The sequence below is a fragment of the Rothia nasimurium genome (genome assembly GCF_928392795.1).
GTDB lineage: Bacteria > Actinomycetota > Actinomycetes > Actinomycetales > Micrococcaceae > Rothia > Rothia nasimurium_F.
On sequence record NZ_CAKMTJ010000002.1, the window covers coordinates 173,015 to 283,508 of the forward strand.

Here is a 110,494-nt window from a genome sequence, read left to right on the forward strand (position 1 = left end):
TGGGCCACCGAACTAGGCGGCCCCCAGGAGCTGCACCCTGCTGACCAGGTCACCACCCTGCTCGGCGCCAAGGTCACCATCTGGGGCTTTGGCTCTATCGGCCAGGCCACCGCCCGCCTCTTCGACGCCTTCGGCGCCAAGGTCACCGGTATCGCCCGCTCAGCAGGTGAGCGCGCGGGCTTCCCCGTGGTCGCCACCGACGACATCGACTCGGTCCTAGAAACCACCGACATCCTGGTCATGATCCTGCCTAACTCCGAGGAAACCAAGAACTCCCTCGACGCCGCCCGCCTGGCCAAGCTGCCTCAGCGGGCTTACGTCATTAACGTCGGCCGCGGCCCCACCGTCAACGAAGCTGACCTGATTGAAGCCCTCAACTCAGGGAGCATCGCCGGTGCCGCCGTCGACGTTGTAGTTGAAGAGCCCCTGCCCGCCAGCGACCCCCTGTGGGACGCCAAGAACATCATCATCACCCCCCACTCAGCGGGCGGCCGCCCCGTCGAGCCCGAAGCCCTCATCAAGCAGAACCTACAGGCCCTGCGCGACGCCCGCGCGGGCAAGGACGCCGACTGGCGCAACAAGATGAACTAGGGGAGTGGAGTTAAGGGGTAGGGTAGGGCGCTAGCACGTCCTTTGCATTCTCTGCCACCGAAATACACGTATAGGTACACAAAGGAGCTCCACCAGAATCTGGCGGAGCTCCTTTTAGTTGTCTTTAGCTGACGACGTGGCCGGTTTCGTCCAGCAGCTTGGCGCGCAGCTCGCGGCGCTCAGCCTGGGCGTCCGGGTCGGGCAGCGGCACAGCGGCCAGCAGGCGCTGAGTGTAGACCTCACGGGGGTGGCGCAGGATCTGCTCGCGCGGGCCCTGCTCTACGATTTCGCCGCGGCGCATCACCGCGATACGGTCAGCCAGGGCGTCAATGACTGCCAGGTCGTGGGTGACGAAGAGGCAGGCGAAGCCCATTTCTTCCTGGAGCTCACGGAAGAGTTCCAGCACGCGGGCCTGAACCGAAACGTCGAGTGCTGAGGTGGGCTCGTCCGCGATGAGTAGCTTGGGCTTGAGGGAGAGGGCGCGGGCGATACCGACGCGCTGCTTCTGACCGCCGGAGAGCTCGTGCGGGTAGCGGTTGCGGTAGGAGCGGGGGAGCTCTACGCGGTCGAGGAGCTCCTCGATGCGCTTCTGCAGCTCCGCACCCTTGGCGACGCCGGCCAGCATCATGGGCTCACCGATGGATTCACCGATGGGCAGGCGGGGGTTGAGCGAGGATGAGGGGTCCTGGAAGACCATACCCACGTGCTTGCGTACCTCGGCCAGGTCCTTGCGGCTGGGCTTGCGCATGTCGACGCCGCAGACGTTTAGCTCACCTTCGGCAACCTGCAGGAAGCCGACGGTTGCGCGGCCGATGGTGGACTTACCGGAGCCCGATTCACCCACGAGACCCAGTACCTCACCGGCACGGATTTCGAGGTTGGCGCCGGTGACGGCGCGGAAGGGGCCAACCCGCCCCTGCTTGGGGTACTCGAGGGCGACGTCCTTGAGGGAGAGGATGACGTCGCCGGTGCGCTGGGGGGCTACCTGCTCTAGCAGGGCGGTGGCCGGACGCTGGTTTTCGGCGGCGTCGTCGATGGCGGCGTTCACGTCGATTTCGTCGCCACCCAGGTGGAGTACGGCACCGAGTAGGGCCTGGGTGTACTCGTGCTGGGGGTTGTTGAAGACCTCGTGGATTTCTCCGGTTTCAACGATTTGGCCGCGGCGCATCACAGCGACGCGGTCGGCCAGGTCGGCGACTACACCCATGTCGTGGGTAATGAGGATGATAGCTGAGTTGAGCTTCTTCTGCAGGTTGCGCATGAGCTCAAGAATTTCAGCCTGAACGGTCACGTCGAGCGCCGTGGTGGGCTCATCGGCAATGAGCAACTTGGGGTTGGTTGAGAGAGACTGGGCGATCATGGCGCGCTGGCGCTGACCGCCCGACATCTGGTGGGGGTAGGAGTTGAAGGCCTTGATGGGGTCGGGCATTTCGACCATCTCAAGCATCTTGATGGCTTCTTCTTTAGCCTCTGCCGGTGAGACGTTCTTGTGCAGGCGCAGGGTTTCAACGATCTGGTCGCCCACGGTCATGACCGGGTTCATGGCGGTCATGGGTTCCTGGAAGATTACGGCGACTTCTTCACCGCGCACACCGAGCAATTCGGTGTTGGACAGGCCAACGAGTTCGCGGCCGTTAAGCTTAACAGAGCCGGTGACGCGGGCGTTCTTGGGCAGCAGCCCAATCATACCCATGGACGAAACTGACTTACCTGAGCCGGATTCACCCACAATGGCGAGGACTTCACCGGCATGTACCTCGTAGTTGAGGTTCATGGCGGCGGGAACCCAGGTGCGTTCGACGCCGAAGTCAACGCTGAGGTCGCGGACCTCGAGGACCGGCTGGGCGCCGGTTGGCTGAGTGGTTGGTGTATTCACTGGTTTTCCCAACTCTTGGTTGTTTCTGTAGAGGTTAGTGGGGTGGAGCTGTCTCATCTGAGAGAATCGAGAGACTATGAAGTCTCAGTATTTGCAGAACCCTCCGGTGACCTTTCGCGTGAAAACCGCCCCCTTCTATACCTGGTGCGCTGTGCTGGTTGCAGCGAGCGTGCTGGTGGCCTTGGCGGTCAGCGGTGGCTTATCAGCCCTGCTGACCGGTGGCTGGGGTGTGCTGTGGATGGCTTACACGGTGTGGTACGTGTTAGGCCGGTCCAGCCTGGTAGCTGGTGCCGACGATATCACCATCTACAACCCCTTTGTGACGCATACGGTCAATTATGCGGCCCTTATCGATGTTTCGACTAAGTACCATCTGACCCTGGTGACTCCCACCAAGCGTTATCAGGCTTTTGGTCTGCCTTCAAGCGGGATGGTGGCGTCCCTTTCTGCCCACCGTCAGGATCTTGAGCGCCTGCCCGCTATCACCTACGGTGCGGAGCGGTCAGTGCGTGCCTCGGACCTGCCGAATTCGGCGGCGGGGGCAGTTGCTTTGGTGTTGCGCGGCTACTGGCAGGAGCTGGTTGAGGACGCTGCCCTTGAGGCGGTTCCGCCCCGGCAGGAAAGCCGGGTGGACGCCCGTGGGCTGGCTATCTTCGTCCTTCTGCTGATGGCGGCTGTAGGGGGCCTAGTGTTCTAGGCTCCGGGTGAGCCGGGAGGTTCTGCCTTCTCTATTCGGTTATCAACGAGGCGGTGAGTGCTGGTGCGCTCACCGCCTCGAGCGATGAGAGCTACTTGTTCTGGGGTGAGCCCGCTGGGCCGTCCAGGTCCTGGTCAAGGGAATCTGAGGTGCGGGTGCTGTGCGGGGTCTCTACCTCCGAGGCAATGGAAGCGTGCACGGTGGCGGTGCCAGCTCCGGCAGCGGCTGCTGCGGGGGCGGCTACAGAACCGTCGATGCCCACACCGTTTTCGGCTGAGTGGGCGGTGCGCTTGGTTGCCTTCTTGGGGTTGAACTTCTTCTGGCGGGGGTCAAAGGCGTCACGCAGGCCATCGCCCACAAAGTTGACGGCCAGTGAAATCACCAGGATGAAGAGGCCGGGGAACCAGAAGAGCCAGGGGCGGGTGGAGAAGGCTGACTGGTTAGCTGAAATCAGTGAACCCAGCGACCAGTCGGGGGCCTTAATACCGAAGCCCAGGTAGGAGAGCGCGGTCTCGGTCAGAATGGCGGAGCTCATCATCAGCGACACGTTCACGGTGACCACGCCGATGGCGTTGGGCAGGATGTGCTTGAAGATGATGCGCATATCTGAGGCACCTGCCAGACGGGCGGCGTCCACGAATTCGCGTTCACGCAGTGAAAGGAATTCCGCGCGCACCAGACGGGCCAGCGATGACCAGAAGAGCAGACCCACGACCACACCGAACATGATGGTGTTCCAGATGCCGTGGAAGTAGCTACCGGCCAGCTTACCGAGCACGGCGGTCAGCAGCATCAGGGGGATGATGATGACCATGTCGGTAAAGCGCATGATGACGGCTTCAATCCAGCCGCGGTAGTAGCCTGCCAGGCCACCGAAGAGCACGCCGAGGAAGCCGGCGATGCTGGTAATCAGGATGACCACCAGGAAGGTGTTCTGCACACCGCGCATGGTCATGGCGAAGAGGTCACGGCCGGTGGCGTCCTGGCCAAACCAGTGCTGGGCGTTGGGGGCTGCACCGTTCACGATGGGGTTCATCTCGGTGTAGTTGTACTTCCACCAGCCGGGGATGGGGCCCACGCCGATGGAGGTGAGGGCCAGCAGGAGCACGGCGACCAGGATAGCCAGTGAGATGACCGCGCCGGTGTTCTGGCGGAAGCGCTTGCGCACAATCTGGCCCTGGGTCTTACCCACGGACTCCTGGGCGCGGATGTCGACGTTGGTTTCGACGGAGCGCAGGGCGGTGGTCTCGGTGGTGGGCTCCTTAGCGGGCCCTGAGCTGAGGTTCTTGTCGTTGGTGCTCATTATGCTTTCACCCTCACACGCGGGTCGAGGGCTGAGTAGAGGAGGTCAGCCACAAGGTTGAAGACGAGCGCCAGGATGCCGGTAAGCAGGAAGACGCCCATGACGGGGTTGGGGTCGGTGTGAGCCAGCGAGTCGAGGAAGAGGGTACCCATGCCCTTGAAGGCGAAGATACGTTCGGTGATCGCTGCGCCGCCGATGATGCCGCCGATGTCCATGGCGATGATGGTGGCCAGGGGGATCAGGGCGTTGCGGAAGGCGTGCTTCATGACGACGGAGCGTTCGGAAACACCCTTGGCGCGGGCGGTGCGGATGTAGTCCTGGTTCATGATTTCGAGCATGGACGCACGTGAGTAGCGTGAGTAGGAGGCCAGCGAAATCAGGGTCAGGGCGATGGTGGGGAGCAGGATGTGGGTGAGGGTATCTGTGTTCAGAATCCAGAAGTCACCCTGCAGGTTGGGGGTAGAAGCGTTGGCGGTGGGGATAGGACGGCCCTTGATACGGCTGTTGCTGATGTAGGCGGGCCAGGCCTGCATGAAGCGGTCGGCGATAATCAGCAGGGCCATGACCAGGCCGGTGAGCATACCGACGCGGGCACCCTGGCCCTTGTCGTAGCCGCCCCAGAGCAGGCCAACAACCCAGCCCAGAGCCATGAAGGCTAGGGCAATCAGAATGACCATGAGCATGGTGGCCAAATCGAGCAGGTCCTGCAGGGGGAAGTAGGCAGCTAGGCCAGCGACGACCATGGTTAGACCTGCACCCAGGGCACGGCGGTTACGCAGGCCGGAGACCAGGATGGTGAAGATGATGGCGGCGCCCAGGCCCAGGGGCAGCATGAAGGGGATGCCCAGGAAGGGGGTGAGGAACCACTTAGTGGTGGAGACGAAGATGATAGCGCCTGCGGTGATGGCGAAGCCCAGCAGACCCATCAGGTAACGGGTCTTCTGCTTGCCGAAGGACGCGGAGTACCAGAAGAGGCCTGCTAGAACCGATATGAGCAGGGTCGTGGGTATGGTGACCACCGGGTTTCGGAGGAAGTCGTTGAAGCCGATGGCAACGAATTCCTTGAGCAGAACTGCAATCCAGAAGGAGGGCAGGGAGAAGAAGAGGAAGCTGGCGAAGGTCACGGTGTAGTCCAGGCCTGAGTACTGGCGCAGGGCTGAGATGATACCCAGGCTGACACCGATCAGGATGGAGAGCACGGTGGCTGCTACGACCAGGGTAAGGGTCTGGTAGACAGCGTTAGAGAGAAGCTGGGTGACGGGTGTGCCTGCCAGGTTCTGACCAAAGTCGCACTTACCTGCAAAGCAGCCAAGCACGCCGCCAAGCCACTTGAAGTAGCGCAGCGGGGCGGGGGTGTCCAGGTCCAGAGCAGCAATGCGCTGGGCAATGAGTGCGTCTTTGTTAGGGGAGGACGATGTGCGTAGCTCTTCGAGGGGGTCACCCGCGATTGCTACGAGGTTGTAGATGAGGAACGATGCACCGAAGAGGATGAAAACTGCGGTGATCAGGCGCCTCACGGAGTACATGAGCATGATGAATCCTGATGGGTAGGGGAGCACACCCTGGGAATAGGAGGGTGCTCTCAAAACAGCCAGAGGCGCGGACGCTCGTGAGCGTCCGCGCCGTAGGGCAGTTACAGATTGTTAGTTGCCATCTGTAGCGTGACTAGAGCGTAACTGTACTTACTCTGCGATGTCCCACTCTTCGATGTTCCAGGTCAGGGGCTGCTGACCGGGCTTGGGCTGCACACCGGTGATGGTGTCCGAAACCGAGGTAACAGCGATGGACTGGAAGAGGGGCAGACCGTAGCCGTCCTTGAACAGTTCGCCGTCTGCCTGCATCTTCAGTTCTTCGATGCGAGCGGTGTCGGTGGTGGTCATGATTTCATCGGCTGCTGCGTCAACGGTTGCGTTGGAGTAGCCGGTGAAGTTGGAGGATGAACCGGTCTTGAAGATCTGGCCCAGTGAGGAGTTACCTACACCTGAGGAAACCCAGCCGAAGATGGATGCCTCGTAGTCGCCACCGCCCAGCAGAGATGACCACTGCTCGCTACCGGCGTCAACAACCACGAAGCCTGCCTTCTCAGCGGATTCCTTGATCATCTGGAAGGAGTTGATGCGGTTGGGGTTCTTGTTGTTGTAGAGGATACGGATGGTGGGGGTCTGGCCGCCCAGCAGTTCCTTAGCCTTCTCGATGTTGGCGTCCATGTCGTCTGAGGGGTACTCAGAGGAGTTGTTGGACTCAACAGTCTTGGCGTAGTTCTCAGCGTCGGAAGCTACGTAGAGCTGGGAGTTCAGAACCTGAGCATCGGCGTCCATGGGCTTGATGAGCTTGTCGACGATGTCCTGGCGGGGAACGGTCAGCAGGAAGGCCTTACGGACGTTCTCGTCAGCGAAGGGTGAGCCTTCCTTGACGTTCAGATCCAGGTGGTCGTAAGCCTGGTCGGGCTGGGTCTCGGTTACAACGCCGCTCAGAGCTTCCAGCTGGGAGACGGTGTCGATGGAGGCCTGGGGGGCAACAGCGTTGACTTCGCCGTTCTGCAGAGCCTGAATCTGAGTTGCAACGTCGCCCTGTACCTTGAGCACAACCTCGTTGATGGCGGGCTTCTTGTCACCCTGGTAGTTGGGGTTGGCGGTCAGGGTCACTGACTGGTTCTCTTCAACAGCGGTGACCAGGTAGGGGCCGTTGCCCACGGTCAGAGCTTCGTTGGAAGGCATGGTGGTGGTGTTGTAGCCGGTGTTCCAAGCGTCTGCGATCTTGCGCAGGTTCTCGTTCTCTTCACCGGGGGTAGCGGTCTCGATGGCCTCGATGAGCTCGTCTTCGGTCATACCGGCCAGCTCAGCAACAACGTGGGCAGGCTTGTCGATGTCGTAAGCGATTTCCCAGTCAGCGAAAGCCTTGGGGTAGGTGAAGGAGATGGAACGGCCGTCTTCGCTCACAACGGGGACCTCTGCGCCGCCGAGGCCAGCGGTTTCACCTGCGAAGTCGAAGTAGGTGAGTTCGCCGTCTTCGCTGTCGAAGTGGCCTGACTGAGCAGCCCATGCCAGGAGCAGGTCGCCCTTGTCGATGTCGTTGCCATCTGACCACTTCTGGTCGTCGTTGACCTTGTAGTCAACCTTGATGCCTTCGCCCTCTTCAGTCATGGAGTAGGTGCCGAACCACTCGTTGTGGCGGATGTCGAAGGTGTTGGTGATGGTGTAGAAGCCACGGTTGGTCATCTGGGCGATGATGCCGTTAGTGTCTGAGTTACCTTCAGCGGTGCCTACGTTCAGTGAGGAGAAAACGTTGGTGATAGCAATTGAAACTGACTTGTCTGAGGCAGCTGCGTCGGAGCCTGAGGTGCTGGAGGCGCCGGTGTCGGAGCTGGCGCAGGCTGAGAGAGCCAGGGCAGCTACAGCTGAGAGGCCGAGAGCTGAGGAAATGCGGGTCTTGCGCATTGGTGTCTCCTTGCTGAAAAGGGGAAATGTATGTTGTGGTCCGCGATCTTCACCCTGTGTGTGCGGGGGTGGCGGGAGCCTCCCCAGCTCTTGGGTGTGGTGAGTCACACGATGTGTAATGTATATACTAGGTCACTTTCGGGGAGCTGCGCCACAAAAACCCCTGTTTATATGTAAAACTCTTCAAAAAAATGTAAAAAGTACGTTACAGCGTCGTATTAGCTCATGAAGTGGCGCAGCTTTCCTTCTTCTGCTAGCGCTGGATGGTGCGCACCATATGCACGTGCTCGATACCAGCCTCAAGGTAGGGTTCGCCTACAATTTCAAAGCCTGCCGCCCCGTAATAGCCCTCAGCCAGGTAGGCCTGGGCACTAATAGAGATACGTTCAGCCTCGGTCTTCTCTTCAATCCAGGCTAGGGCCTCGTTCAGTAGGCGGCGTCCCAGGCCGGTGCCGCGGGCGTCCGGATGTACTGCCACCCGCCCCAGCGTCCACGCGCCGGGATCCGCCGGGTGGGCGTCGTCAGAGAAAGTGGCCAGGTCAAAGAGACGCAGGTAGGCCAGTACTTCGCCGCGCTCGTTGGCGTGGAAGAAGTGCAGGGCCTGCCGGTCTGCCCGGTCGATTTCGTTCTCTTCGGTAATCTTCTGGCCCACCACAAAGACCAGCCCGCGTAGCAGGTAAATCTCGTTGAGTTCATCAAGAGTCAGGTCATAAAAGGATTTCACGGTAAACATACAGTCATTCTAAAACCCGTTGAACTGCGCTTATTACCGGGCAGTAACTATGAGATTTGCTTAAAGGCATAGAAAGCCGCCCCGCACCGTCCGGAAGGACGATGCGGGGCGGCACACCTAGGCTGCGGCGGGATTACTTGGTGGTAACCTTCAGCAGCTCAGAGCCGGGCTGGACGGCGCCGGTAGCGCCCTCAACCTCAGCGAAGCGGTTGGTATTGGTGACCAGAACGGGGGTTACCAGGGAGTAGCCGGCGTTCTTGATGATCTCGGGGTCGAAGGTCAGCAGGATGTCGCCGGGATTGACGCGCTGGCCCTTTTCAACCTTCACATCGAAGCCTTCGCCGTTCAGGTTGACGGTGTCGATACCTACGTGAATGAGCAGTTCTACACCGTTGTCGAGCTTCAGGCCGATAGCGTGGCCGGAAGGCATGGTGACGGAGACCTTGCCGGCGGCGGGGGCTACCACGGTGTTGCCGGTGGGGACGATGGCGGCACCCTTGCCGAGCTTTTCGGCGGCAAAGATGGGGTCGGGGGTCTCAGACAGGGGAACTGCCTGGCCTTCGAGGGGGGATGCCATGGTCAGGACGGTGCCTGCTGCGGGTGCTGCTGCCTCTTCAGCGGCCCAGGGGGTAGCTGAGGTGGTGGCGGCGTCCGCTTCGTTGCGAACCTCGGTGGCTGCGGGGGTAGCTGCCTCGGCAGCGGACTCGCCGATGCCGGTTTCTGCAACGGCTGCGGCCTTGGCGGCAGCTTCAGCCTTCTGGTCCTTGGACTCGTAGCCGAAGATCAGTACACCTGCCATAGCGCCGAAGAAGGCGATGGCCAGACCAATCATGTAGAGGTACCAGGGCTGCATTGCGGGGATAGAAATCAGCGAGGTGAAGGCGAAGGCGTAGGACTTAACACCCAGGGCTGAGATGGTAGCACCACCGATGATGGCGGGAACCAGAATCAGGGGGAAGACACGCTTGTAGCGCAGGACGATGCCGTAGAGGGAGGGCTCGGAGATGCCACCGAGCAGACCCGAGGCGGCCGCACCGACAGCGGTCTGGCGCAGTTCCTTGTTGCGGCGAGCCACAATAGCAACACCGGTGACAACGCCGAAGACGGCGAAGTTGTAGGCGCCCATGGGGGACTGGATGAAGTCCACGCCGTCGGTCTGCAGGTTGTTAATCATGACGGCGTTCAGGGGCCAGTGCAGACCCAGGGGAACCATGAAGAGGTAGAGACCGGCGATGAGGCCACCGACCAGCCAGGGGGCGATTTCGTTGACGCCGCCGATGAAGTCAGAGATAGCCAGAGCGAACTTGATGCCGATGGGGCCGATGAGGAAGGCGGTCAGGGGCACCAGAATCATGACGGAGAGCATGGGCACGAAGACCATGTGCAGCATGGTGGGGATGACCTTCTTCAGGAAGCGCTCCAGGGGAGCCAGCAGAGCTGCTGCGAAGAGGGGCGGGAAGATCTGGCCGGTGTAGTTCATGACGTACAGGGGCAGGTCAAGACCCAGGAAGGGGACGCGGACGACGCCGTCCACTGCGATGTCTGCAAAGCCCTGGAAGGTGCCGGTCATGAGGGCTGCGGGGATAGCCGCACCGACCCACATGTTGGCGCCCAGGCGCTTAGCTGCGGTTGCGCCCAGCATGATGGGCATGAACTGCAGGACTGACAGGGAGGCTGCCAGCATGATGAACCAGAAGGGGAAGGCTGCGCGCCATTCGTTGAGCATGGCGGCTGCGGCATCGGCGTCGGCCAGGCGGGGGCCGTTGACGATGTCGATGTTAACGACCTGACCGGTGAGGTCGGTGTACTGACCGAAGTAGCCCAGCTGCTGCAGGAAGACGATCAGGGTCAGAATCATAGAGGTGCCCAGCAGCGCCCAGAGGATGGGGCGGAAGGAGTCTGAGAGCACGTCGAAGACGCGGGTCAGGGCGCCGGCCTTCTTCTCGTCGGTAGCTACGGCACCCTTGGAGGCGCTTTCACCGACGGAGCCCATGCCGGGCAACTTGACCATTTCGTTGTAGACCGATTCGACCTTGTCGCCGAGGACGACCTGGGTCTGGCCGGACTGCTCGATGATGGAGAGCACACCGGGGATGTTTTCGATTTTGGTGCGGTCGATGGCGCTGTTGGACTTGGGGGTCACGCGCAGGCGGGTGGCGCAGTGGGTAAAGTGCGAGATGTTCTCGGGGCCGCCCAGGCCTTCGAGAATCTTTTCGCCCATCTGTGAGTTGTTCACGGGTGGAACCTTACTGGTGTGTACGGACTGCTAGCGGGTTCTTAAGACGAAAAAGACCCGAGTTGCCTATCGAACCGTGTGCCCTGATGCGGGTAGACGGGTGCTCATGGAAGCGGCGTGGGCGCGGGTGCACCGGTGCCGTATGAGCTGATAGCAACTCAGGTCTTGCCTGCTGAACCAGTAACAATCCTGATGATTGACTACATAGAGTGTGGGGTGTGAACCCCGTTCGTGGTCAAGCGTACTCCCTGAGGTTAGCCCTGTGCAAGTACCTGGGGGTGTTTGGCTCGCAGCCAGGCGGTGTGCAGGCGCAGGTTGATTTCGATAGCTAGGCAGCCCAGAGCGGCTGAGCCTAGGGTGGCTAGTAAGTATGCCCCGGTAGGAATGGTGAACTGGTGGTACCAGAGCGAGGGCGGGAGTAGGAGAACCAGGGCCAGCCCGGCGTACATGGCCGCCACGATAGCCAGGCGGACGCCGCGCACGGGCCGTACTACGGTGGTGATGTTGTAGATGCCCATGAGTACAAGGGCGATGAAGGTGGCGGTCTGAATTTCCGCTGTCGCCACCCCAGCGAGAGCGTGCCCGTAGCCGTTGACGAAGACCAGTACCGCTGTGATGATAACGGCTGCCGGTAGGGCATAGTGCAGGGCCCTGCCCAAGAAGCCGCTGACGTAGCGGCGGGTGTTAGGCAGCATGGTCAGGAAGAAGGCGGGGCCACCTACAATGAGCAGGTCGGCGGTAGAGTACTGACGCGGCAGGAAGGGGAACTGCCAGCAGAGCACGCCCAGGGTGAGACCCAGCAGGATAGCGAAGGCAGTCTTGGTGAGGAAGAGGTTGGTGACCCGCTCGATATTGGCGATAATCTTGCGCCCCTCGGCGAGTACACCGGGTAGGCGGTCAAAGCGTCCGTCGAGAAGCACTAGGCGCGATACTGCCTTGGTGGCAGGCGCTGCGTTGCCCATGGCGATGCCCAGGTCGGCGTGCTTGAGGGCCAGGGCGTCGTTGATGCCGTCACCGGTCATCGCTACTACGTGCCCGGCCTCGCGCAGACCCAGCACCATGTTCTTCTTCTGTTCGGGGGAGACCCGACCAAAGACGGCGTGGGTTCGGGCAGCCTCTACCAGCTCAGGGCCAGATTCGGGCAGGGTTGAGGCATCGACCGCACCGGCTGAGACGTCCATACCGGCGGCTGCCGCTGCGGCCGCTACCGTGCGGGGGTTATCGCCAGAGAAGACCTTCAGGTCGATGCCCTGGCTTCTGAAGTAGGCCAGGGTTTCGGGGGCCTCGGAGCGTACCTGCTCACGGAAAATCACGAGCACCTGGGGCTCAAGGCCAGCAGGAACCCGGGTGGCTACCTTGCCGGAAGGCTCGCGCAGAAGGGCGGGGGCGTGGGCCAGCACCAGCACACGCAGCCCGCTCTCGGCTAGCTCACCGGCTAGGTCGCGGGCAGCAGAGCCCTCGGGTAAAAGTGCCTCGGGGGCACCGAGTAGCCAGGCGCCGGTGCCCGTGAACTCTACACCGCTAAAGCGCAGGGCAGATGAGAAGGGCAGGACGCCGGTGGCAGCCGGAGCGCTAGCACCGGCAGGGGCTGCGGCGCCCGCTGCTTCAGCAAAGGGCTCTTTCAGGGCAGCCGCGGTGGGGTTGGCGTTCTGGTCGGCTCCCAGCCAACCCAGGGCGGCAGCCCAGCCATCCTTAACTCGGGAAGCGGCGGCGGCGTCCTGATGCCCGGTCTCTGCCCAGAGCACCTGCCCGGTCAGGGAGCGAACCGAATCAAAGCGCACCCCGCCCTCGGTCAGGGTTCCGGTCTTATCGAAGCAGACGGTATCAACGCGGGCCAGCACCTCAACGGCGGGCTGCTCCTGAATCAGCACCTCGGTGCGGGCCAGCTTAACCGATGCCACGGCAAAGGAAATCGTGGTCATCAGGGCCAGGCCCTGGGGAATCATGGAGGCCACCGACGAGACAGAGGTAATCAGGGCATCACGCCAGGCCCCTGAATCAAGGGCCAGCTGCCAGCCGCCAGCGGCCTGCATCTGCCCGTTGAGCACAATCGCGATAATGGGAACCAGGGCCCAGGTAATCCAGGTGACCACCCGTTCCATACCCGCCCGGAGCTCCGAATGGATGGTGGTGAACTGGCGGGCTTCGGCCGTAATTTTCGCGGCGCGGGAGGTAGCCCCCACCGCCGTCAGCCGCACCTTGCCCGACCCGCCGATCACGGATGAAGCCGACAGGACGCCGTCCCCCGGTACCTTACCGACGGGGTCGTTTTCGCCGGTGAGCAGGGATTCATCAAGGTCCAGGCCGTCGCTGGTGAGCACCACGGCGTCGGCAGGAACCTGGTCCCCGCGCTTGAGCAGCACAACGTCGTCAAGAACCAGCTCATCGAGGGCAACCGGCACCAGTTTGCCGTCGCGTAGGGCGGTGGCGGGGTCGCGGCGTAGCAGGGCAATGCGATCCAGCTGACGCTTCGCCGAGAACTCCTGGGTGAAGCCGATGACCACGTTGGCAATAGCAGCCAAAAGGAAAAGGGTATCGAGCCAGGAACCCACCAGAATCACCGCCAGCCCGCAGAGCCCCAACACCAGGTTAAACATGGTGAACAGGTGGGTGCGGATAATGGTCGCGGTAGAGCGGGAGGTCGCATTATTCTGCGTATTCACTAACCCAGCAGAGGTGCGTTCAGCGACCTGCTCGCTGGTGAGCCCACCGGCCTCAAGGACGCTATTTGGAGGGGTACTCACATTCACGCGGTGGGCAGGCGCGGTGTGAGACATAGGGGCTCCTTGGGGCGTCGGGCGGGGTGAAACTAGTACCCAGTCTAGTGGGAGAAGCTATAGGTGCACGTCCGTCTCAAGGATGAAAACTACCTCACCCCCGTGCAGGGAGCACCAGTAACCGCCCCGTCACCGGGTGGGTGAGCACCTCAATGGGGTGGCCGTAGACCTCACTCAGCCGCTCTGCCGTGCAGACCTGCTGCGGGCGTCCTTGCGCCGCCACCTGCCCGCCTGCCAGCAGAACCAGCCGATCAGCGTAGGAGGCTGCCAAATCCAGGTCGTGCAGAACCACAATCACAGCAGCCCCCTGCCGGGCGTAGGCGCGGGCGCGGGTGAGGGTCTGCTCCTGGTGCAGAATATCGAGGGCAGCGGTGGGCTCGTCGAGCAGGAGCAGGGGAGTGCGCTGGGCAAAGACCCGGGCCAGGTGGGTGCGGCCGGCTTCGCCGCCCGAGAGGGTGCGGACGTCCCTGCCCGCCAGATGCCCGGTATCGGTGTCGGCAAGGGCGGCGGCGACAATCTCGTGATCCTGCTGGGCCTGCTCGGTGCCCCGCCAGGGGGCCCGGCCCATCTGGACCACCTGCTGCACGGTGTAGGAGAAGGCTACCGAGGTGTGCTGCAACAGCATGGCTCGAGTGCGGGCCAGCTCGACCGGCCGGTAGTCTGCCAGCGGACGTCCGCCCAGGGTAACCTGCCCCGAGCTGGGGGCAGCATCCCCTGCCAGCAGGGACAGCAGGGTCGATTTACCTGCCCCGTTGGGGCCGATAAGAGCTAGAACCTCACCGGGGGCAACCTCAAGTGAGACATCGTGCAGGATCTGCCGCCCGTTCACCCGGTAGCTGACCGAATCGGCGACGAGTAAAGGTGCGGTCACAGGGCCCCCTTGGTTAGGGTTCGGCGGAGCAGGATAAAGAAGGTGGGGCCGCCCACCAGGGCGGTGAAGATGCCGATGGGCAGGTCGGCGAAGCTCACCAGGGTGCGGGCGGCGAGGTCGGAGGCCGCAATGAGCAGGGCACCGCCCAGGGCCGAGGCGGGTAGTAGTACCCGGTTGGAGGGCCCCACCACCATGCGGAGCAGATGCGGCACAATCAGACCCACAAAAGCGATAATGCCCGCGTAGGCGACCGCGGCCCCGGTGAGCAGGGCGGTGCAGACGATAGCTGCCAGGCGTAGGCGCTCTACATGAACACCCGAGTGGGCAGCGGCCCGCTCACCCAGGGCGAGCAGGTTGAGCTGCCGGGCCAAGAGAAAGCTACCGATAATACCGACACTCACAATCGGGGCACTGGTGGCTACCGCCGCCCAGGTCGCCCCATTCAGGGAGCCCATCTGCCAGAAGATAATCTGGTCGCGGCTGGCGTCATCAGCGATAAAGACCATCAGGGCAATCAGGGCGTTAGCCACGGCGGTTACGGCAATACCGGTGAGAATCATCGACAGCACCTCGGCCCGCCCGCCGGAGCGGGAGAAGAGATAGACCAGGGCGGTGGTGGCTAGCGCGCAGGCAAAGGCACAGAGGGGTACGGTGAACATACCCAGGGTATTCAGCCCCAGCACAATAGCCCCGCAGGCCCCCACCGCAGCACCGGCTGAAATGCCGATGACGCCCGGCTCAGCCAGCGGGTTGCCGAAGACCGCCTGCATCAGGGCGCCGGACGCCCCCAAGGCGGCACCCACCAGCAGCCCCAGCAGAATGCGGGGTAGGCGGATATTCCAGAGGGTGGCGTCTGCCAGCCGCATGGCAGGGTCGGCGGACGCCAGCCCCAGGTTGCGCAGGATACCCCCGGCAACCTGGGGGAGGGGAATCTCGAACTGGCCCAGGCTGGCTGATATGAGTACCGTGCCGAGCAACAGGAGGGGCAGGGCGGTAAAGACCGCCGTGAGGGTAGAAGAACGTACCTGCACAAGAACCTACTGCTGGGTGTAGATAGCGGTGGCTAAGGACAGCAGTACCGCCGCACTGTTGGGCCCGAACGAGAGAACCTGGCCGTCTGCCATATCGACCACGCGCTGGTTGGCACCGGCTGTTGTTTCAGCTACCCCGGGGCGGGCGAAGAAGGCCTCGATACCGCCGGTGGACTCCACCCCGCCGGTCATGGTGAGGATCAGGTCGGGGTTAGCCCGCGAGAGCGCTTCAGCGTTAGCGGGCACGGTACCCGAAGCCCCGCCTTCACTGGCCACATCGCGACCGCCCAGGGCAGTAATCAGCTCATCGGCCCCTGAACCGTCACCCAGGATAAAGAAGACACCGGCAGTACCCCGAACGTAGAGGAAGGCCATGCCCACCTTCTGCGCCGAATCCTGCGGGGCAACCTCGGCAATGGTGGCTAGCGCCGAATCAATCTCAGCCTGCACCCGGGCACCCAGCTGGGCGCCGGCGTCCGGAACTCCCAGAGCCTGCGCAACCGCCTCAATCTGCGGCACTACCTGGCTCAAGGAACGCGAGGGGTCAAAATGCACCACGGTCACCCCGGCCGAACGCAGCTGCTCGGTAATTTCGAGGGGGCCGTTGGTGGTGTCCATGAGCACCACGGTCGGGGCGAGAGAAAGAACCGCCTCAGCCGAAATGTCGTGGCCGTTCTGGGTTACCAGGGGCAGGTCTGCCAGGGTCGTTTCGGTCGAAGACGTGACCCGACCTACTAGGTTGTCCCCCAGCCCCAAAGCGACGACGGTCTGGGCCAGGGTGCCGTACATATCCAGGGCCAGAATACGGTCGGCACTGGTCACGGTCACCTCGGTGCCCTGAAAATCAGTGACGGTCACCGGCAGCTGCGGGGCCTGCGGGTTCTCAAGCGGCAGCACATCCGGGACGGACGCCGCCGTCGCCAGACCTGTCAGGCTCTTGGGATTCTCTACAGCATTGGCTTTGAGGTAGTCCTCGGCCTGCTGCAGGGCGGTGCGGTGCACCTCTTCACTGGCGGGAGCCACAATGCCCCCGGCCGTTGCCGACGACTGAGCCCCGCCCTCAACCGACGCAGAAGCTGCCCCTGCTTGGGAGCCTGTAGCGGCGGCGTCCGCACCGCTCTCCGCCGACCCGGTACAGGCCGTCACCGCCAGAACCAGGGCAGCACTCAGAACAGAAAAACCCCGGCGCAGGGGCAGAGAAGAAAAGGAGTGTGTGAGCACCAGAACCTCCGAGAGAAACAAGAGGGTGGGAGCCGGTTACAGCCCGGCTCCCACCGTGAGACGGATGAGAATTAGGACGCGCGGCGGCGGGCTACCACCACAGCACCGGCAGCCAGCAGGGCTGCACCCACAGCCAGCAGGGCACCGACCGAAGCGCCGGTGTTCGCCAGCTTGCCACCCTGGGCAGCGGCTCGGGCGGCTTCGGCCTTACGGTTAGCTTCAGCGTTCAGGGCATCGCAGTTAGCGCCATTCTGAGAGACGTACTGGGTCTTCTCAATGGTCTGAGAAGCACCGGTGACCGACTGCTTGCCCAAGGTTCCGGTGAAGCTGATGGGGTCAAGGGCTTCACCCGCCTTGTAGAAGCCAGCGAAGGCAGCAGCGCCGGTCTCGGTCAGGGTCGCCGAAGCACCGGAGAGGGAGATGGTTGAGCCATTGAGGGCGAGGGAAGAGGTATCGACCGTGGCAAAAGCAACCTCGCCGTAGTTAGTTGCAGTGCCGTTCATGTCGTTAGAGGTGACCGACAGGTAGAGGGTGCCGGTAGAACCGTTCACCTCAAGACGGGGGTTGCTCATCAGGGTGTTGAGGGTTCCCTTGTGGCCGGTGAAGCGCACCGAACCGCTAAAGGAGATGCTGCCCTTGCCGTTAGAGTAGGCGCCGCTACCGTTTGCCCAGTTAAAGGTGCTGCTGGAGTAGGTAGTGTCGGTAAGCTCCCAACCACCCTGGGCGATACCGCCACCGATGTAGTTACGGAAGGAGGAACGCACACCCCAGCTAAAGGTTGCCGCTGAGACAGTGCCGTCGGCCTGGGTAGTGGTTGCGCCGGGCACGGTTTCGGTCACGGTCACCGGCACGCACTGGGGTGCCGGATCAGCAGGGTTAGTAGAGGGCTGGGCTGAGGGAGCGACGGTTGGCTCAGCGGTCGGCTGGGTAGAGGGGGCCGCCGTCGGTTCAGCAGAAGGCTGAGCTGAGGGGGCCACGGTCGGCTGGGCGGTGGGCTCCGCGGACGGGCTCGGCGCAGGGGACTCACTCGGGGCAGGAGCCGGGGTTTCGCTGGGAGCCGGGGCGGGAGCGTCCTCAACGACCGGCGCAGCCACACGCAGGTAGAGGGGGTCAAACTCCAGGCCTTCAGCGTACCGGGACCCAAAAATGGTCGCCGCGTGCCCGGTGGCGTAGGTGGTGACGCCGCTCAGGAGCAGATTACCCTCGGCATCAGTGGTCAGGGCGCTCGCATCGAATCTGGCGATGGGCTGATCGGTAATTTCGCCGGTGTTAGCCGAGGTGCCAGTGGCGTAGATGTAGCCGTTTGCACCGTCGGTCACAACGCGGAAGCTATGCAGGTTGATATTCAGTACCCCACCGTGGGCGACCAGAGAGAAGCTACCCGGAACACTGATGGAGTAGCCGGTCTCGGCCTTCTGGGCGGTTGCACCGGCAAAGACAAAGTTATTGCCTTCTAGGCTGGTGTGTTCGCCAGGAGTAACGGCGTTCTGGGCGATCAGGTAGTTGAGGAAGGAATCCTTGATACCCCAGGTGACGGTGCCCGCTGCGTTGGTGACGCCGTCAGCGGTGGGCTCGGGTGTGGGCGTGGGGGCCGGGGTCTCTGCGGGCTTTTCAGCCAGGTCAGCCGAGAAAGTGAGCGGAGACAAAACCTCGCCTGCCTTGTAGAAACCGGCGAAGGCTGCTGCGCCGTCGGCGGTGAGAGTAACGGGAGCAGCAGTGGCTGATACGGTGCCGTTGCTGAAAGTGACGCCAGAAAGGTCTACGGTTGCGAAGTTAACGTTGGTGGCATCGATATCGGGGGATCCGTTGTAGCCCTTGGACTTCACATCAGCTACCAGGGTGCCCTGGTTGCCGTTGATGACCAGCTTGAGGTTGGCGTAGGTGATATCAAGCTCACCCTTATGGGCAGTGAAGTGGATGGTGCCGGGGTAAGAGATAGTGCCGTTTGCACCGGTGAACTCACCCTCGGCCCCCTGCCAGGAGAAGGCGGAGCCGTTGAAGCTGGGGCCACCGGTTACCTCGACGCTACCACCGGCAAAAGCGCCGGTGACGTAGCGGATGAAGGAGTCCTTGAGCGACCAGGTCAGCTGGGCATTGCTGGCGACGTGAGTTGCGGACGCGGCAGCGACGGTGCTGCTGGTGGCGTCCGCCGCATCAGCTACGGACGCGGTGGCTAGGGTCATGCCTGACAGGGTGAGTGCGGCGGTGGCTAGGAGGGCGCAGGAGCGCCGGGCGCTGTGCTGGGGAGACATGGGCATCCTCGTGAAAACTATGTGGTGTAGGGTGGGCACATTTCGTAACATGCCCTGCCTTATTAAATTTAAGGGCATGCCTAAACTAGCATTAAGGCAAGCCTAATAAAAATAGGTTACAAGTACTTGACTTAATTCTTTCTTGGTGACACTCTGTCAATAAATAGTGTTAATCTAGCCCCCAACCAAGGAGGACCCATGACCACCGCTCTCGCCGATACCGAACGTCCTGCCTTCTCAGCCCGCCTTAAAGCAGAAACTGCTGCCCGCCATGAGCAGGCTGAGCACTCCAACTTCATGGCTGACCTCATGGGCGGCAAACTCACTGTGGAGGCCTACCGCATGCTGCTGACCCAGTACGTCTATATGTATGAGGCCCTCGAAGAAGTAGCAGCCGGCTTCCGCGCCCACCCCAACCCCATCACCGAACCCTTCGTGCTAGAAGGCCTTGACCGGCTTGCTTCTATCAAGGCTGACCTGGCTGAACTGGGCGGCCCCACCAGTGACCAGCCGCTACCGGCAACCGCTGACTATGCGGCAGCTATCCGGGCGACGGCGTCCGCCCCCGAACGCTTCTTGGCCCACCACTACCTGCGCTACCTGGGCGACCTGTCGGGCGGGCAGGCTGTGGCTGCCCTGGTCGCCCGGCACTACGGTGTGCCCGCTGAGGCTCTGAGTATGTACCGATTTGAGGCGCTCCCGAAGCCCAAGGTATTCAAGGACTGCTACCGGGGGCTTCTTGATAGTGCTCCACTGACGGATGCTCAGCGTGATGCCCTGGTCGATGAGGCTCTGGCTGGCTTTGACCATAATTCTCGTGTGTTTGCCCAGTTGGGTGAGCGTTTAGCCCCATAGGTGTGTAGCTAGAGGTGTCCATGCTATGCGCAGGTTTCTTGGCGCGTGTGCAGGGTTTTCTCTGCACACAGCCCAAGAACTCTGCACAGGCTAAGACAGGAGGACGCTCCCCGGGCCGGTACCTGCCAAGCTAGAGCGCGTAGCTTATCCACAGGCCTGGCTGCTATATGACCTGTTTGTGAACCAAAAGAGCCTGCGATGTTCACACCCCTTGCAAGAGGTGAACGGGGTCGGTGACACTGCCCTTATGAATGATGTTGCAGAGATTTACCAGCAGGTGCGCTGCCTTAAAGATTTACAAGATATCGGTGTAAGCCCCTCTGTAGCTTCGACCCGTTTTAGGTCTGGTTACTACACCAAAATCAAGCAGGGGATCTATATTGAGACCTCTATATGGAACCAGTGGGGCACTCGCCAGAGGTGTTTGGCCCACCACGCTGCTCATATCAAGACGGTGCCGAGCGGGGTGCTGAGTCACCAGTCGGCTGCGCTTTGGTTAGGAACTCCGCTCCTAACCCTACCTCACAAGGTGCATATGAGTTTTGAGTCAGCTTCTGTGCAATACCGCCCTTCAGTGACGGCACATCGCGGACGCACGGACGTAGTTCGCGAGGCTCGGCTGGTAGTAGGGGCTTCTGTTGCTACTCCGGGGCAAACTCTGCGCGATGTGGCCCTATCTCTACCTCGCGTTGAGGCGCTGGTGATTGGTGATTATTTTCTGCGGCAGGGTGTTATATCTGTAGCGTCGGCACGTGCTGCTCTGGCTGAGGCGGGTGGAGCTGCGCTTGCCGTGGGGCAGAGACTGAGCGCTTTAGCAGATTCTCCGGCTGAGACAATCGCGCGCGACCTTATCTATGAGTGGAATCTGCCTCTACCTCAGGAGCAGTTCGAGGTATTCACCCACTATGGACGTGTCTATCGTGCTGACTTCGCTTGGCCTGAGTTGGGGGTCATTCTTGAGGTCGACGGTGAGGTGAAGTATTCGGGAGTCTATGGCCGCGCTGACGACGTAGTTCAGGCGGAACATCGACGGCATCGCGAATTAGAGATGGCTGGCTGGAAGGTGGTGCGTACGCGCTGGAAGGAGCTGATGTCGCACCCTGCTTACTCTCCGGCAGCGCTTGTGGGAGGTGGGCGTCCGCTGACATAGATCTGCTTGTGTAGGTTTCTTAGGCTGTGTGCAGGGGTTTCTCTGCACATACACCAAGAACCCTGCCCAGGGCTAGAACAGAAGGACGCCGCCACGCACCTGCCTGCCCGAAGGCAGGGGAGGGGCGCGGCGGCGTCCTTACACCGTGTAGCTAGAGACTAGCTGGGGGCAACCTCGCCGAAGTGGCGAGCGAGGGTACCCTCGTGGGCTTCGCGCAGCTCGTCCAGGTCGATAGCGACCTCACCCTGAATGTCCAGGGCATTAGAGGCGGCATCGACCACGCCGATGCGAGCGAAGGGGTAGTCGCGGGCGGTGCACATGTCCTTGAAGCGAACCTCCTCGGAGCGGGGCACAGATACAACCACGCGGCCCAGGGACTCAGAGAAGAGCAGGGTGAAGAGGTCGATACCGTCGCGCTCAGCAACCTCACCCAGGCCAACGCGGGCACCGACGCCAAAGCGTAGGCAGCCCTCAACCAGGGCAGCAGCCAGGCCGCCGGCAGAGACGTCGTGGGCAGCATCAATCATGCCGTCACGGCTCATGTTTACCAGCATGTCGCCCAGCAGCTTCTCAGCAGCCAGGTCAACCTTGGGGGGCAGACCGCCCAGGTGGCCCTTGAAACGGGCCCACTCGGAGCCGTCCAGCTCGTCGCGGGTAGTGCCCAGCAGGTAGAGGGCCTGGCCGTCATGCTCAGGAGCCCAACCGGAGGGGGTGCGGCGGGTGACGTCGTCCATCACGCCCATCATGGCAACCACGGGGGTGGGGTTAATGGCCTTGCCGCCGGTCTGGTTGTAGAGGGAGACGTTACCGCCGGTCACGGGTACGCCCAGTTCCATACAGCCGTCGGCGATACCGCGCACGGCCTCAGCGAACTGCCACATGATGTCCGGATCCTCGGGGGAACCGAAGTTCAGGCAGTCAGAGACAGCCACGGGGCGGGCGCCCACGGTAGCTACGTTGCGGTAGGCCTCAGCCAGGGACGCCTTCGCACCCTCGTAGGGGTCGAGCTTGGTGAAGCGGGGGTTAGAGTCGGTTGCCAGGGCAACACCCAGGCCGGTCTCTTCGTCCACGCGGATCACGCCGGAGTCATCGGGCATGGACAGGGCGGTGTTGCCCTGAACGTAGCGGTCGTACTGGTTAGTAATCCAGGACTTGGAGCACATATTGGGGGCAGCCATAAACGCCTTGATAGCCTCGCCCAGCTCAGCGCCGGTGGGGCGGGCATCGTCCGCCTCTGAGCCGGTGAACTTGTCGGCCTGCAGGGCGTCCTGCCACTCGGGGCGGGCGTAAGGACGCTCGTAGGTGGGGCCGTCGTGAGCGACGGTCTTGGGGTCCACATCGACGATAATCTCGCCCTGCCATTCGATGGTCAGGCGGCCGGAGCCGGTAACCTCACCCAGAATGGAGTACTCGACGTCCCACTTCTTCATGATGTCTTCGAAGCGGCTCAGGTTCTCGGGGGTCACAACCGCCATCATGCGCTCCTGGGACTCAGACATGAGAATCTCGCCCGGGGTCAGGGTGGGGTCGCGCAGCAGAACCTTGGTCAGGTCAACGTGCATACCGCCGTCGCCGTTGGAGGCCAGCTCGGAGGTGGCGCAGGAGATACCTGCGGCGCCGAGGTCCTGGATACCCTCAACGATGGAGTTCTTAAAGAGCTCCAGGCAGCACTCAATCAGTACCTTCTCAGCGAAGGGGTCGCCCACCTGCACGGCAGGACGCTTGGAGGGCTTGGTGTCGTCGAAGGACTCTGAGGCCAGAACCGAGGCGCCGCCAATGCCGTCGCCACCGGTGCGGGCACCAAAGAGGATCACCTTGTTGCCGGTACCTGAGGCGTTAGCGGTACGGATGTCCTCGTGGCGCATGATGCCCACAGCCAGGGCGTTGACCAGGGGGTTTGCCTGGTAGCACTCGTCGAACTCGACCTCGCCGCCGATGTTGGGCAGGCCCAGGGAGTTGCCGTAGCCGCCCACACCGGAGACAACGCCGGGCAGGACGCGGGCGGTGTCGGGGTGGTCAATGGCACCGAAACGCAGGGGGTCCATGACGGCCACGGGGCGGGCACCCATAGAGATAATGTCGCGCACGATACCGCCCACGCCGGTCGCTGCACCCTGGTAGGGCTCAACGTAGGAGGGGTGGTTGTGGGACTCAATCTTAAAGGTCACAGCCCAGCCGTTGCCAATGTTGGTCACACCGGCGTTCTCGCCGATGCCGACCATGAGGTCCTTCTTCATCTCGTCGGTGACCTTAGCGCCGAACTGCTTGAGGTGCACCTTGGAAGACTTGTAGGAGCAGTGCTCTGACCACATGACCGAGTACATGGCCAGCTCGGCTGCGGTGGGGCGGCGGCCGAGAATCTTCTTGATGTCCTCGAACTCGTTCTCCTTCAGACCCAGCTCAGCCCAGGGCAGCTCGGTCTCGGGGGTGGCAGCGGCGTGCTCAACGGTGTCGAGATTAAACTTCTTGTCGCTCAAAATTCTTGTTCCTTATGCGAGGCGTTTAGGCCGAAACCAGCTGGTTGAGTACGGAGGTGAAGACGCCCAGGCCGTCCGCGCCGCCGCGCAGACCCACGGTGCCAAAACCTGAGGACGAGGGGCCGAAGCCGGGCTCGACCGCGTGCTCGGGGTGGGGCATGAGGCCCACGACGTTACCGCGCTCGTTGGCGATGCCGGCGATGTCGTTGCGGGAGCCGTTGGGGTTAACGTCCACGTAGCGGAACACCACGCGTCCTTCAGCTTCAAGCGCCTCAAGGGTCTTGGCGTCGGCGACGTACTGGCCGTCCTGGTTCTTGAGGGGAACCACGATGTTCTGGCCCGCTTCGAAGTCGCCGGTCCAGGCAGTCTGGTTGGTCTCAACGCGCAGGGTCTGATCGCGGCAGATGAACTTGCGGTGATCGTTCTTAATCATGGAGCCGGGCAGCAGGTGGGTTTCGGTCAGGATCTGGAAACCGTTGCAGATGCCGAGCACCGGCAGGGGAGCGGAGCCGGAGGTGCCAGCGGCGCTAGCTGCCTCAACGACCTTGCTCATGACCGGGGCCTTCGCTGCGATAGCGCCTGCACGCAGATAGTCACCATACGAAAAACCGCCGGGCACAATCACAGCGTCTACATCGTGTAGAGCTGCTTCATCGTGCCACAGCGGTACGGGGGTGCCACCAGCTAGACGGACGGCGCGGGAGGCATCGCGGTCGTCCAGGGTGCCGGGGAAGGTGATGACGCCAACGCGCACATCGGCCAGGGCGGCATCGGGAGTGTTCTGAGAGAAGTCGCCCACCAGGGGGACTTCGGTTGCTGCGAGGGATTCTGCCACGTCTTTTAGTCCTCCAGAGCTTCGACGTTGACGACGTCTTCAATCACGGGGTTAGACAGCAGCTCTTCAGCTGCCTGGCGGGCCTGCGCGAGCAGTTCTTCGGTGACTTCACCATCAACGGTCAGTTCAAAACGCTTACCCTGACGAACATCGGTGAAGTTGTTCAGACCGATACGGGGAAGCTCGTGAGCGATAGCCTTGCCCTGGGGGTCGAGGATTTCGGGCTTGAGCATAACGTCAACAACAATACGGGCCATGAATGGGCACTCCTTGGGTGCTGGAATCTATATAGAGCCGGGTCTCATTTTACCGGTTTGTGGGGGCTTGTGCCCCAAAGTGAGACGGCGGGGCGCGGGGGTTTTCTGGGGCTGCGTGAGGGGAAAGAAATATCTTGCGATTTCCACCCTGTCTGGCAATAACCATTAAATTTTTGAGAAAAGCCTAGAGGTAGGACATCCTATGTTGTACGCTGATTGACAACACCTATGGTGTGCATCACTTATGCGGTGGTGCGCTACTCATTACTACGCTTCTGCATAGGAGATTCCGTGCGTAAAAAAATTACTCCTTTTCTTGCGGTTCCGACGCTCGCAGCCACCTCACTTGTAGGCATTCTGCCTGCGCAGGCTATACCTGCGCCTGTCCTGGGCCCCACCGGCGGCCCCGGGCAGTATGCGGAGCAGAACATCGCGGGGCAACTGTTCGGGGACTCCTCGAATTACCGTATCCCCGCCTTTGCTGACCTAGGTGACGGGGTCGTCCTTGCAGCCTGGGACGGGCGCCCTTTCAACGCCGCTGACTCACCCAACCCCAACTCCATCGTCATGCGTCGCTCAACCGACTATGGGCAGACCTGGTCTGATATCTACTATATTGCTCAAGGGCAACTAGCCCAGCCCGGGGTGCAGAAATACGGCTACTCTGATCCATCTTTCGTCGTTGATAGCGAAACCGGCAAGGTATTCGCCTTCTTTGTCTACTCGAAAGACCAGGGCTTCCAGGGCAGCGAATACGGTAACGACATTGAAAACGACCGGAATATTATCGGTGCGGTCGTCACCGAATCAACCGATGGTGGTCTTACCTGGAGCGAACCTCGCGACATCACCCCTGTCGTTAAGCCTGGAACGAGCAAGACCAACCCCCAGCCCGGAGACGTCAAAAGCACCTTCGCAACCTCGGGTGAGGGAATCCAGCTCAAATATGGTGAGCACGCCGGACGCCTAGTCCAGCAGTTTGCGGGTAAGGTCAGGACGGAAACCGGGCAAGAGGTCATCAAAGCCTATTCTGTTTACTCCGATGATCACGGCCAAACCTGGCACCGAGGCGACTACGTAGGTGCCGCTATGGATGAAAATAAGACCGTTGAACTTTCGGACGGACGTCTTTTACTCAACTCCCGCGATAGCGCTAACTCCGGCTACCGCAAGGTCGCTATCAGTGAGGACGGCGGCCAAACCTGGGGCCCGGTAACCCTCGATACCGAGCTACCTGACCCCACCAACAATGCCTCAATATTCCGCATGTACCCTAATGCTCCGCAAGGGAGCGATGAGGCTAAAAAACTAATCTTTACTAACTCCAACAACAACGCCAACCATAACCGCGTTAACCTCTCTGCCAGAGTCTCCTGTGACAACGGTGAAACCTGGCCCGGCCTGCGCCAAATCAACCCCGGCTTCTCTGCTTACTCATCGGGCACTGCCCTCTCTAACGGAAAATTCGGTGTGCTCTACGAAGCTAGCTACGCCACCGATATACGCTTCGGTACCTTTGACGAAGAGTGGCTCAACGTGGTGTGTGCGCCTCTGAGCGCCCAGCCTGTAAATGTTACGGCGGGGCAAAGCGTTGATGTTCCTGTTACTATCACCAACCAGGAATCCACCCCTATTAGCGGGCGAATTACCCTGGCAGATACCGGTTACTTCAGCGGTGGCCAGACCGAAGAAATCACCCTCCAGCCCGGGGAAACCCAAACTGTTAACGTCCGCCTCAGCGCTGCAACAAGCGCCCGTACCGGCAATGTCGATGCTGTGTTTACAGCTACCGACGGCAAGCAGTCCCGTTTTACGTTCAGGGCTACGGTTGAAGGCACAAGCACAGTTTTCGGGGCCCAGATTCATTCCGCTTCGGCAGCTACCCGTGATATTACAACTCAGCCCTACTCCGTAGGAGAGAAAATACGCTACACCTTCTCCGTCACTAATACATCGGACGAAACCGTAGCTGTAGTGCCTACCACCGGAAACCTCGATACCGGCTTCTTCATCACCGGAACCCCGAACTGCCGTTATAGTCGGCTGGCCGCTGGCACCTCTTACACCTGCACTACCGCTGAACACACCGTGACCCAAGAAGATATAGACCGTGGCTACTTCGTGCCCACAATGAGCTTTAGCGTCACCTCCGTTGCAGATAGCTCTCGGACGGTCAGCATGAGCCACACCGGTGCGCCTGTGAAAGTCCGTGATGTTGACCTGACCCCAACTCTGACGGTTGCAGGTGAGGCTACTAGCCAGCCTAAGGAAGAGTATGTGGAAGGTGATCTCATCAACTACAGCTTCACCGTCGCAAATACTTCGCCCTTTACTGTGACCTCGACTCCCACAGCTGGCAACTTTGAGCGCGGTTTCTTCACCGACGGCATCCCTAACTGCCGTTGGCGCAGCCTGGCAGCGGGGGCGTCCTACACCTGCACTTCAGCCCAGCACACCCTTACTGCTGAAGATCTTGAACGGGGCTACTTCGAACCCCGGGCCACCTTTACTGCCACAAGTTCCTTGGACGGTAGCGAACGGGAATACGTGTTCGTGGGGGAACGTATCAACCTCCCAGTGGCTTCAGCACCTGAGCCCAGCCCCGAGCCAACCCCGGCCCCGAGTGAAGAACCTGCACCAGAGCCCACGCCTGCACCGGAGCCTGAACCCAGCGAAGAGCCTGAAGTCGCTGATATCGTCTTTACCGACGTTAAGCCGGGCCACGCCAACTATGAGGCAATCCAGTGGGCTGCTAAAAATGGTATTATCCAGGCCTCCGCAGGTGGATCCTACCAGCCTCGCGCTAACGTAAAACGAGGCGAGCTGGCGTCCTACTTGTTCAGGCTTGAAGCCCCGGAAAACTACGTCGCTCCTCGAGTATCTCCCTTCAAGGATGTACCTGTAAGCCATAAGTACTACCGCGAAATTGCGTGGGCCAGTGAAAGGGGACTCATGCCGGGATCTGCGACGGGTACCTTCCGTCCGTCCAGCAACGCTGAGCGGGAAGACCTCGCGATTGCTCTCTTCAATCTTGTAGGCCCTAGCGACTATGTTGCGCCTGCACAGTCTCCCTACAAGGATGTTCTGACTCGCCGGTCTTCTTACCGAGAAATCGCCTGGCTAGCTGAGCAAAGCGGCGGTGCAGAAAAGACTTTCCGCCCTAATGCGCCCTTGAGGCGGGATGCGGCTGCTGCTTTCCTGTATGCAGGCGTCCGCTAAAAACCTCAAATAAAGGTTTCTGTTGACTCTGCGCCCCGCCCGTATTTGGGCGGGGCGCAGGGCTTTTCTGCGGCGTCCGGTCGTGACGAGCGTGCGTTATATCGTTGAGCGTGCACCCGATAACCGCACGCTCGGCGATATGGTGCACGCTCGATGCGGGTAGGGCGCTAGTGGAGGAGCGCCTGCGCCGCCTGCAGGTTGGCTAGGGCGAGGGTTTTGTTGGTTCGGGCAAGGGCCAGGGCTGAGATGGTGAGGGCAACCAGGGCGCGGGCTTGGCCGTCCGCTTCGGCCTCGGTGAGGTGCGGACGCGCCCTGCCCAGCCCCGCGCGGAAGGCGGCAAACAGCTCGTCGTAGTAGCCGCTGATGGCTGCGCTGACCACTGGGTCGGTGCCCACCGGGGCGTTAGCTGCCGCTATGAGCAGGCAGCCGGGGTGGCTATCGGCAGAGCTAATAGAGCTGGTCAGGGTTGCAAAGTAGTCGTTGAGGGCATCGGGCTTCGCATCTTCGCGGGTGATGCGGGCAAGGAGCGGGCGGACGCTTTCTGCCAGGTAGTTCTCTACCGCTTCGTCAAAAAGCCCCTTTTTCGACTCGAAGGCGTGGTAGAGACTGGAGCGCTTGAGGCCGGTTGCCTGTTCAAGGTCGGGGATTGAGGTTGCCTCGTAGCCCCGATCCCAAAAGACGCCGCGGGCTGCCCTGACGGCGTCCGCTCGGTCGAAGGTTGCTGCGCGCCCCATGGTGTGCCTCGTTTCATAGCTAACAAAATTGTGTACTGACCATTCTAGTATATATTGGAATAAGCGTTACAAAAACCTATGAAAGGATTTTCCCATGACCGTCGCCGGTATCATCGCCCTACTGCTCGCCGTTGCCCTGCACGTTTTTATCTTCTACCTCGAATCCTTCGCCTGGACCACCCGAGCCCTGCCCGTCTTCGGCATGAGCCGTGAATCAGCCGAACAGACCAAGGAAATGGCCTACAACCAGGGCTTCTACAACCTCTTCCTGGCAATCATCGCCGCCGCCGGTGCCGTGGCCCACTTCGCCGGTGCCCCCGCCGTGGGCCTGGCCCTCATGCTCGCCGGTACCGGGTCAATGCTGGCCGCCGCAGCCGTCCTCTTCATCACCTCACCCGACAAGCGCCCCGCCGCCATCAAGCAGGGTGCCTTCCCGCTGCTCGCCGTCCTTCTGCTCGCTCTGGGCGCAGCCCTTTAACAAAAGCCCCCGATGGGCGTAGAACTGGTTAAACAGCTTTCGAAAGGAAAAATCATGATACAAGCACGTGAAATCCGCCTTGCCTCCCGCCCCAGCGGATGGCCCACCTCCGACAACTTTGAATTTGCCACCGTTACCCTGCCTGAGCTCGCCGATGGCCAGGTTCGCGTTAAAAACGAGTTCATCTCGGTTGACCCCTACATGCGCGGGCGCATGAACGACGCCAAGAGCTATGTAGCCCCCTATGGCCTGGGGGAACGCATCACCGGCGGGGCCGTCGGACGCGTTGTCGAATCGCACGATGAAAGCCTGCCCGTAGGCACCCTCGTATCGCACCAGCAGGGCTGGGCAGACTACGCCCAGGGCGCCGCTCGCGAGTTTACCGCCCTGCCGGAACTACCTGCCGGGGTGCCGTCCTCGCTCTACCTGGGCATGCTGGGCATGACGGCAATGACCGCCTACGCAGGCCTGACCCGCATTGCCCACCTGAAAGAAGGCGACGTCGTGTTCGTCTCTGGCGCAGCGGGCGCCGTGGGCACCGCCGTCGGGCAGATCGCTCGCCTGCTCGGTGCCTCCCGCGTTGTCGGCAGCGCTGGCTCGGCTGAGAAAGTTGAGCTGCTGACCAGCAAATACGGCTACGACGCCGCCCTCAATTACAAGGACGCCCCCGTGCGGCAGACCCTGCCCGAGCTGGTTCCAGATGGCGTAGACGTCTACTTCGACAACGTCGGCGGCGACCACCTCGAAGCCGCTCTCGATGTGATGAACCGCGGCGGCCGACTGGCGCTCTGCGGCGCGATCTCTGCCTACAACACCGGCGAAACAACCCCCGGCCCCGACAACATGACCAACATGGTCAAGCAGGGCCTGACCATGCAGGGCTTCACCCTGGGGGAGTACCTGGACGTCGCCCCCGAGTTCCGCGAAAAGATGGGCTGCTGGTTTGCCGAGGGCAAGATCGCCTATGACGAGACCGTCTACGAGGGGCTCGACTCCACCATCGAAGCCTTCATCGCCATGATGCAGGGCGCGAACACCGGCAAGATGGTGGTCAAGCTCTAGGCTCCGGCAAGCTGAATAGGCTGAAAGGGGACCGCAAAACCTAAAAGGGACCGCATACTACGCGGTCCCTTTTAAGTTTTGCGGTCCCCTTGGGTGTGGGAGGGAGAAAAAACGTGATTACTCGGCAGGCAGGTAGCCCAGCTGGCGGGCCAGGTCAGCCGTCATCTCGTTGTTCTCAATCTCAGGCTCCTGCTGCTCATAGGGCGAAATGCCGGGGGCAGAAGACTGGGCCTGGAACTTCATGGTCATCAGATCGTTCGGTGCGGTCAGCTTACCGATAGTGCCGTCACGGTTCACATCAATCTGCTGGGCGGTAGTCTCTACGACGCCGTCCTGGTCAAAGTCGATACCCTGGTGGGCGTTCCAGTAGCGGGTGCCGTAGTGAATTGAGAAGCCGCGGGCAGCGTTACCGGCGCCCTTAGACTCAACCACTGCGGTCTCATCAATGGTCATACCCGCGCGGGTGGAGTAACCGTAGTAGACCGACCCGTCGGTACGGCGAATACCCGATAGCTGGTACTTGTAGTTCATGATGCTGGTGTAGTTGGGCTTGTAGTTTGTGCCGTCGGTGCCGCCGTGGTTCAGGCCCAGGTTGTGGCCGAGCTCGTGAATGAAGGTGCCCACGCGGATAGCGCTACTTGCCTTGCCCCAGTGGGTGGGGCCTACGGTCACCATGAAGGTGCGGCCAGGGTAGTAGCCTGATCCAGAAGACCCGCCGGTGCCGTAGTAGTCGCCCCAAATCATGTAGTGGAAGACGCCCGCACGTGCCGGGTCGGAGTTAGTACCCCGCAAAGTATTCACGTCGCCCAGGCCATTAAAACCCTGGTGGGGGATCTCGTTGCCGCCGCCCAGGTCGTAGGCGGGGTAGATGCTACCGGCGTCCAAGTGAATGGTGATACCGGTGGTGCCGTTGGGGTTCCAGACAGGCATATCGGCGAAGGTCTGGACGATGGTGCCCAGCTCAGCTTCGCTGGCGAGTAGGCCGGGCATGTAGTCCATCTCAACGAAGAGGTCTTTGCGGTAGGGGTCTGCGCCCATGGCAGCGAAGTCGATGTCGATGACGCCGTCGTTGTTGTAGTCGTAGCCCTCGGTTTCCCAGACATCGAGCAGCTTATCGCCGTCGGTATCGATGGTGACTGCTGAAGCAATCGGGGCGCTCAGCCCGGTGAAAGCCATGGCCGCAACTGCTGCGGTGGCAAGTTTGCGCGAGAAACGCATGTGTGTTTTCCGTTCTCTAAGTGTGGTTTAAGGACGATTCTAGGGCATCGAGCAGCCTCTGCCGCAGGACGACTGACCGTTCAGCGAAGAGTCTTTGCTGGCGCACGTACTCGGCCTTACCCTCGGGGGTTTCAATGGCAACCGGCTCATAACCCCAGTCCTTTAGGTCGTAGGGGGCGGCTTTCATGTCGAGTTCGCGCACGTCCCAGGCCAGTTCGAAGCAGTCCATGACCAGGTGCGAGGGTATCAGGGGTAGGAGTTTGTAGGCCCACTTGTAGATATCCATGTTGGCGTGCAGGCAGGCTGGCTGCTCTAGGTTGCGCTGTTGCTCGCGCGTGGGCTGTAGCTCGTTCATGGGCACCGCCTGGGGCATGAAGAACCGGAAGGCATCGAAGTGGGAGCACCTAATTTTATGGCTCTCAACCACCCGGTCGGTGCCCTCTGCCCCCAGGCGCAGTTCTAGGTAGTCGTGGCGGATGTTATTCTCCACCGACTTATAGGCCATAGCCCACTCGTGCAGGCCAAAACAGCCAAAGAAACCGGGCTTGGCCGCGGTTTTGCCCAGGATAATCCGCGCAAAATCAATGGCTGAGGTGCGGGCCTCAGCAAACTTTTCGGTATCGACAAGGACGCTGGTGCCCGCCTGCGCCGCCGCGGCGGCTTCGGCAGGTGGCAGGCCTGCCTCTTCTAGCTCCTGCTGGGTAGCGGCCCGGTAGAACTTCCAGTCTGCCCGCTCGCCGGCGTCCTGCAGAATGACCCCCGCACCGGGGTGCCAGCGCATAAACTGCCCGGGTTTTAGGGTGTAGTAGGTGAAGAGGAAGTCCTCAACGGGGTGGGCCTGGCCGCGCTCGCGGCGGCGTGCGAAGGGTAGGGCGTAGCGGCCGGAGCGTTCTTCATGGGCGCGCGCGAGTGCGCGCCAATCGTCCGGGGCAAGGAGGGTGAGGGGCATGGGGTCTATTCTAACGGCCCTTCATCCCGCGCTAGAAAAACATCCCTTCCTTTCCCTGCCACCTCAGATAAGTCAAGGACGAAAGAGAAGGGAGAGCACGGAGCAAAAACAATATGCAACATCAAGTCTTCAGAAGAAGGGTTATTTATAAGGGGTAGGTATGCCAGACCCACAGTGACTGTGGGTCTGGCATACCTTATAGATAATAATCTTTAAGTTTCATGCTTCACAGAAAGGACTGTTGCTAAAGTTGTAGAAACTCCGGTGATTGTTACGAGAATAAGGATGATGTACTTGTTAAAGGCAGTCGGATCAATAAAATACCATACCCCATAGAACAAAAGTGGAAGAGCAGATAATAAAGATATCCAGCGTAGTATATTTTTCATTTTATATTTTCCTTGATGGGCTACTGGTAAGATTTTATCTACCGAGGTGTGCACCAGACGGCTGTGTTGTGAGCCCGATGAATATTAATTCCTCGCTGGTTCCAGTTGCAAATTAAAGATGCGGCCGAGACAACCGCGAAAGCTGCTGCAAATCCACCTGCCACTACTGCTCCTACACCAGTTACCGAGGTAATGAATACTGCTACGGTAGAAATTGCTGCACCGCCAGCGAGTAGTGCTGAGAGTCTGTATGAGTTTATGTTATTTAACCAGAGCGTCTGACCCCACCAGTGGAAGATAACGCCACCGCCAGCTGACTGAATTTCATTTCCAGTAGCCTTCGCATGCTGGGGGAGATTGGATAGCGCTTCGCGGCGTTCTTGATTGGATTTGGTGAGAATCTGCTGCAAAATCGCCTTATCTGCGGGGGAAAGATTTGAATCGCTCCTGATTGAGAAATCTCCCATCAGCCCAGTGGTAACATGTCGGTCGTAGCGGTTAATTTGTTCGTCTGAGATGTCGGTAAGGCGAGTGTCGGCCGTTGTTGCGATTGTGCTGGTGGATTCTACCGCATTAGCGCTTGTGAATCCCCCCCGGATAGTAGACCCGCGAGAATCAGCGTGGTTGCCAGGGTTTTCTGAGTGGTTGTAGCTTTCATAGCCTACTCCTTTAGTGCTTGACCAGCCGGTTGGCTGAATTTGGGGGTAAAGAAGATGTGATGTACAGCAATACTATATTGGTCTATATATTCCCAACAAGTCTTTGGGTGGAAAATATAGAAAATTTTTTATAAGCCCTTGAAATGGGCAAAAGCCGGGCCCCGGGCCAGCAGCGTGGTGCTGCCAGCCCGGGGCCCGAGCGTCCTCGCGGACAAGCCTAGTTCACGACCTAGCGGCCGGTACCACCGTAAACGGTAGCCTCACCCTCGGTATCAAGGTCAAAAGCTGAGTGCACAGCGCGCACAGCCTCATCAAGCTTCTCAATATCGGTGATAACCGAAATACGAATCTCAGAGGTAGAAATCATTTCGATATTCACACCGGCGGTGCTCAGCGCATCAAAGAACTTAAAGGACACGCCGGGGTTAGACTTCATACCCGCACCCACCAGCGACAGCTTACCGATGGACTCGTTGTACTGGACCTCTTCAAAGCCCAGCTCAGCCTTCTTAGCTTCAAGCGCAGCCAGAGCGGCAGCGCCCTGGTCCTGGGGCAGAGTGAAGGAGATATCGGTGACGTCGGGGCGGTCGGTTGAGACGTTCTGAACGATCATGTCGAGGTTCACGTTGGTCTCATTGAGAATACCGAACACCTTGGCCGCGGAACCGGGCACGTCGGGCACACCAATAACGGTGACCTTAGCCTGGCTACGGTCGTGGGCGACGCCCGAGACGAGGGGCTGTTCCAAGGGGATCTCCTTCAAATTAGTTTCCATACCCTCATTGTCGGGGATAACGAGAGTGCCTTCAAGCTCTGAGAACGAAGAGCGAACATGCAGCTTCAGGTTGAAACGGCGCGCGTACTCCACCGAACGCAGGTGCAGAATCTTGGCGCCGTTAGCAGCCATCTCAAGCATTTCTTCGCTCGTAACGGTATCGAGCTTGTGGGCGGACGGCACGATACGCGGGTCAGCGGTGAACACACCATCAACGTCTGAGTAAATCTCACAGACATCGGCATTCAGGGCAGCCGCCAGGGCGACCGCGGTGGTGTCTGAGCCGCCACGGCCCAGGGTGGTGATGTCACGGGTCTGACGGTTCATGCCCTGGAAGCCTGCGACAACGGCGACGTAGCCTTCATCAAGGGCAGAACGAATACGCTCGGGGTTGACCTCAACCAGGCGGGCAGATCCGTGCACGCCGTCGGTAATCATGCCGGCCTGGGAGCCGGTGAAGGACTGGGCGCGTCCGCCCATGTTGTTAATAGCCAGGGCCAGCACGGCCATGGAAATTCGCTCGCCGGCGCTCAGCAGCATATCGAGTTCACGCGAGGGGCCGGCGTTGGGGGTTACTTCAGCCGCAAGGTCGAGCAGTTCATCGGTGGTATCGCCCATTGCTGAGACCACCACGACGACCTCGTTGCCAGCCTTCTGCGTGTCCACAATACGGCGAGCTACACGCTTAATACCCTCGGCATCAGAAACCGAGGACCCACCGAACTTTTGGACAATCAGGCTCATTGAAACTTCTCCAGTACAAAGGTGTTGAAGGTGCCGGGCATTTTCCGGCCTAAAACTATCGTAGGGGTGGGCGTCGCACTTGAACGATTTTTGCTCAAATGACGGGAATATAACGTGTGTGACGCTAAATTACAGACCCGTGGGTTTAGGTCCAGGGGTTCACGTAGGTCTTACCCGGAATCGGCGGGATTTCGGGGGCAACCGTGCGTAGCGGGGTCTTCTTGAGCTCTTCCAGCTTGGCTTCGTAGGCATCGCGTAGCTCTTCTGACTGCACGCCCTTACCGGCTTCTTCAGCCTCAAAGGCGGCGGCCGCCGCGAGTTCAGCCTTCTCTTCGGCAGATAGCTCACCCGGAATGCCCGCCAGCTCCTGTTCCAACAGCTCTTCGTTCAGGTTCCCCTGCTGCCCCTCAGCCGGGGACGGTTCGCTGGGAGCTGTGGGGGTGGCGTCCGGACGCTTCCCCCCGCCATCCTGCCCTTCGGCAGGGGAGGGGGTGGCGGCGTCCTCGCTATCAAGATCATCGAACATGGAACCAGACCAGCGGGCCCGCGGGCCCTTAGCTGCCTGCTCCGCTGCGGCCTGCTGCTCCTTGGCCTCGGTTTCTGCCTCAAGGGCGGCCTCAAAATCTTCGGCGGGGTTTGCGGCCTCGGCGCGGGTGCCCTCGCTGATGATGCGGCGGCCCTCAAGGGCACGGCCCAGGGTGATCTCGTCGGCGTATTCCAGGTCGCCACCCACTGGCAGGCCCGACGCCAGGCGTGACACGCGAATACCGATGGGCACCAGCAGGCGCGAGAGGTAGGTGGCAGTAGCCTCACCCTCAAGGTTGGGGTCCATGGCGAGAATCAGCTCGGTGATGCGCTCGTCCGATAGGCGTGCCACCAGCTCGCGGATGCGCAGCTGCTCCGGCCCGATACCGGCCATAGGGTTAATGGACCCGCCCAGCACATGGTAGCGGCCGGTAAAAGAGCGGGTGCGCTCAACGGCCACCACGTCCTTGGACTCCTCCACCACGCACAGCACCGCCGGGTCGCGCTGCTCGTCGCGGCAGATAGCGCAGAGCTTGGTTTCAGAGACATTGCCGCAGATTTCGCAGAAGCTCACGGTCTTCTTCACGCGCGCGATAGCGTCGGTGAGCTTGGCCATCTCAGAGCTTTCCGCATTCAAAATGTAGAAGGCGATACGCTGGGCTGACTTAGGGCCCACACCGGGTAGGCGGCCCAGCTCGTCAATCAGGTTCTGGACGGCACTCTCGTACACAAAAACTCCTTGTTAGCCCTGGTGAAGGGGCTGTTCGTCAATTACTTTGCCGCCCAAAATCTTCTCAACGGCCCGCTGGCCAATCAGCACGGACGACTCAAGGGCGGCGTCGTCGTCGCTGGGGGTGAAGTCCTCGGGGGCTTCTGCCGGGGCGGAGGCCTGCGCCTGCTGGACGGCCCGCTGGCCGGCCGCAATCTGCGCCGCGTGGCGCTCTCGGAAGGAGAGCTTCTTACCGCCGGGCTGTTGGGCGGCGGCCTGCTCGGCGGCTGGCTGGGGGCTGGCCTGCTGGCTCTGCGGCGCGGGAATTTGCTGTGCGGACGCCTGGGCCTGCGCCGCCTGCGCCAGGGGAGCACCGGGGGCGCTGGGCGCGCCTGCTAGGGGTGCGCCAGCAGGGGGCGCTGCCTGCGGAGACTCAGCCTTAAGGTAGCCGACCCCGGCGACGTACTCGGGTTCGTCCTCGGGGGCATCGTCAAAGTAGCCGCCGTCGTAGTCACCGTACTCGTAGGCTACCGGGGCTTGGCTGGAGGCTGGAGCCTGGTTCGGGGCCTGAGCCGCTGCCTGTTCCTGGTGTTGAGCCTGGAGCTCGGCGCTACTCTCGCTCTTGGCCTCTTCTTGGAGGGCGGCGTTGTCGGCGTCCTTATGCCCCTGCTCGGCCAGACCCTCACTGGTGGGGACGGGCTCAAGGGAAACCGCGTGCGGGCTATCCTCGTGGGGCACCTGGGAGGCGGGGTCGGCGTCCTCTGACTCCTGGGCGGTGTCGCGTGCCAGGGCAATATTCTGCTGTTCCTGGGGACCGCGGGAGGGGTGCTGGGCCTTGGCAATTTCGACGGGGTCGGCCTCACCCTCAATCACGCGCAGACGCGGGGCTGATGGGGCCTGCTCCTCGGGGGTCTCGGCCGCATCGCCACTGGGGATAGCTGCTACCGACCAGGAGGTGACGGGGTTGTTCCAGTCATCGGGGCTCCACGAGGGAGGCTCCGGTGAGCGGGGCTGGCCGTGCGCTGCCCAGGCCTGGTCGCCACCGCGCGGGCCCTCAGCAACATCGGCAGCGGGCTGCCTACTCGCAGCCTGGGGCGCGGGGGCCAGGCTTCCGCCTGACGGGCCTGCCCCGCCGGGGCCGCCGGGACGTCCGCCGCCAGGGCGCCCACCACCGGGGTTATCGCCGCCGTCGCCGGGCTTCTTGATTTCACCGCGTAGCTGTACCTGCAGACCCAGCACCTGGAAGAGGGCCTGCTGAAGCTGGGGCAGGTACTCCTTGACGGCCTTAAGTACGGGCAGCTCGGCCCGCAGGAAGAGGGCTCCGTTTTCAAACTTGGACGGCTCACACAGGGCAAACTGGGCCCGGGCAAAGGGGGCGGGCACCTTGGCCACTACATCGGCCCAGGAGTTCGCTACCATGTCGACCGTGTTTTCACCGGGCACCGGACGCGCTGGGCTCTGAGGCGCGGACGCCTGCTGCCCGGCCTGGACGGGCTGGGCGCTCTGAGGAGATTGGGCAGACTGCTGGGGCCCACCGAGTGGCGGAACACCCCGGCCTGCTAGCGGGGCCCCGCTCAAGGGAGCGCCCGCTAAAGGAGCCCCAGCCAAAGGGGCACCGGACGTACCGGGCGTACCGGCTAGAGGCGCGCCACCCTGCTGGGCAGGAGCCTGAGTTTGCTGAACGGGCTGGCCCTGCTGGCTGGGCTGGTCTTGACGTTGGGGCTGAGCTTGCTGCTGAGACTGGGCCTGCTGCTGAGACTGGGCCCGCTGAGCAGGGGCTTGACCTTCGACGCCACCCTGCTGGGCTAGCTGCTGCCGGGCGCGCGCCAGGGGGCTGGCGGCGTCCGCACCGGTGCCAGAAGTGGAACCTGCCGGTGCAGAATGACCGCCCGCGGGCGCAGGGAACTGCCCCGACGCCAGCTTGCGTTCAAGCCGATCAAGGCGGGCAGCTAGGTTACCGACACCCTGCTCCCCAGCAGCCAGCAGAATGCGGGCGCAGAGTAGCTCCAGGTGAAGCTGGGGATTCATGGCCCCGCTCATCTCATTGAGAGCCTCGTTGGTGACGTCCGCAGCCCGCGACAGCTCCGCCGAACCCAGATGCTCAGCCTGAGCCCGCATACGATCAAGCTGATCAGCGGCCAGACCGCGCAGAATTGAACCCGCTGAATCGGGTACAGCTTTGACAATAATCAGGTCGCGGAAACGTTCGAGCAGGTCCTCGACAAAACGGCGGGGGTCCTGACCGGTCTGAACCACCCTGTCAACCGACGCAAAAACCTCGGCGGCAGAACCAGAAGCAAAAGCATCGACAACCTCGTCGAGCAACTCGCCGTGGGTAAAGCCCAGCAGGGCAACGGCCAGGTCGTAGGAGATGCCCTGCTCGTCCGAGGCACCCGCCATGAGCTGGTCAAGGATCGACAGCGAGTCACGCACCGAACCGCCACCGGCGCGGACAACCAGCGGCAGCACGCCATCGGCGACCTTAACACCCTCTTCGGCGCAGAGCTTAGCCAGGTAGTCCCCCAGAATCTGCGGGGGCACCAGGCGGAAGGGGTAGTGGTGAGTACGCGAACGAATAGTGCCGAGCACCTTATTAGGCTCGGTGGTCGCAAAAATAAACTTAATGTGCGCCGGGGGCTCTTCCACGATCTTGAGCAGGGCGTTGAAGCCCTCGCGGGTGACCATGTGCGCCTCGTCGATAATGAAAATCTTGTAGCGGTCGCGCACCGGCGCAAAAGTAGCGCGTTCACGCAGGTCACGGGCGTGGTCTACACCGCCGTGGCTGGCGGCGTCCATCTCAATTACATCGAGCGAACCGCCGCCGTCGCGGGAAAGCTCCTTACAGGACTCGCACACACCACAGGGAGTAGGCGTAGGGCCCTGGGCACAGTTGAGGCAGCGCGCCAAAATACGCGCCGAGGTGGTCTTGCCACATCCTCGCGGACCCGAGAACAGATAAGCGTGATTGACCCTGTTCTTCTCCAGGGCAGTCATGAGAGGTTCGGTGACATGCTCCTGCCCGATAACGTCGGCAAACGACTCAGGGCGATAACGGCGATACAGCGCAGTGCTCACAATAAACCTTCGGTTGAGTGCAGAAAAACTGAGCCCGGCCCAGGGAGAAAAGCAGAGAGAAAGAATCAGGCGCTCGCCGCCCCGGGTGTGCTGATTAACAGTGTAGTGGGGGTGGCTGACGTTTTAAGAACCGTGCGCGAAAGGCTTAAGCTGCTCCCGGCGTCCGCCCCGCTGTGTGTCAGTAGGGACCAGATTCCTCCCGAAATCCCTAACGCCCACACATACTATTGTGATTTTTCTGGTCCCTAGTGGGGAGGCTGGCAGATTTGGGCAAAATAAAGACCCCCTACGCACCCGTCAGAGCCCAGATACCCTTGCTGCCTTCCGGCCCTGGGGGAGTTTTCCAAGATGACGCCACGTAAGGGGCTCCAACAACTGTACCCTAAGCCGCCGCGAAAAACAAAGGGCGGTAGAGAGAGCTTCTTAAGTAAGGACGGGGGTGCTCCCAGGTGCGATGAGGGGAGGACGGGTGCGCCCGCCGCAGCTATGAATTTGCGCGGACGCCCGGGCATGGGGTATGCTCGTATCTGTTCGCTTTCGTGAAGCTATGCATATAGCTAAGCAACAGCCTGGAGGATTCGCCTAGCGGCCTATGGCGCACGCCTGGAACGCGTGTTGGGTTCACGCCCTCGGGGGTTCAAATCCCCCATCCTCCGCTGAAGCCGGTTTCATCGCCCACTTGATGAAACCGGCTTTTTCTTTACCCCGAAACGTGTTCTTGTGCTGGTCTTGTTTCACGGATATGGACATTTCCTGGGTTGAGGCTTTCTTGTACTTGTCTAGCCGCTTTACTAGGCTGCGGTGCTTTGCAAAATCTGTTTCACTGCCAGATGGCGATGCTTCAATGCGACTTAAAGTGACCTGTTACCTGGAACTATACTCCTTCAACCTGAGCGTTTCTTGAAGCGAATGCTAATGCACAGTATAAGAATACATGACAAGATATGAGGTCTTCGGGCTCACTTAGTTTTCAGGAATTGGGTACCCTTTAAAACGAAGGTAGCTGGTAGAAGGGGAAACATGAAAGAGCTCAAGATAGATGACCCGAATACTTGGTCACAAGAACTTATATCTTTCGTAAAAGAAATAAACAAAAAAGTTATCTATGTAAATAGCTATCATGAAGTTTCTTGGGTGGGAGGGGTTTTATCTGATTCTGAATTTTCTAATCTCTATGAGATTCTAAATAATGCCGGTTCGATTCGAGCATTTCATTACACAAGGCTTCTTCCACATGAGATAGAAGATGTTAAAGTACGAGGGCTTCATATATTTTCTAAGAAACTATTCTCGAAGAAAATATATGATGCGGTAAAGTATGGATTTATTGAACCCTATCAGGCTTTACCTCTTATAGAAGGATGTTTGCCTTGTTCCACACCTTCCCAAAATAATTCTCGTAGTGCAATTTGCTATACAACTGAATATTTCTATAACGAGTCAGATCCTGATATTGAGCACCTTGTAAAATATTGGGGCGGTGAAGGAATCCATTTTTCTAACTATGGATTATCGCGACGAAATGATTTACTATGCCATTTGGGAGAGCCTATAGTGGTTGAATGTTTAGTGCCTGTTGTATGGGGTAGAGACTATGTCTCTGGAAATATAGAAAACCAGCTGGTTCTCGGCTACCGTGGATGTAGTAAAATTCCTGGAATTGAAATTCATCAGAAAGATATTCTGCTTCCAGGGAATATTGTTCAAATTTGTAAATTTGATGAGTTTAAAGATGAGGAGTGAATCGCTAATGGGCGGTGGAAATCGTGAGGGGGTAAATCTTCGTGAATTGATTATTCTGGAAAGATTTATTAAGAATAATTGTGCTCCCTTGAATGACGAAGAGGATGACTATAAAACTCAAGAATATATTATCTCATTGGTGGATAAAGGGTATCTGCAGCAGTCTTCCGCAGCCTCTGGGGCAGAGTATCAAGTTACAGATTATGGCAAGCAAGAGTATGAAAATTTTGTAGAGAAATCTAAAGATTTAGTTAGTCTGGCATCGGATGCACTGTTTGATTCGGTAGAGGTAGTTAATAATTATAGGCGATCTGCTGCTATTGTTTATTCAAATCTAATTAAAAATCTCCAACCCCAGATTGCTGAAATCGGTAAAATTGCCAATCAGTATGGAGGTCTGAGTCAGAAATATGCTCAGCAAATTTCTGATTCATTGGCGCCTGTGAGTGATATTGTTGCGCGGTCTATGCAAAATGTGGGATTTGATGCTGATGTTTATAAATCCTTAATGCAAAATATCAGATCGTCTGCTATAGATGTTTCTAAATCTCTAAGAACTCAACTTAGGGGCTGGGAAGAGGCTATTTCTGATATAGAATTTGACGATATTATAACTCTGATTGCTACTGAAGGAATCCCCCTCATAGGAGCATGTCCTCCCAAAATTAGCTCTCAGATTGTTAAGGCTTCTTCGCAACATGAAAGAGAGAGAATAATTATTCAATCTGATGTCCAAATCCTTGAGTTTTGCTCCCAACTGGCTCATCTCTCAGGTGGGGAAGACGGAAAATTCCTTTCTAAAGCAATCGAGATGTATCAAAAAGGTGAATATATACCATCTCAAGCTGTCGCAGCTATAGCGTTAGACCCATTATTTCATCGTCATGCTGAATTATTAGTTAAAAATGATTCAGAAATGTTTAGAGGCCTAAAAGCTGCAAAAAGATATATTTCTGTAAGTGAGGATAGGTGGAATTCTGCTAAAGACCCTTATCCGCAGAAGGTCCAGGAACGCTTCGAAGACAGGTCTCTTACGACTGCTTTAATTCTTGCATTATTTATGAGTACTCATAAATTTTATGATTTTGGTGAGTCTTCTGTTCCTTCAGTTTTTAATCGACATGCTACCGTGCATTCTGGGAATATCAAACATTTTACCCAAATTAATGCTTTGAAAGGTATTATGTCGGTAAGCTGTGCTTTATGGGGATTTCATAAGTATTATGCTTCTTATATCGAAGAGAGCATGAGCTAGATAAAATCTAGCGGTAATGGAACTCAAGATACTTCCCTCTTAACGTTGGTCCTATCGCTTTTGAGATGCATACAATGTTACTTAAACGCATATATATCAGGAAGAACCAGAATGTCTGCCAACGCCTACAACGATCGCACTACTACGATTTCAAAGCTCCAAAACTTCTCAACCTACTGGTCGAGCCAAATTCAAGAATGGAAGAGTCAGAGTCATACGAACGTTGAGAAGCAACATGCTCAGCAGCTTTGGTCTGACTTCTTGAGGTGCTTTGGCATCATTCCTGAGCGTATCGCGCTCTTTGAGCAACGCGCAGACAGAGCATCTACTGGCCAAGGCGGCTACATTGACTTCTTTATGTCTGGCATGGTCATCGGCGAAGCTAAGTCTTTGGGCAAGAACCTTGAGAAGGCTCAGGAACAGGTAGAAGACTACCTCAGCTCTATCCCTCAGCATGAGTACCCTAAATACAGCATCGTTACGAACTTTGAGAGCTTTAGCTTGAAAAGACTCGATAATAGTGAGCCGACAATTGAATTTAGTATTGACCAGATTGCTGACCACTATGACCAGTTCCGCTTCATCATCGGGGAAGAGAACATCTCCTACCAGGAACAGCAAGAAGCTTCTATCCAAGCCGCCAAACTCATGGCGAATCTCTACACTTCTATCCTGGGCGACGAAGCTGATGCGCCGGTAGCTGAAGAAGCACCGGAGAACGCAGAGGAAGAAGACGAGAAAACTCAGCAGACCTCTATCTTGATGACGCGCCTACTTTTTCTGCTCTATGGCGATGATGCTGGCCTATGGTCTGAAGACCTTTTCCAGCGTTGGGTTGAGCAAGAAACCACTCCGGCATCTTTAGGTGCTCAACTGAATCAGCTCTTTGACGTTCTGAATACACCAGAACATAAGCGTTCGCCCCGTATCTCTGACCTATTAGCTCAGTTCCCTTACGTGAACGGCGGTATTTTCTCCGACACTCTCCGTGCTGAATTCTTCACTGTGGAAACGCGCGATGCGCTCTTAGAAGCGTGCCGTTTCCGTTGGACTCGCATCTCTGTGGCCGTCTTCGGTGCAATGTTTCAGCTGGTTAAGTCGAAAGAAGCACGACGAGCTGCCGGTGAGCATTACACTTCAGAAAAGAATATTCTGAAAACCCTAAATCCCCTATTCCTGGAAGCTTTCAGGAATGAAGCTGACAGGCTCATTAAGAACAAGTCCACTCGCCCAGCGGACTTTGATAAGTTCCTCGAGGATTTGGCTTCGCATGTCTTTTGTGACCCAGCTTGTGGCGGCGGAAACTTTCTTAACCTCGCATACGCGAAGCTACGTGAAATTGAAACAGATGTAATCCTTGAACGCCGTCGCCGGGGTGGAGAGTTCACTGGTTCGTTGGACATTTCTTTGGACCAAAAACTTTCCATCAGCCAGTTTTACGGTTTCGAGATTTCGTGGTGGGCTTCCAAAATCGCTGAGACCGCAATGTTCTTGGTGGATCATCAGGCTAACCGTCGCCTGGCTCAAGCTATCGGTGAAGCGCCGAAGCGACTGCCCATCAAGATTGCAGCTCATATTGTTCACGGCAACGCCCTAACTCTGGACTGGGCAGAAGCAATTCCGGAGCCCAAGGGGCAGACGTTTATCTTCGGTAACCCGCCTTTTATCGGGGCACGTCTCATGAGTAAGGAGCAGAAAGAAGAGCTCAAGAATGCTTGGAAGAATGTTAAGGGCGTCAGCAATCTTGATTATGTGACCGGTTGGCATATCAAGGCTCTTGACCTGCTGGCGGATAGAGATGGCTCGTTTGCTTTTGTTACTACTAACTCAATAGTCCAGGGGCAGAGCGTTCCACTACTTTTTGGAACAATTTTCAAACGTGGTTGGAGAATTGGGTTTGCGCACCGTACGTTTGCCTGGGACTCTGAAGCTCCAGGCATGGCGGCTGTTCATTGTGTCATCGTCGGTTTTACCCGAGACAATGCAAAGAAGCCATTGTTATGGGATTACCCAACTCCAAACGCACCTGCGCAAGAAATAGGTGTTTCTAGAATCAACCCCTATTTGGTGGACAGCGCAAATGTGCTTATCGATTCCCGAAAGACTCCGCTTTCTCAAGAGCTTCCACCCGCGACTTTCGGTAGCATGGCGAACGACGGCGGAAATCTGATTGTTGAAACTGATCAGTATGACCAGGTTTCTCAAGACCCGATTGCGATGAAATATCTGCGGCCCTTTCGTGGCTCGAAGGAACTTCTGCATAGCCTAGATCGTTGGTGTCTCTGGCTTGAAGGGGTAACGTCCAGCGATTTGAGCAAATCTTCTGTTCTTAAAGAACGTGTTGCAGGTGTGAAAACCTATCGGGAAAATAGTTCCCGTCCGGCAACTCAGAAGCTGGCAGAATATCCCGCTCTGTTTGGTGAGCGTCGGCAACCAGCTAGAGATTACGTGTGTCTTCCGAAAGTTGTAAGTGAAAATAGACCTTACTTCACGGCAGATTTACTTTCTCACGAGATAATCGCCAGCGACCTTGTGTTTACAGTTGAAGACCCAACTGGTTTCGCTTTTGCTTTGGCATCATCCTCGATGTTTATTACCTGGCAGAAGGCAGTAGGTGGACGTCTGAAGTCTGACTTGCGTTTCAGCTCTACCCTTGTATGGAATAACTTCCCAGTTCCTGCATTGGACGATGCCACACGTCAGAGAATTTCAGAAGCTGGGAAAAAGATTCTTGAAGCGCGAATGCAAGAACCTAACCTGACGTTAGCAGAGCAGTATGCACCATTGACGATGAGACCAGAATTGCGCAAGGCTCATGATGCACTCGATCGCATAGTGGATAAAGCCTTTGGCGCGCCGCGCAAGCTCACAACGGAAGGGCAACGATTAGAGATTCTATTTGATAATTATCAGAAGCTGACACAAAGGGGTGGACAATGACGCGAGGTAGCGATTTTATCTACCGTCGAAATCTCCTAAAACGATACGGATGGACTGAAACAACTATTAAGCGGTTTCTCCCTGAGCCGGACCGAAAAAAGAAATCAAAGACTACCGGTAACTACTCATACCTTTACAGAATGAGTAGGGTCCTAGAGATTGAATCAAAGGAAGAGTTTCAAGCTTGGGCCTTACAGTATCAGGGGCCTGTCTCGGAATATCAGAGACCTACAAAACTTTCTAAAGAGGAGAAAAAGTCTCAGAAGTTAAAGGCTGAAAAGCAGCTTGAGGACGAGATATTGAAACTAGCATCAGCAGTTGATGTTTCCCTTCCTTATCTTGAGGAAGAAAATTTTTATTCAGACCTTGTACAACGGTATAACGACCATTTGAACTATCTATATGCGATAGGGGTCCGAGTAGATCGCGAAGATCTAGATTTGGAAACTGATAGCTTGAGAAAGATTAGTGGCTGCTTGGTCAAATTCTTGCGGGAAGACATTGCTGTATACTCTGAGCCTTTTTCTTCTATCCAGAAAAAAATTGGTAGAAAGAAATCCTTGGATGTGGTTGAAGAAAAGGCTCTGTCCGCAATCGGAAACTCCTATCCGTGGCTCAAGCCGACTGTAGAACGCCAACTTAGAGCAATTCAGAATTCTAAGGTAAAAAGATAGTTTTTATTGAGATAAATAACTTGGCGAGATTCTCTCGTGAGAGATTCTGGGCTTGTTCAAAAAAGAGGTGGAGCAGGCTCACAGCGAAGCTGTTGGCGCGGGGCTGGCGTGAATCGCGTAACGAGCGCAGCGAGTCGCGCGAGAGGGTCGACAGCGAGCGTGAGCCTGCGGAACCGCTTTTGAATAAGCCCCACTAGGCGAAAGCAAGTTTTAGGTTTAGCCCTTACGGGACAGCTTGGTCCAGTTGTACCAGCCATAGATAGAGTTGGCGATAAAGCCCAGGTACATGGCCATGATGGCCATGTTGCCGCCGCCCTCCACGGTTGACCACAGGTAGATCTGCACGGCGTTCAGTACCAGCCAGCCGACCCACTGCTCGCGGAAGCGGTAGACCATCAGCACCTGCGAAATCAGGGCGATGACGGTGGTGAAGGCGTCAACGTAGGGCTGGTTGGAGCCCCAGCCGTTTAGTAGCACCCCGTAGCCCCACGATGCTGCGGCCAGTAGTGCCAGTACGCCCGCGATAGCGGGCAGGGTCAGGCGGCGGGTCTGCACATCTAGCGGGGTGCCCTCGGCGGCACGTGCCAGGGCGGACGCACGGCCCTGCTCACGGGCGTCCGCGCCCCTAGTTCCGGTGCTGCTGGTCACGGCGCGGCTACCGGCCAGCTGGCCTGCCCCGTCAAAGGAGGCCCCGCCCAACTCTGGCCGGGTCTTGGCTGCTCGCATGTTCTTGCGCCACATGTAGAGGCCCCAGAACTGGGTGAGTACGTAGAAAGCGGCGATGGAGATTTCGCCGATGAAGTAGGCCTGGTAGGCCAGAATCAGGTAGGGCACGTTCTGCACGATGCCGAAGAAGTAGTTCGATAGGCGCCCCTTGCCCACCAGAATCACGCAGACCATGCCCGCAAAGGCCGTGATGAAGCTCAGCCAGCCCTCAAAGGCCACGGTGCTGACCACTACCTGCAGCAGAATCAGGGTCGGGAAGAATACCTTCTCAAAGGGGGTGTAGCCGGTGAAGAGGTCGGTGTAGGTGGCCTTGGCAAGGCGGGCCAGGGGGTTGGCCGGTACCTGGCCAGTGAGGGGTGCGCTCATGATAATTCTTTCGGTGACAGGGGGTAGGAAGTTAGGGGAGTAGACGTTCGATAGCGGCCTTGGCCTGCTCGTAGCGCTCAGCGTAGCCCGCGCCGTCCAGCAGGACCAGGCGGTCGAGCAGACCGGCTGCTTCAACCTCGGCCAGCATGATGCGGGAAATCTCGCCGAGATAGTCATCGGAGTTGTTGGTCTGGGACCGGAAACCGTCGAGGGTGTAGCCGGAGGCCCCCACCGGCGGGATAAAGAGAATTAAATCCCAGCGAGCCTTGGCAATCAGGGAATCAGCCAGGGGCAGCAGCTTGGCGTAGTCGCTCTCGCTCAGTTCGCTGGCGGGGTCAGCGGCGCTCATGGCAGCGTAGGCCTTGGTGACCATGGCGTCGGTGTCCATAAGGGTAAGACCCCGGTTGCCGGGGTTGTCGATGGTCTCCCTGTTGAGGTTGAACTGGCCGGTGAGCACGTTCTGGTAGTCCAGCAGGTCATAGTCCTCATCGCGGATATTGGCCTCGACCTGGTAGACCCGCGCGTACTCGTAGGAGTAGGGGGCATTGTAGAGTTTGCCGAGGTCCTCTACCAGGGTGGTTTTTCCGCCTGAGGCAGCCCCCATGACCAGGACGTTGCGGGTAAAGAAACGGCGGAAGGGCGGGGCGATGAGGTCCCAGTGGGTCAGCGGGTTGGCCCGGATTTCCGGTTCGGACGCCGGTAGCTGGCAGGGTGCCAGGCGCGCGGCCTGCTGCCCGTCGGCATCCTGATGCCCTGCCTGGAAACGGGAGATGTGCTCATCATCGAGTAGGTAGAGGCGGCGCTCAGCGCCCGCCGCAACGTGGGTAGCCCAGAAACCGTCCAGGGCGTCAGCCCAGGCCTCGGGTGTGCTGAGGTCGGTTTCATCGAGGGAGTCGACAATGACGAGGGGATCGTTCTTAAAGTGCTCAGACACATAGCGGTAGCGCTTGGTGTGCTTCATGCCTGCCTGCTCACCGGCGTCCTGCTGGGAACCTGCGACAATTACCAGGGTGCCACCGGGGTTCTCTTTCTTGGCACGCAGAATCTGGTCGATATGGCCGCGGTGCAGGGGAGCGAAGCTGCCCACCACGAGCCCCACGTGGGAGCCGGTGAGCTGTTTTTTGTAAAGCATGGTGTCCTTGGGCTGGGGCGGGCCGGTGGCCCGCGCATAGCCACGATTAAACACCCGAAGCACCACCAAAGCAAATAAGGTCAATATGACTCTAAGTAATAGAGTGTCACGAATATGACCGACAGCACTTTAGGCTGCTGGCGCGGGGCTTCTCGCTGAGACTCTGTCGGGCGATAGCCGCTTCTCGGCGTACAATAGAGCGCATGATTTTCAAAGGAGTCGGCGATACCCGCCCCTACCCAGACCACGGGCTTACCCAGCGCACCTGGGGCTCCATCGCCCCCTCCCAAGTCCGGCTAGACCGCCTCATCACCACCCAGAAAAACCTCAACCTCGAAACCCTCCTGGCCGAAGACTCCACCTTCTACGGCGACCTCTTCCCTCATGTCGTCCGCTACCGGGGCGAACTCTACCTTGAAGACGGCGTCCACCGCGCCCTGCGTACCGCCCTACAGCGCCGCGCCGTCATGTACGCCCGCGTGCTCGACCTAGATGCCCTGGCCCCCTCGCTGCTGGCCCAGGGCTAGGGGTGCCAGCTACAGCTAGGAAGCAGCTACCAGGTGCACCTCGGGGGTGCCGTCCAGGCGTACGGGGCGCCCGCTCTCGTCGAAGCGCGCACCCAGACCCAGCTGAATAAAGCGAATCGTGTTTTCAATATGGCGCTCGCGGGCTGCCCTATCGCTGGCCTCATCGGTGCGATCGGCGCTGGATGATAAGGAGCCGTGAACCAGCTGAGCCAGCTCACGAATATCATTCTCGGGCAGGTAGCCGCGCTCAATCGCCGCGGAAAGAATGCCTGCCAGAACCATCTGCAGCTCGCGCACGTGATCGCCCAGCTTGGCGAAAGCCTCGGGTGAAAGAACCGACCGCATGGCAGGGCCGGGGGGCATATGGCGGCGGGAAAGGTCCTCAATCTGCAGGCGCACGTAGACAGCCAGCTGGTCGATGGGGTTCTCTACCCCGGCCAGGGCCTCGCGCAGCTCGGTGAGGAAACGTTCGGTCTCGTCGAGGGCGTAGGCAATGAGAAGTTCGCCCATGTCGGCAAAGTAGTTGTACACCGCGGTGCGGCCGATACCGGCGGTTTTGGCCACGTGGGTCATGGTGAGGCCGGGTAGGCCTCGCTCGTAGAGCAGGCGACCGAAAGAATCGAGGATGGCGCGTTTGGTGTTCTCGCGTTGGGCGGCGTTGGTGGCGGCGGTAATTCGAGGCATAATGACACCTTACCGCTATCTGTCACTAAAACCTATTTTTCACGACAGAACCCAGCAAACTGTCAGCAAAACCTGCCGCTGGTCCACCGGTGCGGACGCCGCTGCGCCCCACCCCACACCCGGCACGTCGTGCGGGGCCGCCTAAAAATCGGTAAGCTAGTGGGCGCCCAGGTGGCAGGTGGGCACTCTTCAAACCGATACTCAACCCAGGGGATAACTGTGTCTACACCTCCCACCAGCTCACCGGCGTCCGCCCACAAGCAGGGCGCTGATACCGGCTTTGCCCGCCCCACCCGCACCTACTACGACCTGCTTCTGGCAGCCACCTGCGTGGTCTTTATTCTCTCTAACATCGGGGCTACTAAGGGCGTCACCTTCGGGCCAATCATCACCGACGGCGGTTTCTTCCTCTTCCCCCTGGCCTACGTGCTGGGCGATGTAATCAGCGAAATTTACGGCTTTAAACTGGCCCGCCGCGCCATTATTACCAGCTTCGTTGCCGCTGCTGCTGCCGCCGCTAGCTTCTGGGTACTCATTGCCCTGCCCGCAGCCGATTTCTACGAGGGGCAGGCCGCCCTTGAAACTGTCCTTGGACCCGTACCCCAGATTCTGGCAGGCTCCCTGCTGGGCTTCCTGGCGGGCCAGCTACTGAACTCCTGGGTGCTGGTGAGGCTCAAGGCAGTAACCGGCGGCCGCCACCTCTGGGGCCGACTCATGGGCTCAACCCTGGTGGGTGAACTGGCTGACACCGTCATCTTCTGCTCCATCGCTGCCCCCATTATTGGAATTACAAGTTTCGGCGACTTCCTCAACTACGTCATCGTGGGTTACGTGTACAAGTGCGCCGTAGAGCTGCTCCTGCTGCCCATCACCTACCCTGTCATCGGCTGGTTCAAGCGCAAGGAACCCACCTACAGCCCTGCCCGATAGGGTAAGCGCCCACCAGACTCGCGCGGCGTCCACTCGCGGCCTAAGCACTGCGAGAGTCTCGTGGGCATTCAGGTGGGGGCGGACGCTCGCCGCCACTGGCGTCCGCCTGTCGCGCACCTCCTGCCAAATGCCCTGCACCTGCCGCTAAGAGGGTGATGTGTCTCTCACTGCATAATGGTGAGCACTGAAGACCGGTTTTCCCTCAGAAAACCTGTGTAAACTTTCGGTTCATTGCATACACCACACTCTCTTGAAAGGGAGGGCACCCGTGGCATCAACCACCACCGGCCAGCAGGAGGGCGGCAACCTCAGCCGCGCCCTCTCCCACGGCCAGCTCACCATGATTGCCCTCGGCCTCGCCGTGGGTACCGGCCTCTTCCTGGGCTCCGGCGCAGCTATCTCCATCGCAGGCCCGGCCGTCATCGTCTCCTACGCCATCGGCTCACTGATTGCCGCTATTATCGGTGCCTGCGCCGGTGAAATGGCCGTGCGCTACCCCGTGCGTGGCGGCTTCGGCACCATCGCCGGTAAGTTCCTCAGCCCCTACGCGGGCTACCTCACCCGCTGGGCCTACTGGATGACCACCGTAACCCTGGCCGGTGCCGAGGTCGTAGCCGTTGGCGCCTACATGGCCTACTGGTACCCCAATGTCCCCCTCTGGGTCTGGGTGCTCATCGCGGGCGGTGCGATTTTCGTGCTCAACCTGACCAGCGTCAAATCATTCGGTGTGGTGGAATTCTTCCTGTCCTCGATCAAGGTGAGCGCGGTCGTCCTCTTCATCATCTTCGGCCTGGCCCTGGTCTTCTTCGGCCTGCCCGGCCAGGACGCCACCGGCGTCTCCAACCTCACCGCCCACGGCGGCTTCATGCCCAATGGTCTCTCCTCTATCTGGATTGCCCTGGCCGTGGTCATGTTCTCCTTCGGCGGTATCGAGCTCATCTCCATCTCCGCAGCAGAAGCTAAGGACCCGGTGCGCTCCGTGCGCTCCTCAGCGAAGGCTATGATGTGGCGCCTGGCTACCTTCTACGTGCTCTCCCTCTTCATCGTGGTCGCCATCATCCCCTGGACCAGCGCCGCGGCCCTGGGCAAGGACATCGAAGGTTCCCCCTTCGTTATGGTCTTCACCGAACTGGGTATTCCCTATATCGGCGGTATCACCAACTTCATCCTCATGACCGCAGCCCTGTCCGGCGCCAACGCCGCCCTCTACGCGGCAACCCGCCTGCTGCACGCCCTGGGGCACGAGGGTATGGCCCCCAAGGTTCTCGCCCGCACCAGCTCATCAGGTATTCCCAACCTGGCACTGACCGTCTCATCCCTGGGTGCCGTGGTCGCCATGATCATGGCTATCTCGGGCGTGGGCGGAATCTTCGGCTACATGATGGCCCTGGTCACCGTCAGCGTGCTGGTGGTCTGGTCCATGATTCTGCTGTCCTACATGGCCTACAAGAAGGTCGAAGGCGACGCCTCCCCCTTCCGCGTCTTCGGCGGCTCAGCCACCGCAGCGGTTGGTCTGATTGGCGTCATCGCCACCTTCATCGCCATGTTCTTCGCCGGTGGCTCCATGCTCCCCTCCATCTTCGTGGGGCTGGGCTTCTTCGGTCTGATTACCATCATCTACTTCGCCGGTGTCAACAAGAACATCAGCACCTCAGATGACGCCTTCGACGAGGTCCGCGCCGTCACCACCCAGGTGCCCGTCGTCGACGGCACCAAACAGCGCTAAAATCAGTAGCAGGTCTACACAAGGACGCCGGTAGCCCGCCCCCAGCCTCACGGCAGGGGAGCCGCGCACCGGCGTCCGCGCATTAACACCGCTACCGCACACCACGTATTCTCACAGTAAGGCTTACCGTGGCACACACACCTTCGCAGGGGCGGGCTCAGGCGACCACCCTCAAACGCTCACTCACGCACGGGCAGATGACCATGATTGTGCTGGGCTCGGCCCTGGGTACCGGCCTCTTTTTGGGCTCATCTGGCGCGATTGCGCTGGCGGGCCCGGCCGTCATTCTTTCCTACGCTATCGGTTCGCTGGTAGCTGCCATCATCGCCGCCTCCACGGGCGAAATGGCCGTGCGCTACCCCGTGCGCGGTGGTTTTGGCTCCATCGCCGGGCGCTACCTGGGGCCCTACGCGGGCTACCTAACTCGCTGGGCCTACTGGACCGTTACCGCTATCATCACCGGTATCGAGCTGGTCGCCGTGGGCACCTACCTGCAGTACTGGTGGCCTAACCTGCCCCTGTGGACCGGTATCGCATTGTTCGGTGCCGTGATTATTCTGCTGAATATTCGCTCGGTGAAGTACTTTGGCACCATGGAGTTCTTCCTGTCCTCCATCAAGGTCATCGCCCTGCTGCTTTTCGTGGTGGTGGGCCTGGCCCTGGTCTTTGTGGGCTTCCCCGGCCACGAGGCCACCGGCACTGGCAACCTGACCAACGACGGCGGCTTCATGCCCACCGGCTTCCACGGGGTCTGGCTCTCGCTCGCGGTGGTCATGTTCTCCTTCGGCGGTATCGAGATGCTCTCCATTTCCGCGGCCGAAGCGAAGGACCCGGTGCGCTCAGTACGCGCCTCGACCAAGGCGAATATGTGGCGCCTGGCTACCATTTATGTGGTCGCCCTCTTCATCGTGGTATCGATTATTCCCTGGCAGTCAGCCGCCCAGCTGGACGGCTCCGTTGAAGCCTCACCCTTTGTGCTGGTCTTCTCGGAAGTCGGTGTTCCGGCCATCGCCTCTATCACCAACTTCATTATTCTGGTTGCCGCCCTGTCCGCCGCCAACGCCAACCTCTACGCGGGTACCCGCCTGCTGCACTCTCTGGCGAGCGAGAAGATGGCACCTGCGCCCCTTGCCCGCGTCAGCGGTGGCGGTATTCCCGTGCTGGCCATGTGGGCTTCAACCTCGGGCGTGGTGCTGGCGATTCTGCTGGCCCTATTCCTGCCCGGCCAGGCCTTTGGTCTGATGATGACCCTGACCATGGTCTGCGCCCTCACCGTATGGGTTCTGATTCTGCTGGCCTACATCGCCTTCAAGGGGGTTGAGGGTAATTCTTCGGCCTTCCGCATGTGGGGCGGGCGGGTTACCGCTGGCCTGGGTATCTTCCTGCTGCTGGCTATCTGGGCGGCTCTCTTCGCCCGCACCGGCAACGCTGCCCCGGCCACCATGGGCATCGCCTACTTCCTGATTCTGACCATGATCTACTTCGGCGTGGTCAAGCGCGTACACACCGGGCACGAGGACGCCTTCGCCGAGGCGGACGCCGCCGTGGCAGCCCACAGCGGTGACAGGGGCTAGGTATGGGTGCAGTCTATGAGGTCGAGGTTCCCCTGCGCTGGGGCGACATGGACGCCTACGGCCACGTCAACAACGTGACCATGATGCAGGTGCTCGAAGAAGCCCGCGTGGCCCTCTTTGGGCCGCCGCCCTCGTCCGGTGAACCTGCCCCGCTGGTAGGGGAGGGCTCTGCCGGGGAAGTGGGGCGGGCGTCCGCTCACCTGCCCCTCTTTGAGAGTTTGCCTGCCGGCACCCAGGCCCTGGTTGCTGAAAACCACGTCAAGTACCGCAGCCCCCTGGCCTACCGCGGGGTGCCGGTGCGGGTGCAGATGCAGGTCAGTAAGGTTACGGCCGCCTCGCTGGTGGTTGCCTACGAGCTGTATGACCCGGTGACCGGCGTCCACTGCGTTTCAGCCAGCACCACCCTGGCCTTCTTTAACGTTGAGACCGGCTCCCTGGTGCGCCTGAGCGCCGAACAGCGGGAGCAGCTGGCAGCCTAGATTGTAGATGCCCTTTAAAAAGTGCACGTGCCCTCCACTTTTGGCAGGGCACGTGCACTTTTTATATGGCGCTTGAGTCTTTAGGCTGCGAGGACGCGGTTGAGCTTGTTGAAAGAGGACTTCCAGCCAGCTACCGACATTTCGTGCATAGCCGGGTCGAGCGGACCCTGGGTGATGGTGACGCGGGTGGTAGACTCGTCAATCTTCTCGAAAGCGGTGCGGTTGAGGAAATAAGAACCAGCCTCCATGCCATGGGCTTCAGCCAGTTCCTCACCAATAGCCTCGTAGCCTTCAATCAGCTCACCGGGCACCAGCTTGTGGAAGGTGCCGTTGACGGGGGAAGTGAATTCGGGGTTCTCCTCGCTGACCATGACGAACTTCTGGGTACCACCCTCACGCACGTCAATGTCGACGGTATCGAGGGGCACGGTGAAGCCCTCGGGACCGAACCACTGGGGCATCAGTTCTGCTGAAGTGAAAGCCTCGTAGAGGGCCTCGGGGGTGGCCTCAAAGTCGTGGGTAAAGGTCAGGACCTCTTCAGGGGCAATGGTGCCAAAATCAAAGTTCATGGATTCTCCTTGTTGGGTAGATACCGCTTAAAAAGTGCATATGCCCTGTGAAAAGTGACAGGCATGTGCACTTTTGCGGGGGTGTAGAGGACGAGAGCGAGGGCGCTTAGCGTGCGAGCAGTTTGGCCAGCTTGCCGAAGGAGCCCTGCCAGGAAGCTAGAGTCTGCTCGTGCACACCGGCGGGTAGGGGGCCCTGGGTGAGCTTAAGGATGGTGCCCTCGCCGACGCCGTCCTCGGTCACCGCGGTGCCCGCCTCGAACTCAAGGCGCAGGCCAATCAGGGTGTCTGAGGGCTGGCCGGACGGGGTGGGCAGGGCCTCCCGGTATTCGATGGTGTGGGGCTCGGCTAGAGTCACAAAGCGCATGTACATGGGGGCCTGGAACTTAGCCTGATCCTTGTGGCGCATGACGAACTGCTTGCGTCCACCAATCACCGGTTCCAGGGTCAGGGTGTTGGGAATAATCTTCCAATCGGCAGGGCCAAACCACTTGATAAAGAGAGTGGGGTTGGTAAAGGCCTCAAAGACCTGCTGAGGGGTCGCCGCGAACTCGTGGCGGTAGGTGATGGTTTCCTCGGGCTTGAGGTCGTCAATCTTAAAGTCGTTCATGCTCTACTTCTCATCGCTGGTGGGCTTGGTGGTGTCGGCCTGGTCGGTTTTAGGCTGCGCGGACGCGTCCGCCCCGGCGTCCTGACCCTGGGCCGCCTTCTCGGCTGCCCGGCGGGCCTCGGCCTCAGCCTTTGCCTTCATGTTGGCCTCCCAGCGGGCCTGGGCGGCAGCTGCCCGCTCGGCGTCCTTGGCGGCCTTACGCGCGGCGGCTTCTTCCTGGGCCTTTTGCTGGGCAACCTTCTTGGCGTAGTACTTACCCAAGAACTCGTCGCGGTAGTCGAAATATTCCCCGGAGTCGATCGCCGCGCGGGCGTCGTCCACCATCTTCACAATAAAGCGCTCGTTGTGAATCGAGGCCAGGGTCGCTGAGAGGCGCTCGTCGGCCTTGAAGAGGTGGTGCAGGTAGGCGCGGGTGTAGTGGGTGCAGGTGTAGCAGTCGCAGCCCTCGAAGATGGGGGAGAAGTCGGTGCGGTAGCGGGCGTTGGTCAGGTTGAAGCGGCCATCGGGGGTGTAAACGGCCGCGTTGCGGGCCACGCGGGTGGGGGAGACACAGTCGAAGGTGTCGACGCCGTTTTCAATGCCGGTGAAGATGTCATCGGGCTCCGAAATGCCCAGCAGGTGGCGGGGCTTGTTCTCGGGTAGTTCCTCGTTGCACCAGCGCACGATAGTGCCCAGGTTTTCCTTTTCGAGCGCCCCGCCCAGGCCAAAGCCGTCAAAGGGCATGGAGCCGAGGTCGCGGCAGGCTTTGCGGCGCAGGTCCTCATACTGGGCCCCCTGAATCACACCAAAAAGGGCCTGATAGGGCTTGCCCACCCGCTCAGCGGTCAGACGCTGGTGCTCAGCAATACAGCGCAGGGCCCACAGCCGGGTGCGCTCCAGCGCCTCTTCCTGGTAGGCACGGGAGTTATAAAGAGTGGTCAGCTCATCGAAGGCAAACATGATGTCAGCACCAATCTGGTGCTGCACCTGCATAGATACCTCGGGGGTGAAACGGTGAATATCGCCGTTGATGTGGGACTTAAAGTTGACCCCGTCGTCGTCCACATGGGCCATGCGTTCCTTGCCAGCCGCCACGTCGTCGTCGCCGATGGGGCGGCCGTCCGCGCCGGTAGCCCCGGCCACGGTGCCCATGTCGATGACCTTCTTGAAGCCGGAACCCAGGCTCATCACCTGGAAGCCCCCGGAGTCGGTGAAGGTGGGGCCGTCCCAGTTCATGAACTTACCCAGGCCGCCTGCGGCGTCGAGGACGTCCGGCCCCGGCTGCAGGTAGAGGTGGTAGGCGTTGGCCAGCAGGGCCTGGGCGCCCAAATCTTTCATAGCCTCGGGCAGCACGGCCTTGACGGTTGCCTTGGTACCCACCGGGGTGAAGGCGGGGGTGGCGATATCGCCGTGCGGGGTGTGAATGACGCCGGTACGCCCCTGGAAGGCGCCGCCGTTGGCGTCCACCTGCTTGCCGGTGGGCTGGGCAGTATCGGTCAGGCGGTTGCCCAGTTCAAAAGAAAAAGTGGGATCAGAAAATTCGGTATTGAGCACGGGAACAAGTCTACCGGGTGAGTGCGGAAGGACGCTGTGGCCCCGCTCCTTGAGGGTAAACGAAAGCTTCATAGGTATGCAGGAAGCACATACCTATGAAGCTTTCGGCGACATTCGGTGCGAGTGTGGGGTGCGAGCTTAGTCGTCGGAGACGGTGACGGTCACGGGGATGTTGCCGCGGGTGGCGTTGGAGTAGGGGCAGACCTGGTGGGCTGCGTCGGCCAGTGCCTGGGCCTCGTCCTGGGGTAGCTCGGGGATGACAACCTCAAGCTCAACAGCCAGGCCAAAGCCCTCGCCCTGCTTGCCGATGGAGACCTTAGCGCCAACGGAGGAGCCTTCAACGTTCTTCTTCTGCATGCGGGCAACCATCTGCAGGGCGGAGTGGAAGCAGGCTGCGTAGCCGGAGGCAAAGAGCTGCTCGGGGTTCAGGCCCTTGCCGGAGCCGCCCATCTCAACGGGAATGGCGAGATCGGCGTCAAAAGCGCCATCAACGGTGCGGACGTGGCCGTTGCGGCCTTCGCCGGTTGCTAGAGCTTCGGTGGTGTAGAGGGGTTCCATGGGGTTTCCTTTCATGAGGTTTTAATTAGATTGTACACAATCTAATTGTGTGCAAGTAAATTGTTGGCTGATAATTTGCCCACAACCTATACTGGGTGGAATGAACCAAGACAGCAGCCTCGCCCTCGACAACCAGCTCTGCTTCTCCCTCTACCGCTCCAGCCGGGCCGTCACCCGCGCCTACCAGCAGCACCTGGGGGAGCTAGGTCTGACCTACCCCCAGTACCTGGTCATGCTGGTCATGTGGGAGAACCCCGATGGGCTGGGCATGAAAGAACTCGCTGCCCGCCTCGACCTCGACAGCGGCACCCTGACCCCTCTCATCAAGCGCCTGATTGACCACGGCCTGCTGACCAAGACCCGCGACGCCCGCGACGAGCGTCGCACCCTCGTCAGCCTCACCCCCGCCGGGCAGGAGCTGAGAGGACGCGCGGCGTCCGTCCCCGGGGCCATCTACGCCGCCTGCGCGGTCGAGGGCCTGGACGTCCTGGCCCTCAAAGCTGAGCTTGACGCCCTGGCCGAGCACCTGGCCGAAAGGCCTCCGCAGGCCGGCAGAATCCAGTAGATTAGGGGTATGGTTCCTGCGCGTCTCAAAGCCCGCCCCCTTCTCACCTGCACAGCTCTTGTTGTCTGCATAGCGGTCGCTTCGCTACTGAGCAATATCACCACAGAAGCCCAGCTCTCGGGCCAGTCTGAGGCCATCACCTATGTGCGTAAAGTGGTGAGCAAGTTCCTCAACTCGGGCACCCTATGGGCGGCCCTGGGGTTCTACGCGGGCTGGCTGTGGTCTGGCAGCAGAACTCGCCCCGCCCCGCTCTGGGTGCCTGTAGCAGCCGCGGTGGCAGCGTCCTTAGGTGCCCTAGCCGGGCACTACGCCCTGGGGAACCTGCTGGGCATCATGGAAGCCAGCATCTGGATTGAGAACTACCACTGGTTTATTGCAGCCGTTATCATATCGGGGCCCCTGGGCTGGTTGGGCGCTAGGTCCGCGCAGGACGACCGTGCAGGGAAGCTCCTGCGCTATCTGGTTCCCGCGGGGGCTGTAGCAGAGCCCCTCGTCACCGGCATGTTCTGGTATCCGTCAGGGTTCAGTTTCCCGGTGTCTGAGATTGCCTCAAGCTATACCGTGGGCCTATTGCTGATGCTTCTAGGCGCGCTGGGACTTTGGGCCGTCTACTGCGCGAATAAGGCGGCCGCCCCCACCCTAGAAAACCCGCGCCGCCGCTTCTAACACCATCCAGGCCTGGAGCTGGGTCGAAAGATCAACCGGCTGGGCAGGTTTGAGCACTTCAGAAATATGCCGGGTGACATCGGGCGAAAAGAGCGCGACAGCCTCACCGCGGATCTCGGTCGGGTCGATGCCGAGCTCGTTCATGGGCAGGTCAGGGTCGAACTCGCGGCGTCCGTCCCAGAAGAGCTCGGCGGTTGCAAGGACGAAATCCCGCGCCTGCTCCCGCACGACCTGCGGCAGGGCAGTGTGTGCGGCAACCTCGGCAAGGTAGCGCACCAAAATACCGGTAAAAAGCCCGCCGTCCCCGCCGCCCTGGGTCGCTAGAACCCGCAGGGTTTCTGCCTCTGACACCTCAAAATCTCGGCCAAACTCCCGGTCAATACCGGCCAAAACCTCGGCGATATGCTCAGCCGGGTCAACCGTCAGCAGCTCAGACTTGCCGGCATCAAGCACCGCCAGATAGGCCGCGAGAACCGGCCCCTGGTTATAGGTGTAGAGACCGCGCTCCACCGAAGAAATCTTGGCACGATTCCCGCGCCCGGCCACCTTGACCCCGTCCAGATAAAGGCCGCGCTCAGCATCAAAGAGGTTGGCGTGCAGCCAGTTCAAGAGGGCAGCAGCCTCGTCATACCGGTGGGCCCGCGCGAGAGCCAGGGCAATGGGAGCGGTCGCCGGGGTGTTCTTAAAATCGTGGTCCTTCGACCAGAAGGCACCCCCACCCACCTCAGGGGTGCAGGCAGCTGCCAGCTCCCGGTACAGCCGGGTGGCGGCGTCCTGGGCCGCAGAATCCCCGTTGCCCTCCACGGCGAGCGCCAGCCGGTTGAGGCGCTCGCAGGCCAGGGTCAGCCAGGCCATGTCGTCGTAGAAGGAGTTGGGGTAGGAGCCGAGGTTGCGCATCTGGATGCCGCGCAGTACCGCGCGGGCCTGGCGCAGGGACGCTTGTGCCTGGCCCTGCCCGTCGGGTGTGGTGAGCTGGCGGAAGCCTGCATCGACGAGGTTGTCGAGCAGGTGGGCCTGCCACCAGTAGTGCCATTCACCGCGCCGCTGGCTGCGGCGGCGGGTGTCGGGGTGGAGGGTGCGCCCTAGCAGGGTACCGGGGACGCCTGCGACCCGGTGCCCGAAGAGCCGCGTGACGGAGTGGGCTGCTGTGCCTGCCCGCTGCCCCAGGGTGTGGCGGTGCTCGGCGGTGAGCGCTGCGAGCTGGTCGGGTGAGTGCTGCAGGTGCTTGGGGTGCATGGCGTTTCTTTCTTTGGCGCGTCGGTGGGCGGTGGTGTGGGCCGGTTTTTAGTCTACCGGCTGGGCGGTGCCGGTGCTCTTGTGCCGAATGTGCCTCTTATTCCCGAGCGGGTGGGCTTACTCCCGACATTCGGGAAAAGGCGTCACATTCGGTGGCAGGGCGCTTCTGCTAAAGTATGGTGAATGCACACCTCTTCTTCTGCTGGGCGGGTTTCTGCCGTCTGGGTTTATTTATCGTCTGCTGCCCTGTCGATGCTGGGCAATTCTATTGCCGGTATCGTCTGGCCTTGGCTGGTGCTGGAGCGCACCGGCAACCCGGCTGCTGCGGGTATCGTGGCTGCTGCGATTGCGGTGCCGTCGCTGGTTTTTGCCTATTTTGGTGGCAACCTGGTCGATAGCCTGGGCCGTAAGCCGGTGTCGGTGATGTCGGATATCATTTCGGGCCTGTCGGTGATGGCCGTGATTGCGGTTGATATGGTTTTTGGGCTGACGCTGAGCTGGTTCATCATCATCGGTATTTTGGGTGCGGTGGGTGATATCCCGGGTATGAGTGCCCGCGCTGCCCTGGTGGGTGATGTGGCTGCGACCTCGCGTAAGAAGGTTGCCCAGATTTCTGGCTGGAACCAGGCTTTGAGCGGGGTCAGCTTCCTGGTGGGCCCGGCTGTAGCCGGTGTGCTGATGACGGCCCTGCCCATCGAGCAGGTTCTCTGGATTACGGCCGGTTGCTCCCTGGTGGCCGCCGCCCTGACCGCCTGCTTGCGCCTGCAGAAGGCGGGCGCGGACGTCCGTGCTGAGGGGCAGGACGCCGCTGCCCAGCTGGGTGAGGACGGGCAGGTGCCAGCGTCCTCCCCTGAAGCCCCTACCGAAGACCCTTTCAAGGGGCTGGCGGGCTGGAAGAAGGCCCTGGGCTACCCGGTGATTCGTCTGCTGGCTCTGGATTCTTTGCTATCGATGGCCCTGGTAATGCCCTATCTAATGGTGCTTCTACCCGCGCATTTTCAGGGAATTAACCAGCCGGGGCTGTACGGGGCATCGATGTCTGCCTTTGCGGTGGGCATGATGGTCACCAGCATCGTAGCCGGGAAGATTGTGCCCTTCCCTCGCCGGGCCTGGGTGGTGGGTATGGTCTTCAATACCCTGGCCTTCTTTGGCATGGCCTTGCTCGAAACTTCCTGGCTAGCCATCGTGGGTATGGGTGTTGCCGGCCTGGGCGGGGGTATTATGAACCCCCTGCAGACCCTGCTGGTGACTGAGGGTGTACCCGAGCAGATTCGCGGCCGGTCGTTCTCAATCTTTATGGCTATTAGCCAGGTGGCCGCCCCAATCGGTCTGGTGGCAACCTCGGCGGTGCTAGCCTTTGTGACGATTTACCAGGTGGCCTGGGCGCTGGCTGGCCTTTGGCTACTGGTGGCTATCTACCTGGTGGTGCGCGGCCTGCAGCTGCTGCCGGCCAGGAGTGCTGAGTCAGTAGAAAAAGGTGCCCCTGCGCCTGTGGTCGAGTAGCTTCAAAGTCCCGGGCCGAATGTGCCTCTTATTCCCGAGCGGGTGGGCTTACTCCCGACATTCGGGAAAAGGCGTCACATTCGGCAGCTCATTGTTCCCAGGCTGGTGGGGGAGCGCTGGTTGAGGCCAGGGAGAGTAAGAAGTCGTAGCTCTGAGTGTTGGCGGTTTGTTTCCCTTGGGTCTCGTAGCTGTCGATGAGGTGAGAGATTTTTTGTCTGAGTTCTTCGGCCTGCTCAGGGGTGAGGTGTAGCTGGGAGACGAGTAGGGCTGAACCTTTGGCCGGCACCAGTAGGGGTTGGTCTGTGCTGGCGGAATTGAGTGCCAGCTGCCAGGTGCTTTTGGCATGGTCAAGCTGGGCATTGATGAGCCCCAGGGAGAGGGCTGCGTCCTCGGTGGTTGCTGTTTGGGCGTCGAGAGTGAAGCCCTCGCGGGTGGTGAGCTGCCAGACTCTGTCGCGCTTGTCGCGGGCTTGCTCGGGGGCTTCGGTGATAATGCCACCTTTGGCAAGGGCCCGCAGATGGTAGCTGAGGGCGTTAGGGGGCAGGTCTAATTCGCGGGCTAGGTCGGTGGCGCGGGCGTAGGTAAGCCTAGCTAGGGTGGTGACGATGCGGACGCGGACGGGGTGGGCCAAGGTCCGCATTTGAGTTCGGACGGTGGTGGGTTTGGGAGGTTGCTCCGGTGTTGTCATGGGGTCAGTCTAGGAAATATTGGGTGTTTCCTCAAAAATTATTGCGCAATATATATTGCGCAATAATTCTTGCTTAAGTTAGGGTGTGGCTATGACATCGCATACTTCATCCCTCTGGCGCAACCGCGAGTACCGCCTCTGGTTCAGCGGTGACCTCTTCCTTGACCTGGGCACCAGCATAGGCACCTTCGCTTTCCCTCTGATTACCCTGGCGGTTACCGGTTCACCAACGACAGCCGGAACGGTTGCTCTTTTCCAGGGGCTGGGGCAGATTATGGGAACTCTGCCCGGCGGTGTCCTTGCAGACCGACACGACCGGCGTAGGCTTAGACTTCTTTCCTGTTTCCTAGGTATCTTGGCTCAGATCATTTTCCTTGCCCTCCTGTTGACCGGCACCGCCACCGTCGGTACCCTCAGTGCCCTGGCTCTGGGAGACCGACTCCGCTCATCTCTACTGGCAGAAGCCTCTAACGCCATGATTAAAGAAGTGGTACCCGAAGCAGACCTTCCTCGGGCAATCGCTATCAATCAGGGGAGGGATGCCGCTGTCGGTCTAGGCGGTGGTCCCGCCGGCGGCGCTCTCTTGGCTATCGGTCTCGCCTACCCGCCCCTGGCTCAGCTTCTAGGTCAGATTATCTCTCTAGCTGCCACCTGTGCCATGACAGGTAGCTACGCACCGCAGGGTGCTAAGCCTTCTCGATTCTCCGCCCGTAGCGCCCTTAACGATTTCCTAGAAGGAGGTGCCTGGCTATTCCAACGTCGCTTACTTGTCGTTTTGGCCTGCGCTATTTGCCTGCTGAACTTCAGCATTAGCGGGACCCTCATGACCCTCACCCTCAGCTACACCCAAACCGGAACAAGCCCCGTCGCTCTAGGTGCTTTGATGGCTACGGTCTCAGCCTCCATGATGGTCGGAGCTCTTTGCGCAGGCTATCTTGTTCAGAAACTCCCCACCGGGCGCGTCCTTATCGTCGGTTTCCTAACCTTTACCATCTGTCTGGGACTGCTTCCCTGGCTCCCCGGAATCGGCTGGGTAGCTTTCACGTTAGCTCTCGCCGTCCTCGTCATACCAACCCTCAATGCCGGCCTTTTGGGCTTTTTAACCCTCATTACTCCCAACGACATCTTGGGGCGGGTTCAGTCCCTCATTGGTTTCGTGGCTGTCGGCCTTGCTTCCTTGGCCCCGGCGCTTGCTGGATGGGGCCTGGGCCTAGCTGGCCCTTCCGCTACTGCGATTTTCTTTACGATCACCTGCTTCTGCGCCACCCTCGTGGTAATGAGCAGCCGTGACCTCATAGCACTACCTGCCTCAGAGCAATGGTCTGACTTCGCCCGTAGCCGGAACCTGCTCGACGAGGCCTAGCCTCCGCCCACTTCGCACCGTCACGGTCTGCCCGGTGAAGGGGTGGGGGAAGGTCAGTGACCTGGCCAGTAGCTGGAGGGGTAAGGCGGGTTCGTCCTCGGCGATGGGTAGGACGGCCGGGTAGACCACGTCCCCCACAATCGGGGCCCCGGCTGCGGCCAGGTGCACCCGTAACTGGTGGGTCTTGCCGGTGTGCGGTTCCAAAAGATAGTGGGCCAGGGATGTGCCCGCCTGCGGCAGGGGTAGGGCCGGGTTGGCTTCGGATACAGCGGGCAGGACGCCGTCCGCCACCTCAAATACCTTCAGGCAGGTAATACGTGACTGGGCATTGAGCCCCTCAAAGGAGGCACCGGAGCGGCGCCGCTCGCGCCGCTCAGCCTTGGTCTCTACCGGCAGGGGGCCGGTGTCACCGGGCAGGAGCTCAACACCGGTATGGGTTACCTGCATAGCCCCGTGCTGGTTATCAATGCGCGAGCGCACCGTCAGACTTTCGCCTTCTCCCAGCCCGGCGATGGGGGCCGCCACTGCCTCGTAGGTCTTGGTGGGTTCGCGCCGCTGGAACATGGTCTGAAAAGGGGCGCGGGCCTCGGGCGTCTTGGCAAAGAGCACCACTCCGGCGGTGGCCCGATCCAGGCGGTGAATCGGAATCAAATCGGGGTTGTTCTCCCGAACCCGCAGCTTGGTCAGGGCCGTGTGGGCAACAAAGGACCCGTTGGGGGTGGTGGGTAGGAAGTGGGGCTTATCAATGGCCAGAACCCACTCGTCCTCGTAGAGCACCGGCATGTCAAAGGGCACGGTCTTTTCAACCCCCAGTTCCCGGTAGTACCAAATCTTTTGCCCCGTCAAAGGCGCATCGGGGGCAACCGCCTGCCCGTCGGCGTCCTTCACCTCATCGCGCTCAAAGCGGGAGGTAAAGAGGGAACGCTCATGGGGGTAGAAGCGGGCCACCAGGTAGTCCAGCACCGTGCTTGCGCCCAGGGGGTCGTCCTCGGGATTGCCCGCGTCGGGCAGCACAAAAGAGACGGCGTCAATCCCGTTGCGCTGGGGCAGGGGCTTGGGGGCAAGGTGGCGGTTGATTCGGCGCATGGGCTCTATTATCGCAGGTAGATCCCAAGGCCTGCTTGATAGAGTTGAACTGCCTCTCTCGTGGACTCCACGCGGTACATCCATCCTTAAGAAAAATCTCCGCGAGTGTGAGACCAGAGAGGAGGTAATGGCTGTGGCTAAAAGCAAGGCTAAGAAAAACAGCCCCGACAAGATTGCAGTCAGAATCGTCGCTACTGCAATACTCATCGGAGCTGTAGCAAAGCTTTTGGAAGCTATCGAACCGTTCATTCGATAGGTCCTACAGCAAGGGGCGACTCTGGTAGTAAGCGGCTACCGGGGTTGCCCCGCCTTGTTTGCTGTCATCCTTAAGATAAAACCAGTTTATCTGCTTTGTATTGTGCGTCAAGGGTGGCTAAAAGGAGCCCGCCATCAGTTCCCACACCACCCGGTAGCTGGCCTCAAAAGCGGGCAGGGGCAGGAACTCGCAGTTGGAGTGGAAATTGTGCGCCCCCGTGAAGAAATTGGGGGTGTAGATTCCCCGGGTGGAGAGATACGAGCCGTCGGTGCCCCCGCGCATGGCCAGGTTGATGGGCTCGATACCCAGCCGGGCAAAGGCGGCGCGCAGATGCTCGGCCGCCACGGCGTTGGCGCTGGTTTTGGCGTCCTCAAGGTTGCTGTAGATATCTGAGATATCCAGGTGTACGGACGCCCGCGGGTTGGCTTCTGTCGTTCGCTCAGCTAGGTCGCGCAGGAAGTCCTTTTTGGTCTCGTAGCCTGCCCGGTCGTGGTCGCGGATACTAATATCGACGGTTGCGGTCGCCTGGTTGCCCGCTATCCCGTTGACCCAGAGGTAACCCTCACGCCCCTCAGTGTGCTCGGGGGTCTGAGCGCGGTCGAGGGCCGCGATAAAGTCGTGGGCCACCAGAATCGGGTTGACCAGGTTGCCCTTGGAATTCATGGGGTGGGCGGTCACACCCTCAACGTGCAGGCGGGCATGCCCGGCATTGAAAGTAGCCTCGACCAGCTCACCCAGTTCGCAGCAGTCCAGGGTGTAGGCATAATCCACGGGGAAGCGCGCCAGATCCATGGTGCGCACGCCCAGCAGGCCGATTTCTTCATCCGGCACAAAGGAGAGGTAGATATCGGGATGGGCGGACGCACCCGCCCCAGCTCCCTGCGCTGCCCTACCGACTTGCCCGGTGGCGTCCGCGTCCGCAGCTAAGAGGCGCACAGCAGCTTCCATGACCGAGGCGACCCCGGCCTTGTCGTCCGCTCCCAGCACGCTGGTGCCGTCGGTGACGATCACGCGCTGGCCGGTGTAGCGGGTGATTTCGGGGTGCTCGGCCTCGCGCAGCCAGATGTCGAGGTCGGTGTTGAGGCAGATGTCCCCGCCGGGGTAGTCGATGACGCGGGCGTGCACGTCGGGGGAGAGATTGACGTCAACCGTATCGAGGTGGGTGCAGAAGCCGATGGCGGGGGCTTCGGTGCCCGCGGGCAGGGTGGAGGGAATACGGGCGGTCAGCACACAGGTGTCGCTCAGATGCACGTTGTGGGCACCGGCTGCCGTGAGTTCGTCCTTGAGCAGGCGGGCCAGCTCCCACTGGCCCTGGCTGGTGGGCACGACCGATGCTGAGGCGTCCGACTGGCTAGAGATCGCCGAGTAGCGCAGAAAACGGGCGGCTAAGGCCTCCTGTAGATCTGCATCTGGGGTATAGGTGGGAGTAAATGTGGTGGTGGTCATGGTGAGTAGTTTACTCCCGCGGCGCGCGGAAACTTAGCCCGGCAGCTCCTGGCAACCGGGGCAGCGGAAGCTAATGCGGTCGGTGTCTTCCTCGCGGGCGTACAGGTGGCCCGCTGTGTAGCGGTCGGCGCCGGTGCCGGTTTCTGAGAGGTCTTCCTTGATGATGGTTTCCCCGCAGCGGTAGCATGGGCGGCCTGCCCGCCCGTAGCACCAGAGCGGTTCGGCACTGGTGCGGGTGACCCGGTGCGGACGCCCGCGGTTAGCATCCAGCAGCAGACGGGCAATGGAGACCACGGCAGCGATATCGGGCACCGCCCCCACCGGGGTGCGCGGGTCAAGGCCCGCGAGAAAACAGGTCTCAGCCCGGTAGATGGTGCCGATACCGGCCAGGTTCTTCTGATCGAGCAGGGCTACCCCTAAGGGGCGCTCCGGCCGGGTAGCCAGGTTAGCTACCGCCTGCTCAACCGACCAGTCGGGGCCAAGCAAGTCGGGGCCCAGGTAGGATAGGCGGTCAGCTTCTTGGCTGGTGGGGAAAACCTCAAGTAGCCCCAGGGTAAAGCCCACGGCTTCGACCGGGTGGCTGCCGGGCACTATCTGCCCGTCGCTATCAAGCCTTGCATTAGCCTGAATCAGAGCCCGCACCTGATCAGCCGGGCGCCGCCACTTTTCCCGCGAACCGTTCGCGTCCAGCCCGTAGAGGTGCCAGATGCCGTCCATCTTCAGGTGGGAGTGCACGGTCATCTCACCGATACGCAGCAGAATATGCTTACCCCGGGCCAGGGCCCCGTGAATGGGCTGGCCCGCCAGATTGATGTCGGCAACCTGGGGGTAGCGGAAGTCTGTAGTGTGGGCTGTTCTACCGGCAAGAGCGCGGTGGAGCGAGCGGGCCTGCCGCCATACGGTATCGCCTTCAGGCACTGCTAAGCACCCCTCCGTGTTATCAAAATGTGACCTGTCTAATATGACCTATCTATGACGCCCTGCGCGCGCCTCTGCTCACAGTGTAGACCAGAATTACTACAAAACTTGCGTGCCACCTGCTGAAAGGGTGTATAGTCGTTTCACGTCATGCTTCACCGTTGAAGTTTATGGCCCAGCACTAACTTAATACAAAGGGCAGGCTCATGCGATGTTGCTAGAGTAGGCCCTGACTCCTTAGGTGGTCTCCCAGCCGCCTGTCCCCTAGATGGAGGTCAGAACAATGAATCTGCTCTTTACCGCACTCATGGTTGTTATGGTCATGATGCTTGTGATGTCTCTCGGTGCTTTCTACGTGCACCTTACCCGCAGCGTCCGCGCCTTCCGCGCTGGCTACGAGGGCGTGGAGTACAACCTCACCGCCTAATCAATGAGAGACCGCTAGCCACTCAGAACCTCCCTTGCCCCACGCAAGGGAGGTTCTGCTGTTTTTAGGAATAGTCCTTCCGCATGCGCAGGCCGCGCGGGGTGGCGTAGAAACCTGCTGCCAGCAGGGCCCGGCGCAGGGTGAGGACGGGGTGCTCGCCGCTCTCTGCTGCTGCGTCCGGCTGGTCGGGAGCAGGGGGTAGGGGGGCCGGCGTGCTGAGCACATCCACCCCGCCCGCGGTTTCGATGACGATTTTGTCGGCTACTCCGGCGCGCACCAGCTGGCCAATCAGGGGCGCGGACGCTTCTACCCGGTCGGTTCGGTCGGTAAAGGGCAGTAGGGTTTTGCCGCCGCGTTCCAGGTAGAGGGTGAGCTCCCCGTCGACCAGGATGATGACGGCCCCGGCCTTGCGCCCTGGCTTGTGCTTGATGGGGGTGCGGTTGCTGTCCCAGGCCACGGGGGTGGGCCAGGGTAGGGCGGCCCCGTAGGGGTTGGCCGGGTCGGTGGCAGCGAGCAGGGTGACCGAGTGGCGGGTGCGGCGCACCGGGGTGTAGGCGGATGCGCCGGGTGCGACGTCCTGCCCCTCGTCTGCGGCGGTGATGTCGTCCGCCGCCCGGAGCCTATCGACGGTGGAGGAGGTCGAGAACTGGGCAGCGCCCAGGCCCTCAATGAAGTAGCCGCGGCGGGCCAGCCCCTTTTCTTCGGCGGTAGACAGCACCCGGTAGACCCCGGCAAAGCCGCCGGGGGTGTCCTCAACGGCCACGGCCCCGCGGGTGAGCACCCCGTAGCGGTCCATGAGCAGTTCGGCGCGGGCGGCAGCTGCCACGGTGGCATCGAGCGGTTCGGCCTCGATACGGGCCCAGCGTCCGCCGTCGATAGGGGCGACCTGGGCGGATACCGCCGGGGCCCGGCCCACGCCCACCCCTAGGCGGGAGGCCGAGAGGCGGGAGGCCCCGTGGCGCATTCCCACGGAGCGGGCCCGGGGAGCGGGGGCGGCCACCTTGTGGGCCGAAGCCCCGCCCGAGATCAGGGCCCGCACCGGGGCGAAGGTATCGCCGGTGACTAGCCCGGCCCAGACCAGGTTCCAGAGGGCGGTTGAAATCTCCTGGGCGTTCGGGGGCGTGTTACCCAGTGAGGTGGCCAGGGCGGCGAGCTGGGTCTGAATCTGGCTGAAGAAGAGCCCGCCGGTTAGCAGCTCGTAGATGGTGTTTTCGAGGGCTCCCAGGGCAGCGAGCGCCTCGGTGCGTTCTACCTCATCGGGCAGGGTCAGGGCCGCGCTCTCACCCAGGTGTAGAGCGACCCAGCCGTCGTCCCCGGCGAGCTGGCCGGCGCCCGTCCAGATGACGTCCCCGGCGCTCATGGCTGAGTCGAGCAGGGCGGGGGTGTAGTCGCTGATGCGGGCCTTGAGAATCAGAGGTTCGAGAGCTGAGGCGGGCACCCGCACCCCGGCGAGCTGGTCGATCACGGTGAGTAGGCCGTCGTAGCCGCTGAGCATGGCGCTTTCGTCCCGGCGGACGCTGATGGGCTGGGCCGGTGCCCCGACGGTGCCGGGGGCGGCGGCGGTTTCGGTGACCTGCCAGGAGCCCACATGCTGCCAGGGCGGCAGGAAGCGGGCATAGGTGCCGGGGGTAACGGGTTCGACGTCGGCGCGCAGGGCTGCCAGGGAGCGGGAGCGCAGGGTGCGCAGGACGGAGGCGTCCACCCACTCGGTCCCGGCCAGGTAGGCGGGGTCGGTGGAGCCGGTACGGGCTGCGGCCAGCTCGGCGCGGAGTTCTTCGGGCAGGAACTCACCGGAGATCACCCGCCGGTCAGCGGCCAGGGTGCGCAGGGCGGTATCGACCACCGAGACGCCCAGGGAAAGGGCGGCAGCAGCCTGGGCAGCGGTAAAGGGGGCGTGGGTGCGGGCGTAGCGGGCGACCAGGTCAACCAGGGGAGCCTCGACCGGCTCCAGGAAGGCTAGGGGGACCCCGATGGGCAGGGGTACGCCCAGGGCGTCTCGCAGGCGGGCGGCGTCCTCAATGGCGGCGTAGAGTTCCCGCCCGTGCAGGCGGAAGCGCAGGGCCCGACCGGCTTTCACCAGGGCCTCAAGGTGATCGGTGGCTTCGGCTTCGGTCAGGACGCGCTCACCCGGCTTACCTGTCTCGGCCTCGGCAGTCGGGGCGCTGGCGTCCTCACCGGTTCCCTGGTCCAGGAGCACCCGCAGGCGCTGGGCTGCCTCGGCGGCGGTCAGGGGGCCGAGCAGGCGCAGCAGGTCGGCGGCTCCCTCGACCCCGCGCAGGCGGTAGCCCGCAGCGGTGCGCTGGAGTCGGGCCTCGGTGGAACGGATCACCTCAACATCGAGCAGCTCACGCAGCTCATCCTTGCCGAGCAGCTCAGCTAGCAGGGCAGGGTCCAGGGCCAGGGCAGCGGCGCGGCGCTCGGCTAAGGGGGAGTCCCCGTCGTAGAGGAACTGGGCCACATAGCCAAAGAGCAGGGTGCGGGCGAAGGGGGAGGGGGTTTCGGTTTCCACCTCGCTGATGCGTACCTTTTTGGCCTCAAGATCCTTGTGCAGGGCGGTCAGGGCCGGTAGGTCATAGACATCCTGCAGGCATTCGCGGGCGGTTTCCAGCAGCAGGGGGAAGGTGGGGTACTTGCGGGCCACATCCAGGAGCTGGGCGGAGCGCTGGCGCTGCTGCCACAGGGGAGTGCGGCGGCCCGGGTCCTTGCGGGGTAGCAGCAGGGCGCGGGCGGCGTTCTCGCGGAAGCGGGAGGCAAAGAGGGCAGAGTTACCCACCCGCTCGGTCACGATGTCTTCGAGCTCAGCCGGGTCAAAGATAAAGAGGTCAGCACCGGGCGGCTCGGCTTCCATGGCAGGAATACGCAGCACAATACCGTCATCGGCAGCCATAGCAGAGGCGTTAACCCCGTAGCGTTCCTCAGCCCGGGCGCCGACCGCCAGGGCCCAGGGGGAGTGTACCGGCATACCCAGGGGCGAGTGCAGAATCAGCCGCCAGTCCCCCAGCTCATCGCGGAAACGCTCAACCAGCAGGTGCTTCTCGCTGGGCACCTGACCGGTCGCCTCTGCCTGCTCACCCACATAGGCCAGCAGGTTATCGGCGGCCCACTCATCGAGCCCGATGCCGCGCAGACGGGCGTGGGCGGCGCTCGCGTCCTTACTGTTTTCAAGAGCCAGCTCCCGGGTGAAGGTACCCAGAGCCCTGCCTAAATCGACGGGACGGCCCGGGGAATCGCCGTGCCAGAAGGGCAGACGGCCGGGGACGCCCGGGGCCGGGGTCACTGTCACCCGGTCGTGGGTGATGTCCTCAATCCGCCAGGACGATGCGCCCAGGGCAATGACGTCCCCGGCCCGGGACTCATAGACCATCTCCTCATCCAGCTCACCCACCCGCTTAGGGGCCTTAGAATCCTCAGCCCCGGCGATAAAGACCGGGAAGAGGCCACGGTCAGGAATCGTACCGCCGGAGGTCACTGCCAGGCGCTGGGCACCGGGGCGACCCTCAATCGTCCCGGCGTCCCGGTCCCAGACAATGCGGGGGCGCAGCTCGGCAAACTCGTCCGAGGGGTACTTACCGGCCAGCAAATCAAGGGTTGCCTCAAAGGCCGCCCGGGGCAGGGTAGCAAAGGGAGCCGTTGCCCGCAGAGCCTCAAACCAGGCCTCCACGCTAATCGGCCCCAGGGCACAGGCGGCTACGGTTTGCTGGGCCAAAATATCCAGGGGGTTAGCGGGAATGGCCAGGGGCTCAATCTGCCCGGCCAGCATGCGCTGCACGGTCACTGTGGCGTTCAGCAGGTCGCCCCGGTGCTTGGGGTAGAGGTAGCCGCGTGACACCTCTCCCACCTGGTGGCCAGCACGGCCCACCCGCTGCAGGCCAGAGGCCACCGAGTGCGGGGCCTCCACCTGAATCACTAGGTCCACATGGCCCATATCAATACCCAGTTCCAGGGAGCTTGTGGCCACCACGCACCGCAGCTGCCCCGACTTCAGGGCCTCCTCAATCAGGGTGCGCTGGTCCTTCGACACCGACCCGTGGTGGGCCCGTGCCAGCACCGGCGGAGCCCCGGCAGCCGTCGCCGAGCCCCCCATCACCTGGGCAGGGGGCTGGGTCGAAAGGGGTAAGGGCGCACCCGCCCCCGGCAGGCGCTCATCGTCAGCTTCCAGCCGGGTAGGGGCGTCCTTGGCTAGAGCCTCAGCCAGTACATCGGCCAGGGCCTTCGGCTCCCCGCCGGTAGCCGCGTAGGTGCGGGCACCGGTGGAGGCGCTCGCGGTCACCTCACCCAGCTCCCCGCGGGCCTCTAGACGGCCCAAGTAAATCTCGTTGAGGCGGGCCGTTAACTTCTCAGCCAGCCCGCGCGAGTTAGCAAAGACAATGGTGGAGCGGTTAGCCTCCACCAGATCCACAATGCGCTCTTCCACGTGCGGCCAGATGGAGGCCTGGTAGCCGTTAAGATTCGGGGTTTCGCCCCCGGCGCCGGAGCCCGGGGCGGACGCCGCCACCTGCACCTCTTCGATGGTGAGGGCGGGCTGGGCTCGGGTCTGTGCCTGGGGAGCGGACCCTGTTTCCTCACCGGGGAAAACACCCACAGCATCCCACAGGGCCTGCTCGGCACTTGCCTGCTCACCGCTCACCCGACTACCGGGTGTGCGCGCAGGCAGGGGCTGGTCAAAGTAGTCAGAGGAAGGCTCGTCTGGCTGGGAGCCCAGGGCAGGGCCTGCCACCGGGCGGATACCCAGGGCCTCAGCCACCGTTACCCCTTGAGGCAGGGACTCCGCCAGCCGCACAGAGACTTCCGGCCGGGTGCCGGCGTCCGCCAGGGTATCGGCCTGCACGGTGCCGTCGTCGAAAGCGCGGTCCTCGAACTCGGTGGCGTCCAGGGAGCGAATCTGGGAGCGGGTACGCTCGGTGAGCTTATCCAGGTAGGCACCTGACCCGGCGGGCGCTGGGGTTGGCCGGGGGCTACTGTCCTGCTTGAAGGAGTTATCCCCCTCGCCGTAGGCGTTGGGGCCGCCCAGGGCCGTCATATCGGGCACCGGCACCGAAAGGGTCAGCTCCCACTCCTTGGCCGAGGGCGGGCGCACAATCTGCACCGGCACACTACCACCCAAAAAGCGGGCGACGGTTTCAACTGGCTCCACGGTAGCCGACAGCCCCACGCGCTGGGCCGGGGTCTCAAGAATCTGGTCCAGGCGTTCAAGGGTCACCGCCAGGTGAGCACCACGCTTGGTACCGGCAACCGCGTGCACCTCATCGATAATGACCGTATGCACCTTGGTCAGGGTCGAGCGGGCCTTAGAGGTCAGCATCAAAAAGAGAGACTCGGGGGTGGTAATCAGAATATCCGGCGGGTTAGAAATCAGCTGGCGGCGTTCCTTAGCCGGGGTATCACCGCTGCGCACACCCACCCGCACCTGCGGCGGCTCTACCCCCAGCTGCCGGGCGGTCTGGGCAATACCGATCAGGGGAGCGCGCAGGTTGCGCTCAACATCCACACCCAGGGCCTTGAGGGGGGAAATATAGAGGACGCGGGTGCCCCCGCCCCCTGCCTGCTGCGCCTGCCTGCCACCGGCGTCCGCCCCCTCATCGTTAGCGGCCCCGAGTCCCCCGCCCCCGTGGTTCTCAAAATGCAAGCGGTCAAGGGCCCACAGAAAGGCCGAAAGGGTCTTACCCGATCCGGTCGGAGCCACAATCAGGGCATGGTGACCCGCCGAAATCGCCTCCCAGGCCCCCGCCTGGGCAGCCGTGGGAGCAGAAAAAGCCCCCTCAAACCAGCGACGGGTGGGGGCCGAGAAAAAACTCAGGGCACGGGAGGTAATGGGTTCTGCCATAGCCCCCATTATCCCCTTAAAAACAAACGGGCCGGGCACACCGGGCAACCTGGAAGGTAGCCCGGTGCACCCGGCCTTGAGAGCACAGATGCCCGCCGCTTGGCTAGGGGGTAGCCCCCACCGCGCCCACCGAAAGCTGGGCGACAGAGGTGTTAGAGCAGGCTTCCGCCGCAAAGTTCAGCACCAGGGCCTGGGAGGAGCCAGGAGCCTGCACCGAGTAGCCCGCAGCAGAAACGCTCTGGCAGGCATCCCCGTAGAGCTGGGCCCGGGTCTCACGCAGGGTAGCGGTCAGAGAATCGCCGGGAGCAATCACGCCACCCGAAGACGACCACTCGGTAGCATTCGCAGCTGCCGCCCCCACCTGCTGGCCGGCCGCATTAACGTAGTGCACAGCGGGGTAGCCGCTCATGGTGCAGTTGGCATCCCCGGTATTGGTAAAGGTCAGGGTGATATAGCGCGAACCCGCTGCGCCACCGCCCTGAGCCACCGCGGCCTCAATATAGAGCTGGTCGTAATCACAAACAGCAACACCAGCTGCCGAGCTGGCGAACTGGCTACCGCTCGCGGCAGGGTTCTGGGCGCTCACGGTGGGCTCTACGGTGATAACGGTGCCGGTGGGCACCGGTTCAGGGTCAGCGGAGGTACTGGGGGCCGGGGTGACCTCTTGCACGGTGGGCTGACGGGTGGTTGCCGCTGCAGAAGGCGCGGCGCTGGTAGCCAATCCGGTGGGCGAGGGGGACGCCTGCGCGGACGAGGTCGTAGCAGCCGGGCTGCTCACGGTGCTTTCTGCGGTGGTGGTGCCGGTAGTGGCGCTACCGCAGGCGGTGAGTACTGTGAGCAGGCCAAGTGCTGCGAGGGGGAGAAGGGGGATACGTGCTTTCATGCAGCCTACATTCCGGGCTGTAGGGTGACGCTTGCCCCGTCCATTCCCTCGGTGTATTCGGTCTGGCAGCTCAGGCGAGAACATTCGTTGGCGATATCGTCGATCATGTCGAGCAGATCTTCTTCTGCTTCTTCGCGGGGCAGGGTTGCTTCGATGTGCTCGGGGTCGATGAAGGCGTGGCAGGTTGCGCAGGAGGCATTGCCACCGCAGGTTGCCAGCACGGGGAAGCCTGCGGCGAGGACGGCCTCAAGCATGGTCTGGTGGGGCTCCCAGGCGACGTCCTTGGTGGTGCCGTTCTCGTCGGTGACCGTGATGTTTACGCTCATGTGTTCTCCTGTGCTAGGGCAGCGCTGGGGCTGCCGGTCTTGGTCCTGTCCCTATTTTAGGGGGGCTACCCCGTCTATCCCCGCTTTTTGTGGTTAAAACTACGGTGGGCGGACGCCTGCCGCCAGCTTGGTAACGGGGTGTTACGCTGGGAGACAGCTGGGGGGGGGACAAGAAAAAACCGGCCTCCCGAAGGAGGCCGGTTTTTATCGGTGGTGCGCCCGAAGGGATTCGAACCCCCAACCTTCTGATCCGTAGTCAGATGCTCTATCCGTTGAGCTACAGGCGCATCATGCGTTGACCGGCTTTCTCGGCCCGTCGCGGCAACAGGTAATACATTACGCAGGTTTGCGTTGCTGTGCAAATCGAAAATGCGTGACCCTGCTCTCAAAAGGGGTGAATCTGGGGTGAAAACCGCGTAAATACGCGGAAAAAGAGGGGGTGAAGAAAGTTGAAAAAGTTTACCCGGGCCCGCATTTTGTTGGCCAGACCACAGGTCAAGAGGACTGTAACGAAATATTTACGTACTAATGAGGACAAACCGGGGCGAGCTATGTACTCTGGAAACACACGATGAAGTGAAAGTGCACCGCGCGACGCGTTTATTCATTGATATGGGTGGCGCGTTTTTCTGTTTCTACCCGCCTGCGGGCTAGTGGCAGGGCGGGGCACGCGCACCTGAACAACACAGTGGAGTGTTTCAGGTCAACGATTTATAAGGGGAAGCGTCAGATGACTGACATTTCAATCGACAACGTAACCGCACAGGCACCCACCACCCACGCAGAGCTGCTGCAGTGGGTTGCTGATATTGCCCAGATGACTCAGCCTGAGCGTATCTACTGGGCCGATGGTTCGCAGGAAGAATACGACCGTCTGGCCGGTGAGCTGGTTGAGGCCGGCACCTTCCGTAAGCTCAGCGATCACGAGTTTCCGAACTCCTACGTTGCCTTCTCAGACCCCGACGACGTGGCTCGTGTGGAAGAGCGTACCTTTATTTGTTCAGCGACCGAAGAGGGCGCTGGCCCTACCAACAACTGGCGTGACCCTGCTGAAATGAAGGCCACCCTGACTGAGCTCTTCACCGGGTCTATGCGGGGCCGCACCATGTACGTCATTCCTTTCGTCATGGGCTCGCTGGACGCCACCAACCCCAAGTTTGGTGTCGAAATCACCGACTCGGCCTACGTGGTGACCTCCATGCGTATTATGGCGACCATCGGCGCCGATGTGCTGAAGAAAATGACCGAAACCGAGGCCTTCTTCGTTAAGGCTCTACACTCGGTCGGTGCCCCTCTCGCCGATGGGCAGGCAGACGTTCCCTGGCCCTGCAATCCCGAAAAGTACATTGTGCAGTTCCCCGAGGATCGCGAAATCTGGTCCTTCGGTTCCGGCTACGGCGGCAATGCTCTGCTGGGTAAGAAGTGTTACGCCCTGCGTATCGCCTCAGCTATTGGCCACGATGAGGGCTGGATGGCCGAGCACATGCTGGTGCTCAAGATGACCAACCCCGAGGGCGAGAGCAAGTACATCTCGGCAGCTTTCCCCTCAGCCTGTGGCAAGACCAACTTTGCCATGATGGACCCCACTATTGACGGCTGGAAGGCCGAAATGGTCGGCGACGACATCGCCTGGATTGAATTCCGCGACGGCAAGCCCTTCGTGGTCAACCCCGAGGCAGGCCTCTTCGGTGTAGCCCCGGGTACCGGCTGGTCCACCAACCCCAATGCCATGCGCGCTATTGCTAAGGGCAACACCATCTTCACGAACGTGGCCCTCACTGACGATAACTCCGTCTGGTGGGAGGGCAAGACCGATGAGGTACCGGAGCACCTCATCGACTGGCAGGGCAATGATTGGACCCCCGAATCTGGCCGTCCTGCTGCCCACCCCAACTCCCGCTTCTGCACCCCCATCTCCCAGGCGGACATGCTGGCTGAAGAGTACTACGCACCGGACGGTGTGCCCCTCTCAGCCATCATCTTCGGTGGCCGCCGCAAGACCACCGTGCCCCTGGTGGCTGAAGCCTCCAGCTGGGAGCAGGGTGTCTTCCGAGGCGTGACCCTCTCATCCGAGACCACCGCTGCCGCCAAGGGTGCTGTTGGTGTGGTTCGCCGCGACCCCATGGCCATGCTGCCCTTCATCGGCTACAACGCCGGTGACTACATCCAGCACTGGATTGACCTGGGCAAGAAGCACGGTGAAGAGAATATGCCCAAGATTTACTACGTCAACTGGTTCCGCCGTACCCCCGATGGGGGCTTCGCCTGGCCCGGTTTCGGTGAAAACTCTCGCGTGGTCAAGTGGATTTTCGATCGACTGGATGGCAAAGCTGCCGGTGAAGAGACCTTCCTTGGCGTCGTGCCCGGTAAGAATGACCTCGATCTAACCGGTCTTGATATTAGCGATGCAGAACTTACTGCCGCCCTGGCCGTCAACAAAGACGAGTGGGCAGAAGAGCTGCCCGGTATTGACGAGTGGCTAGCTTTCCTTGGCGATAAGGTGCCCGCTGAAATTCACGCCCAGCGAGATGCTTTAGCTGCTGAGCTGAACTAAGGTATGCCGTCCTTTCACTGATGTAGTGCGCTGTTGTCAGCGTCCTTGCAAGCGAAAGTAAATAGAGCGACACGGTGAGGCAGGTGACCTGTGCGAAAATTTTTCGCACAGGTCACCTTGTTTTCTGCTCAGGGGCTCCCAGACGGCCCCAAAGAGTGGACGTAAAGCGGGCTTAATATTCTGTAGAATGCTTAAGAATGGCTGAATACTGTGTAGCCCCGCTGCGCCTCCCCCAGAAAGCTCATCGACTAGCCACCGACTTACCACAGAGCTTTTGTGCGGCCTAGGGTCTACTCCTCGCATCTGTCGGAAGGAAAAACAAGAGTGGGAAATCTGCTGAGTGTCAAGAACCTCACCAAGAACCACGAGCACCTTCGCGCCCTCAAGGGTGTGAATCTGGAGGTAGCTGCCGGTGAGATTGTAGGTCTTCTCGGCGAAAACGGTGCAGGAAAGTCAACCTTCCTGTCGATTCTGGGCGGCTGGGACCGTCCCGGCGGTGGCACCATCACCTTAGACGGTGAAAAGTACGCCCCCCATACTCCCGAGGAAGCTCTTGAAGCCGGCGTTGGCTCTATTCGTCAGAAGTTCAAGGTAGACCCCGAACTCACCGTCGCTCAGGCGATCTTTCGCTCCACTGAGCACGCTGATGAAGAGGAAGAAGCCCAGGTTGCTCGCGCCCAGGAACTCATTTCAGAAATCGGCCTGGCGGTAGATCCCCGCGCCAAGATGGGAGACCTGGTCCGGGCTGAACAGGCTCTAGTTGAGGTTGTACGTATGGAGGCCGAGAACACCCGTCTGGTGCTCATGGACGAAGTCGCTGCAACCTTCAATGACTACGAAATCTACCAGCTACACGAGGTCACCCGTAAGCTGGCCGCCGAGGGGCGCGCAGTGATCTACATTACCCACCGTATCGACGAGATCCGCTCACTTGCTAACCGCGCTGTGATTCTCTCTGAGGGCACCATCAACACCGAGATTAACCCCGGTACGATGACCGCCGAAGAAATCGCCTTCAAGATGTTCAACCGCGAAATCGAGATGGGCGGACGCCCCGATGAGTTCGCAGGTGAAGACGCAAAACTGGTGATTGAGAACCTGACCAGCGCCAAGGGCTCTCTCAATAACGTCAGCTTCTCCGTAGACCGCGGTGAGATTTTTGGTCTGACCGGCCTGCGACGCTCAGGTATCAACGAGGTCGCAGCGGCTCTGGTGGGCGTGGACGAGACCGCCAAGTTTGGCACCCTCAAGATTAACGGCGAGGACGCCACTATCGGCTCCCCCGAGGAATCGGTTGCCCACGGTATTGGCTATCTGTCAGATAATGACGATGAGCTGGGCCTGGCCAACGAACGCTCCATCGCTAAGACCCTGATGGAAAACGCCGGCCTCAAGGAAAGCCCCGAGGGCTTCTTGCACGAGGTATCTGCCCTACGTGAGGTAGCTGAGCAGATTCAGAAGCTGCGCATCAAGACCACCAATATTCAGGGTGAAGTCGGTAAGCTCTCGGGTGGTGACCAGCAGAAGGTCGCCCTGGCCCGCTGGATGACTACCGACTGCGAGATTCTGATTCTCAACCACCCCACCCGTGGCATCGATGTCAGCGCCAAGAGCGAAATCTACAAGATGCTGACCGAGCTGACCGAAAAGGGCACCTCTATTATCCTGATCGGTTCAGACATGTCTGAGCTTATCGGCCTCTGCAACCGCATTGCCGTGATGCGCTCTGGCGAGCTGGTCTCTATTCAGCAGAATAAGGTCGCGACCGAAGATACCCTCATGGGCGAGGCACTGGGCGAAGACCTGGTCTAGCCGCCCACCGGCGTCCTGATACTAGAAAGAACCCCCGGCAGGTTACCTGCCGGGGTTCTTGAGCTATCAGGCTTGAGAGACTGCCTCTACCTGCGACTTACAGGGAGATGCGGCCTGAGATGGCGTTCAGCTTGTGACGAGCCAGAGCCAGGTTAGCGGTGTTACGATCGAGCACCAGGTAGACGAAGAGGCCTGAGGTCTCTGAAGCGTTCAGCACGTTAATCAGGTGGTACTGGGAAGACAGGGTAATCATGATGTCTTCGATGTTGCCGTTCAGACCCAGGTCGTTCATGGTCTTGAGCTTGGCACGTACTACGTTGGAGTTACCAGCAGCAGCAACAGTCAGGTCGAAACCGGGTGAACCGCCGGAGGCCAGAGCCATACCGGATGAGATATCAACGAGAGCTGCACCGGTTGCGCCTTCAATGGACAGAAGTTCCTGGATGGAGGTATCAAGCTGTGACAAGATAATTCCTTATGTCTAGTTCCGCACCGGCACGCTACGGGGGAGCGGCAGGTGAAGAGACGGTGGATGCGGTCAGCTTGGCCCTTGTCTTCAGCTGGTGTGTGATGACTGGGTGTGTGCCCGCGAGTGTTTACAGTATCAATACTACTCTCACAGGGGCTCGAACTGCTACAAGTGGCTGGACAGGTGTGCCGTGTGAAGCTCCTTGCAGCTAAGTGCACTTGCAATCGGTATCTGCTGACGCTGGAGTAATGGTGTGACAGTGGTGGTGAGACCGAAGGTTGAATCGTGAACCTTTTTAGCGGTACCGTGAAAGAAAGCTTTATCTGCCCGCCAATGAATCAAGGAGTAGGCCCGTGCGTCTTACCGCATTTTCTGACGTGTCGCTGCGCGTCCTGATGCTGCTATCGGGTCTGGACGGCGAGCAAATTTCTACCCAGAAAATCGCCGAGGGCGTGGGTACCCCCTATAACCATGTGGCCAAGTCGGTTGCTTTCCTAGCCAATATGGGCCTGGTGGAATCAACCCGCGGCCGTACTGGCGGTGTGCGGCTCTCAGAAGCCGGTGCCCGCGCGACCGTAGGGCAGGTGCTCCGTGCCTCTGAGGGGGATATTCCCATGGTCGAGTGTGAGGGCGGGTCTAATGAATGCCCCATGCGCCATGCTTGCTCCCTGAAAAAAATTCTGGCTAATGCCCGTGAAGAGTTCTTCAAAATGCTTGACCCGGTTGTTATTTCTGAGCTGCCCAACGAGCAGCAGATGGGACCGGTCTTTGTGGAGCTGGGTCTAGGTCCTCTGGCTCAGACCAAAAAGCTGCCCCAGGCGTCCTTCGTTTCATAAGCCACGAGAGGGCCGCTTCCGTAGGTGATACGCGGAAGCGGCTCTTTTTTCTCCCAAAACTAGTATTTAGTATGCTAAATTGATGGTAGTTTAACAACACTCTGTCACCAAGGAGGAGCCGTGCTCTCAGCAAAGTCCCGCCCCGTCATCGAGGCAACCCTGCCCGTCATCGCCGAGCGAATCAACGACATCACCCCCGACTTCTACCAGCGCATGTTCGCCGCCCGCCCCGACCTGCTCGACGGCATGTTCTCCCGCTCATCCCAGCTCGAAGGCACCCAGCCTAAGGCCCTAGCCGGCTCCATCGCGGTCTTTGCCTCCTACATCCTGGCCAACCCCGACAAGTACCCCGACGAGGTGCTTTCCCGCGTTGCCCACAAGCACGCCTCCCTGGGTCTGCGCGAAGAAGAATACCCCACCGTCTACAAGTACCTCTTCGAGGCTATTGCCGCTAACCTGGGCGATATTCTGACCCCCGAAATCGCAGAAGCCTGGACCGAGGTCTACTGGCTCATGGCCGACGCCCTCATTAAGCTCGAAAAGGGCCTCTATGCCTCCCAGGCCAACGACGTTATGTTCGCCCCCTTCCGCCTGGTAGAGCGCAAGGAAACCGGCGAGAACGTGCTCGACCTTACCTTCGAGCCCGCCAACGCCGTCGCCATGACCGACGCCATTGCCGGCCAGTACGTTTCCATCGTCACCAAGGCCAAGGACGGCCTGCGCCAGGCCCGCCAGTTCACCCTGCTGCCTGCCGAGAAGAACCAGCGCCGCGTTGCCATCAAGCTCGACACCGCCGGTGAAATGACCCCCATCCTGCACGAGCTCGAGGTCGGCGCTATCGTCGAGGTCTCCAACCCCTACGGTGATGTCACCCTGGGCGGTTTTGGAGACGACGAGTCCCAGCCCCTCTACCTCTTCTCCGCCGGTATCGGCGTTACCCCCATGATCGCTTTCCTCTCGGAGCTGGCCGCATCCGGCTCCAAGCGCGAGGTCGTTGTTGTACATGCCGACCGCTCCTTCGCCACCTGGCCCCTGCGCGATGAGATGACCGCCTACGTTGAGAAGCTCGAGAACGGCCGCCTGGTCTCCTTCATCGAGGCGGACGGCGAGGGCGACTTCGAGGGCCGCGTCAACGTGGCTGAGCTCAACGTGCCCGCTAACGCTTCTGCCTACCTGTGCGGCCCCCTGGGCTTCATGCAGGGCGTCCGCTCCCAGCTGGTTGAAGCTGGCGTGCCCGGCACTCAGATTCAGTACGAGATCTTTGGCCCTGACCAGTGGATGCTGCACGACCAGGCTCGCGCCGCCTAAGCTGGCCCAAGGGTAGATAAAAGGACGCCCGCCCCGCTTTCCTCGCCGTATGGCAGGAAAGCGGGGCGGGCGTCCTTTCCTAAAAATCTATTTGATTTGTAGCGCTCTTCACCTAAAAAATAGTATCCTCAGAAATAATTTTCTTCTGAGAAGGTGCTTTTCTCTCATCGGCAGTGGGTTCTACAAAGCTAGTCACGGGGATAATCTTGCTACTGACAACTCTATCGAGGAGTGAATGACCAGCTTCTTCTGCGGCGGTAAAGAACTCCACTTGCCATAGGAGCTCCAAAAGTTCGCGATCGAAAGACCACTGCGTCGCTTGAATCCTGTCTAGCGGGGAGGATGACTTCCCCGAGGGATTTTTCATACGGTAGCCTAACCACGAGCTGACAACAGGCATGCCAGAGACGCTATATTTCATTACGCTCTCAGGTACGGCAGCAAATACTCCGTCTCCTACAACAAGTTCTTTGGTTTCAGCATCATACTGCCAGTTTTCGGGGTACTTTGAAGGCGTTACTGCATGCTTGAGCTTTGCCTGACCGGTAAAACGACGCCGCATCTGCTGGCCAAATTGGTTGAGTTCTCCTGCGCAACGTTCGCCCCACGTTTGCTCAAAGATAAGGAGTTCACCAAACTGAGCTACCTCACGGAAGAGTTCATAACTTGCTGTGAAAGGAACTCTGAGTGCGGACTCGGTAAGTTCTTCTAAATACTTCTCTACAAAAGCACCTGTACCCATGATTCCGAAGGCATAATGGGCGATTTCTTCAGCAGTAACATCTTGTTTATATTTTTCCTTTAGTACCTTAAGGAGAGAAGCTGAGATATTGGGATTGTCCTGGGTGCTGGACCGGTAGAGAGGATAGATATTTTTTGCTCCAAAAGATCCTCGGAAATAATCTAGGTCAGGGACATACGGCGATACGGTCAGTGCAGGGCCCTGACTCAAAGGGGTCGTCGAGAGGGTAGAGAAATATACCTGGCTTCCACTGTAGTTGTTCCAACTTGGCCCTGGCCTATCTATTACCCTGTGGTCTGCTATTAGATATTGTCTGTCAAAAGATCTATATCCATATCTCTGGATTTGCATATCAGGTAAAGCATCATCAAGATAAATAGGAGTAGTTGAAACTGATCCTGGTATTAAATCAGACTTTGAAGTAGTTTTATACTTTCTCCCGGATGGAGATTCATCAAATAGTTCTTGGCCTTGGGTGTCTGATCTTTGTAACAGAGATAATCTATTCTGTAGAGCGGATTTAGCTGGTGCAATGACCCAGCGCCGCCCTGCCTTATTTCCAGAATGAGACCAGGGGAATACCCAGTCTAGGGGGACAAATTTTTCAAGGGACTCCGTACTATCTGCAACAAATCGGGCATTCCAATCAGCTGCAACCACGCTAGACCATTTGGTGTCATGTTCTGGCACGTTGATTTCTGCTAGTTGCTTGAGTTTCTGCTGACGAGTGCCATTAATTTTTAGATAATGGATTTTCGCTTTTTGCGCGAGTCTATCTGAGTGCCTTTTTACTGAGCCGGTTGAAGTTTTCTCATGCTGAATACCGAAGAAAATAGCTACCGGGGTTTGAATACTGAAAACATTCTCTTCTCGGCGCGCACCACGTCCCTCACCTCCAAGATCCACTACCCAGATTTCATCGAACACTTTACGCATATATTCACGCATCCCAGCAAAACCTGGACCACGTAGGTAAGAGGAAGAAGTAATAAAAGAGACTACGCCAGCATTATCTCTATGCTGCTCACAGGCTTTCCAGATAGCCCACCGGAAAAAATACACATAACTGTTATAGAGATTCTTTGCTTGCCCTCCGGCACCAATTTTTTTAAGAGGACTAATAAAATCTTCTAATAATGGCTGGCGCCCTCGGACCTCTTGGAGAACAATGTTAGGAAAATTGTCGGACCCGGTACCGAGAGTTTTTTCTCGAGAACCACGGTCATAGGGAGGGTTGCCGAGAATAACTCGAATCTTGGTTCGGTCGCTCTTAACTATTCCGGCTTTTCGGGTTTCCTCATTAATCTGGTTTAGAACTTCCCAAATTTCTATCTGCTCGTTATCTGCCGAGATGGTACCTGGATCTGTGAGCGTATTGGTTAGGTATATATTGGCGCCTTCATCGAGGTTAGCTCCGTACTGCTCAAGAGCCTGCGTTAGGCGCAAATGAGCAACTGAATAAGAACCCATTAGTAACTCAAACCCGTAGAGCCTGCTCCCCAAGCTTCGTGCATCAATCTGACGTGTTTCTGAATGAGCTAGCACATGATTTGCAACCGCAAGTGGGTAGGCACCTGTGCCAACAGCAGGGTCAAGGATGCTGACGTCTTCTGACCCTAGACCTTCATGACGCCCAAAGCGTGTTTTCAGAATATCGTCTAAAAGGCGTACCTGCAGATTTACAACTTCGATAGGGGTGTAATATACGCCTGCATCTTTGCGCATTTTAGGGTCGTAAGCTGCAAGAAAGTCTTCGTAGAAGTAAAGCCAGGGATCTATCGAACGGGAAAACTGGTTTTTATCGATTACACCGATGGTGGTTTCAAGCAGGGTGATAGGCCCCTCAACATCTTTTCGGTAGGACTCCTGACTCATCAGCTGGAGAACTGATGCAATGAGCTTATGGCCATTCTTTCTGAGCGAGTCGCTAATAGCATTAACACTGAAATCTTCACTATTCAGCTCTGACTCAATACGCGCCAACAAAAGTGCGTAGGTAAATGTTTGAGCGAAGCTATCAGAGAACTCTTTGTGAGTAGCTCCTGGCATGAGATTAGTGCTCCAGTTTTTGTAGAGAACAGGTAATCCACGGCCTTCCGTCGCAACTGCGAGAGTATCGAGAACAGAATCTCTGAGAAAAGCGGTAAGGGGAGCTAGCTGTTGTGCAAGGTCTTTCGGCTTTGAGGGCACGATGGGAGTCCAGCGAAGGAACTGCTTTAGTAGACTTTCGAGAGCATTAGCTTGTTCTTGCGCGTCATTGCCGGTTTTCGAAGGGTCTAGATCTACATGGGCCAAGGGCGTATTGGAGCCTTGCCTCATTAGTGACCATTCGAAACCGTTACAGTAGAGCAGGTTAGGATGATTGGCCAGCTTTTTCCACTGTGTTTTGTCGTGGGCGCTCCAGCCAATCTTTTTCTGTGGGTTAGCACTTTTTGAAGGAGATTTGAGCTCTACATGCCCTATTAGCGGCCCATTGTTTTTCTTAACGGCTATATCTAGCCTGACCCCCTCTACAATATCGCCAGAAACCTGTCGATGCTCTGTCGAAGTGTGGACCGTCTGCCCCAAAAGCTCGCCAGCATTTTCTAGAAAGTTCGCAACAGGGAGTTTCAGCTGATCTTCGGGACTCACACGGTTGTCTAACTCAATTTCATGCTTTAGACGACTGATCTTTTCAATGTAGGTTTCAACAGCGGTGTTGAAACTATGCGGGCGTGTAGGCATACCAAATCCTTTAACCTATTGGTGATACATCACATAACTATGATTATCACTCTCAAGGGTAGCGCATATATTCAAGAGTAAGGAATGAGTTGCAGTAGTTCTTGTCTAGGGGGCTTATCAATTTAAGGATGGTTCTTCCAGCACTCGATAACTTGGGATTCGTTAGCTAACCAGCTACCCAAATCGGGGTGGATTGAAGCAACAAGTCTCACCGTTGCGCGATGAATCTCGCGTACGTTGGTATTGAGTAGGCTCTCGTGGTGGGCAACTCGGTTGCGGGCAATATGTATCTGGGTTAGCCGATATGAGACGACGTAGGGGTTTGGCTCGTAGGGGAAAGCCTTGCAGAGGGCCTGTTCCCATAAATCCAGCTGGGAGCGCTTGGTGCGAACCTGATGACTTTTCAACGGAGCGCTGGTGTTAAGGCGCCCATCTGGTAAAAGACGCTTCCAAGTGCCTAACGTTATATGCGCAAGAACATCATCATGAGTGATAGGTGCACCGTGGCGTGGGTGAGAAAGGACCCGAGCATTAAGATCTTTTTGAGCTCTTGTATAAGCGCTGTCATATTCGGAGACGATTCTGTTCCCTCGTTTTGATAGGAGCAGGTTGGCCAGCTTCTGTGAGGGGTGTTTTAGCCATTCTTCTGAACCACCTGCTGCCCGGCGTCGAGGGTCACTATGATGTAAGGGCTGACCTGCTTGATTATGAGTAGATCCGTTTATTGCAGGCTGGAGACGGTTCCATCGTCTGAGCTGTTGATCGATAGACTCTCTTAGGAATATTTCAGCATGCCCTATAGCTTTACTCATCTCTAGGGATAACTCACAGTTCCATAAGTAAAGTGCCCGCTGGGATTCTAGAGATGAAGAAAAAGATCTGTAGGGAGCAAACCGCTCTGAAGCTATGTAGTCCTCGAAGTTAAAAGTCATTAGATTAGGATCTTCTCGACAATATCTGTACAGCTAGTGGTATATAGCAGTTTAGTCTAGTTTCTGATAGTCTGGGCTACAGAGACCGAGCCACCAGTGTTCTGCTGGTATCTAAGAGACTCCGGTATATTTATTGAGAAATGTCCCTTGCAGGTTGAGTCCTGTGAGGGCTTTCTTTATTTTATGACCCCTATAGCCCTTAACCCGGTCTAGCTGCGTCTGTTTGTGTTAGCAAAGGACGCCCGCCCCACCTTCCTTGCCGTATGGCAGGAAAGCGGGGCGGGCGTCCTTATTTTTACCTTTTGTACCGCGCCCTGCTCACTTTAAGCCTGAAAAGTGGGCAGGAGCTGGTACAAAGTGGAGGTGCTTGGGGTTAGCCCTCGCGCACAATCTTCAGGATCTGATCGCGCACGCGCTCCATGGTGGCCTGGTCAGGGGCCTCAAGGTTCAGACGCAGGAAGGGCTCGGTGTTAGAGGGGCGCAGATTGGCCCACCAGCCCTCGGTCTTGTGCTCGAAGGTGGTGCCGTCCATATCGGATACCTCAACGGTATCGCCGAAGTACTCGGCAACGCGGGCGATAGCACCGGCCTTGTCTTCCAGCTCAGAGTTGATTTCGCCGGAGGGGACGTAGGGGGAGTAGGCAGCGCCCAGCTCAGAAAGGGGCTGCTCGCCCTCACCCAGGGCAGCCAGTACGTGCATGGCAGCCAGCATGCCGGTATCGGCGTTGAAGAAGTCCTTGAAGTAGTAGTGAGCGGAGTGCTCGCCACCGAAAACGCCAGACTCTTCAGCCATAACAGCCTTGATGAAGGAGTGGCCCACGCGGGTCTTGATAGCGCGTCCGCCCAGCTTCTCAACCAGCTCAGGCACAGCCTTGGAGGTAATCAGGTTGTAGATGATCACGGGCTCGTCGTTGCCTTCGGCCTTGGCGCGGGCAATCTCGCGCTCAGCTACCAGGGCGGTAATAGCGGACGGAGTAACGGGCTCGCCCTTCTCATCGATGACGAAGCAGCGGTCGGCATCGCCGTCGAAAGCCAGGCCGATATCTGCACCGTGCTCAACAACAGCCTTCTGCAGGTCAACCAGGTTGGCAGGCTCCAGGGGGTTGGCGGGGTGGTTGGGGAAGGTGCCGTCCAGCTCGAAGTAGAGGGGCACGATTTCCAGGGGCAGGCCGGGCAGAATGGAGTCGCCCAGTACAGCGGGGGTGGTCATGCCGCCCATGCCGTTACCGGCGTCCACAACAACCTTGAGGGGGCGGATGCCCGAGAGGTCAACCAGGTTACGCAGGTACTCTGAGTAGGCCTTGAGGACGTCTTTCTCAGTTACAGAACCCGGGGTATCAACGGCGGGAATTTCACCCTCGTTCAGGTACTTCTGGGCCAGGTCACGAATATCGAAGAGACCGGACTCTGATGAGAGGGGAACAGCACCTGCCTTAGACATCTTCATGCCGTTGTACTCGGCAGGGTTGTGGGAGGCGGTGAAGGTGACACCGGCAGCGTTCTCAACGCCGCAGGCGAAGTAGAGCTCGTCGGTAGAGATCAGGCCGATGTTGATGACGTTAGCGCCGCGGGCGGTAGCGCCCTCAGCGAAAGCAGCCATGAACTCGGGGCCGGAGGGGCGCATGTCAGCGCCCACCAGAACGTCCTGGCCAGCCAGACCGAGAACGTCTACGAAAGCTGCGCCGGTTGCGCGAACGGTCTCGGCGGTGATGGTTTCGCCCACGATGCCGCGAACATCGTAAGCCTTAAAAGATGCGGTTAAATCAATAGTATTCACGAAAGGTAAGTCTAGTTGCCCCGTGACCTGTTTAGACAGTGTTCAGACAGATTTCCTGTGTGATTTATGGCGATAAACACCAGCTTTCTGGGCCATAAACTGACCCAAGGTGGGGCTGGAGCATGGTTTGATGGTGCCTATGGGTGAACTTTTTTCTTTAGATAATCCGATTCAGAACTACGCCTGGGGCTCCTACGAGACACTGGCCCTTATGCGCGGCGTCCCCGCCCCCACCGATCAGCCGGAGGCTGAGCTGTGGGTGGGCGCGCACGCGTCCGCCCCCTCCGTAGCTCACGTGGACGGCGGCGCCTTCCCGCTCGATGCCCTGGTGGGCGAGCAGCCTGCCCGCTTCCTCAACCCGCAGCGCACCAGCGATACCTTCCCCTTCCTCTTCAAGATTCTTGCCATTGAATCCCCCCTGTCGATTCAGGTGCACCCCACCGATGAGCAGGCCCAGGCTGGGTTTGCGGACGAGAACGCCCGCGGCATCGCCCTTGACGACCCGGCCCGTAACTACAAGGATCGCTTCTCTAAGCCCGAAACCGTCATCGCCCTGTCGCCCATGCGCATCCTGACCGGCGTGCGCGAGTTCGCAGAGCTGCGCGCTATTGCCGAGCACTTCTCCCTGCCCTGGCTCACCGGGGCCCTGGGCGCGGCTAAGACCGCCAAGGAGCTGCTCACCGTCATTATCCGCATGCCGCAGGACGCCGCCGCGGCAGCTGTCGAGCAGACCGTTGCGTCCGCGCGTACCTGGGTAGCCAAGAACGGTGAAGTTCCCGGTAGCGAATCAACCGCCGCCGGTGTTGCCGAGCTAGTAACCCTGATTGATAGCAAGTACCCCGGCGACCGCGGCCTGCTGGTCGCTCTGGTCATGAACCTGGTCTACCTTGCCCCCGGCGACTCTGCCTACACCCCCGACGGCCAGGTGCACGCCTACGTCTCGGGTACTGCTATTGAGCTGATGAACCCCTCAGATAACGTCATGCGTGCCGGCCTTACCCCCAAGCACATTGATGAGGAAGAACTCATTAAGATCCTCGGTGAGGGCCAGGGCGCACCTACTATCCAGCGTCCTACCCCTACCAGCGAGAAGGCCGCCGAGTACTCCATGTGGGATGAACGCCTGTCTGTCACCCACCTGGTCGTTGAAGAGGGCGAAACCATCACCCTGCCCCTGGCCGGTGTAGCCACCGCCCTGTGTGCAGGTGGCACCGTTGTGGTCAGCGACGAGGTCAAGACCTTTACCCTGACCGGCACCCAGTCGGTTATGTACGTGGGCGAGCCCACCGAGGTGACCGTCACCGGCGCAGGCGAACTCTACATCGCAGCCCAGCGCTAAGGCGGAAGGACACCGCCGCGCGGCGCCTTTCCGTCATCTAGAGCAGGTGCGGGGGAGAGCTGGGTAAAGTAGGTAGGGACGACGTCCGGCGCTCTATCCCCTAGCCGGGGGAAGGGCCGATAACTCCTACAAGGAAGCCCATGAAAATCATTCTGACTGTCACCGGCCTTGACCACGAAGGTATCATTGCCGGTGTCACCACCAAGCTCGCTGAGCGCAAGGTTAACATCGAGAACCTGTCGCAGACCCTCATGCAGGGCTACTTCACCATGATTCTGCAGGGCAGCTTTGACGATTCTGCCCAGTCGATTACCGACCTGCAAGAGGCTATGAAGTCGGTTGAAGAAGAGCAGCGCGTGCAGATTCGTATTCAGTCTGACGCCATCTTCCAGGCCATGCACACCCTCTAGGAGTTACCGACTATGTTTAGTGACCGTTCCGGTAACATTCTTGAGACCCTGCAGATGATCGAGGAAGACAAGCTCGATATCCGCACGGTTACCATGGGCATCTCTCTGCTGGACTGTGCCGACTCTGACGGCGCTGTGGCCCGCCAGAAGATTTACGACAAAATTACCTCCCGGGCAGCCCGCCTGGTCGAGGTGGCTGAGGGCATTGAGGCTGAACTCGGTATCCCCATCATCAATAAGCGCATCTCGGTGACCCCAATTGCCCTGGTAGCGGGTGCCTCAAACGACGAGGACTACGTTGAGTTCGCCAAGACCCTGGACGCTGCTGCCAAGGCCGTGGGCGTTAACTTCATCGGTGGCTTCACCGCCCTGGTTGATAAGGGCGCTACCCCGGCCGATGAGAAGCTCATGCGCTCTATCCCGCGTGCCCTCAACGAAACCGACGTGGTCTGTGCTTCAGTGAACATCGGCTCTTCCCGTGCCGGTATCAATATGACCGCCGTGCGCACCATGGGTGAGGTTATTCGCGAGACCGCTGAGGGCTCTGCTGAGGCCCACGGCTTTGGCTGCTCCAAGCTGGTGGTCTTTGCCAACGCTGTCTCTGACAACCCCTTCATGGCAGGTGCCTTCCACGGGGTGCAGGAGGCCGATACCGTTATCTCGGTGGGCGTCTCTGGCCCCGGTGTGGTCAAGCGGGCTCTGGAGAAGGTGCGCGGGGCGTCCTTCGACGACTGTGCTGAGGCCATTAAGAAGGCGGCCTTCAAGATTACCCGCATGGGCCAGCTGGTGGGCACCCTGGCCGCTGAGCGCCTGGGCGTGGAGTTCGGCATCGTCGATCTTTCCCTGGCCCCCACCGCCGAGGTGGGCGACTCGGTAGCCCACGTGCTCGAAGAGATGGGCCTGGAATCGGTGGGTACCCACGGCACTGTTGCTGCCCTGGCTCTGCTCAATGACGCGGTGAAGAAGGGTGGGCTCATGGCCTGCTCGCACGTGGGTGGCCTGTCAGGCTCCTTCATTCCGATTTCTGAGGATATCGGCATGATTGAGGCCGCTGCTGCCGGCAAGATTACCCTGGATAAGCTCGAAGCCATGACCGCGATTTGTTCCGTGGGCCTGGACATGGTGGCCATTCCCGGCGATACTTCTGCCGCCACGATTTCGGCCATGATTGCCGATGAAGCAGCCATCGGCGTCATGAACCACAAGACCACCGCGGTGCGCGTTATCCCGGCGATTGGCCTGGAGGTTGGCGAGATGGTGGAGTTTGGTGGTCTGCTGGGCCGCGCCCCCGTCATGCCTGCCCACCCCGAGTCGGCTGAGGTCTTTGTGGCCCGTGGCGGGCGTATTCCTTCTCCGGTGCACGGCTTCCGCAACTAGCGACTGTGGTTAGTTGAGGTAGACCAACAGGGGTGCTTTCTAGCCGGGCGAATCTCGCCCCGGCTAGAAAGCACCCCTGTTGTGTTTCGCTGGCTTTGAAAGCCCAACGAGTGCTTGCGGACCCACTTAATACTTGGATGTGCTTCTAGGCTCCAGCCTGGTCTGCCGCTTTGAAGCCATCAAAAATCGCTTGGGTAGCTGAGCGTATTTGATCAAAATTGTTGGTACCGGTGCTGAGTAAAGTATCAAGCTCGCTCATCGCGAGACTATGTGCCTCTACTAGGGCATCTTTACCATGGGTGGTCTGTGCCGCTGGTAGCGATGCGGACTCTGCAAAGGCTCTGTTACCAGCCTCAAATGAACTAATAGCTTCTTGAAGCTGATCAAAATGTATTTCTAAAGACATAACTACTCCTGGCTGGGCGTGGGTGTGGGCGTGGTGTTGAAGCGTTCGTTGAAGTCTCCTAGGTAGCTGGGGCTGTTGCCTCCGAATTCTTTAGCGCAGAGGGAGTCCATCCGCAGCATCTGCATGAGACGGCCTTCTTTGTAGTAGACGGAGTAAATCAGACGGGTACTCAGGGGCGTAATAGCGCTGATCTGCTTTTCATGTTTTCCCACGACGGTGTAGGCGATGTCAGTGGTGCCTTGGCTACGCCAGTAGTTGGCGACTTTCTCTAGCTCCTGGTCAATATTGACAGGATCAGTTTCTTGGAGGGCTGTTGAGACATGGAGGGTGGCGTACGCAGATTCGTTGTCGTCTTCGGTCAGGTAGCAATGAGTGCCGGGAAGATCGTAGCGCATATCGGTGCTGGTTGGGTCAACGGCTGAGGTTTCTGCCCCGTCATAGTAGTAGGGGGCGTTGCCGCTGGCGGTGATGCTGCCGTTGCGGTAGGTCATCCATTCGTCGATGATGTCTTGGACGGGTGCTTGGATGTAGCGTTCTGAGTCTTCCACGGGGCCTCCTTGATGGGTGGAACAGGCTGATACGGTAAGAAGAACTAGCAACGAGGCTGCTGCTCTTAGTTGGTTTTTCACTAGTCGTTCCTTTTTGGATCAACATCTAGGGGCTGAGGAGCAGAAGGCTGTTCATCAGGGGTGAACCGGATATCCCCGGCAGGAATCTCGTCAACCTGCCCGGTAGTAATATAAATCCCAGCCCTATAGGTGGTAGAACCAGGGGTGTTATAGCCCACGCCACCCTTGGGATGAACATCGTGGCCCTGCACCGCCATGCCCTCACCATCAGCAGAAACCTCAGCTGAGACCTCAAAACTATTTTCGAAAGTGCGGGGATCCAAACGTAAGCTGGAGTTGATACCAAGCTGGGCAACCCAATCAGCATCGGCTAGGGCACTGTACATCTGCGGCCGGCCCTGATCGTCTTTAGCCAGGTGCTCAAACAGAGCAGCATCATAGTATCTAACCCACCCCGCTGAACCCACATTATAGTAAGCCTGAACAGGAGTCTGCACCTTGTGGATTGTCTCCCCGGCGGTGGTGGAACCGTAGGAATGATTCCACAAGTACACCTTGCGGTTCTGCTCCTCAAGGGAGAAAGAGTTGCCCAGAACGTTGAGAGCATCCACAGAATTGGCGTTACGTTCAGCAGCCCGGCGGGCGTCTCCCATGCTCAGCACATCCAACCCCTGAGGGGTCACATAGTTGAGATTGAGGATAATCGCATGTTCAACCTGCGATGGATGGCGTTTATAGGCTATTTTTTGATCCTGGTAGATGCTCTGGCCCATACGCGCCATATCACCACCATCGGGATCCAAGCTGGCGTAGGTGTGATTGAGCATGCCCGGGTTCAGAATCGTCACCGCATCAGCCTCATCCAAATCACCGTAGGCAAGGCTTATGAGCACATCATCGGTAGCCTCAAGGTCGAGCTTCTTGGTTTGACCGCGTGGATCCACGTAGGTTTCCGTATTCATCAGGCTCAGATCAAGATTGATGAGGCTACGCCGAACACCGTTTTGCTCGTACTCAAGCGCCCATTGCACCCTGTTCAGAGCCTTCTGAGCGTGCTCTGAGGTCAGCTCCGGGTGAGCCAAATAGAAGTCGAGTAGCAGCCGGTTGGCTGCGTCCCTATCGCTGTAGCGCACCCCCTCAAGGTTGCCAACAAACCCCGGCATATGCGTTACCAGGGCAGCACGCTGAGTAGCCGTCAGGCCAAACTCCTGGAACCCATCAGCATTCCACCAGTCTCGCACCACCAGGGCGTTATCCTTGCCCTGGTGTGAAACCGCCACCGGTAAACGTGCTAATTCCGGGTAAGCTGCCGCGTAATCTGCAATCTCAGCAGGACTAAGCTGAGCCAAAGAAGCCAGGTACTCTTTGAGAGCATCCGGGCTTTCATAAGCCTTTTTAGCTAGATTAGCTAATGTTTTGGCTGAAACCGGTGGTCTGCTTCGCATGGTTTCTGCAGACAAATCAAATAGGCTAACTTCACCAGAGGCCCGCGCGAGGGAAGGGGTGAAGGCCCCACGCGCGCCCCTCACTCGGGCCACAAGGTCACCTGTAGGTGTTAGCAGGTAGGAACCCTGTGCTGTAGCAGCCGCTGCACTATACTCACTGGCTAGTTCCCGTATCACCTGACGCTGTTGCTCCAAGACATCCTGGGCATCCTCCAGTTGTCCGCTAACCCTTCGTAACTGCTGCTGAGCCTCCGCCCTTTCAGAGCCTGCCTCCAAAAAATCAATATCGGCAGAGAGAAAAGAAACTTTGGCTGATAGCTCATCAATCTGCTCCTGGGCTTGCGTGGCTATACGGTGGGCTGTATGGGCGCGTGACTGTAAGCGCGCCATAATGCCAGCCCACCTCTGCGCGACCTCGCTCATGCGCAGTAGTTCGGCTTTAGCATGGCCGGTGAAAAGCGCACCCGCATTCAAGGACTCGTTCACATAGCGCATCTGGTAGCCCTTGCCAGCTATAGATGCCGTAGTGTTGAAAGAGACAACAGCTGTGTCAAGTGCCTGCGCCTTATCGCGCCACATTGCAGAAATACAATGCCACTCAAATGGGTGTCCCGGGGCTGGATCGCCGGTATCAAAAAGTGACCAATCACTCGGGTAAACTCCCACAGAAAAAGCGGTAGGTGAATTAGTGGCCTGCGAAAAATTACCCAGAGTTGACACTGCAAAATCTCCTAGTTGCTTTAATCAGCTTCAGTTTATTCAAAGATAACATTCACCGAGTAGCCAGAACCCGCACCGTAACCTACTTGCGGATGCAGCCCATTTTTCTATAATTTTGGCGTTGAGGCAGCAGTAGATTCTCTGCTGATTGGCTACTTACCAGGGGTGAGCGGCACCGTCACGTAGGGCAGGAACCAGCCGATGAGGGGCCCCACGGTAAAGGCGATGAGCAGGGTACCCACACCGAAGTGGCCGCCCATGGCGATACCGGCTGCCACCACGGTCACCTCAAGCACGGTGCGCACTAGCCAGACGGGCCGGCCGGTAACCCTCACCAGCCCGGTCATCAGACCGTCGCGCGGGCCGGAGCCGAATTGGGCCCCCAGGTAGAGGGCGTCAAAAAAGGAAAAGGCCAGAATGCCAACCGCCAGATAGACCCACTGAGCGAGAACCCCGGTGGGATCGGGAATCAGATCCATAGCTATATCAGCTGAGAGTCCCACCAAAACAGCGTTAGCCAGGGTGCCGAGGCCCGGCATTTCCTTGAGGGGCAGCCAGAAGAGCAGCACCACAAAAGAGGTAGCGATGGTCAGGACCCCGTAGCTGAGCCCGGTCATTTCCATCAGGCCCAGGGTGAGCACATCCCAGCCCAGGGCACCCAGGCCTGCCTTAATGAGCAGGGCGCAGGAGGCCCCGAAGCCCACCAGCCCCACCACGAGCAGAGGCAGGCGCAGGGTAAGCTTGCCTGCGCGTAGCTGCTGTAGGGGCCCTAGGTGGGCAAGCGGACGGGGAGCGGACTGGGCCATGTGGGTGCTTTCTGGCAGGAGAAGGGCAGGGAGCTAGGCGATAAAGCTGGTCATCATGGCCTCAAAAGCCAGACGGGCTCCGGCATTGGTGCGGATGCGGCGGCGGGTGGTAGCGACCGTATCGAGGTGGGCTAGGGTGCGCTCGGGGCTGGTGCGCTCGGCGTAGGCGTAGATATCGTCGGCCAGGTGGGCGTTGATAATCTCTGCCCCGGTGGAGAGCTGCACGGTCAGCACATCGCGGAAGACAGTTTGAATGTCGGCTAGAAAACGGTCGAGGGTGTCGGTCTGAATGCGCTTGGCGCGGCGTTTCTGATCTTCTTCAAGCTGGCGTACTTGGGCGCGGTGGGTGGGGGAGAGCTTTTCGCCGTCCTCGTAGCCCAGGGCGGTGAGCAGGGCGGAGCGTTCCGCCTCATTGCGGACCTCAGCATCGGCTTCGGCTTCTGCCTCGGCGATGGTGATGAGGTCGTCGGCTGCTTCCATGGCGGCGGCGATGGAGCGCAGGGTAATGGGCATCTGCACCACGGTGCTGCGGCGTTTGCGGGCTTCTGCGTCGGTGGCTAGCTTGTGGGCGACCTCCAGGTTGCCCTGGGCTAGGCGGGCGACGAAATCTGCCTGCTGGGGTTCTAGGTTCTCCCCGCGGGCCTGCGCGTCGGCAAGAAGCCGGGCGGCGACGTCCGCCACCGAGGGCAGGCGTAGCTTGACCGGGCGGCAGCGGGAGCGAATGGTAACCAGGACGTCCGCGGGCGAGGGAGCGGTGAGCAGCCAGATGGTGTAGGGCGGGGGCTCTTCAATAGCCTTGAGTAGCACGTTGGAGGTGCGCTCGGGCATGCGGTCGGCGTCCTCAATGAGCATGACGCGCCAGCGCCCTACCGCGGGGCGATCTTGGGCTTTGACCACGAAGTCGCGGGCCTCTTCGATGGTGATGGTTGTCTTTTCGGTGGTGAAGTGCAGGAAGTCGGCGTGGGAGCCACTGAGCACCGTCTGGCAAGAGCGGCAGTGCCCGCAGCCCCGGGCAGCCGGGTCTGGCTGGTCGCAGAGCAGGGCGGCGGCGAAGGCTAGGGCAGCGGTGGAGCGTCCCGCACCGGGAGGGCCGGTGAAGAGCCAGGCGTGGGTTGGTTTCTCTTCGGCGGCGGCGCGGGTGAGCTGGGCGCGTACGTCGAGCTGGCCGGTGAGGGTGTCAAAGACGCTCATGCGATACTCCCCAGGGCTGCTGCCAGCACGTCGGCGTGGACGTCCTCGATCGGGCGGGCGCCGTCAATGCGGGTGTACCGCTCGGGGCTGGCGTCGGCTAGCTGCTGGAAGGTGGCGTGTAGGGTGCGGTGGAAGGCGTCATCTGCCGATTCCATGCGGTCGGCAGCCCCCCGGGCGCCTGCGCGGGAGCGTCCTTCGGCCAGGGGCACATCGAGCAGAATGGTGGTGTTGGGCAGCAGATTAGAGGTGGCCCAGCGGCTGAGGTCGACTACGGTGTCAATGCCCAGGCCGCGGCCTGCCCCCTGGTAGGCGGCTGATGAGTCGATGTAGCGGTCACAGAGCACCACCTGCCCGGCTTCAAGGGCGGGCAGGATTTTCTGGTGGGCGTGGGCCGCGCGGGAGGCAGCAAAAATCAGGGCCTCGGTGTGGGGGTCAATCTCGCCGTTGCCGTGCTCAAGAACTAGCGCGCGGAGTTTCTCACCGATGTCGGTTCCGCCTGGTTCGCGGGTGACCAGCACCGAGTAGCCTCGCTGGGTGAGGGCCTCGGCCAGGAGTTTAATCTGGGTGGTTTTGCCCGAGCCGTCCCCGCCTTCGAAGGCGATAAAGGTGCCGGGGTAGGGGCGGGCCGCGCTGCTCGCGTCCGCCGGGAGGGTGCGGACGCCCGGGTCGGCTTCTGGGGTGTAAGAAAGTGCGTGGGTCACGGGTATAAGCCTACCAAGGCGCTGCGCCTGCCGTCCGGTCTACCCGAGACTACTCTCTAGCCCGTCCCATATGTCACCCTGTGGCGTACCCCTGGCACTGGGCCTAGTGCTGCGCGTATCGTTGAATCTATGACTGAACAGAACCTCTCACCCGAAACCCGCCTGGTGGCCGGCGGCCGCCCCGCCCACGACGACCTGGCTCCCGTGAACCCGCCGATTGCCATGTCGTCCACCTTCCGCCAGACAGGCCCCTCAGACCTCAACACCTACGCCCGTTTCTCCAACCAGTCCTGGGACGGCATCGAAGAGGTCGTCGCTGACCTCGAAGGGGCAGAGCTACCCGGTCTGGTCTTTGCCTCCGGCATGGCAGCTGTTGCGGCTGTGCAGGATCTGGTACCCGTAGGTTCTATCATTCTGCTGCCCGAGCACACCTACATGGCCTCAGTCTCTATGGCCAAGCGCCTTGAAGCTCGCGGTATCACCACCGTGGTGCGCCTGGACATCGAAAACACCGAGTCCGTCATTGCCGAACTCGAAAAGGCCGCTGCTGCCGCGGGCGTCACCCCCGAGACCGTCAACTACGCTGCCCCCAAGGTGCTGCTGTGGATGGAGTCCCCCACCAACCCCATGATGGAGGTCGCCGACCTGCCCGCCGTCCTCGGTGCCGCCAAGCGCCTGGGCATTGTTTCTGCCGTTGACAACACCTTCGCCACCCCGCTGGGGCAGAACCCGCTGGCCCTGGGCGCCGATGTGGTTGTCCACTCTGCCACCAAGTCCATCGCCGGTCACTCCGATGTGCTGCTGGGTATCACCGTCACCTCTAACCCGACCCTGCGCGAAGCCATGCAGGCCCACCGTACTACCAACGGCGCTATCGCCGGCCCCTTCGAGGCATGGTTGGGTCTGCGTGGCGTCCGTACCCTGGGTGTGCGCGTTGAACGCGCCGCCGCTAACGCCCTCGAACTGGCCCAGCGCCTGCAGACCCACCCCGCGGTCAAGGCCGTGCGCTACCCCGGCCTACCCACCGACCCCGGCTTCGAACGGGCGTCCGCACAGATGCGCACCTTCGGCTCAATCCTCTCCATCACCCTGGACGCCACCGCCGAAGAAACCGACCGCGTGGTCAAGGCCCTGAACATCTGGACGCCCGCAACCAGCCTCGGTGGCGTAGAATCACTGATTGAACGCCGCCGCCGCCACGGCTCAGAGCCCCACTCAATCCCCGAGTCACTGCTGCGCCTGTCGGTAGGCATCGAGAACGTCGATGACCTCTACAACGACCTGGCGCAGGCCCTAGAAAACCTCAAGTAGCGAACGGACGCCATGACCCCTATTGACCTGATTGTGTTGGTTACCTACTACGTGGGCCTTGCCCTGGCCCTGGTAGTTGCCGCCCTGTCGATTTTCGCGCTGATTGAGGCCGCCCGCGCTTCAAGCTACGCCTACCAGAGCGCCTTCAAACGTACCAAGGGCTTCTGGGTTGGCGTGACCGCTGCCTCGGCTGCTTTCTCTGTACTGATGGTCTGGCAGTCCATGGCCGTCGGTGGCGGGTCTGTCTTCATGCAGCTCATTGCCGCAACCGCCGTGGGCGTATTCCTCGCGGACGTCCGCCCCGCCGTAGCGGTGCGCCGCCGCTAGCCGCAGCTTGCGTTAAGGTCTGAAAAACCCACACATATTCACGAAGAAACCCCCGGAAAAGACCGGGTATTCCGTGAATATGTGTGGGTTTATCTTTGCTTTGGGGGTTGGGAGTGGGATAATAGGGAGTATGACTTACAAATTGGTACTGCTCCGTCACGGGCAATCAGAATGGAACGAAAAGAACCTCTTCACCGGCTGGGTAGACGTTGCCCTGACCGAGAAGGGTCGCGCCGAAGCCACCCGCGGTGGCGAACTGCTGAAGGAACGCGGCATCCTCCCCGATGTCGTCCACACCTCCCTGCAGCGCCGCGCCATCAACACCGCCAACCTGGCTCTCGATGCCGCTGACCGCCACTGGATCCCCGTCAAGCGCAACTGGCGCCTGAACGAGCGTCACTACGGTGCGCTCCAGGGCAAGGACAAGACTCAGACCCTCGAAACCTACGGTGAAGAGCAGTTCATGACCTGGCGTCGCTCCTACGACGTTCCGCCTCCGGCCCTCGACGACAACGACGAGTTCTCCCAGGCGAACGACCCCCGCTACGCAGACATCGAGAACGCTCCCCGCACCGAGTGCCTGAAGGACGTCCTCGAGCGCATGCTGCCCTACTGGGAGTCAGACATCAAGGAAGACCTGAAAGCTGGCAAGACCGTTCTGGTTGCTGCCCACGGTAACTCCCTGCGTGCCCTGGTCAAGAACCTCGAAGGCATCTCAGATGAGGACATCGCCGGTCTGAACATCCCCACCGGTATTCCCCTCTACTACGAGCTCGACGAGAACTTCAAGCCTGTTGGCCCCGGTGAGTACCTCGACCCCGAGGCTGCTAAGGACGCCATCAAGGCTGTTGCTAACCAGGGTAAGAAGTAAATCCCCGGTAGGTACCACTTAAATCAGAAAAACCCACCAACTAGGTGGGTTTTTCTGATTTAAGTGGTACCTTCTGACGGAGATGGTACCTACCAGCCTAGATGCTGGGGACGGCGTTCCAGTCGCCGGTGACCAGGTAGGTGACCTTGCGGGCTACCGACACACCGTGGTCGCCAAAGCGCTCCAGGTAACGGGAGGCCAGGGTAACGTCAACGGTGACCTGGGCGTTCTGGCCCCAGTCGGGGGCTGCCATGCGGTTGAAGACCTCAACGTGGAGTTCGTTGATGCGCATCTTGTTCTTGATGATGTCCTGGGTATGGGAGAGCTCGCGGGTCTCAAGCAGACTGATGACGCTGGCGATAATCTTCTGGTCAAGCTCAATGATTTCGCGGAAGACCGGCACGATGGACTCGGGCAGGACGTGCTCGGGGTAGCGCATGCGGGCAACCTGGGCGACGTGGCGGGCAAGGTCGCCCATGCGTTCCAGGGAGGAGCTCATGCGCAGGGCGCCAACAATCATGCGTAGGTCGGAGGCTACCGGGCCCTGCAGGGCCAGAATGTCGATAGCGCGCTCATCGAGTTCGTTTTGCATGAAGTCGATGCGGGCATCGTTGGTGATAACCTCTTCGGCTTCTTGAATATCGGCCTGCAAGAAGGCGTCCGAAGCGCGGCCGAGAGCCTCCTGGACCAGGGTAGCGATATGAATCAGCTCTTCGCCGACGTGCTGTAGTTCGGCTTGGAAGACTTTGCGCACGTGCGCGTCCTTTCCATCTGGGGAAGTGTGGGGTGCCGGGCAGACTCCTGCCCATGGCTACCCCTTTAGAGTGCCAAGGTCACATGAACACAAGCACATGGTTGGGTAAACGTTAGTTGAACCCCGGTATATTTGGGGGTCTGAGGGGCGTGGGACGGGGCCTGTAGGCTCTAAGCTGGTAGATGTGAACCCTACTGTGATTGCTTTGTCTGCCGCTGTGCTGGGGCTCCTCATCGGCGTGGTGAGCATGCTCGCCGTGCAACGGAGTGAGCGTCAGCGCGCTCGCTGGGCCGACGTTGAAGAGCCGACCATTAGCGATGGTGCCGCCGAGGTGCTGGCGGTCATTGGCCGCGCCTACATGGTGGTGGACGCTGTGGACGGCGTGGTGCAGGCTTCTCCGGGCGCCTACGCCTTAGGCCTGGTACGCGGGCATACAGTGGTCTCTGACGAGCTGCTAGAGATGATCGACGCGGTGCGGTCCAAGGGCATCATCGTTGAAAAAGAAATTATCTTAACCCGCGGCTTTTACGACCAGAGCCGCCTGGTCATTGACCTGCGCGTGGCTCCGGTAGGCGATGAATATATCTTGGTGCTGGCCGATGACCGCACCGAAATTACCCGCGCTCAGACCGTCCGCACCGACTTCGTAGCCAACGTATCGCACGAACTAAAAACCCCGGTAGGGGCGGTTGGACTTATGGCTGAGGCCATCGAGTCATCGGCGGACGACCCCGAGTCGGTGCTCTACTTTTCGGGCAAGCTCAAGAAAGAGTCCCGGCGGTTAGCGGCACTTGTGCAGGACGTCATTGAGCTCTCCCGCCTACAGTCAGCCGATATGGTGCTGAGCTCCACCCTGGTCGACGTTGAGCAGGTGGTTGCTGAATCGGTCGACCGTAACCGCCTCACAGCCGAGGGTAAAAACATTGAACTTCTGGTAGGCGGAAAGGCCCCCCGCCCGGTCCACGGCGACCCCGAGCTGCTGGGGACCGCCCTGCGCAACCTGATCGAGAACGCCATTCGTTACTCGCCCGAGAACACCAAGGTAGGCATCGGTATGGCTGTGAAGGGTGACACTGTTAGAATCTCTGTGAAAGACCAGGGCCCGGGCATTCCCGAGGACGAACAGGACCGCATCTTCGAGCGGTTCTACCGGGTTGACCCGGCGCGTTCGCGTCAGACCGGGGGCACGGGTCTGGGCTTGAGCATTGTGAAGCACATTGTGGGTCAGCACGGTGGCGAGGTGACCCTCTGGTCCCAACCCGGTTCCGGCTCAACTTTCACCATTGCCCTGCCCAGTGTTGATGAAGAAACCGAACAAGACCTGCTGGGGGAGCACCCGCCGACGGGCTCGCTTACCCAGATAACAGACCACAACATCCACACAGTGCCGCGCTCTGCGGGGTCGGCACAGACCGCGAAGGAAACAAAGTAAGTGACCCGTATTTTAGTGGTTGAGGACGAAGAGGCGCTGAGCGAGCCCCTGGCCTTTTTGCTGGGTCGTGAGGGCTTTGAGGTGCAGGTGGTCGATAACGGCCTGGACGCCGTGGTCGAGTTCGAGCGAAACGGCGCAGACCTGGTGCTCCTCGACATCATGCTCCCCGGCCAGTCCGGCACCGAGGTTTGCAAGCAGATTCGCGCCACCAGCGCGGTTCCCATCATCATGCTGACCGCTAAGGACTCAGAGATAGACAAGGTTCTGGGCCTAGAGCTGGGGGCGGACGACTACGTCACCAAGCCCTATTCCTCCCGTGAGCTCATCGCCCGCATCCGCGCCGTCCTGCGCCGCCAGGGCGAATCTGAAGAGCACGATGCCGGGGCGATCGAGGGCGGCCCGGTCCGCATGGACGTTGAGCGCCACGTGGTAACCGTATCCGGCGAAACCGTAGCCATGCCCCTCAAGGAATTTGAGCTGCTTGAGATGCTGCTGCGGAATGCAGGACGCGTGATGACGCGCTCGCAGCTAATCGACCGGGTCTGGGGTGCTGACTACGTGGGCGATACCAAGACCCTTGATGTGCATATTAAGCGCCTGCGCTCCAAGGTTGAGCCCGACCCCTCGTCCCCGCGCTACGTGGTCACCGTGCGCGGCCTGGGCTACAAGTTTGAACCGTGACTTCCTCCCCTCCCTCACGGGAGGGGCTTCCTACCAACTAACCCGCGATTCCGACCAGGCGAGTTCATCACCGGCCATCACCACCACAGGCTAGTTCTCGATGGGTTCTTGCTTCACACAAGGACAGCGCCAGCAAGCTGACGTCTTACATCCTCTCCACAAGCGTTTAGGCTCTCGGCAAGCCCTGCCGCGAGCATGATATTAACCGCCGCATTGTAATCACGGTCAAGCCAGGTTTCACATTCCTGACATTGCCAGGCCCTGATGTTCAGGGCTTTCTTCCCACCTGGGGCCCCGCAAACAGAGCAGGTCTGGGTGGTAGGGGCGAACCTATCAATCTTGATAAGCCTTCCACCGGCGGTAGCTAGTTTGTATTCCAACATGCTTACCAGCATTGCCCAGGCAGCGTTATTGATTGATTTCCCTAACCGGGTGCGCGACAGCCCTGTAATGTTCAGTGTTTCTACTGCCACTGTTTGGTTTTCACGGGTGATAGTAGAGGTGAGTTGATGCAGGTAGTCATTGCGCTGGTTGCGGATTTTTTGGTGGATTTTAGCTACAGCAATGGCAGCTTTTGTACGGTTGTTTGAGCCTTTCTTGGTGCGAGCAAACTTGCGTTGAGCACGGGTAAGTTTGCGCTGGTTTTTCTGGTAAAACTGTGGGGTGTCAATCTTGTATCGCTGCCCGCTAGTAGTGGTAATAGTGGCAAGGTGGGTAAGCCCCAGGTCAATACTGGCAGCCTGGGCGGGGGTGACAGTGTGGTGCTGGGCTTCGAGGATAAAAGAGGCCCAGTATTTGCCGGTGCTATCTTTGCTGATGGTAAGGCTGGTGGCGTTCTCTACATTGCGCCCTGCTTTGCCTTTGACCCAGCCAACCTTGGGGATATAGAGCTTGAACTTCCCATGCTTGGCGTCATAAACCTTGACTTTGAAGGAGTTGGCCCCAGGTAGGCGAAATGACTGCACCCCTTTACGAGTGCGTCTGGGGGTTCTTGCTTTCTTGCCTGCGGCACGTTTTTTCACCACTGCAGCGTAGGCATCTTTTGCCTGAGCGCAGGACTCTTGCAAGGCAGCTGCCGGGGCCTGTGTAAGCCAGGGGAAAGCTGTCTTTTTGTTACTGACGGTCAGGATAGAGCGTAATTGTGAGTGGGTCTTACGCTGCAGCACCTGGTTCTCGTACTCGTAGTCTCGGTAGGCGGTGTACTGGTTGAAGATGAACCGGACGCAGCCGAAGACACGCGCCAAGTCTTGTTCTTGCCCGCTGGTTGGGTAAATCCTCGTTTTATATCCTCGCTTACTCATTGTTCACCTCCAACCTACCGTAAAATACTATCTAGAATTATATACTCTACAATAAGGAAAACCACTGTGAATAAAGATGATTACAGGCGCGGTAGGCATGTGGTCTATGATTTGCATGCTCATATTGTCCTGACCCCCAAATACCGCAGAAAAGTGATGACCGAGCGTGTCCATGCTCTGATTGAAGAGACCACCAAGGAAGTCTGCCACCGCTTCGATGTTGTGGTAGATGAGTTCAATACAGATCAAGACCACGCCCATCTGCTGATTACATACCCACCCAAGGTTTCTCTATCTACCCTGATTGGGGCTATTAAGACCAACACTGCTAAGCGGGTGCGAGCTGCTGGGTTTGAGGAAGTGCAGCGGGCTTTATGGGGTGAACATTTTTGGTCACCGTCGTATTTTGTAGCTTCAACGGGCGGGGCGCCTTTGGAGAAGGTGAGGGTCTATGTGCAGCAGCAGGGGCAGGTGCCTCGTGGGCCGGGGAACCCTTTGTGGTGATTCATCCACGCCCTGACGGACGTGGGTTTCTCACCACCCATCAGCTAAACAGGCGCTCTAGAGAGTAAAAAGGTGGGGCCGGGACTCAAGTAGCTGAGTCCCGGCCCCACTGCTTTGGGCTAGAAGGTATTAGCCGTTGCTGCTAGCGGTTTCGGTAGCGCTGGGAGTAGCCGCTGCGGTGGGCAGGTAGGGGGCGTACTCTTCCAGGGCGGCGTCAAGAACCGGAACGTTGAAGGTAGTGGTGCTGGAGGTGACGTTGGAGGAGACTTCGACGTCCTTCAGCAGCAGACCGGGGTTAGCGCCGGCCTCAGCCAGAAGAAGTTCGTTCTCGTCGTTTTCCAGGCGGACTTCCTGGCCAGCGGGAACCTCAACGGTGAGAGTTTCGGTGGGGAAGGCCAGGGTAACGGTGGCGTCTTCCTCGGTCTGGTTCAGAATGGTGCCCAGCACGCGGCCCTGTGAGGCCTCATCGGCTGCGATGACCATGATGTTGCGGAGCTGGATATCCTGCTGGTTGTTCTCGCCTAGCAGGTTAGCCATCTGGCCGTCGGAGGCGGAGTAGACGATGGTGGTAGCGGGCTGGTTGGTGTAGGTGCAACCGGTGGTGGCCAGCAGGGCACCAGCGATGGCAACGAGGGCGCTGGCGCGCTTGACGGTCAAAGAAGCGGTGTTCTTCACAGCTCTAGCTCCTTGTGTAGGGTCGTAGTCTGCCGAGGGGCAGAGAAAGTGTGTGTGCTCCGCGCCGAGGTACGGAATTTTTGGTCTGTTCAGGTCACATTCTATCTGGTTTAACGACGATACGTCTGTATCAACGAGGCAAAAGGGCGTAAATGAAGTGCACAGGTTCGCTGAGAGCGCCGGGCCTATTTTGAGACTTTAAGGGTGCTGTCTTTCGTTGCATGGTAGAATAGATAGGCTGAAAGGGGTTTATCCATATGGTTTTTGAGGTTGGCGAAACAGTCGTTTACCCTCACCACGGTGCCGCAACGATTGAAGAAATCAAGATGCGCAAGATCCGTGGCGAAGAGAAGATGTACCTGAAACTCAAGGTCGCTAACGGTGACCTGGTCATTGAGGTTCCCGCTGAGAACGTCGATATGGTGGGCGTGCGCGATGTCGTTGACGAGCGCGGTCTGCAGGAAGTCATTGACGTACTTCAGGCTACAGATACCGAAGAAGCAGCAAACTGGTCCCGCCGCTACAAGGCTAACGTTGAGAAGCTGGCATCTGGCGATGTGCTGAAGGTTGCCGAGGTCGTCCGTGACCTGTGGCGCCGCGAGAACGACCGTGGCCTGTCTGCCGGTGAGAAGCGTATGCTGGCTAAGGCCCGTCAGATTCTGTCGTCTGAGGTTGCCCTGGCTAAGGACATCGACGAAGAAGCTGCCGAGGTTGAACTCGATAAGATTCTCGAGGGCGTCTAAACTTTCGGGTATGCTCACTAGCTGTGAGCACTCTAGAATTTTCTGATACAGCGGGCACCGCAACCACTTCTGGTGGTTCGGTGCTCGCTGTCGTTATTGTGGCCGCCGGTTCCGGGTCGCGCCTGGGCGCAGGCGTGCCCAAAGCTGCGGTAGAGGTGGCCGGCCGCACGCTATTGGAATGGGCGCTGACCGGTGCCCTAGCGTCGGGCGTGGTAGCTCGGCTGGTGGTGACGGTGCCCCCGCAGGATGTTGAGCTGCGACAGATCTGCGCCCGGTACGGTGCCTTGGCGGTGTCCGGCGGCGCAACGCGTGCCGAGTCGGTCACGGCTGCCCTGACTGCGATTGCGGACGCTGCCCCCCTGCCCGGTGCCCCCGGGCAGCTGCCCACCGGCGTCCTGGTGCACGATGCCGCCCGCTGCTTTACCCCTGCCGGGGTCTATCACCGGGTGGCGGCGGCTCTAGCGGCGGGTGAGAAAGCCGTCATCCCCGTGTTGCCGGTGGTGGATACCATCAAGACTGTAGATGCTAGGGGGTATGTGAGCGGCACTCCGGCTCGCGCGCAGCTGCGGGCTGTGCAGACTCCCCAGGGCTTTGACCTGGCTACCCTGCTCCAGGCCCACCGAGATGTCGCCTCCCTGGCCCCCGAGGTCGCTGAAAGTATCACCGATGATGCCATGCTGGCTGAGACCCTGGGTCTGCCGGTGGCAACGGTCGAGGGAGCCGCCGAGGCCTTCAAGATTACAACCCCCCTTGACCTAACTCTTGCCAGAGCCCTCTACGACGAAAAGAGAGAATCATGATTCCCCGTATCGGTACCGGTACTGATGTTCACGCTTTTGGTGAGGAGGGCACCGAGCTGTGGGTGGCCGGTCTGCACTGGCCGGGCCAGCGTGGCCTATCGGGCCATTCGGACGGCGACGTGGTCGCTCACGCTGCTGCCGATGCCCTGTTTTCTGCTAGTGGCACCGGCGATCTAGGCTCCAACTTCGGGGTGGATCGGCCCGATATGGCAGGTGCTTCCGGTGTGCGGATCCTCTCTGAAGCTGCTGCCATTGTGCGGGCCGCCGGGTTTGAGATTGGCAACATTGCGGTGCAGCTGATCGGCAACAAGCCCAAGTTCTCCCCGCGCCGGGACGAGGCCAACCGCGTCCTGTCCGAGGCCGCCGGTGCTCCGGTGACCGTCACCGCCACCACCACCGACGGGCTGGGGCTGACCGGCCGCGGAGAGGGCGTGGCAGCTAGCGCTGTCGCCCTGGTATACCGTAAGGACGCTTGAGCCAAGGCCCAGCGTCGGGCGCGCTCAGAGGCGGGGGCAGTCAGCGCTACAATAAGCCTGTCCCTGTTAACACCACCCCAAGCTGTAAAGAAGTACCTGTGAACGCCGACCCCCTTGAACCCCGCCCTCATCTGCTGAGCCAGGACGGGGGACGCGTCATCGCCTGGCACGAATTTGGGCAGAAAGAAGCACCCACAGCTACCGTCATCTACTGCCACGGCACTCCCGGTACCGGTTATGAGGCCCTCTTCCTCGATGAGGCGGCCAGAGAACTGGGTATCCGCCTTATCGCCCCGGACCGCCCGGGGCTGGGAGCATCGGATGCCGTACCCCACAGGCTGGTGGGCACTTGGGCAGAGCAGGACGTCGCCGCCATCATCGACCATCTAGAGCTTGACCGTTTCAGCGTGATGGGCTTTTCCGGCGGCGGGCCCCACGCTATGAGCCTAGCTGCCCTGCACCCCGAGAAGATAGACCAGCTCATCTTACTGGCCCCCTTCACCCACCATCCCCTCTGGGAAACCCGACTGGGTCTTAACCTCACTCCGCTGCGCGTCCACATGTCGCATCTGACCCTCTCCTGGTTCCCCAAATCCCTAATCGACCTGACCGCCCGCGCCGTTAGTCGCCCGCTGGCGTCCGCCTCGACCCTAGCTTCAGCCCTGGGGCGAGACGTGCAGGGGCACACCGCTGCCTACCGCATGGCGGTCTCCCACGATTACGCCCTGCAATTCTCCATCAAAGGCGGGGTGCAAGACGAGTATGCAATTCAGGACGACTGGGGATTCGCAGAGTCCACCGTTAAAGCCCCGGTCCATCTCTGGGTAGCCGGGCGAGATTTGGCCATCAAACCCGCCCGCGCTCGCAACTTAGGGCTCCGCCTGGGAGCCCAGATTCACGAACTACCGCGCGACGGCCATTTCTCCCTGCTCATTAACCACGCAGCTAGCGTCCTCGCACCGGTTCTACAGCGCACGGTAAACTGTTAGGCGTGACTCTACGTTTTTATGATTCAGCAACAGCAAGCGTCCGTGACTTCACCCCGGTTCACCCCGGCGAGGCCCGTATCTACTACTGTGGTGCCACCGTGCAGGGGGCTCCCCACATCGGGCACGTGCGCTCGGGCCTGGTCTTTGACCAGCTCTCCCGCTGGCTGACCTACCGCGGTTACAAGGTCACCACGGTTCGTAACGTCACCGACATCGACGACAAGATTCTGGTGAACTCGACTGCCTCTTTCGAGCCCGATTTCACCGGTGAGCACCCGGCCGAGGAATGGTGGGCCCTGGCCTACCGCTTCGAGCGGGTCTTTGGGGCCGCTTACGCCTCCCTCAACATCGCACCGCCCACCTACGAGCCGCGCGCAACCGGGCACATTCCCGAGATGTTCGCCCTCATCCAGCGCCTCATCGACCGCGGTCACGCCTACCCGGCGACCGACGGCTGCGGCGACGTCTACTTCGACGTGCGCTCCTGGGAGAACTACGGCGCCCTGACCCGCCAGAAGATTGACGACATGCAGGACGCCCCGGACGCCGACCCCCGCGGCAAGCGCGATCCCCGTGACTTTGCCCTCTGGAAGGCTTATAAGGAGGGCGAGCCCGTCACTGCCTCCTGGGATTCCCCCTGGGGTAAGGGCCGCCCCGGCTGGCACCTGGAATGCTCGGCTATGGCGGGTAAGTACCTGGGCGAGACTTTTGATATTCATGGCGGCGGCCTCGACCTGCGCTTCCCCCACCACGAAAATGAGATGGCCCAGTCCCAGGCAGCCGGCTACGGCTTTGCCAACTTCTGGATGCACAACGGCCTGGTCAACTACGAGGGCGAGAAGATGTCCAAGTCCATTGGCAACATCATCACCCCCGCCCAGATGCTCGAAGCCGCCCGCCCCCTGGTCGTCCGCTACTACCTGGGCCAGGCCCACTACCGCTCCGTCCTCGACTACCACCCCACCTCCCTCGAAGAGGCGCGTGTAGCCGTTGAGCGCGTTGAAGCCTTCTTGGCCGCAACCCGCGACTACCATCGTGAAGACGCTGCGGTACCCGAGGCCTTTGCCGAGGCCATGGACGATGACCTCAACATCCCCAAGGCTCTGGCTGCCCTGCATGCGGGCGTCCGCGCCGGTAACGCAGCCCTGGCTGCCGGTGAATCCGCCCAGGACGCCGCCGAGCAGGTCTACGCTATGGCCAAGGTGCTGGGGCTGGTGGAGCTCATGTCCTTCAGCCAGGCAGGGGCTGCCGCCAACGAACCCGGCGAACACGCAGCGCTCGACTCTCTGATTCAGACCATGCTCACCCAGCGTGCCGAAGCCCGCGAGGCTAAAGACTGGGCCCGCGCAGACCAAATCCGTGACGCCCTGGCCGCCGCCGGTATCACCGTCAAGGACGGCGCATCCGGCTCCACCTGGTCCCTCTAACTCACTGCGCTACCGTGCTCCATCTCTCGCCCCATAGGGCGCAAGGGGTCGGTAAGCTAGAAAATAATTCATAGACATCTATCAAAGGACGAGATTTATGGCGAAGGCAGGCTCACGCCCCGGCGCAACCAACAAAAAGAAGGGCCCCACCAAGGGCACCGGCGGCCACGGCCGTAAGGCCCTCGAAGGCCGCGGCAACACCCCTAAGGCCGAAGACCGCGTCTACCACAAGGCCTACAAGATGAAGAAGGCCGCCGAAAACCGCAAGGCAACGAACACCCTGCGCTCCCGCCAGCCCCGCCTGGGCGGCAAGCGTGCCTCCGATGAGCTGGTCACCGGTCGTAACTCCGTACTTGAGGCACTGCAGACCGAGATTCCTGCCAAGACCCTCTTCATCATGTCCCGCATCGAGGTCGACGACCGCGTCCGCGACATCATGACCGAAGCCAACAAGCAGGGCCTGCCCATGCTCGAAATTGGCCGTAACGAGCTGGACCGTCTCACCGACCACGCTGTCCACCAGGGTGTTGCTCTGCAGATTCCGCCCTACAAGTACCCGGACGCCGGCAACCTGGTGCTCGACACCATGGACCGCTGGTACGACAAGCAGATGGATACCCCGCCCCTCTTTGTCGCCCTGGACGGCATCACCGATCCCCGCAACCTGGGTGCCATCATCCGCTCCGTTTCAGCCTTCTCAGGTAACGGCGTCATCATTCCCGAGCGCCGCTCGGCAGCTATGACCGCTTCGGCCTGGAAGACCTCATCCGGTGCCGCTGCCCGTATCCCCGTAGCTAAGGCCACTAACCTGACCCGCGTGATCCAGCAGGCTAAGGACGCCGGTATCTTCGTCGTCGGTCTGGACGGCGGCGGAGACATAGACCTGCCCAACCTTGAACTAGCCTCTGAACCGCTCATGATTGTTGTTGGCTCAGAAGGTAAGGGATTGTCACGACTGGTCACCGAGAACTGCGACCAAATCGTTTCGATTCCCATTAGCTCAGCGATGGAATCGCTCAACGCCTCCATGGCAGTAGGAATCTCCCTCTACGAGGTATCCCGCCGCCGAGCTGCCTAAGCTTCTTATAAGAACGAAGTGCTCTCCCGCGATAGCGGGGGAGCACTTTTTGTTTATCTAGTCTTAGGGGGGGGCGGGCTGGCGGCAGGCTCGCGCTCGCTGCCCCTGCGCACAAATATACGAAGCTCGTGTGAGCCGGAATAAGGGCCTGGCTCACAAAAAATCCCTAAAATCAAGTCTTCTGAAGACCTTCAAAAAAACTTTAAAAATATTTTTAAGGTGTTTAGTTCAGCTTTGACTAGGTGTTTTACCTGTTGTGGGTGGAGATTTTGAGGCAAAAAGGCTCCTGTGGTGGCACTTTTGGGTTGCACGCTCTGGAAAACCTGCGTAAAGTATTACGAGTCGCCACGGCACAGGGGAAACCCGCCAAGCGACAAAACACCTAGTCACATAGCGAATTCAGGCCCCGGCCGGAACCGAGAAATCCCAACTCGAACGAGTGAGATTTTGAAGCAACAAACCAGCCAAAAGCCACTGTGAAACACAACACGGAACACCGAGTTGACACACAGAAAAGAAACGCGATAAACTAGACGAGTTGCCCAAACGGGTAACACAAAAACTTGAGAATGACCGATACGAAACACCGGCCAGCATCTGGCTAGGGTTGAGAATGCGGTTTGTTGCTTGAAAACTCAATAGCGTACCAATGTTATAAATAA

90 protein-coding genes, 2 tRNA genes, 1 other RNA gene and 1 pseudogene (1 of these 94 only partly in view) are annotated in these 110,494 nt (G+C 59.8%); 42 read left to right on the forward strand and 52 right to left on the reverse strand.

Going from position 1 to position 110,494, the window contains the following annotated elements; translation table 11 throughout:
- Window positions 1-591, forward strand: the 3' portion of a protein-coding gene (locus L6963_RS03610) for a phosphoglycerate dehydrogenase (protein ID WP_237207018.1). It extends 372 nt beyond the left edge of the window; 591 of the gene's 963 nt are visible here — the last part of the coding sequence; its start codon lies beyond the left edge, outside the window; the stop codon is at window positions 589-591.
- Window positions 592-715: 124 nt separating this feature from the next.
- On the opposite strand, the gene L6963_RS03615 is transcribed toward L6963_RS03610, so the two are convergent.
- A complete protein-coding gene (locus L6963_RS03615) occupies window positions 716-2,467 on the reverse strand; it encodes an ABC transporter ATP-binding protein (protein ID WP_237207019.1) in 1,752 nt (583 codons plus the stop codon).
- Between the two features lie 76 nt (window positions 2,468-2,543).
- Here L6963_RS03615 and L6963_RS03620 point away from each other — a divergent pair, with 76 nt between their 5' ends.
- On the forward strand, window positions 2,544-3,164 hold the full coding sequence (locus L6963_RS03620) for a PH domain-containing protein (RefSeq protein ID WP_237209140.1): 621 nt from the start codon (window positions 2,544-2,546) through the stop codon (window positions 3,162-3,164).
- A 91-nt stretch (window positions 3,165-3,255) separates the two neighbouring features.
- Here the strand turns inward: L6963_RS03620 and L6963_RS03625 are convergent, their stop codons facing one another.
- The 10 genes from L6963_RS03625 to L6963_RS03670 form a co-directional block, all read right to left on the reverse strand.
- Entirely contained in the window at window positions 3,256-4,467 is a 1,212-nt protein-coding gene (locus L6963_RS03625) for an ABC transporter permease (RefSeq protein WP_237207021.1), read from the reverse strand.
- Window positions 4,467-5,999 carry an ABC transporter permease gene (locus L6963_RS03630; RefSeq protein ID WP_237207022.1) on the reverse strand — a complete coding sequence of 511 codons (1,533 nt, stop codon included), beginning with the start codon at window positions 5,997-5,999 and terminating at the stop codon, window positions 4,467-4,469. The genes L6963_RS03625 and L6963_RS03630 overlap by 1 nt, the downstream gene beginning before the upstream one ends.
- Window positions 6,000-6,149: 150 nt before the next feature.
- Entirely contained in the window at window positions 6,150-7,904 is a 1,755-nt protein-coding gene (locus tag L6963_RS03635) for an ABC transporter family substrate-binding protein (protein ID WP_237207023.1), read from the reverse strand.
- A gap of 253 nt (window positions 7,905-8,157) precedes the next feature.
- Complete coding sequence (locus tag L6963_RS03640) at window positions 8,158-8,637, reverse strand: GNAT family N-acetyltransferase (protein WP_237207024.1); 480 nt, start codon at window positions 8,635-8,637, stop codon at window positions 8,158-8,160.
- Window positions 8,638-8,770: 133 nt separating this feature from the next.
- Complete coding sequence (locus tag L6963_RS03645; RefSeq protein ID WP_237207025.1) at window positions 8,771-10,873, reverse strand: glucose PTS transporter subunit IIA; 2,103 nt, start codon at window positions 10,871-10,873, stop codon at window positions 8,771-8,773.
- A gap of 254 nt (window positions 10,874-11,127) precedes the next feature.
- A complete protein-coding gene (locus tag L6963_RS03650; protein ID WP_237207026.1) occupies window positions 11,128-13,650 on the reverse strand; it encodes an HAD-IC family P-type ATPase in 2,523 nt (840 codons plus the stop codon).
- Between the two features lie 94 nt (window positions 13,651-13,744).
- Entirely contained in the window at window positions 13,745-14,521 is a 777-nt protein-coding gene (locus tag L6963_RS03655; protein ID WP_237207027.1) for a heme ABC transporter ATP-binding protein, read from the reverse strand.
- On the reverse strand, window positions 14,518-15,510 hold the full coding sequence (locus tag L6963_RS03660; RefSeq protein WP_423816798.1) for a FecCD family ABC transporter permease: 993 nt from the start codon (window positions 15,508-15,510) through the stop codon (window positions 14,518-14,520). The genes L6963_RS03655 and L6963_RS03660 overlap by 4 nt, the downstream gene beginning before the upstream one ends.
- A gap of 48 nt (window positions 15,511-15,558) precedes the next feature.
- Entirely contained in the window at window positions 15,559-16,773 is a 1,215-nt protein-coding gene (locus L6963_RS03665; protein ID WP_237207029.1) for a heme/hemin ABC transporter substrate-binding protein, read from the reverse strand.
- Window positions 16,774-16,844: 71 nt separating this feature from the next.
- Window positions 16,845-19,025 (reverse strand): HtaA domain-containing protein, encoded by a 2,181-nt coding sequence (locus tag L6963_RS03670; protein ID WP_237207030.1) that lies wholly within the window; start codon window positions 19,023-19,025, stop codon window positions 16,845-16,847.
- Between the two features lie 198 nt (window positions 19,026-19,223).
- On the opposite strand from L6963_RS03670, the gene L6963_RS03675 reads away from it, so the two are divergent.
- Window positions 19,224-19,880: a heme oxygenase (biliverdin-producing) gene (locus tag L6963_RS03675; protein WP_237207031.1), complete on the forward strand. Its 657-nt coding sequence runs from the start codon at window positions 19,224-19,226 to the stop codon at window positions 19,878-19,880.
- Between the two features lie 247 nt (window positions 19,881-20,127).
- Window positions 20,128-21,030, forward strand: a complete 903-nt coding sequence (locus L6963_RS03680) for a hypothetical protein (protein ID WP_237207032.1) — start codon at window positions 20,128-20,130, stop codon at window positions 21,028-21,030.
- Between the two features lie 158 nt (window positions 21,031-21,188).
- Here L6963_RS03680 and purL read toward each other — a convergent pair whose 3' ends face one another.
- Genes purL through purS form a run of 3 tightly spaced genes read right to left on the reverse strand, consistent with a single transcriptional unit; the run spans window position 21,189 to window position 24,599 of the window.
- Window positions 21,189-23,507 (reverse strand): phosphoribosylformylglycinamidine synthase subunit PurL, encoded by a 2,319-nt coding sequence (gene purL / locus L6963_RS03685; protein WP_237197550.1) that lies wholly within the window; start codon window positions 23,505-23,507, stop codon window positions 21,189-21,191.
- Between the two features lie 25 nt (window positions 23,508-23,532).
- The gene (purQ, locus tag L6963_RS03690) at window positions 23,533-24,342 is read right to left on the reverse strand and encodes a phosphoribosylformylglycinamidine synthase subunit PurQ (protein WP_237207033.1); all 810 of its coding nucleotides are present in this window, start codon (window positions 24,340-24,342) and stop codon (window positions 23,533-23,535) included.
- A 5-nt stretch (window positions 24,343-24,347) separates the two neighbouring features.
- Window positions 24,348-24,599, reverse strand: a complete 252-nt coding sequence (purS, locus tag L6963_RS03695) for a phosphoribosylformylglycinamidine synthase subunit PurS (protein WP_135013794.1) — start codon at window positions 24,597-24,599, stop codon at window positions 24,348-24,350.
- A 291-nt stretch (window positions 24,600-24,890) separates the two neighbouring features.
- On the opposite strand from purS, the gene L6963_RS03700 reads away from it, so the two are divergent.
- Window positions 24,891-27,818 (forward strand): exo-alpha-sialidase, encoded by a 2,928-nt coding sequence (locus tag L6963_RS03700; RefSeq protein WP_237207034.1) that lies wholly within the window; start codon window positions 24,891-24,893, stop codon window positions 27,816-27,818.
- A gap of 167 nt (window positions 27,819-27,985) precedes the next feature.
- On the opposite strand, the gene L6963_RS03705 is transcribed toward L6963_RS03700, so the two are convergent.
- Window positions 27,986-28,552, reverse strand: a complete 567-nt coding sequence (locus tag L6963_RS03705) for a TetR/AcrR family transcriptional regulator (RefSeq protein WP_237207035.1) — start codon at window positions 28,550-28,552, stop codon at window positions 27,986-27,988.
- Between the two features lie 94 nt (window positions 28,553-28,646).
- Between L6963_RS03705 and L6963_RS03710 the strand changes: the two genes are divergently transcribed.
- Window positions 28,647-29,030, forward strand: coding sequence for a DUF1304 domain-containing protein (locus L6963_RS03710; protein WP_237207036.1), 384 nt, complete (start codon window positions 28,647-28,649; stop codon window positions 29,028-29,030).
- Between the two features lie 54 nt (window positions 29,031-29,084).
- The gene (locus L6963_RS03715; protein WP_237207037.1) at window positions 29,085-30,092 is read left to right on the forward strand and encodes an NADP-dependent oxidoreductase; all 1,008 of its coding nucleotides are present in this window, start codon (window positions 29,085-29,087) and stop codon (window positions 30,090-30,092) included.
- A gap of 117 nt (window positions 30,093-30,209) precedes the next feature.
- Here L6963_RS03715 and L6963_RS03720 read toward each other — a convergent pair whose 3' ends face one another.
- The 7 genes from L6963_RS03720 to ffs form a co-directional block, all read right to left on the reverse strand.
- Window positions 30,210-31,310 carry a zinc-dependent metalloprotease family protein gene (locus L6963_RS03720; RefSeq protein ID WP_237207038.1) on the reverse strand — a complete coding sequence of 367 codons (1,101 nt, stop codon included), beginning with the start codon at window positions 31,308-31,310 and terminating at the stop codon, window positions 30,210-30,212.
- Between the two features lie 16 nt (window positions 31,311-31,326).
- Window positions 31,327-32,259, reverse strand: coding sequence for a 3-methyladenine DNA glycosylase (locus L6963_RS03725; RefSeq protein WP_237207039.1), 933 nt, complete (start codon window positions 32,257-32,259; stop codon window positions 31,327-31,329).
- A gap of 427 nt (window positions 32,260-32,686) precedes the next feature.
- A complete protein-coding gene (locus tag L6963_RS03730) occupies window positions 32,687-33,115 on the reverse strand; it encodes a hypothetical protein (protein WP_237205840.1) in 429 nt (142 codons plus the stop codon).
- A 421-nt stretch (window positions 33,116-33,536) separates the two neighbouring features.
- On the reverse strand, window positions 33,537-34,826 hold the full coding sequence (locus L6963_RS03735) for an aspartate kinase (RefSeq protein ID WP_237207040.1): 1,290 nt from the start codon (window positions 34,824-34,826) through the stop codon (window positions 33,537-33,539).
- Window positions 34,827-34,971: 145 nt separating this feature from the next.
- On the reverse strand, window positions 34,972-36,081 hold the full coding sequence (gene recR, locus L6963_RS03740; protein ID WP_237207041.1) for a recombination mediator RecR: 1,110 nt from the start codon (window positions 36,079-36,081) through the stop codon (window positions 34,972-34,974).
- 12 nt (window positions 36,082-36,093) lie between these two features.
- Window positions 36,094-39,135 (reverse strand): DNA polymerase III subunit gamma and tau, encoded by a 3,042-nt coding sequence (locus L6963_RS03745; protein WP_237207042.1) that lies wholly within the window; start codon window positions 39,133-39,135, stop codon window positions 36,094-36,096.
- A 274-nt stretch (window positions 39,136-39,409) separates the two neighbouring features.
- Window positions 39,410-39,506, reverse strand: an RNA gene (gene ffs / locus L6963_RS03750) — signal recognition particle sRNA small type.
- 200 nt (window positions 39,507-39,706) lie between these two features.
- Between ffs and L6963_RS03755 the strand changes: the two genes are divergently transcribed.
- The 5 genes from L6963_RS03755 to L6963_RS03775 all read left to right on the forward strand — a co-directional run bounded on the left by L6963_RS03755 (window position 39,707) and on the right by L6963_RS03775 (window position 45,747).
- Window positions 39,707-39,791: transfer RNA gene (locus L6963_RS03755), tRNA-Ser, on the forward strand.
- A gap of 364 nt (window positions 39,792-40,155) precedes the next feature.
- Window positions 40,156-40,878 (forward strand): hypothetical protein, encoded by a 723-nt coding sequence (locus L6963_RS03760; protein WP_237207043.1) that lies wholly within the window; start codon window positions 40,156-40,158, stop codon window positions 40,876-40,878.
- Window positions 40,879-40,885: 7 nt separating this feature from the next.
- Entirely contained in the window at window positions 40,886-42,133 is a 1,248-nt protein-coding gene (locus L6963_RS03765) for a hypothetical protein (protein WP_237207044.1), read from the forward strand.
- Between the two features lie 111 nt (window positions 42,134-42,244).
- Window positions 42,245-45,073 (forward strand): DNA methyltransferase, encoded by a 2,829-nt coding sequence (locus L6963_RS03770; RefSeq protein WP_237207045.1) that lies wholly within the window; start codon window positions 42,245-42,247, stop codon window positions 45,071-45,073.
- The gene (locus L6963_RS03775) at window positions 45,070-45,747 is read left to right on the forward strand and encodes a hypothetical protein (protein WP_237207046.1); all 678 of its coding nucleotides are present in this window, start codon (window positions 45,070-45,072) and stop codon (window positions 45,745-45,747) included. The genes L6963_RS03770 and L6963_RS03775 overlap by 4 nt, the downstream gene beginning before the upstream one ends.
- A 216-nt stretch (window positions 45,748-45,963) precedes the next feature.
- Here the strand turns inward: L6963_RS03775 and pnuC are convergent, their stop codons facing one another.
- Window positions 45,964-46,839: a nicotinamide riboside transporter PnuC gene (pnuC, locus tag L6963_RS03780; RefSeq protein WP_237207047.1), complete on the reverse strand. Its 876-nt coding sequence runs from the start codon at window positions 46,837-46,839 to the stop codon at window positions 45,964-45,966.
- A gap of 31 nt (window positions 46,840-46,870) precedes the next feature.
- Window positions 46,871-47,971: an AAA family ATPase gene (locus tag L6963_RS03785; RefSeq protein WP_237207048.1), complete on the reverse strand. Its 1,101-nt coding sequence runs from the start codon at window positions 47,969-47,971 to the stop codon at window positions 46,871-46,873.
- 203 nt (window positions 47,972-48,174) lie between these two features.
- Between L6963_RS03785 and L6963_RS03790 the strand changes: the two genes are divergently transcribed.
- On the forward strand, window positions 48,175-48,498 hold the full coding sequence (locus L6963_RS03790; RefSeq protein WP_237207049.1) for a type II toxin-antitoxin system VapB family antitoxin: 324 nt from the start codon (window positions 48,175-48,177) through the stop codon (window positions 48,496-48,498).
- 15 nt (window positions 48,499-48,513) lie between these two features.
- Here L6963_RS03790 and L6963_RS03795 read toward each other — a convergent pair whose 3' ends face one another.
- Entirely contained in the window at window positions 48,514-49,182 is a 669-nt protein-coding gene (locus L6963_RS03795; protein WP_237186947.1) for a TetR/AcrR family transcriptional regulator, read from the reverse strand.
- Window positions 49,183-49,401: 219 nt separating this feature from the next.
- Between L6963_RS03795 and L6963_RS03800 the strand changes: the two genes are divergently transcribed.
- The 4 genes from L6963_RS03800 to L6963_RS03815 all read left to right on the forward strand — a co-directional run bounded on the left by L6963_RS03800 (window position 49,402) and on the right by L6963_RS03815 (window position 53,891).
- Complete coding sequence (locus L6963_RS03800) at window positions 49,402-50,112, forward strand: queuosine precursor transporter (protein WP_237198744.1); 711 nt, start codon at window positions 49,402-49,404, stop codon at window positions 50,110-50,112.
- A 268-nt stretch (window positions 50,113-50,380) separates the two neighbouring features.
- A complete protein-coding gene (locus tag L6963_RS03805) occupies window positions 50,381-51,838 on the forward strand; it encodes an amino acid permease (protein WP_237207050.1) in 1,458 nt (485 codons plus the stop codon).
- Between the two features lie 128 nt (window positions 51,839-51,966).
- On the forward strand, window positions 51,967-53,412 hold the full coding sequence (locus tag L6963_RS03810) for an amino acid permease (RefSeq protein WP_237207051.1): 1,446 nt from the start codon (window positions 51,967-51,969) through the stop codon (window positions 53,410-53,412).
- Between the two features lie 2 nt (window positions 53,413-53,414).
- The gene (locus L6963_RS03815; RefSeq protein WP_237197579.1) at window positions 53,415-53,891 is read left to right on the forward strand and encodes an acyl-CoA thioesterase; all 477 of its coding nucleotides are present in this window, start codon (window positions 53,415-53,417) and stop codon (window positions 53,889-53,891) included.
- Between the two features lie 80 nt (window positions 53,892-53,971).
- On the opposite strand, the gene L6963_RS03820 is transcribed toward L6963_RS03815, so the two are convergent.
- From L6963_RS03820 to L6963_RS03835, 4 genes and pseudogenes are all read right to left on the reverse strand, one after another.
- Entirely contained in the window at window positions 53,972-54,460 is a 489-nt protein-coding gene (locus L6963_RS03820) for an SRPBCC family protein (RefSeq protein WP_237207052.1), read from the reverse strand.
- 106 nt (window positions 54,461-54,566) lie between these two features.
- Window positions 54,567-55,067, reverse strand: coding sequence for an SRPBCC family protein (locus tag L6963_RS03825; RefSeq protein ID WP_237198749.1), 501 nt, complete (start codon window positions 55,065-55,067; stop codon window positions 54,567-54,569).
- Between the two features lie 237 nt (window positions 55,068-55,304).
- Window positions 55,305-56,672 (reverse strand): annotated as a pseudogene (tgt, locus tag L6963_RS03830) (tRNA guanosine(34) transglycosylase Tgt); the annotation flags it as partial.
- Window positions 56,673-56,738: 66 nt separating this feature from the next.
- A complete protein-coding gene (locus tag L6963_RS03835) occupies window positions 56,739-57,158 on the reverse strand; it encodes an organic hydroperoxide resistance protein (protein WP_237188530.1) in 420 nt (139 codons plus the stop codon).
- Between the two features lie 100 nt (window positions 57,159-57,258).
- On the opposite strand from L6963_RS03835, the gene L6963_RS03840 reads away from it, so the two are divergent.
- Entirely contained in the window at window positions 57,259-57,723 is a 465-nt protein-coding gene (locus L6963_RS03840; protein WP_237207053.1) for a MarR family winged helix-turn-helix transcriptional regulator, read from the forward strand.
- Between the two features lie 9 nt (window positions 57,724-57,732).
- Window positions 57,733-58,389 carry a hypothetical protein gene (locus L6963_RS03845; protein ID WP_237207054.1) on the forward strand — a complete coding sequence of 219 codons (657 nt, stop codon included), beginning with the start codon at window positions 57,733-57,735 and terminating at the stop codon, window positions 58,387-58,389.
- Here L6963_RS03845 and L6963_RS03850 read toward each other — a convergent pair.
- Window positions 58,363-59,625, reverse strand: coding sequence for a glycoside hydrolase family 76 protein (locus L6963_RS03850; RefSeq protein WP_237207055.1), 1,263 nt, complete (start codon window positions 59,623-59,625; stop codon window positions 58,363-58,365). The two genes, L6963_RS03845 and L6963_RS03850, sit on opposite strands and share 27 nt — an antisense overlap.
- 183 nt (window positions 59,626-59,808) lie before the next feature.
- Between L6963_RS03850 and L6963_RS03855 the strand changes: the two genes are divergently transcribed.
- On the forward strand, window positions 59,809-61,128 hold the full coding sequence (locus L6963_RS03855; RefSeq protein WP_237207056.1) for an MFS transporter: 1,320 nt from the start codon (window positions 59,809-59,811) through the stop codon (window positions 61,126-61,128).
- 88 nt (window positions 61,129-61,216) lie between these two features.
- On the opposite strand, the gene L6963_RS03860 is transcribed toward L6963_RS03855, so the two are convergent.
- A complete protein-coding gene (locus L6963_RS03860; protein ID WP_237209156.1) occupies window positions 61,217-61,759 on the reverse strand; it encodes a winged helix-turn-helix domain-containing protein in 543 nt (180 codons plus the stop codon).
- A gap of 148 nt (window positions 61,760-61,907) precedes the next feature.
- Between L6963_RS03860 and L6963_RS03865 the strand changes: the two genes are divergently transcribed.
- Window positions 61,908-63,179: an MFS transporter gene (locus L6963_RS03865; RefSeq protein ID WP_237207058.1), complete on the forward strand. Its 1,272-nt coding sequence runs from the start codon at window positions 61,908-61,910 to the stop codon at window positions 63,177-63,179.
- Here the strand turns inward: L6963_RS03865 and L6963_RS03870 are convergent.
- Window positions 63,126-64,265 (reverse strand): pseudouridine synthase, encoded by a 1,140-nt coding sequence (locus tag L6963_RS03870; RefSeq protein ID WP_237207059.1) that lies wholly within the window; start codon window positions 64,263-64,265, stop codon window positions 63,126-63,128. The two genes, L6963_RS03865 and L6963_RS03870, sit on opposite strands and share 54 nt — an antisense overlap.
- On the opposite strand from L6963_RS03870, the gene L6963_RS03875 reads away from it, so the two are divergent.
- Window positions 64,264-64,521 carry a hypothetical protein gene (locus tag L6963_RS03875; protein WP_237207060.1) on the forward strand — a complete coding sequence of 86 codons (258 nt, stop codon included), beginning with the start codon at window positions 64,264-64,266 and terminating at the stop codon, window positions 64,519-64,521. The two genes, L6963_RS03870 and L6963_RS03875, sit on opposite strands and share 2 nt — an antisense overlap.
- A 117-nt stretch (window positions 64,522-64,638) precedes the next feature.
- Here the strand turns inward: L6963_RS03875 and L6963_RS03880 are convergent, their stop codons facing one another.
- Window positions 64,639-65,967 (reverse strand): peptidase T, encoded by a 1,329-nt coding sequence (locus L6963_RS03880; RefSeq protein WP_237207061.1) that lies wholly within the window; start codon window positions 65,965-65,967, stop codon window positions 64,639-64,641.
- A gap of 33 nt (window positions 65,968-66,000) precedes the next feature.
- On the reverse strand, window positions 66,001-66,885 hold the full coding sequence (locus L6963_RS03885) for a DNA-formamidopyrimidine glycosylase family protein (protein WP_237207062.1): 885 nt from the start codon (window positions 66,883-66,885) through the stop codon (window positions 66,001-66,003).
- A gap of 283 nt (window positions 66,886-67,168) precedes the next feature.
- On the opposite strand from L6963_RS03885, the gene L6963_RS03890 reads away from it, so the two are divergent.
- The gene (locus L6963_RS03890; RefSeq protein WP_167752381.1) at window positions 67,169-67,312 is read left to right on the forward strand and encodes a hypothetical protein; all 144 of its coding nucleotides are present in this window, start codon (window positions 67,169-67,171) and stop codon (window positions 67,310-67,312) included.
- Window positions 67,313-67,376: 64 nt separating this feature from the next.
- Here L6963_RS03890 and L6963_RS03895 read toward each other — a convergent pair whose 3' ends face one another.
- The 4 genes from L6963_RS03895 to L6963_RS03910 all read right to left on the reverse strand — a co-directional run bounded on the left by L6963_RS03895 (window position 67,377) and on the right by L6963_RS03910 (window position 74,632).
- Window positions 67,377-73,136: an Lhr family helicase gene (locus tag L6963_RS03895; protein WP_237207063.1), complete on the reverse strand. Its 5,760-nt coding sequence runs from the start codon at window positions 73,134-73,136 to the stop codon at window positions 67,377-67,379.
- Between the two features lie 103 nt (window positions 73,137-73,239).
- The gene (locus L6963_RS03900) at window positions 73,240-74,019 is read right to left on the reverse strand and encodes a DUF4232 domain-containing protein (protein ID WP_237186970.1); all 780 of its coding nucleotides are present in this window, start codon (window positions 74,017-74,019) and stop codon (window positions 73,240-73,242) included.
- A gap of 5 nt (window positions 74,020-74,024) precedes the next feature.
- Window positions 74,025-74,345, reverse strand: coding sequence for a 2Fe-2S iron-sulfur cluster-binding protein (locus tag L6963_RS03905; RefSeq protein WP_237197618.1), 321 nt, complete (start codon window positions 74,343-74,345; stop codon window positions 74,025-74,027).
- 211 nt (window positions 74,346-74,556) lie between these two features.
- Window positions 74,557-74,632 (reverse strand) — tRNA-Arg (locus L6963_RS03910).
- Between the two features lie 443 nt (window positions 74,633-75,075).
- Between L6963_RS03910 and L6963_RS03915 the strand changes: the two genes are divergently transcribed.
- Together L6963_RS03915 and L6963_RS03920 are read left to right on the forward strand one after the other, a co-directional pair.
- Window positions 75,076-76,899, forward strand: coding sequence for a phosphoenolpyruvate carboxykinase (GTP) (locus tag L6963_RS03915; RefSeq protein ID WP_237207064.1), 1,824 nt, complete (start codon window positions 75,076-75,078; stop codon window positions 76,897-76,899).
- A gap of 324 nt (window positions 76,900-77,223) precedes the next feature.
- Window positions 77,224-78,711, forward strand: a complete 1,488-nt coding sequence (locus tag L6963_RS03920) for a sugar ABC transporter ATP-binding protein (protein WP_237207065.1) — start codon at window positions 77,224-77,226, stop codon at window positions 78,709-78,711.
- Window positions 78,712-78,808: 97 nt separating this feature from the next.
- On the opposite strand, the gene L6963_RS03925 is transcribed toward L6963_RS03920, so the two are convergent.
- On the reverse strand, window positions 78,809-79,177 hold the full coding sequence (locus L6963_RS03925; protein ID WP_135013333.1) for a hypothetical protein: 369 nt from the start codon (window positions 79,175-79,177) through the stop codon (window positions 78,809-78,811).
- A 356-nt stretch (window positions 79,178-79,533) separates the two neighbouring features.
- On the opposite strand from L6963_RS03925, the gene L6963_RS03930 reads away from it, so the two are divergent.
- Window positions 79,534-80,016, forward strand: a complete 483-nt coding sequence (locus L6963_RS03930) for an RrF2 family transcriptional regulator (RefSeq protein WP_237207066.1) — start codon at window positions 79,534-79,536, stop codon at window positions 80,014-80,016.
- Window positions 80,017-80,136: 120 nt separating this feature from the next.
- Window positions 80,137-81,324: a globin domain-containing protein gene (locus tag L6963_RS03935; protein ID WP_237207067.1), complete on the forward strand. Its 1,188-nt coding sequence runs from the start codon at window positions 80,137-80,139 to the stop codon at window positions 81,322-81,324.
- A gap of 112 nt (window positions 81,325-81,436) precedes the next feature.
- On the opposite strand, the gene L6963_RS03940 is transcribed toward L6963_RS03935, so the two are convergent.
- The 3 genes from L6963_RS03940 to L6963_RS03950 form a co-directional block, all read right to left on the reverse strand.
- Window positions 81,437-84,790, reverse strand: a complete 3,354-nt coding sequence (locus tag L6963_RS03940; protein ID WP_237207068.1) for a type ISP restriction/modification enzyme — start codon at window positions 84,788-84,790, stop codon at window positions 81,437-81,439.
- Window positions 84,791-84,912: 122 nt separating this feature from the next.
- Window positions 84,913-85,722 carry an Abi family protein gene (locus tag L6963_RS03945; protein WP_237197624.1) on the reverse strand — a complete coding sequence of 270 codons (810 nt, stop codon included), beginning with the start codon at window positions 85,720-85,722 and terminating at the stop codon, window positions 84,913-84,915.
- A 373-nt stretch (window positions 85,723-86,095) separates the two neighbouring features.
- Window positions 86,096-87,499 (reverse strand): phosphomannomutase/phosphoglucomutase, encoded by a 1,404-nt coding sequence (locus tag L6963_RS03950; protein WP_237207069.1) that lies wholly within the window; start codon window positions 87,497-87,499, stop codon window positions 86,096-86,098.
- A gap of 139 nt (window positions 87,500-87,638) precedes the next feature.
- Between L6963_RS03950 and manA the strand changes: the two genes are divergently transcribed.
- The 3 genes from manA to L6963_RS03965 all read left to right on the forward strand — a co-directional run bounded on the left by manA (window position 87,639) and on the right by L6963_RS03965 (window position 90,625).
- The gene (manA, locus tag L6963_RS03955) at window positions 87,639-88,838 is read left to right on the forward strand and encodes a mannose-6-phosphate isomerase, class I (protein ID WP_237207070.1); all 1,200 of its coding nucleotides are present in this window, start codon (window positions 87,639-87,641) and stop codon (window positions 88,836-88,838) included.
- 140 nt (window positions 88,839-88,978) lie between these two features.
- Complete coding sequence (locus L6963_RS03960) at window positions 88,979-89,248, forward strand: ACT domain-containing protein (RefSeq protein ID WP_237197627.1); 270 nt, start codon at window positions 88,979-88,981, stop codon at window positions 89,246-89,248.
- A gap of 12 nt (window positions 89,249-89,260) precedes the next feature.
- On the forward strand, window positions 89,261-90,625 hold the full coding sequence (locus tag L6963_RS03965; RefSeq protein WP_237207071.1) for a PFL family protein: 1,365 nt from the start codon (window positions 89,261-89,263) through the stop codon (window positions 90,623-90,625).
- Window positions 90,626-90,770: 145 nt separating this feature from the next.
- On the opposite strand, the gene L6963_RS03970 is transcribed toward L6963_RS03965, so the two are convergent.
- The 6 genes from L6963_RS03970 to tmk form a co-directional block, all read right to left on the reverse strand.
- Entirely contained in the window at window positions 90,771-91,031 is a 261-nt protein-coding gene (locus L6963_RS03970; RefSeq protein ID WP_237197629.1) for a hypothetical protein, read from the reverse strand.
- A gap of 2 nt (window positions 91,032-91,033) precedes the next feature.
- Window positions 91,034-91,579 (reverse strand): hypothetical protein, encoded by a 546-nt coding sequence (locus tag L6963_RS03975; RefSeq protein ID WP_237197630.1) that lies wholly within the window; start codon window positions 91,577-91,579, stop codon window positions 91,034-91,036.
- Between the two features lie 80 nt (window positions 91,580-91,659).
- Window positions 91,660-93,765, reverse strand: a complete 2,106-nt coding sequence (locus tag L6963_RS03980; protein ID WP_237197632.1) for an alpha/beta hydrolase — start codon at window positions 93,763-93,765, stop codon at window positions 91,660-91,662.
- Between the two features lie 152 nt (window positions 93,766-93,917).
- On the reverse strand, window positions 93,918-94,571 hold the full coding sequence (locus L6963_RS03985) for a YczE/YyaS/YitT family protein (RefSeq protein WP_237207072.1): 654 nt from the start codon (window positions 94,569-94,571) through the stop codon (window positions 93,918-93,920).
- Between the two features lie 33 nt (window positions 94,572-94,604).
- Window positions 94,605-95,762: a DNA polymerase III subunit delta' gene (locus L6963_RS03990; protein ID WP_237207073.1), complete on the reverse strand. Its 1,158-nt coding sequence runs from the start codon at window positions 95,760-95,762 to the stop codon at window positions 94,605-94,607.
- Entirely contained in the window at window positions 95,759-96,463 is a 705-nt protein-coding gene (tmk, locus tag L6963_RS03995) for a dTMP kinase (RefSeq protein WP_237207074.1), read from the reverse strand. Before tmk ends, L6963_RS03990 begins: the two co-directional genes overlap by 4 nt.
- Window positions 96,464-96,592: 129 nt before the next feature.
- Here tmk and L6963_RS04000 point away from each other — a divergent pair, with 129 nt between their 5' ends.
- The 3 genes from L6963_RS04000 to L6963_RS04010 all read left to right on the forward strand — a co-directional run bounded on the left by L6963_RS04000 (window position 96,593) and on the right by L6963_RS04010 (window position 98,972).
- The gene (locus L6963_RS04000; protein ID WP_237207075.1) at window positions 96,593-97,774 is read left to right on the forward strand and encodes a trans-sulfuration enzyme family protein; all 1,182 of its coding nucleotides are present in this window, start codon (window positions 96,593-96,595) and stop codon (window positions 97,772-97,774) included.
- 12 nt (window positions 97,775-97,786) lie between these two features.
- Window positions 97,787-98,101 (forward strand): DUF2516 family protein, encoded by a 315-nt coding sequence (locus tag L6963_RS04005; protein ID WP_237207076.1) that lies wholly within the window; start codon window positions 97,787-97,789, stop codon window positions 98,099-98,101.
- Window positions 98,102-98,231: 130 nt separating this feature from the next.
- Entirely contained in the window at window positions 98,232-98,972 is a 741-nt protein-coding gene (locus L6963_RS04010) for a phosphoglyceromutase (RefSeq protein ID WP_135013359.1), read from the forward strand.
- A 97-nt stretch (window positions 98,973-99,069) separates the two neighbouring features.
- Here the strand turns inward: L6963_RS04010 and phoU are convergent, their stop codons facing one another.
- Window positions 99,070-99,726: a phosphate signaling complex protein PhoU gene (gene phoU / locus L6963_RS04015; protein ID WP_237186984.1), complete on the reverse strand. Its 657-nt coding sequence runs from the start codon at window positions 99,724-99,726 to the stop codon at window positions 99,070-99,072.
- Window positions 99,727-99,910: 184 nt separating this feature from the next.
- Between phoU and L6963_RS04020 the strand changes: the two genes are divergently transcribed.
- Window positions 99,911-101,158 (forward strand): sensor histidine kinase, encoded by a 1,248-nt coding sequence (locus L6963_RS04020; protein WP_237207077.1) that lies wholly within the window; start codon window positions 99,911-99,913, stop codon window positions 101,156-101,158.
- Window positions 101,159-101,839, forward strand: a complete 681-nt coding sequence (locus L6963_RS04025; protein WP_237207078.1) for a response regulator transcription factor — start codon at window positions 101,159-101,161, stop codon at window positions 101,837-101,839. It begins immediately after the preceding gene.
- 113 nt (window positions 101,840-101,952) lie between these two features.
- Here L6963_RS04025 and L6963_RS04030 read toward each other — a convergent pair whose 3' ends face one another.
- On the reverse strand, window positions 101,953-103,140 hold the full coding sequence (locus L6963_RS04030; RefSeq protein ID WP_237197650.1) for an RNA-guided endonuclease InsQ/TnpB family protein: 1,188 nt from the start codon (window positions 103,138-103,140) through the stop codon (window positions 101,953-101,955).
- 66 nt (window positions 103,141-103,206) lie between these two features.
- Here L6963_RS04030 and tnpA point away from each other — a divergent pair, with 66 nt between their 5' ends.
- Entirely contained in the window at window positions 103,207-103,644 is a 438-nt protein-coding gene (tnpA, locus tag L6963_RS04035; RefSeq protein WP_237197652.1) for an IS200/IS605 family transposase, read from the forward strand.
- Window positions 103,645-103,773: 129 nt separating this feature from the next.
- On the opposite strand, the gene L6963_RS04040 is transcribed toward tnpA, so the two are convergent.
- Window positions 103,774-104,319 (reverse strand): hypothetical protein, encoded by a 546-nt coding sequence (locus L6963_RS04040; RefSeq protein WP_237197654.1) that lies wholly within the window; start codon window positions 104,317-104,319, stop codon window positions 103,774-103,776.
- 257 nt (window positions 104,320-104,576) lie between these two features.
- Here L6963_RS04040 and L6963_RS04045 point away from each other — a divergent pair, with 257 nt between their 5' ends.
- The 6 genes from L6963_RS04045 (at window position 104,577) to rlmB (ending at window position 109,832) form a co-directional block, all read left to right on the forward strand.
- Window positions 104,577-105,062: a CarD family transcriptional regulator gene (locus L6963_RS04045; protein ID WP_185173529.1), complete on the forward strand. Its 486-nt coding sequence runs from the start codon at window positions 104,577-104,579 to the stop codon at window positions 105,060-105,062.
- A 23-nt stretch (window positions 105,063-105,085) separates the two neighbouring features.
- A complete protein-coding gene (gene ispD / locus L6963_RS04050) occupies window positions 105,086-105,862 on the forward strand; it encodes a 2-C-methyl-D-erythritol 4-phosphate cytidylyltransferase (protein ID WP_237207079.1) in 777 nt (258 codons plus the stop codon).
- The gene (ispF, locus tag L6963_RS04055) at window positions 105,859-106,338 is read left to right on the forward strand and encodes a 2-C-methyl-D-erythritol 2,4-cyclodiphosphate synthase (RefSeq protein WP_237207080.1); all 480 of its coding nucleotides are present in this window, start codon (window positions 105,859-105,861) and stop codon (window positions 106,336-106,338) included. The genes ispD and ispF overlap by 4 nt, the downstream gene beginning before the upstream one ends.
- Window positions 106,339-106,436: 98 nt before the next feature.
- Window positions 106,437-107,327 carry an alpha/beta fold hydrolase gene (locus tag L6963_RS04060; protein WP_237207081.1) on the forward strand — a complete coding sequence of 297 codons (891 nt, stop codon included), beginning with the start codon at window positions 106,437-106,439 and terminating at the stop codon, window positions 107,325-107,327.
- Window positions 107,328-107,329: 2 nt separating this feature from the next.
- On the forward strand, window positions 107,330-108,754 hold the full coding sequence (gene cysS / locus L6963_RS04065) for a cysteine--tRNA ligase (protein WP_237207082.1): 1,425 nt from the start codon (window positions 107,330-107,332) through the stop codon (window positions 108,752-108,754).
- 97 nt (window positions 108,755-108,851) lie between these two features.
- Window positions 108,852-109,832 carry a 23S rRNA (guanosine(2251)-2'-O)-methyltransferase RlmB gene (gene rlmB, locus L6963_RS04070; protein ID WP_237207083.1) on the forward strand — a complete coding sequence of 327 codons (981 nt, stop codon included), beginning with the start codon at window positions 108,852-108,854 and terminating at the stop codon, window positions 109,830-109,832.
- A 399-nt stretch (window positions 109,833-110,231) separates the two neighbouring features.
- Here the strand turns inward: rlmB and L6963_RS04075 are convergent.
- Window positions 110,232-110,494 (reverse strand): hypothetical protein (locus tag L6963_RS04075; RefSeq protein WP_237207084.1); only part of this gene is annotated, 263 nt, incomplete at its 5' end.

Excerpts from the sequence above, each read along its gene's own strand:
- L6963_RS03795 (WP_237186947.1), bottom strand. The coding sequence starts at position 49,182 with ATGCCTCGAATTACCGCCGCCACCAACGCCGCCCAACGCGAGAACACC.
- L6963_RS04010 (WP_135013359.1), top strand. The coding sequence starts at position 98,232 with ATGACTTACAAATTGGTACTGCTCCGTCACGGGCAATCAGAATGGAAC.
- L6963_RS03640 (WP_237207024.1), bottom strand. The coding sequence starts at position 8,637 with ATGTTTACCGTGAAATCCTTTTATGACCTGACTCTTGATGAACTCAAC.
- L6963_RS03850 (WP_237207055.1), bottom strand. The coding sequence starts at position 59,625 with ATGCACCCCAAGCACCTGCAGCACTCACCCGACCAGCTCGCAGCGCTC.
- L6963_RS03915 (WP_237207064.1), top strand. The coding sequence starts at position 75,076 with ATGACTGACATTTCAATCGACAACGTAACCGCACAGGCACCCACCACC.
- L6963_RS03835 (WP_237188530.1), bottom strand. The coding sequence starts at position 57,158 with ATGGAACCCCTCTACACCACCGAAGCTCTAGCAACCGGCGAAGGCCGC.
- L6963_RS03670 (WP_237207030.1), bottom strand. The coding sequence starts at position 19,025 with ATGTCTCCCCAGCACAGCGCCCGGCGCTCCTGCGCCCTCCTAGCCACC.
- L6963_RS03960 (WP_237197627.1), top strand. The coding sequence starts at position 88,979 with ATGAAAATCATTCTGACTGTCACCGGCCTTGACCACGAAGGTATCATT.
- L6963_RS03990 (WP_237207073.1), bottom strand. The coding sequence starts at position 95,762 with ATGAGCGTCTTTGACACCCTCACCGGCCAGCTCGACGTACGCGCCCAG.
- L6963_RS04045 (WP_185173529.1), top strand. The coding sequence starts at position 104,577 with ATGGTTTTTGAGGTTGGCGAAACAGTCGTTTACCCTCACCACGGTGCC.
- L6963_RS03820 (WP_237207052.1), bottom strand. The coding sequence starts at position 54,460 with ATGAACTTTGATTTTGGCACCATTGCCCCTGAAGAGGTCCTGACCTTT.
- L6963_RS04005 (WP_237207076.1), top strand. The coding sequence starts at position 97,787 with ATGACCCCTATTGACCTGATTGTGTTGGTTACCTACTACGTGGGCCTT.
- L6963_RS03765 (WP_237207044.1), top strand. The coding sequence starts at position 40,886 with ATGGGCGGTGGAAATCGTGAGGGGGTAAATCTTCGTGAATTGATTATT.
- L6963_RS03635 (WP_237207023.1), bottom strand. The coding sequence starts at position 7,904 with ATGCGCAAGACCCGCATTTCCTCAGCTCTCGGCCTCTCAGCTGTAGCT.
- L6963_RS03705 (WP_237207035.1), bottom strand. The coding sequence starts at position 28,552 with ATGGGGCGCGCAGCAACCTTCGACCGAGCGGACGCCGTCAGGGCAGCC.
- L6963_RS03825 (WP_237198749.1), bottom strand. The coding sequence starts at position 55,067 with ATGAACGACTTTAAGATTGACGACCTCAAGCCCGAGGAAACCATCACC.
- L6963_RS03650 (WP_237207026.1), bottom strand. The coding sequence starts at position 13,650 with ATGTCTCACACCGCGCCTGCCCACCGCGTGAATGTGAGTACCCCTCCA.
- L6963_RS03965 (WP_237207071.1), top strand. The coding sequence starts at position 89,261 with ATGTTTAGTGACCGTTCCGGTAACATTCTTGAGACCCTGCAGATGATC.
- L6963_RS03880 (WP_237207061.1), bottom strand. The coding sequence starts at position 65,967 with ATGACCACCACCACATTTACTCCCACCTATACCCCAGATGCAGATCTA.
- ispF (WP_237207080.1), top strand. The coding sequence starts at position 105,859 with ATGATTCCCCGTATCGGTACCGGTACTGATGTTCACGCTTTTGGTGAG.
- L6963_RS03815 (WP_237197579.1), top strand. The coding sequence starts at position 53,415 with ATGGGTGCAGTCTATGAGGTCGAGGTTCCCCTGCGCTGGGGCGACATG.
- L6963_RS03710 (WP_237207036.1), top strand. The coding sequence starts at position 28,647 with ATGACCGTCGCCGGTATCATCGCCCTACTGCTCGCCGTTGCCCTGCAC.
- L6963_RS03775 (WP_237207046.1), top strand. The coding sequence starts at position 45,070 with ATGACGCGAGGTAGCGATTTTATCTACCGTCGAAATCTCCTAAAACGA.
- L6963_RS03865 (WP_237207058.1), top strand. The coding sequence starts at position 61,908 with ATGACATCGCATACTTCATCCCTCTGGCGCAACCGCGAGTACCGCCTC.
- L6963_RS03900 (WP_237186970.1), bottom strand. The coding sequence starts at position 74,019 with ATGAAAGCACGTATCCCCCTTCTCCCCCTCGCAGCACTTGGCCTGCTC.
- L6963_RS03625 (WP_237207021.1), bottom strand. The coding sequence starts at position 4,467 with ATGAGCACCAACGACAAGAACCTCAGCTCAGGGCCCGCTAAGGAGCCC.
- L6963_RS03715 (WP_237207037.1), top strand. The coding sequence starts at position 29,085 with ATGATACAAGCACGTGAAATCCGCCTTGCCTCCCGCCCCAGCGGATGG.
- L6963_RS03845 (WP_237207054.1), top strand. The coding sequence starts at position 57,733 with ATGGTTCCTGCGCGTCTCAAAGCCCGCCCCCTTCTCACCTGCACAGCT.
- L6963_RS03735 (WP_237207040.1), bottom strand. The coding sequence starts at position 34,826 with ATGAGCCTGATTGTCCAAAAGTTCGGTGGGTCCTCGGTTTCTGATGCC.
- L6963_RS03970 (WP_237197629.1), bottom strand. The coding sequence starts at position 91,031 with ATGTCTTTAGAAATACATTTTGATCAGCTTCAAGAAGCTATTAGTTCA.
- L6963_RS03840 (WP_237207053.1), top strand. The coding sequence starts at position 57,259 with ATGAACCAAGACAGCAGCCTCGCCCTCGACAACCAGCTCTGCTTCTCC.
- L6963_RS03895 (WP_237207063.1), bottom strand. The coding sequence starts at position 73,136 with ATGGCAGAACCCATTACCTCCCGTGCCCTGAGTTTTTTCTCGGCCCCC.
- L6963_RS03890 (WP_167752381.1), top strand. The coding sequence starts at position 67,169 with ATGAATCTGCTCTTTACCGCACTCATGGTTGTTATGGTCATGATGCTT.
- L6963_RS03945 (WP_237197624.1), bottom strand. The coding sequence starts at position 85,722 with ATGACTTTTAACTTCGAGGACTACATAGCTTCAGAGCGGTTTGCTCCC.
- L6963_RS03720 (WP_237207038.1), bottom strand. The coding sequence starts at position 31,310 with ATGCGTTTCTCGCGCAAACTTGCCACCGCAGCAGTTGCGGCCATGGCT.
- purS (WP_135013794.1), bottom strand. The coding sequence starts at position 24,599 with ATGGCCCGTATTGTTGTTGACGTTATGCTCAAGCCCGAAATCCTCGAC.
- L6963_RS03905 (WP_237197618.1), bottom strand. The coding sequence starts at position 74,345 with ATGAGCGTAAACATCACGGTCACCGACGAGAACGGCACCACCAAGGAC.
- L6963_RS03940 (WP_237207068.1), bottom strand. The coding sequence starts at position 84,790 with ATGCCTACACGCCCGCATAGTTTCAACACCGCTGTTGAAACCTACATT.
- L6963_RS03725 (WP_237207039.1), bottom strand. The coding sequence starts at position 32,259 with ATGCCCCTCACCCTCCTTGCCCCGGACGATTGGCGCGCACTCGCGCGC.
- L6963_RS03680 (WP_237207032.1), top strand. The coding sequence starts at position 20,128 with ATGAATGATGTTGCAGAGATTTACCAGCAGGTGCGCTGCCTTAAAGAT.
- L6963_RS03760 (WP_237207043.1), top strand. The coding sequence starts at position 40,156 with ATGAAAGAGCTCAAGATAGATGACCCGAATACTTGGTCACAAGAACTT.
- L6963_RS03785 (WP_237207048.1), bottom strand. The coding sequence starts at position 47,971 with ATGCTTTACAAAAAACAGCTCACCGGCTCCCACGTGGGGCTCGTGGTG.
- L6963_RS03675 (WP_237207031.1), top strand. The coding sequence starts at position 19,224 with ATGACCACCGCTCTCGCCGATACCGAACGTCCTGCCTTCTCAGCCCGC.
- L6963_RS03770 (WP_237207045.1), top strand. The coding sequence starts at position 42,245 with ATGTCTGCCAACGCCTACAACGATCGCACTACTACGATTTCAAAGCTC.
- L6963_RS03730 (WP_237205840.1), bottom strand. The coding sequence starts at position 33,115 with ATGGGAGATTTCTCAATCAGGAGCGATTCAAATCTTTCCCCCGCAGAT.
- L6963_RS03875 (WP_237207060.1), top strand. The coding sequence starts at position 64,264 with ATGGGCTCTATTATCGCAGGTAGATCCCAAGGCCTGCTTGATAGAGTT.
- L6963_RS03855 (WP_237207056.1), top strand. The coding sequence starts at position 59,809 with ATGCACACCTCTTCTTCTGCTGGGCGGGTTTCTGCCGTCTGGGTTTAT.
- rlmB (WP_237207083.1), top strand. The coding sequence starts at position 108,852 with ATGGCGAAGGCAGGCTCACGCCCCGGCGCAACCAACAAAAAGAAGGGC.
- L6963_RS04030 (WP_237197650.1), bottom strand. The coding sequence starts at position 103,140 with ATGAGTAAGCGAGGATATAAAACGAGGATTTACCCAACCAGCGGGCAA.
- manA (WP_237207070.1), top strand. The coding sequence starts at position 87,639 with ATGGGTGAACTTTTTTCTTTAGATAATCCGATTCAGAACTACGCCTGG.
- L6963_RS03630 (WP_237207022.1), bottom strand. The coding sequence starts at position 5,999 with ATGCTCATGTACTCCGTGAGGCGCCTGATCACCGCAGTTTTCATCCTC.
- L6963_RS03870 (WP_237207059.1), bottom strand. The coding sequence starts at position 64,265 with ATGCGCCGAATCAACCGCCACCTTGCCCCCAAGCCCCTGCCCCAGCGC.
- L6963_RS03985 (WP_237207072.1), bottom strand. The coding sequence starts at position 94,571 with ATGGCCCAGTCCGCTCCCCGTCCGCTTGCCCACCTAGGGCCCCTACAG.
- L6963_RS03620 (WP_237209140.1), top strand. The coding sequence starts at position 2,544 with ATGAAGTCTCAGTATTTGCAGAACCCTCCGGTGACCTTTCGCGTGAAA.
- L6963_RS04000 (WP_237207075.1), top strand. The coding sequence starts at position 96,593 with ATGACTGAACAGAACCTCTCACCCGAAACCCGCCTGGTGGCCGGCGGC.
- pnuC (WP_237207047.1), bottom strand. The coding sequence starts at position 46,839 with ATGAGCGCACCCCTCACTGGCCAGGTACCGGCCAACCCCCTGGCCCGC.
- L6963_RS03790 (WP_237207049.1), top strand. The coding sequence starts at position 48,175 with ATGATTTTCAAAGGAGTCGGCGATACCCGCCCCTACCCAGACCACGGG.